General features: G+C 42.1%; 123 protein-coding genes (2 of these 123 cut by a window edge). 54 read left to right on the top strand and 69 right to left on the bottom strand.

Going from position 1 to position 115,343, the window contains the following annotated elements; all coding sequences use genetic code 11:
* The 3 genes in view from J1N51_RS07935 to coaBC are tightly spaced (at most 38 nt apart) and all read right to left on the bottom strand, a layout consistent with a single transcriptional unit that may run on beyond the window.
* On the bottom strand, positions 1-557 hold the 5' portion of the coding sequence (locus J1N51_RS07935; RefSeq protein WP_208830126.1) for a hypothetical protein. 190 nt of this gene lie to the left of the window's left edge; only the first 557 of its 747 coding nucleotides appear in the window; its start codon is at positions 555-557; the stop codon falls past the left edge of the window.
* A gap of 36 nt (positions 558-593) precedes the next feature.
* Positions 594-1,178, bottom strand: coding sequence for a nucleoid occlusion factor SlmA (gene slmA / locus J1N51_RS07930; protein WP_208830124.1), 585 nt, complete (start codon positions 1,176-1,178; stop codon positions 594-596).
* A gap of 38 nt (positions 1,179-1,216) precedes the next feature.
* Complete coding sequence (gene coaBC / locus J1N51_RS07925) at positions 1,217-2,425, bottom strand: bifunctional phosphopantothenoylcysteine decarboxylase/phosphopantothenate--cysteine ligase CoaBC (RefSeq protein WP_208830123.1); 1,209 nt, start codon at positions 2,423-2,425, stop codon at positions 1,217-1,219.
* Between the two features lie 131 nt (positions 2,426-2,556).
* Here coaBC and radC point away from each other — a divergent pair, with 131 nt between their 5' ends.
* The gene (radC, locus tag J1N51_RS07920; protein WP_208830122.1) at positions 2,557-3,231 is read left to right on the top strand and encodes a RadC family protein; all 675 of its coding nucleotides are present in this window, start codon (positions 2,557-2,559) and stop codon (positions 3,229-3,231) included.
* Between the two features lie 12 nt (positions 3,232-3,243).
* Here radC and J1N51_RS07915 read toward each other — a convergent pair whose 3' ends face one another.
* Together J1N51_RS07915 and J1N51_RS07910 are read right to left on the bottom strand one after the other, a co-directional pair.
* Entirely contained in the window at positions 3,244-4,011 is a 768-nt protein-coding gene (locus J1N51_RS07915) for a glycosyltransferase family 25 protein (RefSeq protein WP_208830121.1), read from the bottom strand.
* A 173-nt stretch (positions 4,012-4,184) separates the two neighbouring features.
* Entirely contained in the window at positions 4,185-5,276 is a 1,092-nt protein-coding gene (locus tag J1N51_RS07910; RefSeq protein WP_208830120.1) for a glycosyltransferase, read from the bottom strand.
* A 157-nt stretch (positions 5,277-5,433) separates the two neighbouring features.
* Between J1N51_RS07910 and J1N51_RS07905 the strand changes: the two genes are divergently transcribed.
* The 6 genes from J1N51_RS07905 (at position 5,434) to J1N51_RS07880 (ending at position 9,702) form a co-directional block, all read left to right on the top strand.
* On the top strand, positions 5,434-6,192 hold the full coding sequence (locus J1N51_RS07905; protein WP_208830118.1) for a glycosyltransferase family 25 protein: 759 nt from the start codon (positions 5,434-5,436) through the stop codon (positions 6,190-6,192).
* Positions 6,193-6,375: 183 nt separating this feature from the next.
* Positions 6,376-6,612, top strand: coding sequence for a 50S ribosomal protein L28 (rpmB, locus tag J1N51_RS07900; protein ID WP_208830116.1), 237 nt, complete (start codon positions 6,376-6,378; stop codon positions 6,610-6,612).
* An 11-nt stretch (positions 6,613-6,623) separates the two neighbouring features.
* Positions 6,624-6,779 (top strand): 50S ribosomal protein L33, encoded by a 156-nt coding sequence (gene rpmG / locus J1N51_RS07895; RefSeq protein WP_208830114.1) that lies wholly within the window; start codon positions 6,624-6,626, stop codon positions 6,777-6,779.
* A 158-nt stretch (positions 6,780-6,937) separates the two neighbouring features.
* Positions 6,938-7,453, top strand: a complete 516-nt coding sequence (locus J1N51_RS07890) for a hypothetical protein (protein WP_208830112.1) — start codon at positions 6,938-6,940, stop codon at positions 7,451-7,453.
* Positions 7,454-7,464: 11 nt separating this feature from the next.
* Positions 7,465-8,274: a bifunctional DNA-formamidopyrimidine glycosylase/DNA-(apurinic or apyrimidinic site) lyase gene (gene mutM / locus J1N51_RS07885; protein ID WP_208830110.1), complete on the top strand. Its 810-nt coding sequence runs from the start codon at positions 7,465-7,467 to the stop codon at positions 8,272-8,274.
* Between the two features lie 54 nt (positions 8,275-8,328).
* Positions 8,329-9,702: an aldehyde dehydrogenase family protein gene (locus tag J1N51_RS07880; RefSeq protein ID WP_208830108.1), complete on the top strand. Its 1,374-nt coding sequence runs from the start codon at positions 8,329-8,331 to the stop codon at positions 9,700-9,702.
* A gap of 41 nt (positions 9,703-9,743) precedes the next feature.
* Here the strand turns inward: J1N51_RS07880 and J1N51_RS07875 are convergent, their stop codons facing one another.
* The 3 genes from J1N51_RS07875 to J1N51_RS07865 form a co-directional block, all read right to left on the bottom strand.
* The gene (locus tag J1N51_RS07875; protein WP_208830106.1) at positions 9,744-10,049 is read right to left on the bottom strand and encodes a hypothetical protein; all 306 of its coding nucleotides are present in this window, start codon (positions 10,047-10,049) and stop codon (positions 9,744-9,746) included.
* A 62-nt stretch (positions 10,050-10,111) separates the two neighbouring features.
* Complete coding sequence (locus tag J1N51_RS07870) at positions 10,112-11,473, bottom strand: alanine/glycine:cation symporter family protein (RefSeq protein ID WP_208830104.1); 1,362 nt, start codon at positions 11,471-11,473, stop codon at positions 10,112-10,114.
* A 22-nt stretch (positions 11,474-11,495) separates the two neighbouring features.
* Complete coding sequence (locus tag J1N51_RS07865; protein WP_208830102.1) at positions 11,496-12,677, bottom strand: MFS transporter; 1,182 nt, start codon at positions 12,675-12,677, stop codon at positions 11,496-11,498.
* A 214-nt stretch (positions 12,678-12,891) separates the two neighbouring features.
* Between J1N51_RS07865 and J1N51_RS07860 the strand changes: the two genes are divergently transcribed.
* Together J1N51_RS07860 and J1N51_RS07855 are read left to right on the top strand one after the other, a co-directional pair.
* Positions 12,892-13,422 (top strand): DUF3016 domain-containing protein, encoded by a 531-nt coding sequence (locus tag J1N51_RS07860; protein WP_208830100.1) that lies wholly within the window; start codon positions 12,892-12,894, stop codon positions 13,420-13,422.
* 140 nt (positions 13,423-13,562) lie between these two features.
* Positions 13,563-14,177, top strand: a complete 615-nt coding sequence (locus J1N51_RS07855; protein ID WP_208830098.1) for a dUTP diphosphatase — start codon at positions 13,563-13,565, stop codon at positions 14,175-14,177.
* A gap of 62 nt (positions 14,178-14,239) precedes the next feature.
* Here the strand turns inward: J1N51_RS07855 and J1N51_RS07850 are convergent, their stop codons facing one another.
* A complete protein-coding gene (locus tag J1N51_RS07850; RefSeq protein WP_208830096.1) occupies positions 14,240-14,554 on the bottom strand; it encodes a prephenate dehydrogenase in 315 nt (104 codons plus the stop codon).
* A 101-nt stretch (positions 14,555-14,655) separates the two neighbouring features.
* Between J1N51_RS07850 and J1N51_RS07845 the strand changes: the two genes are divergently transcribed.
* On the top strand, positions 14,656-14,871 hold the full coding sequence (locus tag J1N51_RS07845; RefSeq protein ID WP_208830094.1) for a hypothetical protein: 216 nt from the start codon (positions 14,656-14,658) through the stop codon (positions 14,869-14,871).
* 8 nt (positions 14,872-14,879) lie between these two features.
* Here the strand turns inward: J1N51_RS07845 and epmB are convergent, their stop codons facing one another.
* Positions 14,880-15,908, bottom strand: a complete 1,029-nt coding sequence (gene epmB, locus J1N51_RS07840; RefSeq protein WP_208830092.1) for an EF-P beta-lysylation protein EpmB — start codon at positions 15,906-15,908, stop codon at positions 14,880-14,882.
* A 35-nt stretch (positions 15,909-15,943) separates the two neighbouring features.
* Between epmB and efp the strand changes: the two genes are divergently transcribed.
* Positions 15,944-16,513 (top strand): elongation factor P, encoded by a 570-nt coding sequence (gene efp, locus J1N51_RS07835; RefSeq protein WP_208830090.1) that lies wholly within the window; start codon positions 15,944-15,946, stop codon positions 16,511-16,513.
* 124 nt (positions 16,514-16,637) lie between these two features.
* On the top strand, positions 16,638-17,615 hold the full coding sequence (gene epmA / locus J1N51_RS07830; RefSeq protein ID WP_208830088.1) for an elongation factor P--(R)-beta-lysine ligase: 978 nt from the start codon (positions 16,638-16,640) through the stop codon (positions 17,613-17,615).
* Here the strand turns inward: epmA and J1N51_RS07825 are convergent.
* The 6 genes from J1N51_RS07825 to rsgA form a co-directional block, all read right to left on the bottom strand.
* The gene (locus J1N51_RS07825; protein ID WP_208830086.1) at positions 17,600-19,210 is read right to left on the bottom strand and encodes a hybrid sensor histidine kinase/response regulator; all 1,611 of its coding nucleotides are present in this window, start codon (positions 19,208-19,210) and stop codon (positions 17,600-17,602) included. The genes epmA and J1N51_RS07825 overlap by 16 nt on opposite strands.
* Positions 19,211-19,225: 15 nt before the next feature.
* Positions 19,226-19,744, bottom strand: coding sequence for a hypothetical protein (locus tag J1N51_RS07820; protein ID WP_208830084.1), 519 nt, complete (start codon positions 19,742-19,744; stop codon positions 19,226-19,228).
* A 42-nt stretch (positions 19,745-19,786) separates the two neighbouring features.
* Positions 19,787-20,494, bottom strand: a complete 708-nt coding sequence (locus J1N51_RS07815) for a glycerophosphodiester phosphodiesterase (RefSeq protein WP_208830083.1) — start codon at positions 20,492-20,494, stop codon at positions 19,787-19,789.
* A 40-nt stretch (positions 20,495-20,534) separates the two neighbouring features.
* Entirely contained in the window at positions 20,535-21,428 is an 894-nt protein-coding gene (locus J1N51_RS07810; protein WP_208830081.1) for a DMT family transporter, read from the bottom strand.
* 6 nt (positions 21,429-21,434) lie between these two features.
* The gene (gene asd / locus J1N51_RS07805) at positions 21,435-22,346 is read right to left on the bottom strand and encodes an archaetidylserine decarboxylase (RefSeq protein WP_208830079.1); all 912 of its coding nucleotides are present in this window, start codon (positions 22,344-22,346) and stop codon (positions 21,435-21,437) included.
* 61 nt (positions 22,347-22,407) lie between these two features.
* Entirely contained in the window at positions 22,408-23,541 is a 1,134-nt protein-coding gene (gene rsgA / locus J1N51_RS07800; protein WP_208830077.1) for a small ribosomal subunit biogenesis GTPase RsgA, read from the bottom strand.
* A 112-nt stretch (positions 23,542-23,653) separates the two neighbouring features.
* On the opposite strand from rsgA, the gene orn reads away from it, so the two are divergent.
* Both orn and J1N51_RS07790 read left to right on the top strand, forming a co-directional pair.
* Positions 23,654-24,199: an oligoribonuclease gene (gene orn / locus J1N51_RS07795; RefSeq protein ID WP_208830075.1), complete on the top strand. Its 546-nt coding sequence runs from the start codon at positions 23,654-23,656 to the stop codon at positions 24,197-24,199.
* A 202-nt stretch (positions 24,200-24,401) separates the two neighbouring features.
* Positions 24,402-26,423, top strand: a complete 2,022-nt coding sequence (locus J1N51_RS07790) for a sensor domain-containing diguanylate cyclase (RefSeq protein ID WP_208830073.1) — start codon at positions 24,402-24,404, stop codon at positions 26,421-26,423.
* On the opposite strand, the gene J1N51_RS07785 is transcribed toward J1N51_RS07790, so the two are convergent.
* Together J1N51_RS07785 and J1N51_RS07780 are read right to left on the bottom strand one after the other, a co-directional pair.
* The gene (locus J1N51_RS07785; RefSeq protein ID WP_208830063.1) at positions 26,380-27,093 is read right to left on the bottom strand and encodes a cobalamin B12-binding domain-containing protein; all 714 of its coding nucleotides are present in this window, start codon (positions 27,091-27,093) and stop codon (positions 26,380-26,382) included. The genes J1N51_RS07790 and J1N51_RS07785 overlap by 44 nt on opposite strands.
* 22 nt (positions 27,094-27,115) lie before the next feature.
* The gene (locus tag J1N51_RS07780) at positions 27,116-27,496 is read right to left on the bottom strand and encodes a DUF2721 domain-containing protein (RefSeq protein ID WP_208833370.1); all 381 of its coding nucleotides are present in this window, start codon (positions 27,494-27,496) and stop codon (positions 27,116-27,118) included.
* Positions 27,497-27,659: 163 nt separating this feature from the next.
* Between J1N51_RS07780 and J1N51_RS07775 the strand changes: the two genes are divergently transcribed.
* Positions 27,660-30,611 carry a hypothetical protein gene (locus tag J1N51_RS07775; RefSeq protein ID WP_208830061.1) on the top strand — a complete coding sequence of 984 codons (2,952 nt, stop codon included), beginning with the start codon at positions 27,660-27,662 and terminating at the stop codon, positions 30,609-30,611.
* A 48-nt stretch (positions 30,612-30,659) separates the two neighbouring features.
* A complete protein-coding gene (locus J1N51_RS07770; RefSeq protein ID WP_208830060.1) occupies positions 30,660-31,262 on the top strand; it encodes a YjaG family protein in 603 nt (200 codons plus the stop codon).
* On the opposite strand, the gene J1N51_RS07765 is transcribed toward J1N51_RS07770, so the two are convergent.
* The 9 genes from J1N51_RS07765 to J1N51_RS07725 form a co-directional block, all read right to left on the bottom strand.
* Positions 31,259-31,843 carry a YceI family protein gene (locus J1N51_RS07765; RefSeq protein ID WP_208830058.1) on the bottom strand — a complete coding sequence of 195 codons (585 nt, stop codon included), beginning with the start codon at positions 31,841-31,843 and terminating at the stop codon, positions 31,259-31,261. The genes J1N51_RS07770 and J1N51_RS07765 overlap by 4 nt on opposite strands.
* A 27-nt stretch (positions 31,844-31,870) precedes the next feature.
* Positions 31,871-32,035, bottom strand: coding sequence for a DUF2798 domain-containing protein (locus J1N51_RS07760; RefSeq protein WP_232842894.1), 165 nt, complete (start codon positions 32,033-32,035; stop codon positions 31,871-31,873).
* An 86-nt stretch (positions 32,036-32,121) separates the two neighbouring features.
* On the bottom strand, positions 32,122-32,532 hold the full coding sequence (locus tag J1N51_RS07755; RefSeq protein WP_208830048.1) for a hypothetical protein: 411 nt from the start codon (positions 32,530-32,532) through the stop codon (positions 32,122-32,124).
* 48 nt (positions 32,533-32,580) lie between these two features.
* The gene (locus J1N51_RS07750; protein WP_208830046.1) at positions 32,581-33,867 is read right to left on the bottom strand and encodes an ATP-binding protein; all 1,287 of its coding nucleotides are present in this window, start codon (positions 33,865-33,867) and stop codon (positions 32,581-32,583) included.
* 12 nt (positions 33,868-33,879) lie between these two features.
* Positions 33,880-34,620 (bottom strand): response regulator, encoded by a 741-nt coding sequence (locus tag J1N51_RS07745; RefSeq protein ID WP_208830044.1) that lies wholly within the window; start codon positions 34,618-34,620, stop codon positions 33,880-33,882.
* Positions 34,620-35,129 carry a DUF3019 domain-containing protein gene (locus J1N51_RS07740; RefSeq protein ID WP_208830042.1) on the bottom strand — a complete coding sequence of 170 codons (510 nt, stop codon included), beginning with the start codon at positions 35,127-35,129 and terminating at the stop codon, positions 34,620-34,622. The genes J1N51_RS07745 and J1N51_RS07740 overlap by 1 nt, the downstream gene beginning before the upstream one ends.
* Positions 35,119-36,138, bottom strand: coding sequence for a MipA/OmpV family protein (locus tag J1N51_RS07735; protein ID WP_208830040.1), 1,020 nt, complete (start codon positions 36,136-36,138; stop codon positions 35,119-35,121). The genes J1N51_RS07740 and J1N51_RS07735 overlap by 11 nt, the downstream gene beginning before the upstream one ends.
* Positions 36,139-36,294: 156 nt before the next feature.
* The gene (locus J1N51_RS07730; RefSeq protein ID WP_208830038.1) at positions 36,295-38,841 is read right to left on the bottom strand and encodes a TonB-dependent receptor plug domain-containing protein; all 2,547 of its coding nucleotides are present in this window, start codon (positions 38,839-38,841) and stop codon (positions 36,295-36,297) included.
* Positions 38,842-38,985: 144 nt separating this feature from the next.
* Positions 38,986-40,200: a glycerophosphodiester phosphodiesterase family protein gene (locus J1N51_RS07725; RefSeq protein ID WP_208830036.1), complete on the bottom strand. Its 1,215-nt coding sequence runs from the start codon at positions 40,198-40,200 to the stop codon at positions 38,986-38,988.
* Between the two features lie 290 nt (positions 40,201-40,490).
* Between J1N51_RS07725 and J1N51_RS07720 the strand changes: the two genes are divergently transcribed.
* Genes J1N51_RS07720 through J1N51_RS07710 form a run of 3 tightly spaced genes read left to right on the top strand, consistent with a single transcriptional unit; the run spans position 40,491 to position 43,505 of the window.
* Complete coding sequence (locus tag J1N51_RS07720) at positions 40,491-41,048, top strand: GbsR/MarR family transcriptional regulator (RefSeq protein ID WP_408635899.1); 558 nt, start codon at positions 40,491-40,493, stop codon at positions 41,046-41,048.
* Positions 41,049-41,093: 45 nt separating this feature from the next.
* Positions 41,094-42,455, top strand: a complete 1,362-nt coding sequence (locus J1N51_RS07715; protein ID WP_208830032.1) for a cytochrome ubiquinol oxidase subunit I — start codon at positions 41,094-41,096, stop codon at positions 42,453-42,455.
* Positions 42,456-42,479: 24 nt separating this feature from the next.
* Entirely contained in the window at positions 42,480-43,505 is a 1,026-nt protein-coding gene (locus J1N51_RS07710) for a cytochrome d ubiquinol oxidase subunit II (RefSeq protein WP_208830030.1), read from the top strand.
* 40 nt (positions 43,506-43,545) lie between these two features.
* Here J1N51_RS07710 and J1N51_RS07705 read toward each other — a convergent pair whose 3' ends face one another.
* The 4 genes from J1N51_RS07705 to J1N51_RS07690 form a co-directional block, all read right to left on the bottom strand.
* Positions 43,546-44,649 (bottom strand): M28 family metallopeptidase, encoded by a 1,104-nt coding sequence (locus J1N51_RS07705; protein ID WP_208830028.1) that lies wholly within the window; start codon positions 44,647-44,649, stop codon positions 43,546-43,548.
* Positions 44,650-44,699: 50 nt separating this feature from the next.
* The gene (locus J1N51_RS07700) at positions 44,700-45,227 is read right to left on the bottom strand and encodes a cytochrome b (protein WP_208830026.1); all 528 of its coding nucleotides are present in this window, start codon (positions 45,225-45,227) and stop codon (positions 44,700-44,702) included.
* 144 nt (positions 45,228-45,371) lie between these two features.
* A complete protein-coding gene (locus tag J1N51_RS07695; RefSeq protein ID WP_208830024.1) occupies positions 45,372-46,055 on the bottom strand; it encodes an RDD family protein in 684 nt (227 codons plus the stop codon).
* A gap of 35 nt (positions 46,056-46,090) precedes the next feature.
* Positions 46,091-46,432: an ATP-binding cassette domain-containing protein gene (locus J1N51_RS07690; protein WP_208830022.1), complete on the bottom strand. Its 342-nt coding sequence runs from the start codon at positions 46,430-46,432 to the stop codon at positions 46,091-46,093.
* Between J1N51_RS07690 and J1N51_RS07685 the strand changes: the two genes are divergently transcribed.
* Both J1N51_RS07685 and J1N51_RS07680 read left to right on the top strand, forming a co-directional pair.
* Positions 46,416-46,964 carry a hypothetical protein gene (locus tag J1N51_RS07685; RefSeq protein WP_208830020.1) on the top strand — a complete coding sequence of 183 codons (549 nt, stop codon included), beginning with the start codon at positions 46,416-46,418 and terminating at the stop codon, positions 46,962-46,964. The genes J1N51_RS07690 and J1N51_RS07685 overlap by 17 nt on opposite strands.
* Before the next feature lie 102 nt (positions 46,965-47,066).
* Positions 47,067-49,031 carry an alpha/beta hydrolase family protein gene (locus J1N51_RS07680; protein ID WP_232842766.1) on the top strand — a complete coding sequence of 655 codons (1,965 nt, stop codon included), beginning with the start codon at positions 47,067-47,069 and terminating at the stop codon, positions 49,029-49,031.
* 57 nt (positions 49,032-49,088) lie between these two features.
* On the opposite strand, the gene J1N51_RS07675 is transcribed toward J1N51_RS07680, so the two are convergent.
* The 7 genes from J1N51_RS07675 to J1N51_RS07645 form a co-directional block, all read right to left on the bottom strand.
* Complete coding sequence (locus tag J1N51_RS07675) at positions 49,089-49,736, bottom strand: hypothetical protein (RefSeq protein ID WP_208830018.1); 648 nt, start codon at positions 49,734-49,736, stop codon at positions 49,089-49,091.
* Positions 49,736-50,344, bottom strand: a complete 609-nt coding sequence (locus tag J1N51_RS07670) for a MarC family protein (RefSeq protein ID WP_208830016.1) — start codon at positions 50,342-50,344, stop codon at positions 49,736-49,738. The genes J1N51_RS07675 and J1N51_RS07670 overlap by 1 nt, the downstream gene beginning before the upstream one ends.
* Before the next feature lie 33 nt (positions 50,345-50,377).
* On the bottom strand, positions 50,378-50,725 hold the full coding sequence (locus tag J1N51_RS07665; protein ID WP_208830014.1) for a zinc ribbon domain-containing protein YjdM: 348 nt from the start codon (positions 50,723-50,725) through the stop codon (positions 50,378-50,380).
* A gap of 116 nt (positions 50,726-50,841) precedes the next feature.
* The gene (locus tag J1N51_RS07660) at positions 50,842-51,477 is read right to left on the bottom strand and encodes a thiol:disulfide interchange protein DsbA/DsbL (protein WP_208830012.1); all 636 of its coding nucleotides are present in this window, start codon (positions 51,475-51,477) and stop codon (positions 50,842-50,844) included.
* A gap of 52 nt (positions 51,478-51,529) precedes the next feature.
* Positions 51,530-51,931: an ACT domain-containing protein gene (locus J1N51_RS07655; RefSeq protein ID WP_208830010.1), complete on the bottom strand. Its 402-nt coding sequence runs from the start codon at positions 51,929-51,931 to the stop codon at positions 51,530-51,532.
* Positions 51,932-51,948: 17 nt separating this feature from the next.
* On the bottom strand, positions 51,949-53,004 hold the full coding sequence (locus J1N51_RS07650; protein ID WP_232842765.1) for a serine hydrolase domain-containing protein: 1,056 nt from the start codon (positions 53,002-53,004) through the stop codon (positions 51,949-51,951).
* Between the two features lie 37 nt (positions 53,005-53,041).
* The gene (locus tag J1N51_RS07645; RefSeq protein ID WP_208830006.1) at positions 53,042-53,545 is read right to left on the bottom strand and encodes a hypothetical protein; all 504 of its coding nucleotides are present in this window, start codon (positions 53,543-53,545) and stop codon (positions 53,042-53,044) included.
* A gap of 208 nt (positions 53,546-53,753) precedes the next feature.
* On the opposite strand from J1N51_RS07645, the gene J1N51_RS07640 reads away from it, so the two are divergent.
* Entirely contained in the window at positions 53,754-54,761 is a 1,008-nt protein-coding gene (locus tag J1N51_RS07640; RefSeq protein ID WP_208830004.1) for a pirin family protein, read from the top strand.
* A gap of 38 nt (positions 54,762-54,799) precedes the next feature.
* Here the strand turns inward: J1N51_RS07640 and J1N51_RS07635 are convergent, their stop codons facing one another.
* The 5 genes from J1N51_RS07635 to J1N51_RS07615 all read right to left on the bottom strand — a co-directional run bounded on the left by J1N51_RS07635 (position 54,800) and on the right by J1N51_RS07615 (position 58,064).
* On the bottom strand, positions 54,800-55,342 hold the full coding sequence (locus tag J1N51_RS07635; RefSeq protein WP_208830002.1) for a hypothetical protein: 543 nt from the start codon (positions 55,340-55,342) through the stop codon (positions 54,800-54,802).
* 16 nt (positions 55,343-55,358) lie between these two features.
* Entirely contained in the window at positions 55,359-55,955 is a 597-nt protein-coding gene (locus tag J1N51_RS07630; RefSeq protein ID WP_208830000.1) for a hypothetical protein, read from the bottom strand.
* Positions 55,956-56,037: 82 nt separating this feature from the next.
* A complete protein-coding gene (locus tag J1N51_RS07625) occupies positions 56,038-56,388 on the bottom strand; it encodes a hypothetical protein (protein ID WP_208829998.1) in 351 nt (116 codons plus the stop codon).
* 494 nt (positions 56,389-56,882) lie between these two features.
* Entirely contained in the window at positions 56,883-57,362 is a 480-nt protein-coding gene (locus tag J1N51_RS07620; protein ID WP_208829996.1) for a hypothetical protein, read from the bottom strand.
* 102 nt (positions 57,363-57,464) lie between these two features.
* Positions 57,465-58,064, bottom strand: a complete 600-nt coding sequence (locus J1N51_RS07615) for a CPBP family intramembrane glutamic endopeptidase (protein WP_208829994.1) — start codon at positions 58,062-58,064, stop codon at positions 57,465-57,467.
* Positions 58,065-58,239: 175 nt separating this feature from the next.
* On the opposite strand from J1N51_RS07615, the gene J1N51_RS07610 reads away from it, so the two are divergent.
* The gene (locus J1N51_RS07610) at positions 58,240-58,518 is read left to right on the top strand and encodes a type II toxin-antitoxin system RelB/DinJ family antitoxin (protein WP_208829992.1); all 279 of its coding nucleotides are present in this window, start codon (positions 58,240-58,242) and stop codon (positions 58,516-58,518) included.
* Positions 58,519-58,520: 2 nt separating this feature from the next.
* Positions 58,521-58,796, top strand: coding sequence for a type II toxin-antitoxin system RelE/ParE family toxin (locus J1N51_RS07605; RefSeq protein ID WP_208829990.1), 276 nt, complete (start codon positions 58,521-58,523; stop codon positions 58,794-58,796).
* 42 nt (positions 58,797-58,838) lie between these two features.
* Here the strand turns inward: J1N51_RS07605 and J1N51_RS07600 are convergent, their stop codons facing one another.
* From J1N51_RS07600 to J1N51_RS07575, 6 genes are all read right to left on the bottom strand, one after another.
* On the bottom strand, positions 58,839-59,258 hold the full coding sequence (locus tag J1N51_RS07600) for a GFA family protein (protein WP_208829988.1): 420 nt from the start codon (positions 59,256-59,258) through the stop codon (positions 58,839-58,841).
* Positions 59,259-59,401: 143 nt separating this feature from the next.
* Entirely contained in the window at positions 59,402-59,821 is a 420-nt protein-coding gene (locus J1N51_RS07595; protein WP_208829986.1) for a hypothetical protein, read from the bottom strand.
* 119 nt (positions 59,822-59,940) lie between these two features.
* Positions 59,941-60,381: a hypothetical protein gene (locus J1N51_RS07590; protein ID WP_208829980.1), complete on the bottom strand. Its 441-nt coding sequence runs from the start codon at positions 60,379-60,381 to the stop codon at positions 59,941-59,943.
* A gap of 620 nt (positions 60,382-61,001) precedes the next feature.
* A complete protein-coding gene (locus J1N51_RS07585) occupies positions 61,002-61,430 on the bottom strand; it encodes a hypothetical protein (RefSeq protein ID WP_208829984.1) in 429 nt (142 codons plus the stop codon).
* A gap of 117 nt (positions 61,431-61,547) precedes the next feature.
* Positions 61,548-61,811, bottom strand: a complete 264-nt coding sequence (locus J1N51_RS07580; RefSeq protein WP_208829982.1) for a hypothetical protein — start codon at positions 61,809-61,811, stop codon at positions 61,548-61,550.
* Between the two features lie 124 nt (positions 61,812-61,935).
* Positions 61,936-62,376 (bottom strand): hypothetical protein, encoded by a 441-nt coding sequence (locus J1N51_RS07575; RefSeq protein ID WP_208829980.1) that lies wholly within the window; start codon positions 62,374-62,376, stop codon positions 61,936-61,938.
* A 338-nt stretch (positions 62,377-62,714) separates the two neighbouring features.
* On the opposite strand from J1N51_RS07575, the gene J1N51_RS07570 reads away from it, so the two are divergent.
* On the top strand, positions 62,715-63,686 hold the full coding sequence (locus J1N51_RS07570) for an integron integrase (RefSeq protein ID WP_208829978.1): 972 nt from the start codon (positions 62,715-62,717) through the stop codon (positions 63,684-63,686).
* A 12-nt stretch (positions 63,687-63,698) separates the two neighbouring features.
* On the opposite strand, the gene rsmD is transcribed toward J1N51_RS07570, so the two are convergent.
* Positions 63,699-64,325: a 16S rRNA (guanine(966)-N(2))-methyltransferase RsmD gene (gene rsmD / locus J1N51_RS07565; RefSeq protein ID WP_208829976.1), complete on the bottom strand. Its 627-nt coding sequence runs from the start codon at positions 64,323-64,325 to the stop codon at positions 63,699-63,701.
* A gap of 105 nt (positions 64,326-64,430) precedes the next feature.
* On the opposite strand from rsmD, the gene ftsY reads away from it, so the two are divergent.
* The 5 genes from ftsY (at position 64,431) to J1N51_RS07540 (ending at position 69,764) form a co-directional block, all read left to right on the top strand.
* Positions 64,431-65,759, top strand: coding sequence for a signal recognition particle-docking protein FtsY (ftsY, locus tag J1N51_RS07560; protein WP_208829974.1), 1,329 nt, complete (start codon positions 64,431-64,433; stop codon positions 65,757-65,759).
* 200 nt (positions 65,760-65,959) lie between these two features.
* Entirely contained in the window at positions 65,960-66,661 is a 702-nt protein-coding gene (ftsE, locus tag J1N51_RS07555; protein WP_208829972.1) for a cell division ATP-binding protein FtsE, read from the top strand.
* A gap of 27 nt (positions 66,662-66,688) precedes the next feature.
* Entirely contained in the window at positions 66,689-67,675 is a 987-nt protein-coding gene (gene ftsX / locus J1N51_RS07550; RefSeq protein WP_208829970.1) for a permease-like cell division protein FtsX, read from the top strand.
* A gap of 273 nt (positions 67,676-67,948) precedes the next feature.
* Complete coding sequence (rpoH, locus tag J1N51_RS07545; RefSeq protein ID WP_208829969.1) at positions 67,949-68,815, top strand: RNA polymerase sigma factor RpoH; 867 nt, start codon at positions 67,949-67,951, stop codon at positions 68,813-68,815.
* Positions 68,816-68,936: 121 nt separating this feature from the next.
* Positions 68,937-69,764: a DUF2797 domain-containing protein gene (locus J1N51_RS07540; RefSeq protein WP_208829968.1), complete on the top strand. Its 828-nt coding sequence runs from the start codon at positions 68,937-68,939 to the stop codon at positions 69,762-69,764.
* A 63-nt stretch (positions 69,765-69,827) separates the two neighbouring features.
* On the opposite strand, the gene J1N51_RS07535 is transcribed toward J1N51_RS07540, so the two are convergent.
* The 3 genes from J1N51_RS07535 to gpmM form a co-directional block, all read right to left on the bottom strand.
* Entirely contained in the window at positions 69,828-70,673 is an 846-nt protein-coding gene (locus J1N51_RS07535) for a divergent polysaccharide deacetylase family protein (RefSeq protein ID WP_232842764.1), read from the bottom strand.
* A gap of 120 nt (positions 70,674-70,793) precedes the next feature.
* Positions 70,794-71,951 (bottom strand): murein hydrolase activator EnvC family protein, encoded by a 1,158-nt coding sequence (locus tag J1N51_RS07530; protein ID WP_208829967.1) that lies wholly within the window; start codon positions 71,949-71,951, stop codon positions 70,794-70,796.
* Positions 71,952-72,089: 138 nt separating this feature from the next.
* Positions 72,090-73,619 carry a 2,3-bisphosphoglycerate-independent phosphoglycerate mutase gene (gene gpmM / locus J1N51_RS07525; RefSeq protein WP_208829965.1) on the bottom strand — a complete coding sequence of 510 codons (1,530 nt, stop codon included), beginning with the start codon at positions 73,617-73,619 and terminating at the stop codon, positions 72,090-72,092.
* 143 nt (positions 73,620-73,762) lie between these two features.
* Here gpmM and J1N51_RS07520 point away from each other — a divergent pair, with 143 nt between their 5' ends.
* Genes J1N51_RS07520 through gpsA form a run of 4 tightly spaced genes read left to right on the top strand, consistent with a single transcriptional unit; the run spans position 73,763 to position 76,018 of the window.
* The gene (locus tag J1N51_RS07520; RefSeq protein ID WP_208829963.1) at positions 73,763-74,194 is read left to right on the top strand and encodes a rhodanese-like domain-containing protein; all 432 of its coding nucleotides are present in this window, start codon (positions 73,763-73,765) and stop codon (positions 74,192-74,194) included.
* Positions 74,195-74,202: 8 nt separating this feature from the next.
* On the top strand, positions 74,203-74,463 hold the full coding sequence (grxC, locus tag J1N51_RS07515) for a glutaredoxin 3 (RefSeq protein ID WP_208829961.1): 261 nt from the start codon (positions 74,203-74,205) through the stop codon (positions 74,461-74,463).
* Between the two features lie 31 nt (positions 74,464-74,494).
* The gene (gene secB / locus J1N51_RS07510; RefSeq protein WP_208829959.1) at positions 74,495-74,983 is read left to right on the top strand and encodes a protein-export chaperone SecB; all 489 of its coding nucleotides are present in this window, start codon (positions 74,495-74,497) and stop codon (positions 74,981-74,983) included.
* A gap of 6 nt (positions 74,984-74,989) precedes the next feature.
* Positions 74,990-76,018, top strand: coding sequence for an NAD(P)H-dependent glycerol-3-phosphate dehydrogenase (gpsA, locus tag J1N51_RS07505; RefSeq protein ID WP_208829957.1), 1,029 nt, complete (start codon positions 74,990-74,992; stop codon positions 76,016-76,018).
* 36 nt (positions 76,019-76,054) lie between these two features.
* Here the strand turns inward: gpsA and J1N51_RS07500 are convergent, their stop codons facing one another.
* The 5 genes from J1N51_RS07500 to priA form a co-directional block, all read right to left on the bottom strand.
* Positions 76,055-76,891, bottom strand: a complete 837-nt coding sequence (locus J1N51_RS07500; protein WP_208829955.1) for an MBL fold metallo-hydrolase — start codon at positions 76,889-76,891, stop codon at positions 76,055-76,057.
* 127 nt (positions 76,892-77,018) lie between these two features.
* On the bottom strand, positions 77,019-78,353 hold the full coding sequence (hslU, locus tag J1N51_RS07495; RefSeq protein ID WP_208829953.1) for an HslU--HslV peptidase ATPase subunit: 1,335 nt from the start codon (positions 78,351-78,353) through the stop codon (positions 77,019-77,021).
* Positions 78,354-78,406: 53 nt separating this feature from the next.
* Positions 78,407-78,925 carry an ATP-dependent protease subunit HslV gene (hslV, locus tag J1N51_RS07490; protein WP_208829951.1) on the bottom strand — a complete coding sequence of 173 codons (519 nt, stop codon included), beginning with the start codon at positions 78,923-78,925 and terminating at the stop codon, positions 78,407-78,409.
* A 73-nt stretch (positions 78,926-78,998) separates the two neighbouring features.
* Positions 78,999-79,544 (bottom strand): SPOR domain-containing protein, encoded by a 546-nt coding sequence (locus J1N51_RS07485; protein WP_208829949.1) that lies wholly within the window; start codon positions 79,542-79,544, stop codon positions 78,999-79,001.
* A gap of 73 nt (positions 79,545-79,617) precedes the next feature.
* On the bottom strand, positions 79,618-81,876 hold the full coding sequence (gene priA, locus J1N51_RS07480; protein ID WP_208829947.1) for a primosomal protein N': 2,259 nt from the start codon (positions 81,874-81,876) through the stop codon (positions 79,618-79,620).
* Between the two features lie 103 nt (positions 81,877-81,979).
* Between priA and J1N51_RS07475 the strand changes: the two genes are divergently transcribed.
* The 3 genes from J1N51_RS07475 to J1N51_RS07465 all read left to right on the top strand — a co-directional run bounded on the left by J1N51_RS07475 (position 81,980) and on the right by J1N51_RS07465 (position 84,301).
* A complete protein-coding gene (locus J1N51_RS07475; protein ID WP_208829945.1) occupies positions 81,980-82,318 on the top strand; it encodes a hypothetical protein in 339 nt (112 codons plus the stop codon).
* A 123-nt stretch (positions 82,319-82,441) separates the two neighbouring features.
* Complete coding sequence (rpmE, locus tag J1N51_RS07470; RefSeq protein ID WP_208829943.1) at positions 82,442-82,654, top strand: 50S ribosomal protein L31; 213 nt, start codon at positions 82,442-82,444, stop codon at positions 82,652-82,654.
* A gap of 417 nt (positions 82,655-83,071) precedes the next feature.
* Positions 83,072-84,301, top strand: coding sequence for a malic enzyme-like NAD(P)-binding protein (locus J1N51_RS07465; protein WP_208829941.1), 1,230 nt, complete (start codon positions 83,072-83,074; stop codon positions 84,299-84,301).
* A 58-nt stretch (positions 84,302-84,359) separates the two neighbouring features.
* Here J1N51_RS07465 and metJ read toward each other — a convergent pair whose 3' ends face one another.
* A complete protein-coding gene (gene metJ / locus J1N51_RS07460; protein ID WP_208829939.1) occupies positions 84,360-84,677 on the bottom strand; it encodes a met regulon transcriptional regulator MetJ in 318 nt (105 codons plus the stop codon).
* Between the two features lie 217 nt (positions 84,678-84,894).
* Here metJ and metF point away from each other — a divergent pair, with 217 nt between their 5' ends.
* From metF to panP, 4 genes are all read left to right on the top strand, one after another.
* Positions 84,895-85,818, top strand: a complete 924-nt coding sequence (gene metF / locus J1N51_RS07455; protein WP_208829937.1) for a methylenetetrahydrofolate reductase — start codon at positions 84,895-84,897, stop codon at positions 85,816-85,818.
* A 109-nt stretch (positions 85,819-85,927) separates the two neighbouring features.
* Entirely contained in the window at positions 85,928-86,284 is a 357-nt protein-coding gene (locus tag J1N51_RS07450; RefSeq protein ID WP_208829935.1) for a DUF5665 domain-containing protein, read from the top strand.
* A gap of 99 nt (positions 86,285-86,383) precedes the next feature.
* Positions 86,384-87,073, top strand: a complete 690-nt coding sequence (trmB, locus tag J1N51_RS07445; protein WP_208829933.1) for a tRNA (guanine(46)-N(7))-methyltransferase TrmB — start codon at positions 86,384-86,386, stop codon at positions 87,071-87,073.
* A 127-nt stretch (positions 87,074-87,200) separates the two neighbouring features.
* Entirely contained in the window at positions 87,201-88,856 is a 1,656-nt protein-coding gene (gene panP, locus J1N51_RS07440) for a pyridoxal-dependent aspartate 1-decarboxylase PanP (protein ID WP_208829932.1), read from the top strand.
* 4 nt (positions 88,857-88,860) lie between these two features.
* Here the strand turns inward: panP and panC are convergent, their stop codons facing one another.
* From panC to J1N51_RS07400, 8 genes are all read right to left on the bottom strand, one after another.
* Positions 88,861-89,727 carry a pantoate--beta-alanine ligase gene (gene panC / locus J1N51_RS07435; RefSeq protein WP_408635898.1) on the bottom strand — a complete coding sequence of 289 codons (867 nt, stop codon included), beginning with the start codon at positions 89,725-89,727 and terminating at the stop codon, positions 88,861-88,863.
* 17 nt (positions 89,728-89,744) lie between these two features.
* Positions 89,745-90,539, bottom strand: coding sequence for a 3-methyl-2-oxobutanoate hydroxymethyltransferase (gene panB / locus J1N51_RS07430; RefSeq protein WP_208829930.1), 795 nt, complete (start codon positions 90,537-90,539; stop codon positions 89,745-89,747).
* 26 nt (positions 90,540-90,565) lie between these two features.
* Positions 90,566-91,048 (bottom strand): 2-amino-4-hydroxy-6-hydroxymethyldihydropteridine diphosphokinase, encoded by a 483-nt coding sequence (folK, locus tag J1N51_RS07425; protein WP_208829929.1) that lies wholly within the window; start codon positions 91,046-91,048, stop codon positions 90,566-90,568.
* Positions 91,049-91,059: 11 nt separating this feature from the next.
* On the bottom strand, positions 91,060-92,529 hold the full coding sequence (gene pcnB, locus J1N51_RS07420; RefSeq protein WP_408635897.1) for a polynucleotide adenylyltransferase PcnB: 1,470 nt from the start codon (positions 92,527-92,529) through the stop codon (positions 91,060-91,062).
* A 258-nt stretch (positions 92,530-92,787) separates the two neighbouring features.
* On the bottom strand, positions 92,788-93,768 hold the full coding sequence (gene gluQRS / locus J1N51_RS07415) for a tRNA glutamyl-Q(34) synthetase GluQRS (protein WP_208829928.1): 981 nt from the start codon (positions 93,766-93,768) through the stop codon (positions 92,788-92,790).
* A gap of 30 nt (positions 93,769-93,798) precedes the next feature.
* Complete coding sequence (gene dksA / locus J1N51_RS07410) at positions 93,799-94,239, bottom strand: RNA polymerase-binding protein DksA (RefSeq protein ID WP_208829927.1); 441 nt, start codon at positions 94,237-94,239, stop codon at positions 93,799-93,801.
* Between the two features lie 220 nt (positions 94,240-94,459).
* On the bottom strand, positions 94,460-95,197 hold the full coding sequence (gene sfsA, locus J1N51_RS07405; protein ID WP_208829926.1) for a DNA/RNA nuclease SfsA: 738 nt from the start codon (positions 95,195-95,197) through the stop codon (positions 94,460-94,462).
* 4 nt (positions 95,198-95,201) lie between these two features.
* Complete coding sequence (locus J1N51_RS07400; RefSeq protein ID WP_208829924.1) at positions 95,202-96,170, bottom strand: DUF808 domain-containing protein; 969 nt, start codon at positions 96,168-96,170, stop codon at positions 95,202-95,204.
* 136 nt (positions 96,171-96,306) lie between these two features.
* On the opposite strand from J1N51_RS07400, the gene pepB reads away from it, so the two are divergent.
* The gene (pepB, locus tag J1N51_RS07395) at positions 96,307-97,593 is read left to right on the top strand and encodes an aminopeptidase PepB (protein WP_208829922.1); all 1,287 of its coding nucleotides are present in this window, start codon (positions 96,307-96,309) and stop codon (positions 97,591-97,593) included.
* 190 nt (positions 97,594-97,783) lie between these two features.
* On the opposite strand, the gene J1N51_RS07390 is transcribed toward pepB, so the two are convergent.
* Both J1N51_RS07390 and J1N51_RS07385 read right to left on the bottom strand, forming a co-directional pair.
* A complete protein-coding gene (locus J1N51_RS07390) occupies positions 97,784-100,036 on the bottom strand; it encodes a malate synthase G (RefSeq protein ID WP_208829921.1) in 2,253 nt (750 codons plus the stop codon).
* Between the two features lie 108 nt (positions 100,037-100,144).
* Positions 100,145-101,077, bottom strand: a complete 933-nt coding sequence (locus J1N51_RS07385; RefSeq protein WP_208829919.1) for a LysR family transcriptional regulator — start codon at positions 101,075-101,077, stop codon at positions 100,145-100,147.
* Positions 101,078-101,228: 151 nt separating this feature from the next.
* Between J1N51_RS07385 and J1N51_RS07380 the strand changes: the two genes are divergently transcribed.
* The 12 genes from J1N51_RS07380 to hrpB form a co-directional block, all read left to right on the top strand.
* Complete coding sequence (locus J1N51_RS07380; protein WP_208829917.1) at positions 101,229-102,824, top strand: isocitrate lyase; 1,596 nt, start codon at positions 101,229-101,231, stop codon at positions 102,822-102,824.
* An 83-nt stretch (positions 102,825-102,907) separates the two neighbouring features.
* Positions 102,908-103,309: a VOC family protein gene (locus tag J1N51_RS07375; protein WP_208829915.1), complete on the top strand. Its 402-nt coding sequence runs from the start codon at positions 102,908-102,910 to the stop codon at positions 103,307-103,309.
* Positions 103,310-103,397: 88 nt separating this feature from the next.
* Positions 103,398-105,116, top strand: a complete 1,719-nt coding sequence (locus J1N51_RS07370; protein ID WP_208829913.1) for a GNAT family N-acyltransferase — start codon at positions 103,398-103,400, stop codon at positions 105,114-105,116.
* Between the two features lie 58 nt (positions 105,117-105,174).
* Positions 105,175-105,990, top strand: a complete 816-nt coding sequence (locus J1N51_RS07365; protein WP_208829911.1) for a UDP-2,3-diacylglucosamine diphosphatase — start codon at positions 105,175-105,177, stop codon at positions 105,988-105,990.
* Positions 105,991-106,141: 151 nt separating this feature from the next.
* The gene (gene ppk1, locus J1N51_RS07360; protein WP_208829909.1) at positions 106,142-108,262 is read left to right on the top strand and encodes a polyphosphate kinase 1; all 2,121 of its coding nucleotides are present in this window, start codon (positions 106,142-106,144) and stop codon (positions 108,260-108,262) included.
* Positions 108,237-109,769: a Ppx/GppA phosphatase family protein gene (locus tag J1N51_RS07355; RefSeq protein ID WP_208829907.1), complete on the top strand. Its 1,533-nt coding sequence runs from the start codon at positions 108,237-108,239 to the stop codon at positions 109,767-109,769. Before ppk1 ends, J1N51_RS07355 begins: the two co-directional genes overlap by 26 nt.
* Positions 109,770-109,934: 165 nt before the next feature.
* Positions 109,935-110,507, top strand: a complete 573-nt coding sequence (locus tag J1N51_RS07350) for a phosphatase PAP2 family protein (protein ID WP_208829905.1) — start codon at positions 109,935-109,937, stop codon at positions 110,505-110,507.
* Between the two features lie 13 nt (positions 110,508-110,520).
* Entirely contained in the window at positions 110,521-111,603 is a 1,083-nt protein-coding gene (locus tag J1N51_RS07345) for an MJ1255/VC2487 family glycosyltransferase (RefSeq protein WP_208829903.1), read from the top strand.
* Between the two features lie 211 nt (positions 111,604-111,814).
* Positions 111,815-113,101 carry a hypothetical protein gene (locus tag J1N51_RS07340; protein WP_208829901.1) on the top strand — a complete coding sequence of 429 codons (1,287 nt, stop codon included), beginning with the start codon at positions 111,815-111,817 and terminating at the stop codon, positions 113,099-113,101.
* Between the two features lie 13 nt (positions 113,102-113,114).
* Complete coding sequence (locus J1N51_RS07335) at positions 113,115-114,152, top strand: substrate-binding periplasmic protein (protein WP_208829899.1); 1,038 nt, start codon at positions 113,115-113,117, stop codon at positions 114,150-114,152.
* Positions 114,153-114,716 carry a CBU_0592 family membrane protein gene (locus J1N51_RS07330; protein WP_208829897.1) on the top strand — a complete coding sequence of 188 codons (564 nt, stop codon included), beginning with the start codon at positions 114,153-114,155 and terminating at the stop codon, positions 114,714-114,716.
* Between the two features lie 36 nt (positions 114,717-114,752).
* Positions 114,753-115,343 carry the 5' portion of an ATP-dependent helicase HrpB gene (hrpB, locus tag J1N51_RS07325; protein WP_232842763.1) on the top strand. The gene runs 1,983 nt beyond the window's last position, so the window shows 591 of its 2,574 coding nt (coding positions 1-591); the start codon lies at positions 114,753-114,755; its stop codon lies off the right edge, out of view.

The raw sequence follows: 115,343 nt of genomic DNA, 5'->3' as shown, positions 1-115,343 counted from the left end.
AACGTAACTTTGGTGCCAGTACCAACTGGATAAAACACGTAGTTTAACTGACCAACACGGTAGCCAGCGTGTAATACATCAAACGTCATGCCCTGTTCACCGAAAGATTTAACCCTAAGTTGCATACGCCATTGAGTTTGTTCTAACAGTTCTAACTCTTCAAAAGTCGTTCCAGGTACTAATCGATCTGACTTTGTATCGGGTGAATCAATCACTGTTAACGCAGAGTGCGCGCTCGGGTGGCTGAGTTGAAACCATTGCCAGTCTGTATTGTTAACCGTTGCTGTGTATTGAGCTTGATTTTGGATAAACCAAATGAGTTGACGTGGAGAAATTCCGTTTAGTGTTGTGACGTAGTCGAGAGCAAATTGTCCGTGCTCGAGCTTTTGAATATTAGATTTCGAGGAGACGGTTTTTAGCAGCACAGGGTCAGTCTGCCACGGAATCGTGTCGACAACATTGTGTGTAAATGAGGCATGAGGCTTAAGCCAAAGCCCTGCCAGTAACAAAACCAGCAGGTAGCAACATGCTTTAAAACAAAAACGGACGATAAGCATAATGTTATTATTATTGTTTTGCTTAAGGTCTGTTTCCTACCAGAACAACTTAAGCCCTTGCCATTGACTCTCGAACCCTTCCATCGGACTGCGAGTAAAACCAGAACGGACAAATTGATTCATTTTGCCCTCTGTATAGGCAAGCAATAAATTAGCCAAAGCCGCGTCTTCGATAGGAAAACTTTTTCCTTCGCGAAGTTTACGTTCACGTAAAACTTGTTTGAATTGGGTTTCTAACTTCTCGAATAACAATGCTACTCGTTCGCGAAGACGGTCATGCTCACCGAGTAAAGCATCACCAGTTAAAATTGCAGTGATACCTCGATTCATTTCAGCAAAACCTAAAATGAGTTTCATAATGTTATAAACACGACCTTCTGTCGTCTTGTCTTTTTCGAGGATAACGTTGATACGAGATAAAAGCGTGTTTTCTATAAACTCGATTAAACCTTCATACATACGCGCTTTACTAGGGAAGTGGCGGTATAGGGCTGCCTCAGACACTCCCACTTTTTCTGCCAATTTAGCCGTTGTAATCCTTTGACCGGCGTGACTTTCCAACATTTCCGCAAGACATTGTAGGATTTGTTCTTTACGGTTACCTTTTTTAGCTGCAGGCATACTTCCCCTCGGCGTTATTGTTATTTTTAAGCGTTAATTTATTTATTGCTATAGCGCTCTTGAATGACCTTCAAAAGCTCAAAAGAGAGTTGCTGTTTAGAACTCAATGGTAAGTCCTTACTTCCATTTTGCCAATAGACTTTTAGCGCATTGTTATCCGAATTAAATCCTTGACCCAGTACGGAAACATCATTGGCGCAGATCATATCTAAGTTCTTTTTCGACAATTTACCCATTGCGTACTTTTCGACATCTTGTGTCTCTGCAGCAAAACCAACGACAAATGGTCGCTGTGATTCCAGTTTGGCTACATCAGCAACAATATCTGGGTTTTTGACCATAACGATAGCCATGTCATCGTCGTTCTTTTTAATTTTTTGTTCAGCAACAGACGCCGGTCGGTAGTCTGCGACGGCCGCACAAGCAATAAATATATCGGACTGCTGGGCCAATTCTAAAGCCGCATCGTGCATTTCTTTTGCACTTGAAACATCAAATCTGAGTACGTCTTTGGGCGTGTCTAACGAAACCGGACCAGCGATTAAATTAACTTTTGCGCCCAGAGCTGCGGCTGCTTCGGCAATTGCGAAGCCCATTTTTCCACTAGAATGATTGGAAATGTAGCGTACCGGATCTATCGCCTCTCGAGTCGGTCCAGCGGTAATCGTAATGGTTTTTCCTGACCAAATTTGGTGCTGGCTCTGGCTCATTAATACTGTGCGTTGTACTAACTCTGCTGGTTCTAACATTCGGCCCGCACCAACATCGCCACAAGCTTGTTCACCATGGGCAGGTCCCCAAATATGGACTCCACGAGACGCTAAAGTCTTTAGGTTGGCTTGAGTTGCAGGGTGTGCATACATTTGCTGATTCATTGCGGGACAAATTACAACAGGTGCTGGCGTCGCAAGCAGTAAAGTACTTGCTAAATTGTGCGCTAAACCTGCACTCATGGTTGCAATCATGTCTGCGGATGCGGGTGCAACTATGACTAAATCTGCCCATTTAGCAAATTCAATATGGCCCATAGCAGCTTCAGCATTGGGGTCTAAGAGATCTTCAGCTACGGGTTCACCGCTCACGGCCTGTAAAGTCAGCGGTGTGATAAAGGCTTTGCCACCTTGAGTCAAAACCACTTTAACTTCGGCACCCTGTTCTTTGATGCGGCGGATGTACTCCGGCATTTTATAAGCGGCAATACCACCGCTAACGATCAGTAAAATACGCTTGAGGTTTAGTTTTGACATAACTTGGGCACTTTTTGATGGTCTTCAAATATTTGGAGACTATATTTTAGCTTTAAATTATTGAGTCGTACTTTATCGGTTTTGAACCAATTTCACCATAAAAAAGTGACTTGTATTAACAAGGAGAATCCATGTCTATTTCTGATTGGCGAGAATCTGACCGGCCAAGAGAAAAATTACTGAATCACGGTGCAAAAAGTCTCAGTGACGCTGAACTCCTTGCAATATTCCTGCGCACGGGTTGTCAGGGCATGGATGCAGTGTCACTAGCGGCTAACCTTCTCAATCGTTATGGTTCGTTGAGGGCTTTGTTTTCGGCAGATTTAGAGTCTTTGGGTCAATCGAAAGGAGTTGGAGAAGCAAAATATGTACAATTTCAGGCCACTCTTGAGCTGTCTAAGCGCTATTTCAACGAAGAAATGATCAGAGAAACAACCCTAGATTCACCTCGAGCGGTACGAACCTATTTACATCGCTTACTTAGAGATGAGCCTTATGAGCAGTTTGTGTTGGTACATTTAGACAATCAACACAGGGTCATCAACAGTGAAATTTTGTTTAAAGGAACGATAGATTGTGCTGCCGTATATCCTAGGGTCGTGGTTGATGCAGTGATAAAAAATCGAGCTGCAGCAGTGATCTTCGCTCATAATCATCCTAGTGGAGTCAGTGAACCAAGCAAATCCGATATTGTTCTGACCGAGCGTTTGACATCAGCTCTAAAGCTCATTGACGTTCGTACTTTAGACCACTTTATAATTGGTCAGTCCGAAGTCGTGAGCTTTGCTGAGCGAGGCCTGATATAAATGTAGGTGTGATTAAGGATGAATTTGGAAATTATCCAAATCGTAAGATACCTGTTTACGTCGGTTATACATTGCCCAACGGTATTTAAGGTTTCTAAAAAAGCTTGAGCGGCTGCTATGACTGCCTTTGTTAATTTTGGCAATGTCACTTTGTTCAGGCAAGCCGAGCTCTTGGCTCATTTCGACACAGTTTGGTCGTAGTCCGCAGACTGACACACCAAAATCGGCATAACATTGTACGTCAACATCGACAGGTCGGAAAAAACGCTTGTGTTCTAACATTTTAATGGCGGCAGGTTTAGATAAAAAATACGCCATAGTTCGGTTAGGAACTTTGTTGTAGCTGACAAGATCGAACTCAGAGTTGAGTCTCTTTTTATTTGCGACTTTGACATCTTCGGTGTCGGATATCTTCAAAAAGTCCCAACCCATAGTTTTGGTTACCAGCTCAAAACAGGCAGTTAAGTTGTCATTTATGTGAATGTCGTCCTCTAAGACGAGTGCAAACTCAGAGTCGCCTTCTACGATTTTTTGCCAGGCTTTACGGTGACTGACATAACAACCAATCTCACCTGGAGTTAGATTCCTATGGTGACGTTTTTTATTGGCATCTGCGTCGTATACTTTGTTGATTTCGTCTTGAGATAACTCGGCTCCAACCACGGCTTCGATGCGTTCGAATGTGAGGTTTAGACGCTCCATTTGAGCGGTGACATCCGCGAGTCGCTCTGTACTTGACGCCATGTTAATGACATAGATAGGAATACCGTAGTTTTCCATTATTGCCTCTGTTAATTAACAACTTAGATCATAAAGGATCCGAATCATATCACCGCATAAAATAGGGTACTAGTTTTAGACCCGTCTAATTTAGATCTTTTATTTAGTATTGAGCGACAAAATGAGGGCTACAGGATAATCCAATCAAAATTTATATTGGGTCTCACATAAGCTTAGATAAGAGAAAGGTACTGATCAGTCACTTTTGATAATTTGACTTCAGACATAATAGGGACCGTACTTAAATCAATATTTGTTTGTAATGCGGTATTTATTTTAGTGGCCAAATCAGTAGGGTCTTGGGTTTTGGCTAAGTATTGCGAGAGCTCCCCTCGAAGGATTTCTCGTGGTCCAAAGTCGCAATCGGTACTGACGACCGGTGTTCCACATATAAGTGACTCAATTAAGACCATACCTAAGCCTTCAAAGTCAGAACTAAACACCATTAGCTTCGCGTTTTTAATCCAATTATAGGGATTTGACTGAAACGCAGGGGTAATAACTCTATCTTCAACGCCGTACTTTTTGGCAATTTTACGGACTTTCTTAACGTTTTTACAAAGCAATACAAGGGGAATGTCTGGAACTTGTTGTAAGGCTTGAAAGAGTATGTCGTGGCGTTTTTGGCGCACCACTCGACCTACGTGAATTAAATATGGTGTTGAAGGAATTTGGTCATTTGGCTGAGCGGCTAAATCAGAAATGGCCTCAAAATCACAAGGGTTATAAATAGTGGTCACACTTTTAGGTGTGATAAATTTACCCGATAACAATTCGTCTTTGACGCCATTAGAAACTGCGATTAAATGTTTGTCGTGCAATGCTCGCTTTTCTCGTAATGTACGCCAGTATCGAACTGGATTAATTCTACTCGCTCTTTTTATTTCTTGATGCAAAGAGTTGTGCACTACATGGTAAGTGTTATCAAACTGACAGTGGCTAATAACCAAATTACTCGAATCTAAATTCACTAAATGTAAATCGAAACGACCTATGTCAGCTTCGACACTTTTGACTTGCTCGGTGAGAGTTCTCGCAGTGCTTTTTATATTAAATAGATTTGTGAGTTTTGCTCGAGAGTCTGATGATGGAAAGGTGTGAACAACAATACCGCTTGGTAGTTCGTAATCAACCACATCTTCCAAGATAAAAAAGTGAACTCGATGGCCTCTTTGCGTCATCTCTTTACTAAGGTCGAGCATGATGCGTTCTGCACCACCACCGCCTAAAGTGTCGAGATAAATCGCGATATTACTACTATCCATAGAGGGCCAAAAATACCTTTTGATTAATGAGAAAGCCATGATAGGGCTTTATGAGAGTTAAGTCTAACGACGACATGCTGATCGTTTAAGATATCGGCAGTGGAGTTAATGACAAATAGCAAGTATAATTCGGCCTGGTTTTTTATTGGGTGCAAATATGAGCACGACTTTTTATTTAATAAACTTAGACGGCAGTGACCAAAGGTTAACTCAAAGTTCACAAAGGCTTGCTGAGCAGGGCATTGAATTTGAAAGAATTCCTGCTGTGTTGGGCAAAGCACTGTCTGAGCAAGAGCGGCTTAAACACTACAGTCCAGAGTTAAATAAAAAGCAGTACTACTATCCGCTATCGCCGGCGCAAATCGGTTGTTACATGAGCCATCGAAATGCCTGGCAAAAAATAGCAGAAGGTGATGAGCCCTTTGGTGTAGTTTTGGAAGATGACTTTATTCTTCCTGGAGACTTAAACAAAGCGGTTCAAACGATAAAGGATTTAGAAATTGAATGGGATGTGATCAAATTATCTGCTTATGCAAATAGAGAACGACCCATTGAGTTTCAACAAAAGATCAATGATCATTTTGATCTTGTTGTGCACAAAAAGCCCATGAGCGGTGGCGCAGCCACGGCGGTGACTAAAGAGGCCGCTAAAAAGCTGTTGGCGTCGACCGAAAAGTTTGGTCGCCCCTGTGATACCGATATTCAGTTTTTTTGGGAGCGTGGCGTTAAAGTTTTATCTTTGATGCCTTATCCAGTCGCACAAGATTTGCGATATGAAAGCACCATCGAAACCAAATCGCATAAAAAAGATAAAAAACCACTGCGTCGTTTGATGCAACAAGTGAGTCAGTATTGGCTCAATAAATCAGCAGTAAAAGAGCAAGTCAAAGAGTTAAAAAAACAACTTTTTGGCTGATATTTTTTCAGAATTTGGTCGGCTTTAGAGCAAAATCGAGTTTTTCGGTTCAAAAACACGAATTATCTTGATCTTTACGGCTAAATTCTGTATAAATTGCGCCCTTTCAAATGCCCGGGCAAATAATTAGCCGTAAGGGTTAATTAGATTGGCGTCAGAATTTAAGTTTTGGAGTAAATTGACATGTCAAAAGTGTGCCAAGTAACTGGCAAGCGTCCAACAGTTGGTAACAACCGTTCACACGCTCGCAACGCTACACGACGTCGTTTCTTGCCTAACCTACAAACTCACCGTTTTTGGGTTGAAAGCGAGAAGCGTTTCGTTAAATTACGTTTATCTACTAAAGGTATGCGTATCATCGATAAAAATGGTATTGATTCAGTGCTTGCAGATATGCGTGCAGCTGGTCAAAAAATCTAAGGAACTGAATCATGCGTGATAAGATTCGTTTAGTTTCAACTGCAGGTACTGGTTATTTTTATACTACTGAAAAGAATAAAAAGAACATGCCTGAAAAGATGGAAATCAAAAAATTTGATCCAAAGATCCGTAAACACGTGATCTTCAAAGAAGCTAAAATCAAGTAAGCTTTTTTTGATTCTATTGAAACTTTTGCAAAAGTTATAAAAGCCCAGTCTCGTACTGGGCTTTTTGTTTTCTGGTCAAATTCAACTACGCCTATTACCTAGAAAAATCCCTCAGTTACAGTCATAATTAATTTTCATAAAAAAACATGAGTAAAATTATGGCGCTACGGCTCTCACAAAAAGGTTGGAACAACGTACTTATCTTTTCTTGTATGTTTATGATCTTGTTGTTTAACTACACTAACAATATGTTAATGAGTGACGAGCAAGACCAAGTTGTTGCCCCGCTATTACCTCCAGATGCGATTATACAGGCCATTGATTTTAGTGGTGTTGAGTTACAAAGAGTGGGTCCGAGTTGGCGGGTGCTGAGTCAGGTTCCTAACCCACAAATAGAACGCCCTGAAGCTTTTGTTGAGACCTGGCAAAACCAACCGCTGACTTCGTTAGCTCACTCCCCTATGTTAATGGAAAACGCGACTGCATGGCCTGTTGTTGTTTGGGTTGCTGGTCAAGAGGAAGGGTGGGTCTTTGAGTTTGTGATCGATACAACTGAACAAACGGTATATATCAACGCCCGCCGTGATGAACGTTGGTACCAACTCGATTACGCGCAATTACCTCAATTTGTACCGAGTGTTGTCCTAAATACTCAGACTGAACAAAATAATTAAAGAGAGTTTTCATGCCTGAATTACCAGAAGTAGAGGTGAGTCGATTGGGGATCACTCCTCATATCGAAGGCAAGACGATTACAAAAATCATCGTCCGTAACCCTAATTTACGTTGGCTAGTACCTGCAGACGTCAATAAGGCCGAAGGTCTAGTTTTGAAGCGCGTGGTTCGAAGAGCAAAGTATTTATTACTAGAGACGGACTTGGGTAGCATAATTTTGCACTTGGGAATGACAGGCAAGCTCCGTGTTATCGACAAATCAGTGCCTGTGATTAAACACGACCATTTTGATATTGAATTTGAAAATGGTGTGGTCTTGCGTTTTAACGATTCTCGTCGGTTTGGAGCGTGTTTGTGGCAGCCGAAAGGAGAAGTGCATGAGCTACTTCAGAAACTAGGTCCTGAGCCTCTCACAGAGGCATTTCATGACACGCATTTGTTTGAACAGTCACGAAACAAGCAAGTCGCGATTAAAAACTTTATTATGGACAATCATGTCGTGGTGGGTGTGGGTAATATCTACGCCAATGAAAGTTTGTTTAAAGCGGGCATCAGTCCAAAGCGAGCAGCTGGTAAAGTCTCTAAACAGCGTTACCAATCTCTGACACAATACATAAAGCAGACCTTACAAGCTGCCATCAAGCAAGGTGGTACGACTCTCAAGGATTTTGTGCAAAGTGATGGAAACCCAGGGTACTTCGCCCAAGAGTTGTTAGTATATGGCCGAGGTGGACAACCTTGTGTGCAATGTGGGACAAAATTGGATGAAGTCAAAATCGGTCAACGTACCACTGTATATTGCAAACAGTGCCAAAAATAATGAGCCTTTAACCAGGTACATTCGCCCAAGCGAATCGAATAATAGGTATTCAAAATGATGGAATTTTTAAATCGACTCAGTAATACGTTTTACAGTGGTAAAACAAAACCACTCGCTTGGCGAAAATCACAATTGTTGGCCTTGAAGCGGATGTTAATGGAAAATGAAAATGCCATTTACGAAGCCTTAAAAAAAGACCTCAACAAGTGCCAGTTTGAATCTTACATTTCTGAATATCAGTACGTGTTAAAAGACATCAAACTCTTTATCAAAAACTTAAAGAAATGGAGCTCGGCACAAAAGGTCTCAACACCTGTTTTGGCCCAGCCAGGTAGTAGTAAATTGGTACCAGAGCCCTATGGCACAGTGTTGATTATGGGCGCTTGGAACTACCCACTACAACTCGTGCTGAGTCCTATGGTTGCAGCAATTGGTGCTGGTAACTGTGTGGTATTAAAACCATCAGAGTTAGCGCAAGCGACGTCAAATCTGCTTGCTAATTTGATCCCAAAATATCTAGATAATGATGCGTTTGCTGTATATGAAGGTGGGGTTGAAGAAACGACGGCATTACTCAAGCAGCGCTTTGATTACATTATGTATACTGGCAGTGAAAATGTAGGCAAAATCGTTATGCGAGCAGCGTCTGAATATTTGACACCAGTGACCTTAGAGCTAGGCGGTAAAAGCCCTTGTATTGTCGATGATAAAGTTAATATTAAAGTAACGGCCGATCGCATTGTCTGGGCTAAGTTTTTGAACGCTGGCCAAACTTGTATCGCTCCGGATTACATCTTGGTCACTAAGGCTAAGCGGGCTGAGCTGGTGGAAGCACTAAAAGCGTCGATTACTAAACATTACGGCGAAAAGCCGTTTAATTCCGATGACTATGGCCGAATTATCAATCACCGTCATTTTGGTCGTATTGTGAGTTATATTGAAGCCCAAAAGGACACTTTGGTGCACGGCGGCGAGACGGATGAAGAAAACAAATTTATCGCCCCAACTCTGATGTTAAACCCCGAACTTGAAAGCGGTGTGATGCAAGAAGAGATTTTTGGTCCAGTTTTACCTATCGTAGAAGTTGACAATATGAGTGACGCCATTCGTTTTGTTAAAGATAGAGAAAAGCCGCTTGCGTTATACTTTTTTAGTAACAACCAAAAAAACATTGACGCGGTAAGCCAACAAACCAGCGCAGGAAGTATGTGTATCAATGATGCGGTTATTTTTATGGTTAACCCAGAATTACCATTTGGCGGTGTAGGCAACTCAGGCATGGGCAGTTATCACGGCAAGTGGGGTTTTGATACCTTTAGTCACTTAAAGCCGATTATGCACAGAAGCTTTTTGGCTGATGCTCCCATTCGATACGCGCCTTACACGAGCTTTAAACAAAAGTTGTTTAAGTTGATCGCCAAATTGTAACGTAAGACTTCAAAAAAGTTGGCCGTGGTTGCTATCACGGCTCAATAATCATGCTTGGTGATTTCTGCCAAGTCGTCTCTAAAGCCGTTGTACTGGCAATATACACTGTCTTCAAATCGGGCAATGATATTTCGGGTACAGTATTTGTCGGCAACATCTCGGTCAATATAAATAAGGTCGCCAGCGTTGCAAGGGTGAGGGCTCTTGCGAACGTAAACGTTTTCACATTGTACGTATCTTGGTTTGTATTCACCGGGCTTAAAGTCATTGACGGTCACTTCCCAAAAGTACACCGCCGTTGCACCCAATATGAATAATCCAATAATTACCAATAACCCTTTATTCACCTAATGACTTCCCAATTTGTATTTCTGTGCGTATCTTTTTATTTTTATTGTAAGCTTCGCATCTACTTTTGCTGGTCTAGTTTGGCAAAATAAACTTGAGCAGCAGCCTTGACCTTTGGCGCCAAGATAAACGCTGACAACATAGTCGGAATCGCCATCAAACCGTACATGCCAATCATAAAGTTAAAGACAACGTCTAACGTAACAATACATCCAGCAACAATAGAGAACAAATAGAACCATTTGTATAAATGAGCGCGTTCTTGACCGACCATAAATGCAAAACATTTTTCACCGTAATACCAATACGTAAACATGGTAGACGCAGCCAAAAACAGAATTTGAATCGCTAACAAAATTTGACCAATTAGCCCTAACTCTTGACCAAAGACCTGCATGGTTAACTCAACGCCTTTAATGCCTTCAACGTCTTGCCACATACCCGAAGCTAAAATCACTAGCGCGGTACAGGTACAAATGATTAAGGTATCCACCATTGGCCCTAACATACCGACTAACCCTTCGCGAATTGGTTCGTCGGTTTTTACGGCACCATGTGCAAGGACTTCGGTACCAATACCCGCTTCGTTAGAAAAGACGCCACGAGAAACACCAATGATAATTACGCCTAACAAGCCGCCTGAAATTGCTTCAGCTTTAAATGCTTGAACAAAAATACTTGAGATAAGCGCCGGTACTTCACTCGCGTGATTGAATAACACAGCTAAGGTCATCAAAAGATAACTAATTGCCATAACTGGCACTAAACGGCTTGTTACGTAAGCAACACGCTTAAGACCACCAAGGATAACGGCAGCAACCAACACGGTAATGACCACCGCAACGATTGAATTAAACAGCATTGGGTTACTGACCCAACTATCAGGAACCAGTTCTTCTCTAAACGCTGCGGTTAATTGGTTGGCTTGGAAAGATGGAATCGTCCCGAACAAGCCAGCAAAGGCAAATAATAACGCCAATGGTTTCCAACGTTTCCCTAAGCCTTCCATGATCACATACATAGGGCCGCCATGAACATTGCCATCTTTGTCAGTCGTCCTAAACATGACACCTAAAGAGCAAGTAAAGAACTTGGTCGAAACACCTAAAAGTGCCGTTAACCACATCCAAAATACCGCTCCTGGCCCACCTGCAGTGATGGCCAAAGCAACACCGGCAATATTTCCCATACCTACGGTACCCGCGAGTGCAGCAGATAGTGCTTGGGCGTGAGTTAAGTCGCCTTTTTCCGAGTCTTTGTCGTGTTTACCAGTGAGTAAACTTATGCCGTGGGGCAAATAACGAAACGGCACAAATTTAGAATACAGTGAAAAGAAAATACCGCCACCGACAAGCCAAACAATCATTGGCATGCCCCAGACAAAATTTGAGAATGCGGCGGTGACTTGAATTAACCAATCCATCAAAAAACCTTTTTTATAATTATTAAATAGAGCGTTGTTGGAGGCTGTGACGCTTCCAATTAAAAACTGTCCATGCTGCTAGCAACAATAACGGCACACACATTGTGAGCATGATGTTCCAGCCAAACGAATAAATGACCCACCCAGCTGACAGTGAGGCAATAGCCTGGCAAGTAAACATGATTAAATCATTGATGCCTTGTACTTTAAAGCGCTCATTGGGCTCGTAGCTGCTGGGTAATAAAGCGGTTGCTGAGACAAACATAAAGTTCCAACCGACACCCAACAATACCAATGAGAACCAGTAATGAACATACTGCTGTCCGACAAAACCGATCATTAGACAGATAAATAAGGTCAAAACACCAGAATAAAGAATTTTTTCGTGACCAAATTTGGCGATCAGTAACCCAGTAAAAAATGACGGCAGGTACATTGCGATAATATGACTTTGAATGACCCATTTAGTGGCAGCAACATCGAAGTGACTGTGAACGTGCATGCTGATTGGCGTGGCTGTCATAATAAAACTCATCACGCTAAAGGCGATGGTTGCAGAGGCAACAGCGGCAATGAATACGGGTTGTTTAGCAATGGTTGTTAATGGCCTTGGTTCACCCTCTACTTTTGACTGCTCGAAGATAACGGGCTTGAATTGAGTTAAAATAAAAAACGCAGGGACAAACAAGGCTGCCATCAACATAAAAGATCCTACAAACTCAATGTCGAATAGATTCTGGCCCCAAAACGCGATTTCTGGACCGATAAAGGCAGCTAACAGCCCAGCGATAAGCATAATCGATATCGCTTTACTTGCGGTATCTGTCGGCACTGATTCCATTGCAGCAAAGCGAAATTGCTGATTAGTTGCAATCATGAAACCAAAATTCAATATTGAGAAACAGAATAGCCAGAAGTGGCCAATGGTTATGCTATACGCTGTTAATAAGCAATTAAGCCCGCCCCATATCGATGCTAACAAAAACGTTTTTTTGCGGCCGATACGAGACATCAATTTGACAGTGGGCTGGATCCATAGCGCAATACCAACAATCATGCACGCAACTGGCAGTGTTGCAAGATTGCCAGAAGGCGCTAATTTTAAGCCGACAAAGCCTCCGACAAAAACTACGACAGGTCCGATGGAGCCCATAAGTGCTTGTGCAACCATCAGTAACCAAACATTTTTATGCATGTTGTGCATTGAATACCTTTGGGGGTTGTTTGAAAAATAACCATTGCAATTTTTGATATTGGTGCAATATTAAAAAGAGCGAGAGATTTGCGTTTAGACATTACGAAATGTTGTGAAAAGTCGTAAGTTAAACTCTAATGTTGTTAATCTAACTTGTTCTTACAATAGATTCTATCGCTAATTTAATGGATTACACTTACAAAGAGGCATTTTGGAGACGACTATGAAAAATACAAAACTTTTATTAATTTTGGGTATTACGCTTGGTTTGGTGGCCCCGATACAAGCGGGCGAAATAAAAGCCGAGTGGAAAGAACCTAAGGAGTTTCGTGATCTTCGTGCCGCGGACGGATTCGACAAGCGGTTTCACAAGAAGTTTATTGAGGACTTCGATAAATTTTTTGCCAAAGTACAAAGTGAATTACCTGAAGACGTGAAGGTTGAATTTAAGTTTACGGATGTTGATCTAGCTGGTCGAATTGATTTTGGTAGCAGTTTTGACCGAGTTCGCTTGGTAGAGCATCAATACTGGCCGCGAATGGAATTTGAAGTTGTTATGTACAAAGGCAACAACAAAGTCTATCAAGACACTGTTTCAGTCAAAGACATGGCCTTTATGGACCGAGCTCCTGCTATCCAATATCGCAGTTTCGGATACGAAAAGAGAATGTTAAAAGAATGGATAGACTCAGAGCTAACTGACAAGCTGGCTCAATACGAAAAAAGTCAGAATAACGTAATGGAAAATGGCTAGAAGCTGTTTTCAACGACACGAAGCCACCGCAAGGTGGCTTTTTATTTTGTCGAAGAATTAACGGTAAGCCAGTGTCAACTCGGCAGTATCTTCTGGTATGATTTATCAAAGTCACAATCAACTAATCAATGAGCGATAAGATGCAACAACAATTATTAACCATGCTAACAATGCAAGACGATATGAATACCAAGGTACACCCTCAGTGGCGTGAACAAGGGTTTGAGTGGCACCGTGCTATTTGGGTCGAGCTGGCAGAAATGTTAGACCACTATGGTTGGAAATGGTGGAAGCATCAACAACCAGATATCGAGCAAGTACACCTTGAGTTAATTGATATCTTCCATTTTGGTTTGAGTGCGCGTTTGGTGACAGGACAACCCGTTGCGGATATCGCCAACGAGATTCAAGCTGAGCTGGCAAACCCAAAAGCGGCCCCAAGCTTTGCCGAAACAATCGAACAAATGGTTGCCAATACGCTAGCAACTAAAGGTTTTGATGTTGCTTCATTCGCTGCTTTAATGGCGCAGACCGAACTTAGCTTTGATGAGCTGTTCCGTCACTACGTAGGCAAAAACGTCCTTAACTTCTTCCGTCAGGATCACGGCTACAAAACAGGTGAATATATTAAGATCTGGAATGGCAAAGAAGACAACGAAGTATTGATGGATGTATTGCGCACGACAGATGCGACGGCTACTGATTTCAAAGAATTAGTATACGCTGGTCTTAAACAAGCGTATCCGACAGCGTAAATTCAGAACGTTAGGCTTGAAGCAAAAAGCTCACTATTGAAGTGAGCTTTTTTGTGTGTGGGTTATTTTACTGCAGATTTAAATTCTGAGAGAGTGGTATGCAGTAAATGAAGTTTTCGAACCACTTCTTCAATTTGATCTTTTTGTCCGGCAGGCGTCAGATTCGAATTTTTAATCGCTAAGATTTGCTCAGCTGTTTCTTCTAGATAAGGCATAAACTTTTTTGCTTCGGCCTGAAAAGGCGCGTCGCTTTTGAATATGGTTTCAAACTTACCATGACCTTGCGCTTTCAACGCGTCTATTTGCGCATCTGCGTCGATGGCTTTACGGTATAACTCTTTTAAATTTTCTTCTAAGCTGTTGATAAGGTTTTCCACTAAAGAAATTCCTGTTCTGGCCGATTACAATGGCTGTTAGTTTAACTTAAATAGTAAAACCAACAAAGCAAACCTAGAAATAAACAACCAGGAGAATGTCTGTGTTCGTTTCATCTTCGGGGTTTAACCCTAGCGCCAACGCAATGGAAGGGGGCGAAGCACTGGCCGCTAATTTAGCGAAAAGTGCGCAAGAACTAGAAGGCCGGGCAGCCTTGCAACTGTTAGCATCAACAGCTCAGGTGCAAGCACAACTGCCAAGCCCTGCAGTAGGAAGCACAGGAAGTGTGATAGGACAAACCATTAATATTGTGGTTTAGCCGACTTACTAAAATGGGTGGATCGGGGTTTTACTGGCCTCGCCGCCTATTTCTCTCACCAGCTTAGGTACCAAAAATCCCGGTAGGGCCTTAAGCATGTCTTGATACAAAGCCTTAACTGTCTCGTCGCCTAAATCAAAATGAGCTGCGCCTTGGACTTTATCAAAGACGTGTAAGTAATAAGGCAAGATCCCCGCGTCAAAACTCACTTCGTGTAATGCAACTTGTTGCTCTAGGTTATCGTTTATGCCTTTTAGCAAGACGGCTTGGTTGAGTACAGTCACGCCTGATTGTTTTAGCTCAGCTGTGACTTGTCTGAGTCGCGCTGAAATCTCACGTGAATGATTGATATGGTAAACCATAACGGTATTAAGTCGGGTCTGCTTGAGTAACTCACACAGCTCAGGTGTGATTCGCGATGGGATCACAACAGGTAAGCGACTGTGAATTCGCAATCGCGTAACGTGGTTAATGGCTTCAAGTTCGTTAATAAACCACTGCAAGTGACTGTCTTTGGCCATCAATGGGTCGCCACCGCTTAAGATCACTTCATTAATTTCTGGATGGTTAGCAATATAATCTAGGTGTTGCTTTAACTGTTGCTTGTTAACAGCGTTATCTTCGTATGGAAAGTGACGACGAAAGCAATAACGGCAGTTAACTGCACATCCTGTCTTAAACATGATTAAGACTCGAGATTTATACTTGTGCAATAAGCCTGGCAGTTCGGCTTGGTGCTCTTCTAAAGGGTCGGCGACATAACCTGGTGTTTGGACAAATTCCTGCTGGTGGGGCATCACTTGTAGCAATAGTGGATCGTTCGGATTGCCTTTTTCCATTAAATCAACATAAGGTTTGGGTGCACGCATCGCAAATAATTGACGGGCATCGTCATTGCCTTGTGCCAATTCTGGGTCTAAATTCAAGTAAGCAAGCAAGTCTGATAGCCGAGTGAAACTGTGTTTCAATTCTTTTTGCCACTCTTTTTGGCTTTGGGACTCAACAGAAAGGATTGCTTGTTGTATCATTCGGTTCACTTATATTTTGGTATTAATTTATTTTAGAGGATGACATGGCTTCATTCAGCACTAACCAATTTAAAGCTGGCCTAAAACTAATGATTGATGGCGAGCCTTGCAACATTTTAGAAAACGAAATCGTTAAACCTGGTAAAGGCCAAGCCTTCAACCGCGTTAAAATCCGTAAGCTAGTAAGCGGTAAAGTCCTAGAAAAAACCTTCAAGTCAGGTGAATCTGTAGAAGGTGCAGACGTAATGGACGTTGATTTAGCTTACTTATACTCTGACGGTGAGTTTTGGCATTTTATGAACAACGACACGTTTGAGCAAATCGCAGCAGACGAAAAAGCCGTTGCAGATAGCGTTAAGTGGTTAGTTGAAAACGACGTTTGTACTCTAACTTTGTGGAATGGTAACCCAATTTCGGTAGCGCCACCTAACTTTGTTGAGTTAGAAATCACCGAAACTGACCCAGGTCTTAAAGGTGATACAGCGGGTACAGGCGGTAAGCCAGCGACATTGACGACAGGTGCGGTAGTTCGTGTTCCTCTATTCGTACAAATTGGTGAAGTTATCCGTGTTGATACTCGTACCGGTGAATACGTAGGTCGTGCTCAAAAGTAATCGGCTAGAGTGCGATAAAAAGTCGGTTTTTGCCGGCTTTTTTTGTGCCTGAGGTTGGGCGAATCACAGGTCTACACATTATTGTGTAATGAACGTTGGTGAACAAATTAATGAGGATAGAACTATGTCTTGGCAGCCCTCTGCGCCACTCGAAAACTTAAAACTCCGTGCCCAGCTACTCCGCTCTATTCGTGAGTTTTTTAATGAGCGAGACGTTTTAGAAGTAGAAACTCCGTTGTTGAGCCAAGGTACAGTAACAGATGTCCACCTTGAGCCTTTTGTGACGCCGTTTGACTACCACGTTTCGGGACAACCTCAAAACCACTATTTACAAACGTCTCCAGAGTTTGCGATGAAGCGTCTTTTGGCTGCTGGCTCTGGTCCTATTTACCAAATTACCAAAGCGTTTCGCAACGAAGCGGCTGGTCGTTTTCACAATCCAGAATTTAGTATGCTGGAGTGGTACCGTCCTGGGTTTGACGATCAGCAACTGATGGACGAGGTTGCTGATTTAGTTGTCCGTGTTTTAGGTGTACCTTCAGTCAAACGAGTCAGCTATCAACAAGCCTTTATTCAGTTTTTGAATATTGATCCATTTGCTATTTCGTTTTCACAACTTCAGGCTTTTACGTTAGAGCGCTATCAAGACCAATGGGTGAAAGACGAAACCGACAAAGACGTGCTTTTACAATGGCTGTTTAGCGATATTATTGAGCCTCAGCTTGGTATCTCAGAGGGTGCGGCACTGCCATGTTTTGTATTTGACTTTCCGTCTAGCCAAGCGAGTTTAGCCAAAATAAATCAGCGCAATCCTAACGTCGCGCACCGTTTCGAACTCTATTTCAAGGGTATTGAGTTAGCCAATGGTTTTTATGAGTTACAAGACGCTACAGAGCAACGCAGGCGTTTTGAAAAAGACAACCAAATGAGACAGAAGTTAGGCCGTGAGCAACGACCTATTGATGAATTATTTATTGATGCACTGTCCCATGGTTTACCCGACTGCAGTGGGGTGGCGTTGGGCGTCGACCGCTTGTTGATGTGCCAGCTCAACGCCCAGCACATCAATCAAGTTATCAGTTTTGATCAGCCGCGTTGCTGAATTAGCTGACTTGTTTTGTGAAGTGTCGCTTTTAGTGGTTCTAATGTCATTGGCTTGGTGAGCTTTTCGTTAAATAAGCCATTGGGATCTTTAACAAAAATATCAGCCGTAAGAGCGACAATATTGGCGTTTGGATTGTGCTTTTTAATACGTTCTGCAGCTTCAAGCCCAGAAATGTCCGGTAAATTAATATCCATCAGAATTAAATCAAACGAACCTTTAGTTGCCTTATCGACCCCGCTTAGGCCGTCGTCGGCCACGTCTACTAAGCATGCCTGATTTTCTAACATAGCCTTGGCTAGTATTTGATTTATTTTATTGTCTTCAACCACTAAGACATTTAGTCCCGCTGCGATATCGAGCTCGGCTTTATCTTCTGTCACTAATGATGATTCAGGGATACTTTGTAGAGGTAATAATATGGTGACCGCCGTGCCGACACCTTCTTCACTCTCAATTGAAATCCTTCCACCCATTAGCTCGACGAGTCCTTTGGTGATACTCAACCCTAACCCGGTACCATGCGTCCCGCTTTTTGATACTTGATGGTATTTGTCAAAGATCTTGGCAAGGTTGTCCTTACTGATCCCAATTCCTTGGTCAACAATTTCAAGCTTTAACTCATCATTTTCCACATGAAGCGAAATCACAATCGTAGAGTTTGGCGAGGAAAACTTAATCGCATTGTTCACTAGATTGATAATTACTTGAGAGAATTTTCCTGAGTCAATCCAAGTGTCATATTGGCTGTCAGACTCATGGACGTGTTGAATGTTAATGCCTTGCTGTTCAGCCTTTACTCGAAGCATTTGCAGTAGATTGTCCATGGTATCGACCAAATTAATCGCTGCGGGTTCTAGGTCCATTTTACCGGCTTCAATTTTGCTCAAATCTAGTACGGCATTAATCATAGAAAGTAAATGCTTACCACTAAAATCAATGCTCTCCATATATTGGATAGCTTTGTCGTTTTTAAGGTAGCTCGATTTATCTGCCAATAAGATCTCTGTAAACCCAATGATGGCATTGAGCGGCGTTCGAATCTCATGGGACATATTCGACAAAAACTCAGTTTTTTGTTGATTAGCGTGTTCGAGTCGTTTCGTTTTTAACCGTAACTCGAGTTGGCCGATGACTTCTCTGCTGAGAATGGCTAAAGCTTTTCGTTGGTGGTCGTTTAACTTATTAGGCTTTTTATCGATTACGCAAAGAGTACCAATGGGGAGGCCCTCGGGTGACTTTAATGGCATTCCAGCATAAAAACGAATGTCAGGAGAGCCTGTGACAAGAGGATTATCGGCAAAGCGCTCGTCCTTACTTGCGTCTTCAACTTCAAATATTTCATCTTGTAATACGGCATGGCTACAAAAGGCGATATCTCGTTCAGTTTCATTCGCTTCTAAGCCGATTTTACTTTTAAACCACTGCCTGTCTGGGTCTACTAAGCTGATTAGTGAAATCGGCGTACCGCAGATTTCAGAAGCAAGCGAGGTAAGATCGTCGAATGCTTGCTCGGCTTCCGTATCAAGAATATCGTATTCGTACAATTTTCTGAGCCGATCTTTTTCATTTGGATGAAGAGGTGCAACAATCATCAACGATTAGTCTCCTTAAAATAATTCTACTACTTGCTCTCCCTCCGACTCTTGTAATCGTCGTTTGAACAAAGACAGCGCTTCCTCTATTGATGCGCCATTGAGTATAGCATCATGCATTTCTTGTTCGGTTTCAATAGTGTAACTAGCAGAAATCTTATCTCTGAGTAATCTCCAGTCGTCACTGCTCTCTAATTTCTCGTTGTCACTGACGAGCTCTGCGAGGAGGCTAAGGTTACTTTGCACATGGCTAAGGCGTTGACTTAATCGGTCGTAAAACTGAAAAGAGACGATGGCTTTATCAACTTGGCCTAATACATTGGCGGCTAATTGTTTGGTCTCTTGATCACTATCGGGGTTACTTTGGACTTGCATACAAAAGTTGGCTAAATCTTGAAATGAATCGCCGAGTTGTTCGATAGAACTCTCTCCTTCATGCATTCCAGAGTGAATTTGAGCTACATTTAAAGCCAGTAATTTTGCAGTTTCTGCCCGAAAACACAGTTGCTCATTTGGATTAAACTCATTACTCATAAAAACTCCTTTCAGGCTTTGTGAGTTGGTTTTTGTACATTCCTAGCCAAGCTTTAGTTGATTCACAATGTTGTGTGCTTGACGCGGGTGGTTAGCAAAAATACCGTCGACACCGGCTCTAAATAACCATGATATTTCATCGGCGTGATCGACGGTAAACACAAAGACTTTTTTGTTTTGCTCATGAATGTCGTTAATTATAGACTCATCTATACAGTCCATATCCAAATGCACACTATAAATTGGAAAATCATTTAAAAGAGTACTGATATCAATTGGATTTATAGCTAATAAAAGTCCCAATTTAAGGTCAGGTAAGTGTTTAGAAATAGTTTGGAGGTATCTGTGATTGAAGGAAGAAATCAGCAATCGACGTCGGTCAAAGGAAAATTTTTCGCACAATGACATTAAGGCTTGCTCAAAACGAGTGACTGACTTTAAGCCTTTTATCTCTATATTGAGGGTAAATTTATAGGGAGCGCAATACTCAATTAACCAAGCTAAATTTGGAATCGACTCTCCATCATTTCCTTTAATAGCATCTAAGTCGTACTCGGTTAGGTCGGATACTTTTTTGTCGATATTAAGTAGACGAGTTAGCCAGCGATCGTGAAACACCACAAAATCGGACTCTGTTTCAAACAAATCAATCTCAAGCCCATCCATCCCTTCGTCATTACAATGGGACAAGGCTACTTTTGAATTTTCTGGGTGCAGCGCTGATTCACCCCGATGTGCAAAAATCAACATGTTGCTAACCACCTTTTGGGGTTAAGAACCAAATCAATAATTATTTGTTAGAAACGGTACTTTGAGCGTTTTTACTAGATTTTTTACTAGAAACAGTCTCATACATTGCCGCAGCTAAAATAATGCTTCCACCACCAATAGTAGCAAGAGCTGGTGCTTCAGCAAGAATTAAAAACGCAAAGCAGATGCCATATACCGGCTGTAGGCATGCGACTAATGCCGCAGTTTTTGCACCTGTGTGACCAATGGCCGAGACAAATAAGGCATGAGCACAAGCCGAAAAAACAACGGAAAACAAAACGAGTTTCCAAATACTGTCCGCAGTTAAGTCAGTGGCCGGAACAGAGATAAATGGCAACAACAATAGGCCCGTTATCAAAAATTGGAAAAACATAGACTGACCACCATTATAGTGACCAAATTTGTGTTGGACGAGCACATTGCGCAGCGCAAAACAAAGGGCAGATAATAACCCAGCGCCCACACCAATTAGGTATTCATCAGAGAGTTGCGATTCACCAAACCAAAGGTCTGGAAATAACATAGCCACACCTAACAGTACTGCTAAACCCAGTAACACGTCTTTTTTGTCTGGAAGTGTGCGCCTAAATATAGGTTCAATAAACACCGTCATCATTGGGTAGGTAAAAAGTGCCAACATAGCGGTAGCTACAGTCGTAACTTGAATGGCGTAAAAATACGTTACCCAATGTACAGCAGCTAAAGAGCCAACCAACAGAGCAATACCCAAATCACGAAGGCTAGTTATTTTGAGAGAGTGTTTGCCAAAATACAAAACTAGAGCCAAAAAAGCTGCTGACAAAAAGCCTCGATAGCCAATCATGTCTAGAGCTGGAAGGTCAATGAGTTTGGCAAATAAGCCGGCTCCACCTAAGAGTAAAACACCTAGGTGAAGCTGAAGAAGTCCTGACATAGTGTCTTAAGACTCAGATGAAGTGTCGTTTGGAGTCTCAGTGCTAGACTCAGGGTTTAACACGTCAGCAAAACATTCACCCATTCGAGTCTTAGAGCCTGCTTCTAAGTCTTCTTTAAATTTAATCGCGTCTTTACCGAATAGGCAAACGACCGTTGAACCAAGTTTAAAGCGACCCATTTCTTCGCCTTTTTCTAGGAATACTGCTTTGTCGCCTTCGGCAGGGTATTCCCAGCGGGTCACGTCACGGCCTCGAGGTGGGGTGATTTCACCAGCCCAAACGGTTTCGATGCTACGCACGATAGTTGCACCAACTAATACCATTGCCATTGGGCCGATTTTGGTATCGAACATAGCAACAACACGTTCGTTGCGAGCAAACAAGTTAGGTACGTTTTGAGCCGTTAAAGGGTTAACAGAAAACGCTTCGCCAGGTACGTAAACCATGTCCGTTAACTGACCATCAACAGGCATGTGTAGGCGGTGGTAATCACTTGGCGCTAAGTAAATACACGCAAAATCACCACCGATAAACTTATCTGCTAATTCTTGGTAACCACCTAATAACTCTAGAGTTGTGTAATAGTGGTTTTTGGCTTGAACCAAACGACCATCTTCAATAGGGCCTAATTGGCTAACGGCACCATCAACAGGGTGAGCGACCTTGTCATCACCTTCAACAATTGGACGAACGCCATCGGCTAAAGCACGAGTAAAGAAGTTGTTAAATGTATCGTAGTGTTTTGGATCTGGGTTTTTAGCCTCATCCATGTTGATGTCGTAGGCTTTAATAAAACTTTTAACAAAAAACGTCGTGACAAAACCAAGTTTGGCTTTTGCAAGATAGCCGACTAACTTAGACACACCATGTTTTGGTAGGGCGTATTGAAAGGCCAGTTTTAAATTATCAAATTTCACGTTGAATACCTTAAGTTTTTTGTGAGCCGGGCATTGTACCTGAGCTGTTTAAAAAATGAGACTATTTTTCGTCTTTTGGCTGGTGGCGTAAGGTGATGTCATCTACGGTTTGTAAAATTCGCAAATAACTCTGATACCGAATGTCGCTGACCTTGCCATCGCTTACCGCTTGTTTTAGTGCACAGCCAGGGTCGTTCTTGTGACTGCAATCTCTAAACTTACACAATCCAACAAAATCACTAAACTCGACAAATCCAGCCAATATTTCGTCTTTGGAAAGGTGCCACATTGCAAACTCGCGAACACCGGGTGAGTCGATTACTGCTCCACCGTTTTGGAGGCGATAAAAACGCGAAGCTGTCGTTGTATGTTGGCCTAATCGACTGTTTTCCGACACCTGTTTTGTTTCAATATTGACGTCTGGCAATATCGCATTAACAAGTGACGACTTACCAACACCGGATTGACCGACAAAGACACTAACGTGATCTTTTAATAAAGCTTGAATTTGCTCGATGCCTTCCTCTTCTTTAGCTGACAGAGTGACAACCTGATAGCCTATGTCGGTGTAGAGTTTTACGGTTTCTTCGAGTAAGTCTTTATTAGTTTCGTCCAATAAGTCCATTTTGTTGATCAAAATGATAGGACGAATATGAAGTTGTTCCACCGCTACAAGGTAACGATCAATAATGTTTGGAGTTAAGTCAGGTAACAGGGCTGATACTATTAAGATCTGATCGATATTGGCAGCAACGGGCTTTAACCCGTCATAAAAGTCCGGACGAACAAATTCACTGGTTCTAGGCTCGACGGCTTCAATGACACCTTGAAAGTCCTCATTATTAACCTTGTACGGACGCCAAACTACAATATCTCCACATACCAAAGAGTCGACTGCACGGCGGATATTACATCGAATTATTTCGACGTTGTTGTCATCAGAGACCTGGTCAAACTGCTCGGTGAGTACTTTAGAGCCATCTTGTTCAGTGACATTTCTCTTTTGTACCTCTACGTCAGCGTGCATTCCGTACCGAGTAATGATCCGACCAAACTCCTGACCGCCTAATAGGCTATCGTCTATGTTAACGTCCTCTACGTCGTTATTGGCGCGTTTTGCCTTAGCCAATCTTTTACTCTGATTTGCTTTAATTCGACGAGTCTGCGATTTAGATAATTTCTTTTGTTTTGCCACTTTTGCTCTATGATTTAGTTATTAAAACTTGTGAATGTCGTTAAAAAGAATAACAATGTGGTTATAGTATACATTACCGACCTTGATAAAAAGGAATCAGTAGGACCTTTATATGTCTTTTAGTGAAAATAATCTGGTATGGGTAGATTTGGAGATGACGGGATTAGAGCCTCGTCACGACAAAGTACTTGAAGTTGCAACGATAGTTACGGACAGTGAGCTGAATATTTTGGCTGAAGGCCCAGAGATTGCGATTCATCAGCCAGATGAAGTGTTAGATAACATGGACGAATGGTGTATTCGTCAACACGGTAAATCTGGTTTAACAGAGCGTTGTCGCAAAAGTACTGTGACAGAGCAACAAGCGTGTGAAATGACTATCGACTTTTTAAAAGATTACGTTCCTGCTGGTAAGTCTCCTATGTGTGGTAATAGCATCTGCCAAGATCGCCGTTTTATGCATATTCACATGCTTACCCTTGAAGAGTTTTTCCATTACAGAAATATAGACGTGAGTACAGTTAAAGAATTGGCTCGTCGTTGGAATCCTGAGCTTGTCGACAGCTACAAGAAAAAAGGCGTCCACCTAGCACTTGAAGATATCCGCGAGAGCATCGAAGAGCTCAAGCGCTACAAAGAAAAATTCTTTGTTCTTTAAAAAGAGTTAATACCGATTAAGCCGCAATGATTGCGGCTTTTTTTGTACCTAATAACTAACCGTATTTAAGGAATAGACTATAAGTCGATTTTAATCTTAGGCCGAGCTAACAGGATCCTTTCTTTGAACTAAACTTAGTCTAATAAACAAGTAAAAAGAGGGATAGCAATTGATCGGTGGCCGTCGAACCTTGAGGAGCTATTTGTTATACGCTCTATTGAGTGTCGCTTTGCTGTCTACTATTTTATTAGTTGTTATCTACGTTCACTATGCGGAAAAAAGCAGACTCGAGCAAAAAGTTGAAAGTCTTTCACTCAATGCCAGATACACTGAGCACCAGTTTAAGCGCATTGTTGGTAATGCGGAGCAACTGTCTTCATTGCTCGCATCTTCGCCTCAGTTAACTCAGCGCCTACCGGATGCGTCCGATTTACAAACCTTTAAACGTGCACAAACAGAATTAAATAAATATTTATCGACGATCAGGAATATTTTAGACAGTGAACATCACACTGTACGGAACATCACCATACTAGATGACCAGCAATTGATCTTTGCCACAACAGATCTAGATAACGACCTCTCCAACTTAATTCAGCACGATAGGTTTTTACCTTTAGAGCAAACTAACAGTGCCGTTCAGTTTCACTTTACAACACTTGATAACAAGCCATTTTTGGCGTTGAAACAGTTTTTTAATTCACCCAATGAAAATGGCTTTTCGGTGCTTATTGGAGTTGAGTTAAATGCGATTTTTAACAGTCAATCACAAGGTGAGCAAATTCATACATCTTCTCAATTGTCCGTTGTTTTCAAAGGTAATTCCGATGCAGGTAATCTCATTTATCAGGAGCGCTGGGAAAACGGTTCTGGCTTAATAAATTGGCCAGAATTAGATGCTCTGAATAAACATGATGAGATATTTTACATCAACCAACAAAGTTTAAGTGCAGATATAGGTTACGTAATACAAAATGAGCGGCTTAAGCTTGCGATTATTGCTTTTGATGACTTACCTCAGCCACTGTGGTTAACGCCGCTATTTTGGATTTCGGTATCATCTATTGTTTTGGTAGTAACCCTTGTGATGTTTGTAGTGAGTCGTGTAATTAGTCGTCAAATTGTTAAACCACTTGATGATCTTTTAATCATGGCTAATGACATGCTCAGTAGCACAAACAAATTAAGCGCCCCAAGTATTCAATTTGAAGAGACCGAGCGTTTGAGCAAAGCCATTTCTACCCTTGCAGAACGAATGCAAACCGCATTGAGCTGTGCAAATTTAAATCAGGACTTTGTATTAGAGTCAGTGCGTGAGGGGGTTATCATCTTTGATGAGCAAGGCACGATAATTAAAGTAAACCCATCCTTTACAGAGATGACGAGTTTTGAGACTGAGTCTTTGTTGGGAAGCAACATCAATACTTTACTAAAAGAGCACGACCAGTACTTAATAATGGGGCTAGCTTATAAACTAATGAGCGAATCCGAAAAAAGCTCAAAAGTAGATCCCAAGGATGTCACGATTATTTGTGCGGACAAGTCAGAAGTCATCACTTCTTCAACCATTACTAAACTCGTCAAGCTCGAAAGCTCTTTGTTCTTAATGGTGTTGACGGATGTTACCGAAAAAATCCAGTATCAAAAGAAACTCGAACATCTAGCTCTACATGACTCTCTCACTGATTTGCCCAAAATGTTGTTAGCAAGTGAGCGTTTAGAAGCTGCTATTAATAGTGCGAAGCGCTCATCATCCCTCGTTGCAGTTATGTTCGTTGACTTGGATCTGTTTAAGCCGATTAACGATCAATATGGTCATGCTGCGGGAGACCTAGTTTTACGAGTTGTTGCGAATCGAATGAAAGAGTCATTGCGCCAATCAGATACCGTGGCTCGGATTGGCGGGGATGAATTTTTGGTGATAGCACCAGAAGTAAAAGACAGTGCTCAAGCTTTGATTTTGGCGCAAAAGCTAAATCACGTAATAGAGCAATTTATTGATATTGGCTATGAAAAAGTAAAGGTGGGAGCCAGCATTGGCATTTCTATGTTCCCATCAAGTTCTAACAACAAAGAAATGTTGATTGCGTTAGCAGATGAAGCCATGTATCGGGTAAAAGCAGAGGGGCGTCAGGGGTGTAAACTTCACCCGAGTTGTACGGGAGATGAGGCGGATAATGTTACTGTTTTATACTCTCATTCGTCTCCGACAAAAACGAAATAAGTTGTGCTGCCGTAAACAAATACAAATCTGCTGCCGCTTTACCAAACATACTCGTGAGCACTTGCGCTGTGTTTGTGTTTATTCGCTGAAAAGCTTGGCCGCCGGAGATAAAAACCGGGTTGTGAGTGGGAGTTAGTCCAGCTTTGATATTTTCGATGAATTGCTCTGTATTTGATAGGTTGTCATACATAGTCGTAGAAAAAACCACAGCATCTATTTTAGATTGTTGAATGAGAAGATTGACGTCTTCGCCACTAATCTTACTGTTCAATGCGAGTTGAACTCGAATGCCATTAAGTTCGAGTAGGTGGCCGAGCATTTTCATACCTACAGTGTGTTTTTCAAATGGCGTACAGGTTATGAGTACTTGTTTATCAAGTCCCTCAAGAGAGTGGATAAGTGGCTCGTACTCACGAATAACTCTAGAACAAATAGAAGTGGCTAAGTGCTCTTGCTGGTGGACTATTTCATTTCGCTCCCATTTACGCCCCACTTCATACATAGAGGGTTGGATAATCTTTTCCCAAAAAACTGAGATATCGGAAGAGTTCAAAATAAATTGATGGGTTATAGCTAGAGCTGTAGTGAGGTCAGGCTTTAATATTGCTGACAAAAATTCAACTTGGGTTTCAGCAATTTCACTTTCGGTAAGTTCTTTACTCAAGACCATAGTTAGTTTTCCGATTCGATCGCTACTGCATTGATTCTAGTTCAATTTCAATGGCACGACAGCTTATTCGCACTTCGTACAATGACATTAACAAGGATAGTACGAGGGCAAGTAAGCTTAGTCCAAACATCACTGAGCCCAACTGAGCGAGGTTAAAAAACAGTGATAACATTGCCAAAGTACACAACAAAAAGCTGACCACGCCAGCAGTTTGCATTGACCGGATCAGGTGTAAGCGACGTCGTAGGTTGGTAATTTGTCGCTTAACAACGACTTCTAACCCTGAGTTATTTCGTTGATTCAATTCTCTAATGAGTTGGGCTAATACTAAAAATCGGTTTGTATAAGCTAATAACAACAACGAAATTGCCGGAAATAGCAATGCAGGGGTGGTCAATGTCATAGTTTGTAATAAATCATTTAGCATAATAAAAATCATACGCTTAAGTGATGTAAATCGCCAAGTATAAATGCGTAAAAAGTAGTTATTTTTAGTACAAAAAGTTGCTATTCTGTTTTTAGTTGGAACCAGTGGGTAACGGACAAAGCCTTGGGCGGTAGGCACGATGGAACAAAAGCAAGTATCTAAATTAGAACAAGAAATTGCTGAGCTGCAAAAAAAGCTAGCGATTGTTGAAAGCGATAAACAAGAAGCTGAAGATGCGCTTTTGGAGCTGTCTCAACACCTGACTTGGCAAGAAGATCAAATTGAAAAATTACAATCTGGTCAAAAGGCCGATTCTGATGACGAAGTGGACTTTATAAAAGCTCAATTGCACGACGCTCAGCAAGAAGCCGAACACCTCTCAGAGCAATTGTTAGCAAAAGATCTCTCGATGAGTCAGTTGATGACTGAAATCAGCGATTTAAAAGACTCCATCGAAGCCCTTCAACTCGACTCCCATAAAGTTGAACAACTTGACCAAACCGAACAACAACTTACTGAACTTAACTCCCAACTGACTGACATTCAACAGCAACACACTGAAGCTTCTACTCAACACCGCAACGAGATTGACCAGCTTCAAAGTGCTCTAGATAAAAGCCAACAAAGTCTGAGTAATGCAGAGCAATTGATCAGTGAACAAGATACTGAAATTGCAAAGTTAACCGCTCTTCAAAATCAAAATGAACAGCAAGAAGCCCAGCTAGATGGGTTTAAAGGTGACGTTGAGCGTTTAATGACGGAGTGCGGCGAGTTACAACAGCTCAATCAAGCTCTAACTGAGCGAGTGGATAACTTAGAGCATCAGCTAGAAGAAAAAGGTGCTCAATTAACAGAGTTCAAATTAAAGTTTCAAGGTGCAGAAACGGCCAACACCGAATTGTCTAAAGCGATTCAAGATAAAGACGTCAAGTTACTCGGACTAGAAGAACAAAACAAAAACCTTTTGTTTGATCTAGAAGAGCAACGCATTGCCACGAGTGGTGCGACAACCAAGATTACTCGTTTAGAGTCTGTATTAGCCGAGCTCGAACAGAACAAAACTACCCAAACGGCCGAACTTGAAAAGCAGATAAGTGAACTTAAAACTCAATTAACAAACACGCAACTGCAATGTCAGGAGTTGAACCAAAGCCTTGATGAACAAACTGAGTCGACGCAGCAGGAGATCTCTGATTTAACAACTCAGCTCGCTGAACAAAAAGAGCATTACCAGACGACACTCGAAGATAAACAAAAGCTCGAGTCTTTATTATCCTCGGTTCAGCAAGAGCTCAAGCAATCGAAACTGAGCAGTGAACAGAATCTGACTGAGTTAGAAGCTAAATACACACAACAAATAGAGCAACAGCGTCAGTCAATGCAGTCAGAGCTGGATCGCGTGACAACAGAGTTAACCGAGTCGCAACAGCAAAACCAACTGTTGCAGACACAATTGACTCAACAGAGCCAAGATTTAGAGCAGGCAAATGCTACGCAATCAGAACAAGTCTCGGCGTTACAGTCGAAGTTAGAAGAAGCTAATCAACAAGTTCAAACTAAACTACAAGTGATTTCACAACTTGAGCTCGCCCACACTGAAACTCAAAGCCAATTGTTGACCTCAGAGCAACAACTAGCGGACAAACGAGCTGAGCTTCAACAGGCACTGGAAAACTCAGAACAAGACGCGCAACAAATACAAACGTTAAATAATCAGATTCAAGCACTCAATTCTCAGTTGGCACAACAGCGAGACATCACTCTTCAAGAAGCCAAAGAAGCTAAAGATGCGGCCGAGGCGAGTGCAGCCACGATTGAAGAGTTGCAAACCAAGTTAGCCAAACTCAATCAAGAAAAGTTAGATGTTTTGTCGTTAAAAGAATCTGAGTTGAATACGTTAACTGATACGTTAAACAACGTAGAGCAAAACATAAAAACTCAAGCTAATCAGATTCAAGAATTAGAAATCGAAAAAGCAGATCTATCGGACCATACTAAACAGCTTGATTCAGACAAGCGCGCTTTGTTAGAGCAAGTCAAAAATCTAGAAATTGATAAAGCATCACTAGCGAGCCAACTACAAGAGTTAGAGACACAAAGCGCGAGTCAAATGCAGCAATTAGAGCAGGAGGCTCATACCTTAAGATCTCAAATCGAACAGCTCAGTGATGACTCAGATTCACAAGTCGCGGTATTAGCAAAGCAGCAGGCTGAAACAGAAGCCAAAGTCGAACAGCTCGAATCAGAAAAACAAAGTTTGTCAGAACAACTGACCCAACAAGTTTCATTAGTATCGACACTTCAAGATGAAATCGTATCGGTAAACCAGCAAGTGGTTGAGTCAAAGGCAGAGCTGACTGACGCACAAGAGAAATTGTCAGCGGAACAGCAAGCGCATCAACAAACATTGCAACAAGGGACAAAAAACACCGATGATTCCCTTGCGGCAATGGAAGGGCAAGTTCAGCGAATTCAACAAGAGCTCAAAACACTGCGCAGTGAAAAAGCCGATGTTGAAGAGCGCTTGGCGTATTCTGAACACAAAGCCGAATCTCTACAGGAGCAGTTAACGGCGGCTCAAAACGCAGGCGCAGAGCAAACTGAACACCTATACCAAACCAACCGAGAACTAACAGAGCGAATAGAAGAAATTCAACTTCAAACAGCGTCGTTTAGAGTGGAATATGAGCAAATGAAGGTTCGTTTGGCCGATACGTCAGAACAGCTAGGTAGTGTTGATGAAGATCTAGTCGAAACACAGCAAAGCTTGCATGTCGCCCAAAACGAGTTGCGAAAACTTCAAGATCAATACACACAACTAGAACATGAGCACAAGTTAACTTTATCACTCGAAGAGCAATTAAGAGATGAGTTAGAAGGTTATAAACAAGGTAAAATTGAAGAGTCTGAGTTGGTTGCTGAGGCAGAGATTAACCATGCTCGAACCGTAATTCAGCAGCTTCGTGCCGAAAATAACCAATTAAAATTCGATTTAGAAGAAAAAGTTGCCGAATTAGAGAGCCAGGTCACTGAGTATCGGTTAAAATTCAATTTTGCGCAGCAACAGTTAGAGCAACAAACTCAAGATTAGTGTGTTGTACTAAACTGCATTTCATATTTAATTCGAAGATGGTGCTTTATGAGCCAAAACAAGGCTAACAATTTTCAGCGTATTCGCGCGCTACCTAAAAAACAGCAAGCTATTTTATCTCTTATGCTCCTGCAGCGTATGTTGCCAAACTATCAATTGTTTGTTGCAGTGACGGAGTTTCCTCAGCCACATCAAATCGACAACATAATGAATAGCCTTTGGGAGCGCTTATTGATCCAAGGTGCCAAGTTAAACTTTGCTGCATTGGAAGAAAAAGTTGAAGCGCTGACTCCAGACGAAGCCGCGTATGATATGTACGGTGTGTATCCTGCCATTTACTTTTGTACCGGGTTATTGACCTATATTGCTGGCGAACAAAATGACGATGAATACGACGCGGTAGCTATCGCAAAAGTGTCTCAAGGTTGTATTGTGCACTTGATTGAATATCAGGCTGGCGAACAAGAGTTAGATAACACGGCGATTAGAGAACACGAGCTCATGGTCAGAGAGGTTGAGTTATTGACTGAGCTAATCGACTGGGTCGAAACCCTTAACCTCAAAAAAGTATCTGCCAATGACATTAAAAAACAAGCATTGTCCAAAGCCTTGGCAGATGGAATGTCTAATATCGGAATTGAACTAGATTAATCTAGTTCAAAGACCAATTTAAAAGTGACTGGGATTGCTGTCGCAATTGATGGTAATCCTGCGAGCTCTTTTAGTTTTTCGACACCGGCAATTAGCCCAAATTCATTTGCGTTGACCAAAACAGGCTTAGCGCTGATCACTAAAATTTTATTTTCACTTAGCTTATAAACATCAGAATGAGCAATAAGCTGTTGTTCAATTCCATGAAGACTCAGTGTAATTGGTGCGTGGCGGTGGAAAGACTCTCCAACTTTTAGCTCTTTAAGCGCGTCCAATGAAACTTCTGTCTGTACTTTGGCTGTACTAAATTTTGAAGTATCAAAAAGGTGATTTTGCAAACGTTGATCTCGAATCTCAATACCGGTACTGACGCTCGTCAAATCAACTTCTACCGTTGCTAACCCGTTTTTATCAATACTACCTGATAGCGACTTGAATTCATTTACTTCACCAATGCTGTCCTTTTTGATTGAAACAAACACCAACTTAGATTGAGATTCAATGAGATCATACTTGGCGGTTGCCGTCATCGGTAAAGCAATCAGCATTGCAGTGGCAAAAAGTTGTTTTAAGTTAAACATTTAATGTGCTCCTTAAGTCCTTGTTTGTTATGGAGTTGGTTTTACGACTATAGCCACCAAACGGTGCACTAAAGGTGAAATTATCAAGATAGTCGGCAACGCTACACTAAAAGCAAAGAGCCAGGCTTGCAACCAGATAGATACAATATTATCGACCCAACCAATGTTAAACACGGTGATCACCAAAGACATGATCCCCGACATCAACAGCGCCATAAAAAACGAAAAAACAATCCGCGTATATTTAACGTCAATCATACTCAACACACTAAGAAATTTTATAGGTCGAATAGAATAGCCGAGTTTGATTGGGGTTCCGAGTTTTCTTTTGTAAAGCCGATAGGATTAAATTCGGCTTGTGGAAACAAAAAGCAGGCCTCGTCATAAAGAGTTTGTAGCCACTCCGCACCACAAACAAGATCAATGCTATGACCACTGGCATAACAAAAAGAAATCGTATCATCGGTAGTTAAAACCTGAATCACTTTGTCTTTCAATACTACGGTGGTGTCGCTCCTGAGAGCATGATAGGCAGGTCGATATATGATTTTTACTTTGTTGCCTTTGTCGACGAGTGTATATTCGCAGCGTTTTGAGCGACGATAACGCTCAAACCAAATATTTACCAAAATAAAGGTCAACAGTATTACTAATAACGGTGTTTGCCACTCCTTGACAGCTTCTAACATCCCTTACGATCCCTAGTTCGTTAATTAGATAAAAATTTCACTAAACGACTATAAAGAAATTGTAAACGTTGCGCCAGTTGTTTTGTTATTAGAAACAGATACCTGTCCCTCATGCCAGTTCACGATTTTACTGACAATCGCTAAGCCTAAACCAAAACCTCCACTGGCTTTGTTGCGGCTAGTATCCAAACGGGTAAACGGAGTGAAAATATCGGCTTGTTGTGATTCTGGGATACCACAGCCATCATCGACCACCTTGATAGTTAGGCCTTTTTCATTGTTTGTAATATATAAATCAACGCGCTTTTCGGCATGGCGTTGAGCGTTTGTTAATAAGTTTTGTAACGCTCTTTCGAGAAGATAACCATCACACATCCACATTAAGTGCTCATCGCAATGTAGTTGAATTTGAATGGCGTGATTACGGTTTAGTTTCTCAACCAAGTGGTGACTTAACGCATACAGATCAACTTGTTCTATGTTTAGGTTGGGCTCTGCTGTTTCGAGGCGACCGTATGTCAAAACTTCTTCAATTAATAACTCGATTTCGGCAATGTCTGTCAGCATGTTGTCAGCGACATTGACGTTAGAGCTTGGATCGTCGCAGCCCTTTAAATCATCTTTGGCAATCGCAATAGAAAACTTTAACCTCGCCAAAGGCGTTCTTATGTCATGACTCACGGCTTGCATCATTTGTTTCTGGAAGTTCAGCAATTCGCGAATACGACGTGTCATTGCTTCAAAGGCTTTACCAAGTGGAAAAACAATAGAGTGCGGCTTTAACTCATTCTCTATATCGAGCTGACCTGACGAGATCCTATCGGTATAACCTTTGAGGGTATTTAAGTCACGCCACAATGGATAGCTCCAACCCAAAATTAAGATGGCCAGTGCACCATAGGCAAATAACTTTAATATCCCACCAATCCAAGACAATTCTGAATGGCTATTTTTGAATACAAGTGGACCTACGAGCAAAACTTGGTTTGGGTTAAGGGGAAGGTAAATCTCCACCTCATGTTCAGAAATGTATAAGAAAAACGGCTCCATTTTATCAATCGCTTCGATGTGCTCAGGTAACAGGGTAAATTGCTCAATCTGATGGATCGTCGCATTGAGTTTGTGATTCTTCAGAGATTCGATGACGTCTGTTTTGTTGCCTTGCTGATAAAGCGTTTGATAAGGCTTTAACAGTGTAACCATGGTTTCAATAGAGCGCGGCTCTGAGTGACTGGCGTGTGTTTCAAACTTTTGCCATAGCCACTCGCCACTCCAAGTGATCAAAAACAAACCAAAGGTAATGGCTACGTATAAACTGATAAAAAGTCGTTTCAAAGAATGGTTTTCCTAGCCTGCGGCATTTTTGGTCATGTGTGGCAAATATTGGGTTTGCCAAGCGCTAGGGCTGAACATATATCCTTTACCCCAAACCGTTACAATTCGCATCGGCTGTTTGGTATCGTCAAAAAGTTTCTTGCGCAAACGCGACACGCGAACGTCCACAGTTCTATCTAGGCCATCGTATTCTCGACCAATCATAACTTGGTGAATATGCTCGCGACTCAATGGTTGACCAGCGTTACTGGCTAATAACCAAAGAAGCTCAAACTCATGAGAAGTCAGGTCAATCGCAAAGTTGTCGATGGTAACCGTTCGGCTCAATTGATTAATATTGAACACCCCAAAGGCCAGTTCTTTAGTCGAGCCTGCAGAGTCAGTCGAAGAAGTTTGGTTACGACGTTGTACCGCGTGGATTCTGGCCAAGAGTACATGGGGATCGACGGGCTTTATAATATAGTCATCTGCACCAATCTCTAATCCCATTACATGGTCTATAGGACTGTCTTTGGCAGTGAGAAATATAACTGGATTTGTATAAAACCCTTTTATTTCACGACAAATCGTATAGCCATCTTTGTTCGGCAACATAATGTCTAAAATGACTAAGTCTGGGTTGATGCTTTTGATGGTCTGTACAGCCATTTCTCCAGACTGTAACAAGGTCACATCAAAACCGTGCTGTTGCAAAAAGCTTTTTACTAAATGAGCGAGTCTCGGATCGTCTTCTACTAATACAATTTTTTTCATTAAAAAATACTCCATCTAGGTCTTAGTCGGCGGCGCTTGTTTTGAGTAGCGCTGACTTTTACTTCCTGCCGATAAAAGTTGATTAATTCCAAGTCTTTTAACTCAAATACATCACGGTTTTTGATATTTACCTCGGCGTCAAAGGTAAATCGATCAACGGGAACCCAGCACTTGAGGCGCTGGCCGTTTTGATAAAGACAAACGGGTGTGGCAATCAAGTCCTCTGGTAACGTGACCTTAATATTCATTTGGCATGCCTGGTCGGGATAAGTAGTCAAACAGTTGATCGGTTTGATCGAAAACCCACTTTTCGACATTAACAACCGCTGTGACTGTAACTCACTATTTTCGTTTGACTTTGTTGCGCTAACCTTCATGCTTAACGCTAATCTTACGCTGTTTTGCACTAGTTCTGATTGCATTGACGCATACGTCTTTGTACTACAAACAACCACAAGCAGTGTCAAAATCCATTTATACAAGATATTGCCTAATCCTTTAGAAGTCATATGCCATCCCTATAAAATATGTGGTGATAGCTCGGTCTTCCGTTCTAGGACTTTGGTATATTTCGTTGTGTAATTGCAGATATTTAAAAAAGGCGACGGCTCGCCAGTTCTCTGCCAGCGGACGGGTCAAAAATACAGAAAAATGCGGGTTAATACTTTGGCCGGTGTAGTAATGATAATCGGGGTTGTCGGTGTGGCGACGGTCTAATCCAAAGTAATACTGAGTGGATTTTTGGTCATAAATACTCAATCCAACGCGTAACTGAACGGTCCAGTCGTCTAGAAGGGATTGACGGTATTGTTCAGATACGGTTAGTGGTAGTGTTTCGCTCCATTCTAATTCAAGACGGTGACCATAGTGGACCCCGCTGATGTCTCTAAACAGTTGTGCCGTTAGTAGCTGGTGATCTGAGATAAACCAACTAAAACGAACACCCCCATCAATGGACCAGTCGGGCTTTTCGACGCTGATACGTTCGGGCTGATTTATGCCAAAAAAAGCTTCCCAATCAAAGTCACTCAAACCTGGAGGTATTGCGCCTTCGTCTGTAGAAGGGGAGGCAGGTCTGACGGGTACTTTATTGTCAAAACCCTCACTGCCTAGGACTAAGTTGGCAGGATGGATATCGAAATACTGAGCATTAATTGGGTTGAGCTCGGTAACCAAACTGACTGAATATGTTTGGTTTTCGGTAAAGGTATAGCCCAAACTACCATTGTCGAAATAAAACTTTTCACCGTAAACGCTAAAGGTTGGAACAATTAATAATCGCTGATCTTGTGTTCCGTATAGTGGACTGGTTCTGTTGCCCAGGCCCATGGCGATGGAAATTTGCCAATCACCGACATCGACGTATTCAGATAGTTTTTCTGTAAACGAGCTAGTTTCTTGAGCGGCTTCGGCGTTTGTGCCATTAGGTTGTTCACTTTCCACGGCTTCGGTCGGCATTGCAGTGCCAACGGCTAGGATAAGGAGAGCGAAGCATGCGCCAAGTCGTGAAAGTTGCATTTAGTGTCTAAATCATTGTTATTGATAAATGTCTGAGGATAATTTAGCAGGTCTTGTTAGCGGCAAAAAGACGAAGTTACATTTTATAACAATTAAAACAAAGCCCAACTGGTAAAACCGAGTTGGGCTTGAGTGTTCATCTATGTTTAAACGAGCTTAAAAGCGATAGCTGATGTTACCGTAAACAAAACGACCATCTAAGCTATATGGCGTAAACGCACTATAGGTAAAGATTTGGTTAAAGTTACTAAAGCCAATGTTGCTTACGGTATCTTGTGGGTATTGATCAAATAAGTTGTTCGCGCCCAACGCAAATTTCCACGAGGCGTTAGGTTGATACGCAACCTCTAAGTCCGTAATCCATTTGGCAGCGATGACTTCGTCATTGGTTGGGTTACTCGAGACGTCTTGTACTTCACCATAACGGCTTACGCGTAGGCTGGTGGTCCACTCGTTTAGAATCCAGGTCGCAGATAGGTTAAGCTTGTCATCCGGTGTACCTTGCTCAAATCGAGATACTTCTCGACGGGCAAAATATTGATAGCTATCACCTAATGCGGCCAACTCGGCAGGGTTTTCTTTTACGTGAGTCACTTCGGTGTCGTTAATGTTGGCAGCGGCGCTTAAATTAAGACCACCAAAGTCTGCTAAATCGACTCGATACGTCGCGACAATATCTAGACCTTTGGTCGTCGAATCAATCGCATTAGTGAAGTAGCGCACACTTTGGGTATTAAACTCACCGGCTTGTTGCAAGATAGCTTCAACTGCATCGCCTCTGAGGTTTTCAGACAATACAATACGGTCATCGATGTCAATTCGATACGCATCAAAGGTCAAGCTAAAGTCACCTTGAGTATAGATAAAACCGGCCGTGAGGTTAACTGACTCTTCTGGTTCAAGTTGACGAGCGCCTAATGCTACAGCTGCCGGCTCGTTAACAGGGAACAAACCGACTTCACTTGGCACGCCATTTTCAAATACAGTACTAATGGATTTGTAAGACGTTTGTGCTAAAGACGGTGCTCTAAAGCCCGTACTGATTGCACCGCGAAGACTAAAGTCATCCGAGATGATATAGCGAGTCGCAAGTTTGCTAGTAAACGTGCTACCAAAGTCACTGTAATCTTCAAATCGACCTGCTAATACTAGGTTCCAATCGTCAGTTAGATATGTATCAAATTCAGCGAACAAGGCGATGTTGTTACGTGACTGGTTTGTCGCACTATCAGGAGAAAAACCAGATAAAACTTGAGCTCCACCGGCGGCAACTGGATTGCCATCTGCATCTAGCTTGGTGATATAAGACGCTTCTTCACCTGCTTCAATTTTATAGTTTTCTCGGCGGTACTCAGCGCCTATTGTCACATAGACATCATCAGGTAGACCTAAATCAAACACATTGCTAGCATCGGCGTTTAACAGCCACTGCTCATAAATCAAGGCACCGTTGTCAAAGTCGGTAGGACTATTACTGCCCAATGAAGTGTTTAAGCTGTTTGTGACGCCGAAGCCAAAGTCATTTCGGCCATAGTTAGTGCTGATATCCCAAGTCCATTGATTGGTTTCACCTTCAAGGCCAATTGCAAACGACTGGTCTTCAACATCGGTAACGATTTGCGGTAAAAAGCCATTTGGGTAAATGGAACTGACATTACGCGAGTCTTTCGCACGACGGTAAAAGCCGCCCGAGTTGCCTTCGCGTTTCGAAAAGCTACCAAACGAATATAAGCGCTTGTTGTTTTCGAGCTCGTAGCCAGCGTTGTAAAACACTGCAAAGTCTTCGATGTCTGCTTTACCAAAACGGTGATTATAGCGGTCAAAGGTCAGTTCTCGTGGGTCGAGTTGGCCGTTTTCATCTCGAGCATATTGTTCGCGCTCATCGATGCCTGATCGGTTTGTCGGTTCGTTATTACGGATTTCCAGTGACACATTAACAAAACCATCATCAGCTAATGCATAGCCAGAGTTGGCACTCAAAGTACGCGTGCCACCGTCATTGATCGAACGGTCATCACCTTTTGTGAAACCTAAATTACCTTCGTCGTTGATGAAGGTGTCCAACAATTGAGGTGAGCCTGCCATTTGTGTGTCGTATTCGCCGTATGTCAGGCTAACACTGCCACCTTGGTTTGCGTCTTTTAACACGATATTAATGACGCCCGCAATGGCATCAGATCCGTACTGAGCAGCTGCACCATCGCGAAGTACTTCAACACGCTTGATGGCAGACGTTGGTATCATGTTTAAGTCAACGGCTGTAGAACCACGACCTACGGTTCCACCTAAATTTAAAAGTGCACCTGAATGACGACGTTTACCATTGATCAAAACTAGGGTGTGATCTGGTGCCAAGCCACGTAAAACAGCAGGACGAGCATGGTCAGTGCCATCTGCCAATGTTGCACTTGGGTAGTTAAAGCTGGGTACTAACGCATTAAGCACTTGAGATATTTCTAATTGCCCAGTACTTGTCATCGACTCGCTCGTAATGACGTCGACCGGTACTGTACTCTCGGCAACAGTGCGTAAACTGCGACGCGTACCAGTGACTGAAATGACTTCTACATCTTGAAGTTTGGGAGTTTGTTCAGTTTCCGCTGCAATTGCGTTATGAGAAATGCCAAGTGCGGCTGTGACGGCTGCACTGATCAAAAAAGTAGAGTTGTTACGAGAATTCGTTTGGCGTAAACGCAGTTTCATTTAAAGCTCCTAAACAAGGTCTAATGAATGACTCTTCAAAAAAAGGGGCGGTATGTTAACGAAACAGCTGAAGGCCTGAAAATAACGGTTCACTCTAAATTATGCCAAATTGATAGTAACGACAAAGCGACTCAAATTGGTTTTTTAATTCAATCTGCAATTAGCGTAATAGGTTGTGGTGGCGGGCCAATCACTAAACACCGCTTTGACACCTATATCTTTAGCTAGGACTTCCAAAATATCAAACACTTGGCCGTCATACTTGAGAGCTGGATTGATAGATTTGTAATACCAACCACCACCTTTAGAGAGTGGGCCAGAGCGTTCAAGTGACCAAGTTATAATAGATAAACCAGCGGCTTTGGCTTGTTTAGCATATTCTGATGGGACTATTTTAATGCCTTTGGGCGTTTGTTCTTGAGAGAGCAACATCCAAATGGGTGGTGCAATGATACTCAGCCCCATTTCTTTTAATGACGTCATACTTGGAGACCAAGTGGTAGGGTCGTTATGATCAAAATTAGTTTGCTCATAACGACCGTCTAAATAAATGATTTGTTGACGAATTTGTGGGTATTCGTGCAACCAAAATTGCACGTCTTCTAGGTGGAAAGATTGTGGCCATATATCAGATAATGGCACGTTGGCTTTTAAATACTCTTCAATCATTTGTTTTGCATAAGCAGACTGCGAAAACCAAGCTGGTTTGTGTATCGCTTGTTTAAGCTCAGGTGTCATCATTACACCTAGATTTTTGAACAACTCAATACTCTGCTGGTGGCTCAACACTTTACCTTGAGGTGAATCTATTAAGTATTCACTAATGCTTTTGGCTCTAAGGTTAACCTTGTCCATACGCCCTTGTAACGACAAAAACTCATCGAGAGTAATATCAGTTGTGCAGCATTGAGCATTTGCATCATTTAGCTCAGTTGCGGCGCTAAATGACTGCCGACAAGACTTGGCAAGTGGTGTTTGTAATATGTTGGTCGTCGTGTGTAAGTCACACTGTGAATGCCGACACACGAGCTGTTTATCTTTAGTAAACGTCACATCACATTCTAGTGTTGCCGCACCCATTCTAAAGCCCGCCTCATAACTTTGTTGGGTGTGTTCTGGCAAAAACAACGGCGCGCCTCTATGCCCTATCGAAAAAGGGTGTGGAGACAAAGGCTTATTTTTACATGCCAGTAATTGTTCTTTGAGTTCACTGTTTGGCATTGAATGAATCAAGTTAACGATGCGCTCTGGATTTGACTTTGATTTTGACTTTAAGGCTTGAGCATAAGAGCTGAACATCAATACTGTTATTGGCACTAAGATAGCGAGTAGTGTCGTTGTTGGATTTTTTGTGGTCACTTTTGTTCCTAGAGCTTGTTCTTAGTAATTGTTCTTAGTAATTGTTCTTAGTAATTGTTCTTAGTAATTGTTCTTAGTAATTGTTCCTGATTTCTTACATCTTAGTTTTTATTTCCAAACTTAAGTCCTCAAGTTCTGGCTCGGTTTAACAAGAGAGTTAATAACGTAAGTGTGTAACCACAATATGAAAAATAAATGACAAAGACAAAAAGGATTGATCTGAATCAAAATGAGATCTAAACTTTCAGAAAATACTGAAAGTTTAAAATGTTTTGAGGTGTAGTATGCAAATGTCTTCAATGGTTACTTCAGCCGTTATGCATTTTGGCGAAATGGGATCGCGTTGGGGGTTCAATCGAACTGTAGGGCAAATGTTGGCGTTGATAGTGTTGCACGATGAGCCATTGTCGGCTCAAGAGATCGCAGACGCCCTTAATATATCGCGTGGAAATGTCAGCATGGGGTTAAAAGAGTTACAGTCATGGCGACTCGTTAAACTGCACACGGTTCCGGGTGAGCGCAAAGAGTTTTTTGTGCCCGCAGGTGATATTTGGCAGTTGGCAAACCGAGTCTTTGAAGAACGACGCAAGCGTGAAATTGACCCTACCATGAGTTTGTTACGTGACTTATTGTTAGATCAACCGGATAACCAGCAAGAAGTAGCAGCTCAAAAGACGCTTACTGAAATCCACGATTTGTTAGAAAACGTCACCACTTGGTCACAAGAGTTACAGCACCTAGGTCCTGACAAACTCAATACATTAATGCGATTAGGCTCTGGAGTAGGAAAAGTTTTAGAACTTAAAGACAAAATGATGCCAGGTAAATCAGTCGCTAACGATAAATAGTATTCTCATAAAATCCGCAACTTAACTAAACACTAAGGAGTTAAGATGGACGTCTTTTTGCTGTCGCGCTTGCAGTTTGCGCTCAATATCAGCTTCCATATTTTGTTTCCGACCATCACCATCGCGTTGGGCTGGTTTTTGTTTTACTTTAAGTTGCGCCATGACTTGAGTGGCCATCCTGTTTGGATGCGGATTTATCGTTTTTGGGTTCGGGTATTTGCATTGACTTTTGCCCTCGGTGTAGTCAGTGGCGTCACCATGTCGTTTCAGTTTGGGACTAATTGGCCAGGCTTTATGGAAAAGGTCGGTAACGTTGCTGGCCCGCTACTGGGATACGAAGTTCTTACTGCATTTTTCTTGGAGGCCACCTTTTTAGGTATCATGTTGTTTGGCATTAACCGCGTGCCGTCTTGGTTGCATACATTGTCAGCACTTATTGTCGCTGTGGGGACGACAATTTCAGCGTTTTGGATATTGTCTCTCAATAGCTGGATGCAGACCCCACAAGGTCACGAAATCATTGATGGTGTAGTGTATGCCAAGGACTGGAGTGCGATCATTTTTAACCCATCATTCCCATATCGACTCGGTCATATGTTGTTGGCTTCAGGCCTGACTGCGAGCTTTTTGATTGCGGGCTTATCTGCGTATCGGATGTTAAAAGGCGACGACAAATTAGCCCCGCAGCTAGCCCTAAAAACAGCGGTATTTGCGGCGGCCGTTTTAATCCCAATTCAAATATTTGTCGGTGATTTACACGGCTTAAATACTCTCAAGCATCAACCTCAAAAAATCGCAGCAATGGAAGGTGTTTGGGAGACTGAGCAGGGCGCTCCGTTGTTGTTATTTGCTATCCCAGATGAAGTTAATCGCACTAACCATTTCGAAATTGGTATTCCTAAAGGCGCGAGCTTCATTCTGACTCATGACTTGGACGGCGAGATCAAAGGGCTAAATGAATTTGTTGGCGAACATCCGCCCGTTGCTCCGGTTTTTTATAGCTTTAGAGTTATGGTTGGCCTGGGAATATTGATGTTATTGGTCGCATGGTGGTCGAGCGCTCAGATAATAACTCGTAAAGAGCTACCTGATTACCTTAAAAAAGGGTTGGTCTGGATGACGTTTAGCGGCTGGATAGCAACCCTTGCTGGTTGGTATGTGACGGAAGTAGGCCGTCAGCCGTATTTAGTATCAGGTGTGTTAAAAACTTCAGATGCCGTAACCCAATTACCTCCTGAGCATGTTGGGTTTTCATTTGTGATATATGCGGCACTTTATTCCGTATTGTTAGTTGCTTACATCAAAACGTTATTTTTGATGTGCCGTCGCTCTGTCGAGATTGAAGAAATCAGTCAAGAAGAACGAGAGCAAGCCCGTAAATACAAACAACGCGTCGCGAATGCTTAAGCGCTAATAAATTGGGAGAAAATAATGACGTTCGAATTTTTGTCCGAATCACAACTCGCGACCATCTACATAGGCTTGTTGGGGTTGTCGGTATTGTTGTACGCAATTTTGGATGGTTATGATCTGGGTGTTGGTGTGTTATTACCGAGTGATAATCAAGAGCAACGAGACCGGATGATTGCGTCTATTGGCCCTTATTGGGATGCCAACGAAACCTGGCTAGTACTAGCAATTGGATTGCTGTTGATTGCCTTTCCTACTGCTCATAGCTTGGTGTTACAGGCATTGTACATTCCAGCGACCATTATGCTGGCAGGCTTAATATTGAGAGGGGTGTCTTTTGATTTTAGAGCCAAAGTAAAACAAGGCCAAAAAGCAATTTGGGATAAGTGTTTTAAGGCGGGGTCGCTTATTACAACACTTGCCCAAGGCTATATGCTGGGCCTTTACGTTACGGGGTTAGAGACATCTATTTGGGCACATGGCTTTGCTGTTTTATCTGCCTTAGGCGTGACTGCAGCTTATGCGTTTATAGGGGCGTGTTGGCTAATTTTAAAAACCGAACATGATTTACAATTGCGTGCGTATGCTTGGGCCAAAACGTTGATTTGGGTACTAGGCGCAGGGATCATCGCGGTGAGCTTGGCTAACTTGTCTCTGCATGATTTTGTTAGAGATCTTTGGTTGAGTACTCCAAGTGGTTTGTTTTTAGGCGCGATTCCGTTGATCTGCTTTTCTTTATTGGTTTTATGCGGTGTCGTATTACGTCGCCTACCTAACAGCCAGACGGATAATGAACCGGCTCAGGGAGAGTGGTTACCGTTTTTAATAGCGATCTTGGTATTTTTATTGTCGTTCATGGCCTTAGCAATGAGCTATTTCCCATATGCCGTTCCTGGTCAATTAACTATTTATCAATCGCTTAGCTCAGCCGATTCACTGCGCTTTTTGTTGGTGGGTGTCGTGTTTGTTGTGCCATGTATTTTGGCTTATACCTTCTTGGTGTATCGGATCTTTTCTGGGAAGGCCGAGCAGCTAAGGTACTATTGATAAATGAGTACCTTAGCGTCTATTACATAGAGTTATGAGATTACAGGTGCTGGTCTGCTTCAACTAAGAATTGAGCCAGTACCTGAATATTTTGTTGTAATTGTGAACGCAAACGCTCTTTCATCACAGGAAACAAAGCATCGGCGCGGTCAAACTGTGTGTGCCAAATTTCACCCCAAGCTTTTTCAGACTTGCGGTCACAAGCTGTTAACTTATCGGTATCAAGACAAGTCCAATAGGCTTTGTCAGCAACTTGAGAGTAGCCATCATTACCTCGTTTGCCATTAATTGCAAAGTTAGTTGCCTCTAGGTAACCAATTGGAATACCAGCACAAGCAAAGGGTGAATGATCAGACCAAGAGCCCGTCTCTCCCTCAGGATAGCCTTCAAACGGCTGGTGTAGTTGATGAGCTTTATCGCCAAACAAGTTTGATGAAACGGTTTTCAAACCATCGCGAACCTTAGTGTCACTGGTGTAATTTGTCTTAGACAAAAAATCACACTTGTATGGTGTTGAATGGGCGCTGTGCACATAAAGGTAATCACCACCAATAATCGTGTCTAAGTTGATCATCGCTACTAGCTTGTCTAACTCAATCGATTTATGACCGTCGAGACCTTGCTGAACATATGCTTTAGAGCCTTTTAAACCACGCTCTTCTGCACCAAAGGCAACCAATTTAACGGTATAAGGTAAAGCCTGATCTTTTAAAGTGTGGGCCAAAGTTAGGAGTGCAGATACTCCCGAACCATTATCTATCAATCCCAATGAGCCATTGTGATCACCAACCGAATCGTAATGAGCACCAATCAAAATCGTTTTATCAGATTTTCCTGGAAGAGTGACAATCAGGTTTTCGGAACTTAGAGGAGTGTCCTTTAATTTAAAGTCAAAACCTATTCGTGTGGCAGTGAGTCCCGCCTTTTGCCACTGTGCGGCAATCCAATCGGCCATTTGCTTTTCTTGTGGCGCGCCTGCTGTTCGCTTACCTTTGTCCTCAATAAAGTCCGCAAGTTCGACAAAGTGTTGCCAAGTTTGATTTGGGTCAACTTTGATACTTGGAGCAGACGTAGCAAATATCGCTTGGCTGATAAATAATCCGCAAGCACTCGTTAAGCTCACTAAAAGTCGAGATACCTTCACAATGGATTCCTTACTGTTTAATTAAATTTGAAATACGACAGTGTCGCTATTTATTTGTACATTCTAGGTAGCACATCTTGTTCTGTGTCTTTAAATTTGTGCCAGACTGCCATACTAATGTGGCCAATAATTACTGCAAAAAATGCCCAGCCAAGTTCACCGTGAAAATCGCTGCCTAGGTCAATCATCCATTTGATCTTTTCTCCTTCAAAGCCACTAAATACAGGAAGCCCAAAAGGTTCAAATGCTCGACCTGCGCCATACTGACGTAGCAAAGCTAAGCTTGGCACAATGAACATAAACCCATAAAGAGCCAAGTGACCAGCGGCGGCTGCTTTTGTAAGTGATGGAGGACGTTTGGCGAGATTTATTACTGCCCAAATTAGGCGAATAAACACTAATACAAGTAACAAAAAGCCAAGCGGCTTATGAGTTGGCCAAAAAAAAGCTTCTATTGCGGTATCTTCAAGAAAGTAGTGAGCAGCCGAGCTCATCAATTGCCATAATAAAAGCACTGCCATACCCCAGTGTAATACTCGGCTTACAGTGCCATATCGCGATTGGTTATCAGGTGTCATCGTGGCTAAATCCAGTTTTATGTAATTAACAAAAACACTAATTTACTAGAGATATCACGACATGACACTGGTTTTGCGTTCATTTCCTAAAAAATACCTACAATTGACCTGGGCTTTATTGTCAAAGCCAATCGCAGAATACCATTAGATTTTTACTACAACTGTGTTAGCGATGAGGTCATGCCACGCTCGACTTTTTTTACTTGCGAAGGCCACACCGATGTCGCTCAAAAACCAAACAAAATTTAAAATAGTAATGCCTCCGATTATGTACAGAAGCCAGTCAAAGGTTTGTCCAAATAGACCAGTAAATACGATATTAAAAACAAGTAACACTATAAGCCCGATATTAAAGGCAACAGTAACTATCTCTCTGAGCATTGCTTGTTTGATATCCATGTTGAGAAGTGAATCTGTGTTTTCTGATTCATCACTCGATTTAAAGGACATGACTTTTAGGTTTAGCATCATTTTGCCCACTGTTTGTCCGTACAGACCATGCATAATGATGCGATACATAATATATATTCCGGCATTGATTATGGTCTGGAGTAGACCTTGATTCCCAATAACCAGACCTAACAAAAAACTGATGAATAATAATAAAATAGCGTCAATTATTAGCGCGCCAACTCTTGCAGGTAATGTGCTATATGGATTGTCTTCATTTACATGAGAGTCTGAGGCTATAGCTTTACTGTGATCAAACTCATTGATCAGTTTGTCTAATAGTGCAGTACGCTCTGGATATGCTTCGACGTCTATATAACGGCGTGCATCTACTAATTCGTCATAACTATATGACTGATAATCCGGTTGAAAATGCATTAGAGTCCATTCCTTTATCGCTGTTATTCATATGTCTAGTCTCGAGCGTGCAGTCGACCCGAGTCCATGGTGATTACCTCATCACTGTCGTGTATTAAAGACGGATTATGGGTAATAAGCAACACTATGGTGTTGTTTGCGAGTTCTCTGATGGTCTTCATAATATCGCCTTCGGTTTGTTTGTCGAGTGCAGAGGTTGGCTCATCAAGTATTAACAAGCTTGGCTTTCTCAATACAGCACGAGCTAAAGCTAGGCGTTGGCGTTCACCACCCGATAGCTGTTGCATTTTTTCGGTTAAAACAAGGTCTAGATTTCGGCTGTTTTTTTCAAACCAAGCCATCGCGTTTGATGAGTCGTTAATGCTCAATGAAGACATGATGGAGATGCTGCAAAACTACCGCAATGATTACTATCAAAATCAAGTCCTGTTATTACACTCTGTATATGGCGAAAGCATTGATAAATGGCAAATGGATATAGTGTCATTACTCAATGGTGCATTTCATGAGTACGGTATGTTGATCACTGTCGATAATGCGTTTTTTGACACTCGTCAGTGCGCTAAAGTAATAGCGAAAGCCTTAGATGGTGCGCTTAGCGCCCTTAATGAATCTGACTTAGAATCTGTCGTTTCTTCAGCCATGTTAAGCCAAGCTCAAACAAACACAGAACAACCCCCACCAACCCCAGAGCAACTCATTTTTAAATTAAAAGAACAAGCTTCCGACTTACCGAAGGAGCACCAGTACCAAGTGGAGCAAACCTGTGAGCTATTGCTTCAATCATTACAGTCAAACAATAGTAATGACGTATTACATCGAGCTTTAATAGCCAATTTATCACCTTATCAAGGTCTTAATGCGACTCGAGTGTTACTCGCAGAACGTTTGGATGTACCGATTATATAAAAGAAACTTTTGTTACATTTAAGTTTGTAATTTTCTAGAGAGAGTAATTTTAAGCTGGTATAGTGCCACCGCACAAAAATTTAATTTATAAAGGGACTTATTTTGAGAATAATCCATCTTATTGTTTTGTCAGGGTTTTTGTTATCCCTGTCAGTTTTTAGCAACTCCGTTTCTGCCAATAAACTTTTACCTGTCGAGCTCTTTAGTGGAGGCGTTGACTACGACCAGGTTACTATTTCTCCAACAGGAAAATACTTAAGTCTAGTTTCTGAAGTAGACGGTCGTCGCAACCTTTATATTCTTGATTTAAAGAATTACCAAATTATCAATACGGTTGCCTTTCCCCGTAACGCACAAGTTGGTGATTACCACTGGGTAAATGAAGAGCGTATCGTATTAGAAAAGCAATACCTACGTGGGTGGACTGATCATCCTCTTTATTATGGTGAGTTATTCGCGATCAATGCTGATGGTTCGCGAGGTCGCTATTTAATTGGGTATCAGGGCGAAGCAGCCGGCTTTACTCGTTTGCGTAAAGCAACGGCAGTTGACGGAACTTCATACGTACTGGATCCACTAATCGATGACGAAGATCACCTTTTGGTTTATACAATCCCTTGGACTAGCTCAAAAGAACCAACAACGGTGGTATACAAAGTTAATGTACGCTCAGGCAAACGTCGCAAAATTGCTAGTTCACCAGCGGGCTTAGGCGGCTTTTTGACGGACCGTCAAGGTAATGTGCGTGTGGCAATGTCGTCACAAGATGCCATTAACCTACAGGTTTTTACTCGAGGTGTTGAGAATAAAGACTGGAAAGAGTTAGAGCTACCTGATGGAATTGCAACATTAAGTCCAATCGCCTTCGACGAGTCTGGTAAAAACTTATACGTAAATGCATCACTGCAGGGCGAGCCTTCGGGTATCTTTAAGCTGAATCTAGAGTCGGGCAAAATAAACAAAATATTCCAAGACGACACTGTCTCACCGAGTAAATTATGGCTTGATAAAACTACCCGTGAATTATACGCAGTAGAATTGGAGTCAGGTTATCCTACATTTGCATTTATAAAGCCAAAACACACTCTGGCAAAACGTCTTAAAGGCCTACTGGGTGCTTTAGGTGGTGATCAGGTTCGCATTGTGAGCTCAACCGTCGACAATAATAAGTCGATTGTTTACGCCTTTAGTGGTTCTAATCCTGGTGCTTTTTACTTATTCAATGGTGAAAGTAATGAATTAGCCTTCTTGTTTAGAGCACGTAAATCGATAGACACTAAGCTTATGGCTGAAGTAAAACCAATTGACTTTACTACACGTGATGGAATTAAAGTTTATGGTTATGTCACCTTGCCGCAAGGGGTAGAGCATAAGAACTTACCGCTTGTAGTAATGCCACACGGCGGCCCACATGGTGTCAGAGACTGGTGGGAGTTTGATCCTGAAGCCCAGCTATTAGCAAACCGCGGTATAGCAGTTCTTAAAGTGAACTTTAGAGGCTCGGGTGGTTTTGGGGCATCTTTCGAACAAGCTGGCTTCCGTCAATGGGGTAACAAAATTCAAAAAGACATCATCGATGGCACTAAGTATCTAATTGAGCAAGGTATCGCAGATAAAGATAACATTTGTATCATGGGGTCGAGCTTTGGTGGTTACTCAGCATTACAAAGCTCAATCATGGAGCCTGATTTGTTCAAGTGTGCTATTGGTGTCGTAGGTGTTTACGATATGCCAATGATGTACGAGGAAGGGGATGTTGCAACACGTCGAAGTGGTCAAAAATACCTAGAGCGTGTTCTCGGAGAAAATGAAGATGTGTTAAAAGCGTATTCACCAGTTCACAACATCGATAAGCTAAAAGCACCAGTGTTGATAGTCCACGGTGGTGATGACGAGCGAGCACCAATTGAGCAAGCTGAATCGCTAATCGATGCGTTAAAAGCAGCAGATCACCCTTACGTATATGAGTTATTGGAAGATGAGGGCCATGGTTTTTACAAACCAGAGCACAGAACTAAATACTACAAAAAAGTGATCAGCTTTTTGGATGAGCACTTAGAGCTTTAATCCGAAATAAAAACACTCAAACTTTAAATAAAAACCGATGTTAACCGCATCGGTTTTTTAGTCTTTTAAAGCCGATAACTTTTCTATCAACAAAAAGCACTCTTGTTCTAGTAAGTTACCATCAAAGTTATTCGAGTATTGGTTCATAAAACCATGTTCTGCGTCGACAATTCGACACGTTGGATTTTGATTAGTTTTAATGCTTTCGATGACTTGTTTGATACAAAAATGAGGTTCATGTTTAGGAAAAACAAACTCTAAAGGAAACGACGGAGATAAGTCGGTCATTTTTCTGATTTGTGAACTGTAGTAGCCAAAGCCCAATATTTTTGTACTTTTTAAACAAGACCTATCCTGATTATTAAAAGTCCCAGCATAAGACCACAACGCTGAAGCTCCAACACTAAAGCCAATAATACAAATGGTTGTATGTGCTTGGACAACATCTGTTTGGGTAATGTCGTCTAAATATGACGCTAATAACTGCGAGTACTCATCGATAGAGCTGTGTTCTACAAAGTACTCGTATGCCTCGGCTTCCTTGTTAAAGGTTGGAGTTTCTTCAACAGCGGTATCTTTATAGGGAGTTAAAATTGCAAAGGAGGTTACAGCTTGCTTTGCTTCAAGCCCATTCTGTAGTTGCTCGGCTAAATGACTTAGTGCATCGGTATGACCGAAAATATCACTGAGGATTACTATGTGCATCAGAGCTTGAAGTAGGTTGTGATTCCCGACAATAGGTTGGTCACGGCAACGGATGCCAAAATCAATCCCATCACCCGGCTGATAACACTAGCACCAGCGTTACCAATGATTCGGTGCACTTTAGAAGCGATCAACATCAAAATCAGATTGATGAGTAAAACAGCCAGCATCATTGAAACCGTTTGAATTTGCTCCCACGTATTAAAGCGCGAGTTTTCGGTCATAAGTACACACGCTAACATCGCACCAGGGCCAGCAATTGAGGGAACTGCCAGCGGAAAAATGGCAGTTTCGTGATGCGCTTCGGCAATTCTAACCTCTTCCTCGGGCTTACTCTCACCAAAGATCATTGTGATGGCAAAGATAAATAGAACAACACCACCTGCAATTTGAAAAGCAGGTAGCGGAATACCCATCGCCGTTAGTAATAACTCACCAACAACCGCAAAAAACAACAAAATAAGTGCTGCGACAAAAGAAGCAATAATAGCAATTTTGCGTTTGCCAACTTCATCGAAATTTTTGGTAACAGCGATAAAAACAGGAACTGTACCGATAGGATCAATGACCGCAAAAAATACGATAAAAACGGCCAAAAAATCAATCATATCGATACCCCTAATTTATTCAGTGGATAGGCCTTAGTTATTTAGCGTCGACTTCTTTACAAACGCCGCTGTGATCATCATCTCACCAGCGCCAGATACTTTGCAATCTAATTGATGGTCTTTACCTTCAACAATGCGACGTATTACTGCTTTAGTCCCAATCTTTAATACTAATGAACTGCCTTTTACCTTTAAATCTTTGATAAAAGTAACCTTGTCACCAGCTTCAAGCTCAGTGCCGTTGGCGTCTTTCGCTGTGATGTTGTCTTCAGCTGCAGCTTCTTCTGGATTCCATTCGTAACCACATTCTGGGCAAATCACTAGGTCTTGGTCTTGATATGTATATTCAGATTGGCAGCTAGGGCAAGGAGGTAGGGTCATAGTCGTTACTTCTTTCTTTAAATAATGAGCTTATTGTAGATCTAAACCCCAGATGAATCGAACGTTAAATTCACGTTCGACTCATCGAAAACCATAGGACAATCGACTAATCGAGATTAATCAGTCTTTTTGTTTGCCAAAAACACCACAAGTTCGACATATTCCTCAAACGACTTTAGGGCTTTGATATTTGGTACATACTTACCGTGTATTACAAGTGTAGGGACACCAGAGTAGCCAAGTGAACGGATTGCCACTGTGTTTTTTTGCATTTTTTTAGTGTGGGCTTTTATCGCAAAGCTGTTGATGGTTTTATCAAATTTATCAGCTGCGATGCCAGCTTCAACAAATAGCGCTTTTATCTCATCGTCTGAAAACGCTTTTTTACGTGACTGGTGAATACCTTCAAAAATAGCAGGAACAACTTTTTCACTGACTTCAAGTTTGTTTGCCGCAATGAGTGCTCTCGTTAGGCGCTGTTCATCCGTTACGTTACGCCCGGGCATACCATCGACGTGATTTTTTACAAAAGGCACGTGCTTTGGCAGAGATTGTTTAATCGTCTTCATTACTGACTCTTGACGATAACAAGCAGGGCAATAAAACGAGAAAAACTCAATGACTTCTGACTTTGAGCTAATAGGTTGTTGCAATTGATTGTAGTGTTGGCCTTTTTTAAATTCCGCGCTTTGCACTGGGTTTACCAATAACGACGATAAAATTAATGCCAAACTAAAAAAAACACCTTGCATGGGACTTCCTTGTAATGGTTGTAAATATGGATAGATTAAATAACGCGTTTTGTTAAGCGTCGTTACTCAATTCTTTTAGTGCGACCATAGCTTGGGTCGCTTTTTCTTTGGGAACAAAAATATGATCGTGATAATAAGCCGCGATTATGTTTGCACTGATCCCATATTTTGTCAGCTGTGCGGCCACTGCTGCAGTGAGTCCAACGGCTTCCAAACTTGAGTGCACGCTGAGCGTGATCTTTTGAAACACTCCTTCAAAAGGCAAACTCGCTTGTTGAGCTTGATGCTTTTCTAATACGAGGGTTAGCCCCTCTTTTTCGTGAAATGTTGCAATTGGTTCTAGGTTTAAATATCGACTTAACTCATCTGCAACCGTACAAAATACAAATTCGGTTGTGGCCAATTCGGGCTTCATTGTTTGCAATAGGGTGGTTAAGTTTGTGATACCTGTCATTACGACTGCCTTTATAATTATTGCGATTGAGTACGTTCGCGTTCGATTATTTTTTCAATACGTCCCATAAAGATTTGTGACAAATTCCAATGGTAGCCCTCAAAGTCCGTGGTGTTCATAAACTGAACGACCACAGTATCACTATTTTTATGATATTCGGCAAGGCTTTGGTAACCAGGTACTAGACCGCCGTGTTCATACTCATAAATTTGATCATAAATGGCTCTTTCGCCAGGCTTAAATACCGAACCATCGTTAAGCGCACGAATAAACCGGCCCACGTCTTCGGCAGTCGCTAACATGCCGTTTTCATTTTCTTTAAAATCTGCATCGATACCAACGTAATAGCCGCTCATCACCTCATCTAATTTGACGTCTTTAATGGAGGCGAAGGTATTGTTTAACCCCAGTGGGATCAATATTTCTTGTTTGATGTACTGGTTGTGATCTTTCCCAGTTACCTTTTCGATGATTTGGCGTAGTAAATAGTAATTAGTATTAGAGTATTCGTAATCTTCGTCAGGCTTGAAACTGGTAGACAGGGCAAGGGCAAATGGCAGCGGATCTTGGCCATTTAATTGTTCATTTTGCCAAAATTCAGGATTGTCAGTGAAGTTGGGAATACCGCTTCTGTGACTGACTAACATTTTGATGGTGATGAGTTCAGCGTACTCAATTTTTCCGACTAACTCCGGAAAATAATCAGCAACCGTGTCATCTAAAGATAATGACTGTTGATGCGCGAGTTTAGCGATAGAGACGGCCACATAGAGCTTACTGATACTGGCAATCTTAAAAAGTGAATGAGGATCGGCAGGTGTTTTTAGATGTTTATCTTTCCATCCTGCGGTATAAAAAGCAGGAGGTTTACCGGCTTGGTCAACATAGACGATAACGCCATCAAATCCGTAATCAACAATCTCATCAACTTGCTGTTGAACAGAATTAGGTAATGGCAAAATCCAAGCCTTAACTAAAATCCAAGGTACAAAAAACAACGAAACAGCGGTTCCAATGAATAATAGGGTTCGAAAGATTAACAGTGGTGTTTGTTTTTTTTGATTATTGTTCAATGGCATACCTAAATAGAGAGCGTTTTAATTACGGTAATTAAAACTGATATCCAACCTGTAAAAAACCAGCATAACGGCTCTTAAATTCTGCATTGGTGGTATGGACCGAAATACCATAAGTTGGCCCTGGTCGATTAATGCCATTGGTGAAATAGGTATAGCTCACACCTGCACCGTAAATGTCTTTATCGTGTTGGTAGTAAACCCTGCCTTGGTTAGTAAGAGTGTAACTAGTGTAATTTTCTTCATCTAATTTACCAGCGTACAAGCCAAAACCGTGTTTGTTTGAGTCCGCACTAAACAAATCGGTTTTTATCCAGCCGACACTCAATCCACAACTTGAACCACTAATCGTGCTATATGATGTGCAACCTGCGGCTACATACCCTAAATCGGTGTAAGTCGAACGAGCAACGTTTACGCCAACCCCGTTATACATAGCACCGATACCAGCACCCACGGAGTAGTCTCGGTCTAGAGCAAAACCCTCTGAAAAACAATGAAAGGGAATAAGGCTTAACAGTATGATGCTTTTTTTCAAAGTACTTCCTTTTGCAATGTGAGAGGCCAATCGGTGGCCATTGATTATTGACTATAATGAAAATTAAAGTGAGTGCAACCAATGGGTTGTAACCAGTTATTTAACTTAGGTAAACACTGAACTTTATCTCTACCTCTTAGGTATAGTCATTACTCTGCACATTTAATACTATCTTACATAACAAACTGCATGAATCTTAGGAGATACCATGAGCGCAGTGTTACAAACTTTTCCTTTGGGCTTTCCGTGGCAAACATTTGATCCGTTTTTATTTTGTGTATTTCACAATGACCGTTTTCCCAAAGGCAACGGACATTTTGGTCCTGACGCTTCGCTTGCTGGACGTGTAAAAGGTCAAGATTTTGCCTGGAAAGACGGATGGAACATGTACCACGGAGACAAAGTCCCAGGATTTCCTGGCCATCCTCATCGAGGCTTTGAAACCATCACAGTGGTAAACGAAGGTTTGGTCGACCACGCTGATTCATTAGGTGCAGCTGGGCGCTACGGGGGCGGTGATACGCAATGGATGACAGCGGGAAAGGGGATCCAACACTCGGAGATGTTTCCACTGCTCAATACCGAACGTGGCAACCCGCTAGAGTTGTTTCAAATTTGGTTAAATTTACCTTCAAACAATAAAATGGTGCCACCGCATTTCACTATGTTATGGCAAGAAGATATCCCAATTGTTGAAGTCCAAGAAGAGGGCAGTACCAGCGCGATAAAAGTTATCGCAGGTGAGCTAAACGGGCACAAAGCCCCTGCACCACCACCGGCTTCTTGGGCAAATAACCCTGATAATCATGTTGCAGTCTGGCACATAAAGATCCCTGCTGGAGGACAGTTTTCATTGCCGATATGTAATGAAACCGTGAATCGAGTGTTGTATTTGTTTGAGGGTGGAAATGCACATCTAAACGATACTTTACTTAAGCTAAACCACGGGGCCCGTGTTTCAGCATCCACAAAGGTAACGGTTGCTGCTTCAGAAACCCCCGTGCAGCTTTTATTGCTTCAAGGTCGCCCTATCAATGAGCCGGTCGTACAACACGGTCCATTTGTGATGAATAGCGCCGAACAGATCCATCAAGCTTTTGCTGATTATCGTCAAGATCAATTCGGAGGTTGGCCATGGCCTTCAAGTGAGCCTGTTCACACCGAAGCAAAAGGACGTTTTGCTCGCTATATAGATGGCACTACTGAAGAAAAATAAATTAGAGTTGTTGTCCTAACCCGGATTGTTGCTAATAATTAGTTTTGTGGCCAATCGTCACTGTATTTTTTATTTGCTTGGGAAGCCTCTACTTCTAAAGGAGCGCGGTCGTATCCATACTTTGCCATATCAGAAAAATGCTGGGTGACTACTTCATCTAGACTTGCTCTTTCAATTTGTAATACGTGTACTAGTTCATGAGCTAATTTAGGTCTATTTAACTTGAAGTCCTTACGAGAATATATCGAATAACCAAAAACCTGTGCATTATTAATTATCCCTTCACCAACTAGCCCGACAGCCTCACCAAATACCTTTAAGGCAAAGTTTTCATACGGATAGGGAACTTCATCCACGTAAATTATTCTTACTTTTTCGGGGTGCTCAATGCCTATCTCTGTGGCTAGAGTTAGTTCGTTTTGAGTCAATGGAGTACCAATCTCCTGTCCTTTTTGGTCTATTTTATGCGCCCAATTAATATACTGAGGCAACAAGACACCTGAGATAATTTTTTCATAAGAAAGCGCCAGTACAATCAAACTGCTAACTAAGACTAACGATATATATTTAATTGCTTTCATTGGTATCTAACTCCTGTCATCGTGTCCATGTACTAGTCAAAACGTCATCTAAAGCACTTAACTCTATATCCAATTGAGCTTCATTAATATGGCCTTTTTGGTAAGTGACCTCTAATTCTAAAAGTTTTAAAGTTTGTTCTAACAACTTGAGATAAAGAGGCGCGTTTAATGTACGACTTCTTTTAAGGTTAATTAAATACTCGTTTAGGTCACTCAGTGTCGTCCCTGATAGATTTTTGCTGACGATATTCTGTGTCAAAAAAGTATCCAAGTACTCTGGGTATGGTGGTGGGTTTTTTATATAGAAATCGGTTTTCAGCTCATCTTCTTTTGGCAGTTCATTAAAATATTCTATTAACTCCGCACTGTATTCATAACATGTCTGCACCGATGAGATGGATGACTTTAACAGCTTAATTACATCTTGTTTTTCTTTTTGTTCTGCTTCGTAATTTGTTATCGAAATCGCTAATAATACTCCCACTAACGTCGCAACAAGAGTTAGAAAAAAGTTAACTCCAACATTATACCGTTCAATAACACTTTTAAATATAGGTACAAACGTGAAAGCACCAAGAAAACAAAGAACAACAGTAAGTATTACGTAAAACATTTCAATCCTTTTGACGAACGAAAAATATAGAGGCGTTAGGCTATCCGTGACGAACCTTAATTAACGCATTGTTATGTGTTGATTACCTCAACAACTTTAAAACTTCTTCACCTTGGAAGTAAACAGACAGTTGATTACATCCCTTGGGTCTGACTTGAACCGTAACATAAGAGTTTTCAACGGCACTGTACATTTTGGCGCTCCAGTTATGCTGTGCCTTATCGATTTTAATATCTTTGATCACGACAGAACCAACCGCATCAGCATTGTTGGCATGAGAGTGAACCGATATCTCAGCTTTGTTTGAATCAAAAAATAGTTGAGCAGGTTTGGATGAGTGATCCCAAATACCTGAAACTGGACATTCATATTGAGCGTTTGCGGATAACCCAAAACTGCAGAAAAATGACAATAAAACTATCCGTTTGAACATATGCTCCCTTATCTAAACTTACTTCCGCATGATAAAGCTATTCGAGTGTATAAGATTGATAGTCTAGTTTCACTACATATGCCCTAAACATACTTTCGAACAATAAAAAACAATGGAATTATAATACCAGCCACCATTACAGAGACCATTAAGTAATTCTCCACAACCCATTTATCGGACGTAAAATTAAATAGGTATGTCAACAAACCGTTGGAACAGAATAAAGCCCAAAACCAATTGAGAATTGTAATGGGAAAATGCAGTTTGATTTTTTTTCGTTGAGTGAAATTCAGTAAACCAATTAGTAATGTTGGTAGTAACAAAAACGTTACTGTAAGCCCAAGAGGCGCTCCACTTACTCTTTTTAAAATGAATGACATGTTCAAAATACACCCTGGATTTCTAACGCTTGATTAAGAAGTGAGTTTAGGCATGCTAAACTATGTGGCGAATGAATTCGTGCACGCCGTGACGAGTATTTTTCAAATGATTCACTATGTGCCAACATAGCTCATTAAACCCATTGTATTTTTTACGCTGTTGGAAAGGATTTTAAATTCATCTTCTCTTTTGAACCCTTTGCAGCCATGATTTATTCGTACTGTTTTTTGTTGACCTGAATATTGAAGCGTTAGAATACTGTAACCACTGTGGCTCCATTCTTCTTTGCATTGTGGGTCCATTCCCTCTGGATTCATACCATAGTTATCTGCAAACTCCATGAATTGATAGTTGTCCAATATCTGCAGAAGCTCTGAGAAAGTATCTGATTTATTTTCGATTTTGTAAGTTCGGCTTACATTAGCATCGTTTTCTATAATAAGAACCGTCGTTCCGTCACTAAAAATTGAAGCTTTATAATGCTCCCATGGCTCTTTAAAACTAAAAGAAGAAATAGTGAATGAGTCATGACTTGGTTGTTCACACAGAGCGACAGACGAAATTAATGATATGACTAAAATAAAGTATTTCACTTTATCTCCTTTAAGTTGGTGTAAAGAGAAGCCTGGCAAATTGACAAAGCTGTCTGCGTGTTTACGTCCCAGCGATCGACAATGAGTGTCATAATTTGTTCGTTATGTACGTTCTTTAAAATATCCCAGCTTGTCTAATAACGCTGACTTTATTAGCCCAGGTTCTATTAAACCAGTTACTAATGTGTGAGCAACAATGCAAATAGCTAAGTTTCTATCACTGATTATGTAGACAAGAGCAAGTCCAGCGCCCAAGAAAAAAGTGTAAAAAGTTGCATTAATAGCTGCTGATAAAGCCTTACCACCCCAGACTAAATGAGCAAGTCCAAATGCTAAACCTGAAACTATAACTTGTATGAAATTACCATGTCCTTGTTCTTGAAGATAATCCATTAATAGTTTACGAAATACTAATTCTTCAAAGATTCCAGACACAATTGCTCCTAGTAGAGCCAAGTATTTTAATCCATTAAGCTTAAACATGTGCTCGCGCACTGTAGATATACTTGCTGCCCCCCATGCATATAGAGCGACTACCAAAGCAGCGGTCACCCATGCCAAAAAATTCACATTTGCTAATGTAGAGAAGCCAAACGAGGCAAAAAAATTGTCAGATGTAAAATACCAAAAAAGTAAAATACCTCCTTGGACCAAGATTATCGATGAGATTATTTTTACAGTTTGATTATTAATAGATTGCATAAAAGTCCTTTTAGTACAAAACGCTTCAATAATGTGTGAGACAGTTTGGCAGTTTTTTTGCGCCGTTTGCAATAAAAATCGACAAACTTAACTAATCACAATCAATTGACTTGTTAGTTGTCTTTGATTAACCTGTGAGTACAGATGTAGGCACAAACATGATTGCGAGGTGGTTATGGATACTCGAATTCAATTCAGAATCGATGAAGAAGTCAAAAGGCTAGCGCAACAAATGGCAGAGAGCCAGGGGCGAACTATTAGTGACGCTTGTCGAGAGCTTACAGAGCAATTGGCTGAGCAGCAACGTCAAAAGTTATCTCATGACACTTGGCTGTCGGAGCAGGTTAATTTAGCGTTTGAAAAGCTAGAAACAGGGAACACCAAGTTTGTTACTCATGAAGCTGCTAAGGAGTCTATGGCAGAACGGAAAGCAAAAATTAGACTTCGGGATTAATTGTGATTTATTGGGAAGAGCAATCGCTGATTGACCGAGAAAAAGTATTTGAATTTTTGTACGAGTTTAACCCATTAGCCGCAGAAGCAACCGATGATACTATTGAAAAAAATGTGGAAGGCCTGTTGCTGCAACCTGAAATGGGAGTCGAGCGAGAAGGCATAGAGGGGCGCTTGTTAATAATTCCTGAAATATCAATGATCGTTTCATATTACTCCGACGGAAAAAATATAAGAGTAATGAGAGTGCTTCACATGAAGCAAAAATTTCCAGGTTGAGGCTTTAGGCAGCTAACGCCGCTTGAACGCTTTGTTATGTGTTTAGCTCTTAGCTTGTTCTGGAAGCCTTTCGTAACTAGGTACATCACACAATTTCATAGACCATTGAGCACTACTACCAACAAAGATTTTTGCAGTAGGCGGAATTGGAACTGGACTATCGAGGCTACCAGCCGGAACCATTACGCTGTTAATACTTTCTGCAAACGTTGGGATTGCAGACCCGCATTTTGAACAAAAACTTTTTGCATGAAATGAATTTGGATGCTTATACGTTCTGACATCACTTTCACCGTTTAACCAAGTTAAGGTGCCAGCTTTAGCAAACAAATTTGCACCATGAGCCGAGCCTGTACTCTTTTGGCAACGAGTACAATGGCATAAAAAGAAAGACTGGAACTCACCTAAAAGCTCATACTTCACACTACCACAAAGGCATGAACCTCGATGTTTATTCGCCATAAAAGCCTCCTTTCTTTCGATTACACATAACACTCGCCTAAACGGCAATTAATAATGGGCTAAAATATAGAGCCCAGCGACAATAGCCCATTATTAATTGTCCGAGCGAGCTTGCGAGCGAATTAAGGCTCTTGTTATACATACTATTGCAACTGTTTGAGTACAGAGTCACCTAGTGCACTTGTAGTCCCAACTATACTCAAACATAACTCTTCACTGCAAAAGTAATTGGCATGCAAACTTCCATTGCCATTTTCTCTCTCATAAACATACCCATAGAAGTCGAAAGAAGAATAACTTTTTGTACTTTTTGACACCATCTTCTGAAGAGGGCTTGCAGTCTTAAATTCTACGTTGTCGGGCTTATCAAAAGTAACAAAATAGCTTTGATTAACAGGCCCATACGAGTCACAAATATATCGAACGTGGTTTTTAATTTTTACCGAAGGGTCAACTAATAACTTGCAATAATTAGGAAGCTCGATTTCGACATCAAAAATTTCAACTTGGTTTGAGAAAGCAAACGAGCTTTGGAGTAAACCTAAAAGCAAAAGTAATCGCATGACTTTCCTTATATGTATAACGTTAAGCTAACGGGCAGTAACGTAGCGGCATAATAGCGAAGCGCCGCTGCGTTACTGTCCCAGTGTGGCACGCAGTGCTACACGTGTTAAGCGCCTTGTTATATGCCATTGTTGAATACTTCACAAATTAGCATGTCTGGACTGCCCTCGTGGGTAAGTTTCACACTTAACCGTAATGAAGATGAAAGCCAAAACATAAACTCTTGCAGCATGGTGTAGCTTTGTTCATCGGGAACATCTAAAGGGGAAATGTCTAGTTCTATTTCTTCTTCGGTGAAAAAATGACAATTAACTTGGATCTTCGATCCAATCCATATATGAAGAATAGTTGGATTCGAAAACTGTAGTTCTTTGATACGACTAAAAGCTATTGGAAATGAGATCGATTTATCATTGTGAAAAAATTCTGTCTTATACGATGAATTAGCAATTAATTCGATAAATTCATCCCATATGGCTTCATTAGTCGGAGAAATGTAAATATCTCTCAATGAGCCATCTGCTTCGAATTCTTTTTTTATGTCAGACCATTTTTGCATGTTACTTTGGCATATAACACCCCACTAAGGGGCGATAACACATGGGCTAAAATTAGGAACGAAGTGACGCAGCCCATGTCTTAGCGTCCCAGCGAGCGAAGCGAGAGCCTTGAGTGGTTTGTTATACATTCGGTTCTTTACATTCGCTGCCAATGAGTCGGATACTGACTTTTGAAAACAATATTGAAATAATCTTCCGACTCTAAATTCCCACGCTTTACCATTGGGAAGAAATAGATTGCTGCGCAAAGCGAACAACATAAATATATGCAGCAAAACAGTAACAGGATGCCAAAACCAAAAACTGAATACACGATTTTGTCGCTATACTCCTTCAACGGGATATCAAGGCCTACTCCGAACAATGGTAGAGCGTTTATAAACAATAAATAAGTTATAAATGCTCCCAAAATACATCCGGAAGTTCCAACTTTCGCTGACTTCTCATAAAAATGTGGTTTCAGGTTAAGTTGGCTCTTTATCGCTTTAATAAAAATAACCTATACCTCGAGAATGTATAACGCCTCGTTAAGAGGCAATAAAATAGTTGGCTAAAATTAGCGACGAAGGAGCAAAAGCCAACTGTTTTTTGTCCTTTTGAACGACTTGTTATACGAACTTTAACTACTAGCTAAGAATTTACTCCATTCTTTAGCAGCACCTACTGAAGCCCCTAATGGAAATACTGATCCCACGATTATGAAATAATTGGAGTTTTCGAACTCTGTTGTTTGAAATATACCTGTAAACAAAAAATTAATGAATCCAAAAATACCGAATCCCCAACAAAGCAAAATTGCATATTTTACAAAATTAGATTTAGGTGAGTTAAAAGGATTTACTCGTTGAAAGCCTATCACAAGTGAAACTATAACGATTGCGGCGAAATACATGAAAACAGTCATGATAGGTGCCGCAATTACTAAGGCTAAATCATTCACTGTAACCAACCCTATGCAGAGCGAAATAGAACACCATAACAGTGAAAATTTAGTAAACCATTTTTCAGAGAAATTAATGTATGGGATTATTCTATGTTCAAGATTCACACCACGCTCCGTGTTCGTATAACGCTCCGCTCAGGAGCAATGTTTGGTTAGTGTTAAACTTGGAGCTTGCGACAATAACACTAACCAGAAGTTAATTGTCGTCTCTGAAGCGGCTTGTTATATGCCTGTACCTGATAAGTTTACCCAACCAATAAAAAGTAACAAGCAAGCAAAGAAACCCACAAAACTACATAATAAGCCTTGACGGTTTTCGGTATGGAGATAATCATAATTAACGGGCTTGGGATATTTACCGAAAGAGACCAATTTACATATTGGCCAGCCGATATAATAAAACACAAAGTTAAAAATAAGATCCACGAAAAGCCAGCCAATTGCTCTAGCTATCCCCTTAAAAAAACTATCTGCTAAATCTTCCAATGCTCAATATTCCTTAGGCATATAACGTTAAGCTAACGGGCAGTAACGTAGCGGCATAATAGCGAAGCGCCGCTGCGTTACTGTCCCAGTGTGGCACGCAGTGCTACACGTGTTAAGCGCCTTGTTATATGCCATTGTTGAATACTTCACAAATTAGCATGTCTGGACTGCCCTCGTGGGTAAGTTTCACACTTAACCGTAATGAAGATGAAAGCCAAAACATAAACTCTTGCAGCATGGTGTAGCTTTGTTCATCGGGAACATCTAAAGGGGAAATGTCTAGTTCTATTTCTTCTTCGGTGAAAAAATGACAATTAACTTGGATCTTCGATCCAATCCATATATGAAGAATAGTTGGATTCGAAAACTGTAGTTCTTTGATACGACTAAAAGCTATTGGAAATGAGATCGATTTATCATTGTGAAAAAATTCTGTCTTATACGATGAATTAGCAATTAATTCGATAAATTCATCCCATATGGCTTCATTAGTCGGAGAAATGTAAATATCTCTCAATGAGCCATCTGCTTCGAATTCTTTTTTTATGTCAGACCATTTTTGCATGTTACTTTGGCATATAACAATATATTATGTGGAAGTCTTGATAATGCCCCCACGTTTCTTTTCCAAATATTTACACAAAGTTGGCCCAATTACAAAAGGATAGAATTTTCTCAACCTTAACTACATTACTGACCACCATTATTACTTCGAAGTCTCAGTAACGCCAAGAATTGATGGTGTTCTTTTGTAGTAAAGTCAGCTACTTATAATCTTAATTTCCGTAAGTCCTGTTTTTACTGTCACTTCTAAATAACGCCCGTTTGGTTTTGGGTGAGGTCTAGTTTCATTTGCCAGTTTGGTTTCTTTTTTCATACTCAAAATAAAAACAAGGAGCCGCAATGGGACATTCTCCGTTTATGGAAAACGTTCGCCAAATTTTGCGAACAAAGCATTACAGTATTCAAACTGAAAAAGCATATTTAACCTGGATTAAACGTTTTATTTTGTTTCACAAAAAGCGTCATCCTGGGGAAATGGGTGAGCAAGAGGTGAGTGCATTTTTAACGCATCTTGCCGTAGAGAGACAAGTAACAGCATCTACCCAAAATTTAGCCTTGTGTGCCATTGTTTTTATGTACAAACATGTATTTAAAAAGGAGCTAACACTTTTGGACAACACGATCAGAGCCAAGGCGCCTAAGCGATTGCCAACCGTGTTATCGAACCAAGAAGCGATGCTTATCATCAATCAAATGAAAGAGCCGTATCACTTAATGTTTTCAATGTTATATGGCTGCGGATTGCGAAAAGCAGAGCTATTGGCTTTGCGTGTCAAAGATATTGATTTTGAACTTGGCTCAGTCTTTGTTTTTCGAGGCAAAGGCAGTAAAGATCGCACGACAATGCTCCCCGTCTCTTTAGTCGAAAGGTTAAGGCGGCAAGTTGAACGGGTCGAGCAGATACACCAAAAAGACATTGTTGAAGGTGAGGGAAGAACAAGCCTACCACCGAGTCTAATTCGAAAGTATCCTTCAGCGATAACTCAAATTAAGTGGCAATATCTTTTCCCGTCGCGTAATCGGTGTATCCACCCGTACGATGGTTACGTGTGCAGGCATCATATTCATTGGTCTGCATTGGCTAAAGCGCTACGCAAGGCAGTGTTGAGTTCTGGAATTAAAAAACACGTGACTGCGCATACATTTCGTCATTCATTTGCAACACAACTTCTGCTTTCTGGAGCGGATATTAGAACGGTACAGGAATTGTTGGGCCACAGTGATTTAAGAACAACGCAAATCTACACCCATGTGATTGGACAACATTCGTCAGGTGCCCGAAGTCCGGTAGACCAAGTTTTAGGAATCTAAATATTTGTGTATTTAACCAATAAACTCAAATAGTTGGGATTTGACTTGGCCAGCATCTTTATTTTTGGTTAGTGCAAATTGATTTTGCCAGTCCGATTGTGCCAGATCGAAACCGGTACCTTGCTCTTGTTCAATGTAAACAAGACTGCCTGGTCTTAATTTGTTGCCTTCGAGTAGCAATTTAATCGTTGGTTCAACAAAATCTTGATGAAATGGAGGGTCAATGAATACTAGGTCAAACTCACCGTCTAGGTGTTTTATTTGTTGAAAAAAGTCACCTTGTTTGACCGTAATCTGCTGAGACGCGTTAAGCAATTGGCAATTGTCTTTAAGTTGTTGAGCAGCTTGTTTGTTTTTTTCAAAACACATGACTGATTCGGCACCTCGAGAGGCGGCTTCAAACCCTAATGAACCTGCGCCTGCAAAGCAATCCAATACTTTTGCGTTTCGCACGTCGGTCATTAACCAATTAAAGAGTGTTTCTTTCAAACGGTCGGTGGTCGGTCGCAACCCCTCTTTGTCATGTACCTTAAGTCTGCGCCCACGCCATTGTCCACCAATCAGCCTAATTTCACCTTTGCTGGTGGTTTTTGCTGGCTTCTTTTTGGTTCGGTTTGGAAAATTTGAGGATGCTTTCAAGGTTGTGCCTTTAATATACGATTGAACAGTTAAAATCTGCCACAAATTACGTTACTATTGCGCGATATTATCCCGCTCTAGCGTTCACATTTAAAGGTTTTTTTAATGGCAAAGAAGTCAGGTTTTTTTTCTTGGTTTAAAAAGGACAAAGAAAAAGAAGAATCACAACAGATTGCTCCAGAATCGACACAAGAGACAGTTCAAGATCTACCAGTAGAGCAAGCGTTAGAAACAGAGCAAGCTGTAGAGACAGAGCAAGCTTTAGAAACAGAGCAAGTTGTAGAAACAGAGCAAGTTGTAGAAACAGAACAAGCTGTAGAGACAGAGCAAGCTTTAGAAACGGAGCAAGCTGTAGAGACAGAGCAAGCTGTAGAGACAGAGCAAGCTGTAGAGACAGAGCAAGCTGTAGAGACAGAGCAAGCTGTAGAGACAGAGCAAGCTGTAGAAACAGAACAAGCACTAGAAACAGAGCAAGTTGTAGAAACAGAGCAAGCTGTAGAAACAGAACAAGTACAACCTAAGTTGGGCTTGTTTGAGCGTCTAAAGCGCGGCTTATCAAAAACACGCCAACAAATTGGTGGTGGTTTCTTATCGCTATTTGCCGGTAAGCAAATCGATGATGACCTATACGAAGAACTAGAGACTCAGTTGTTGATGTCTGATGTGGGCATGGATACAACAATGAAGCTGATTGATCGTTTGACTGACCATGCTGATCGCAAACAGTTAAAAGACGCAGATGCATTGTACGGTTTGTTGAAAGATGAAATGACCGAGATCCTCAAAAAAGCCGACCAGCCGCTAGTGTTGCACAATGATGATGGTCCGTTTGTTATTTTGATGGTGGGCGTAAACGGGGTTGGTAAAACCACGACCATCGGCAAAATGGCTAAACAGTTCCAGCAACAGGGTAAGTCAGTTATGTTGGCAGCGGGTGACACATTCCGTGCTGCTGCGGTAGAGCAGTTACAAGTTTGGGGCGAACGCAATGACGTACCTGTTGTCGCTCAGCACACAGGCGCGGATAGTGCGTCGGTGATCTTTGATGCTTATCAAGCGGCTAAAGCGCGAGGCGCAGATGTATTGATTGCTGATACGGCTGGTCGACTGCAAAACAAAGACAACTTGATGCAAGAGTTGTCAAAAATTGTTCGTGTACTTAAAAAGATCAACGAAAACGTGCCACACGAGGTGATGTTAACGATTGATGCGACAACCGGACAAAACGCCATGAGCCAAACCAAAATCTTTAACGAGGCCGTCGGTCTTACAGGCATTACATTGACCAAGTTAGATGGCTCTGCGAAAGGTGGTGTTATTTTCTCGGTGGCCGAGCAATTTAACATCCCTATTCGTTATATCGGTGTTGGTGAGAGCGTCGATGATTTGCGCACCTTCGAGCACAAGGCCTTTATCGATGCGCTTTTTGATTAATCCAAAGTGATTAATTGAAATTGACCAATTGAGTCTTTTTTATACGCGGTTCATAGGTTAGTCTATAACCGCGTTACAGCTGTCGAAAATTGATATCTGAACAACAGTAAAGTGACGTCATTGATACAGGCGTGATACACACAAAAATAATAATAAATGTCAAAATAGGCAACAAACATTGGGGACAGATAGGGACGCGCATGATCCGATTTGAACAAGTCAGTAAAACCTATCCGGGTGGTTTTAAAGCATTAGAAAAAGTATCATTTGAAGTCGCCAAGGGTGAAATGGCCTTTTTAACGGGCCACTCTGGTGCAGGTAAAAGTACCTTACTAAAGCTTATCAGCATGATAGAGCGCCCGTCGATTGGTAATGTCTTCATCAACGACAAAAACCTCAACCTAATTACTCCAAGCCAAGTTCCGTATGCGCGACGTGACATCGGCATGATTTTTCAAAACCACCGTTTACTGCAAGAGCATACTGTTTTTGACAATGTCGCTTTACCGCTGGTTATCGAGGGTTACACCCAAGGTGAGATTGCTAAGCGCGTACATGCTGCGTTGGACAAAGTAGGGCTATTAGATAAAGCCAAATGTTTACCAAAAATATTATCAGGCGGTGAACAGCAACGTGTTGGTATCGCTCGAGCTGTGGTAAATAAGCCGCCATTGTTATTGGCCGATGAGCCTACGGGTAACCTTGACCCTGAATTATCGAAAGAAATCATTAATGTATTTCAACAGTTTAATGACGTTGGCGTGTCGGTACTTATCGCGACCCACGACTTGGGTTTGATAGCGCGCATGCGCAATCGCACCTTAACCTTAAAACAAGGGCGTATGATTAATGATGGTTTACAACAGTCCTTACAACCCGAAAACGAAACCTTAGGGTTTTAGTCCAAGCGTTAAAGAGAGAGTAAAACGATGAGTATTTTATTTAACGCAGAGCAGACCGGTGCCCGAGATAAGAAAATCAGCCCATTGCGACGTTTTGTTTACTTTTGGATCAACAATGCCCGTCAAATCATTACTAGCCTTGGTGAAATATGGCGAACGCCGATAGCGTCTGTAATGACAATTTTGGTGATGGGTTTATCTTTAACCTTACCTGCGACCTTACACATCATTGTCAAAAACGTGCAGTCTATAAATGTTCAGTGGGAAAGCGCGTCAGAGATAAGTTTATTTTTAAATGATGGGCTGACAGAACAGCAGATATCCAGTGCTATCCGTCGTATCAGCGCTTATGATGAAGTAGAAGAGCTGAGATACATCAGTAAGACCGACGCATTAGAAGAATTTAAAAAGTTATCTGGCTTTGGTAATGCAATGGACTATTTGTCCGAAAACCCTCTACCAGCGTCTTTAATCGTCACCCCGCAACCTGAATATCGTCAAGCGCAGGCAGCTAAGAATTTACTCTACAAGCTACAAAAAGAACGCGAAGTAGACTTTGGCAAGCTCGACATCGACTGGCTAGCAAGACTCAATGCGATTGTTAGCATGCTAGAAGAGTCGGTGATTACAGTGGCTATTTTACTCTTGGTCTCTGTCGTACTGATCATAGGCAATACCATCCGTTTATCGATTATTTCTCGTCGAGAAGAAATAGAAGTGATGAAGCTTGTCGGTGCTACTGAAGCCTTCATTCAGCGTCCATTTGTATACACAGGTATTTGGTATGGCTTAATGGGTGGCTTTATCGCATTTGTTGTATTGGCTTTTGTGGTTTGGTGGATGCAATCGGCATTAGTGGATATTTCAGGTTTGTATATGGCTGACTTTGAAATAGAAGGGCTAAACTTTTCTGAGTTTATTACTCTGATGCTTGTGGCTTCTGGGCTCGGTTTTTCTGGCGCATTTTGGTCGGTGCATCGTCACATTAAAGAAATTGAACCATCCTTAGATTAATCTGCTTTTTTACTTTCTGCGTACACTCTATCGAAGAGAAAATGATGCAGAACAGCGCAAAATGACGGGCGGTATTTGTACATACCGCCTTATTTTTACCCAAACATTTACCATTAATACATGATTTTAAAGCATATTTTTTTTTGTTATTTAGGCTTGGATTAGATAGATCTTTTTATTCTATAAATAGTCTAAATAAAATTAGCACTCTTTAAGTGAGAGTGCTAATATCGAGTTCAGTTAACCAATAATGGTTTCTAAAGGAGCTTCATAATGAATCAAGTTGATAATTCAATGGCACTAGCTTTAACGCCTCAAACAGGTAGCATCGAGTCGTATGTTTCCTACGTAAGTGGCATTGATATGCTGACCGCCGAAGAAGAGCGTGACTTGGCTTACAAACTCTATGAAGATGGCGATTTAGAATCTGCTCGTAAGTTGATCATGTCTCACTTGCGTTTTGTTGTGCATATTGCACGCAGTTATTCAGGTTATGGTTTACCTCAAGCCGACCTTATCCAAGAAGGTAATATCGGTTTGATGAAAGCGGTTAAACGCTTTAACCCAGAAGTGGGTGTACGCTTGGTGTCTTTTGCTGTGCATTGGATTAAAGCGGAAATTCACGAGTTTGTGCTTAAAAACTGGCGCATCGTTAAAGTTGCAACAACTAAAGCACAGCGTAAATTGTTCTTTAATCTTCGTAAGAACAAAAAGCGTTTAGGCTGGTTCAGCAACGAAGAAGTTGAAAATGTAGCAGATTCACTGGGCGTTTCTAAAAAAGAAGTGCTAGAAATGGAATCGCGCATGAGCAACTACGACATGGCGTTTGATATGGGTGCTGATGACGAAGACTCAGAAGCTGCACCGTACTCACCTTCTTTATACTTAGAGGCGGATAATTCGGACGTTGCCCAAACGGTTGCTGATGAGCAATACGAAACACACACAAATCAACGTTTGTTGTCTGCTATCAAAACGTTAGATGACCGCAGCCAAGATATTTTGTACAGCCGCTGGTTAGACGAAGACAACAAAACAACTTTGCAAGAACTTGCTGACAAGTACTCTGTTTCTGCTGAGCGTGTTCGCCAGTTAGAAAAGAACGCAATGAAAAAAATCCAAGTTCTGTTGGCAGCGTAATCGAGCTAACTGACATTTGAATGTAAGATTGATAAAACCAGCTTCGGCTGGTTTTTTGTTTTCTGTCCTTTTAAAATGCTGCTAACACCCAACAAACACACTTAAAACAAAAGGACCCACGATGTTAGGTACCTTAAAAAAAATGCGCTCGAATGTCGGCGCAGACAGCAATATTCAATATTCATTACCTGTCGGTGATGAGTTGTTACCACTTAATGATTTAATTGGTAAGAGATTGACGTTAACTCACACGGGTAATATCCACTGCCAAAACTGTGGCAAAAAAACCAAAAAGAGCTTTTCTCAAGGATTTTGTTTTCCTTGTATGAAAAAGCTCGCTGCATGTGACATGTGCATTATGAAACCAGAAACTTGTCACCATGCTGAAGGGACTTGCCGGGAACCGGAGTGGGGCGAAGCCAATTGTATGATCCCTCACTATGTCTACTTATCAAATACGTCAGGCTTAAAAGTCGGTATTACACGTCATACTCAAATTCCAACTCGTTGGGTAGACCAAGGTGCAACTCAAGCTTTGCCAATTTTTAAAGTAAATACCCGTCTTACTTCAGGCTTAGTAGAAACGGCACTGGCCGAATTTATTGCCGACAAAACCAATTGGCGCGCGTTATTAAAAGGCGAAAATGAGCCGATGGATCTAAAGGAAAAAGCCAAAGAGCTGATCCCACAGATAAGTGAGCGCTTAGAAGAAGTTAAATTGAAATTTGGCGAAGATGCCGTTGAGTTATTAGATGAAGCTATTGTTGATTTGAGTTACCCAGTTACTGAGTACCCTACTAAAATAAAATCTCATAACTTTGATAAAGAGCCGGTTGTTTCAGGGGTTCTTGAAGGCATAAAAGGTCAATATCTGATCTTCGATACGGGTGTTATTAATGTCCGTAAGTTTACGTCCTATGAAGTCGCTGTAGAAACAGCTTCAGCTTAGTAATTACTAAAACGAAAAACACCGACTTTAATAGTCGGTGTTTTTGTATCTAATAGGTGTGCGTTATTCGCTACCGATATCTTGTTTCGGATCGTAATCCGGTCGCTGACCAGCAAACTGAATAACTGGAGCGGTCGGCAACAAGCTTGAAAGTGGAACTAACTCTACGCCGTGGGCTTCGAGATAAGGTAGTTCTTGTTTTAGAACTTCATAGGTTTCTTTATATGGGTGGCCTATCGCAATAGCAGAGCCATATTTTTTGGCAATATTAATCGTTCTTGCGAGCTGTTTTCGGATAAATGCGGGATCTTTGTGATGATCCAAGAAGATGTTGCGGTCTAAGGTGTTAACGCCCCATTCCAATGCTACTTGTTCAACTTTACTTTGATTTGTGGTTTTTGAATCGAGAAAGAACATGTTGTGTTGACGCAAAAGCTCCATGGTCCACGACATTGGGCGCTCTTTTTGAGTCAATAAACTACCCATGTGATTGTTTACACCGATAGCATAAGGAATGTCTTCAAGTGCTTGCAGCAAGGTTTGTTGGTACTGTTGTTTGTTCATGTCAGTCAACAAAGCACCAGGACCTAACAAACGATTGTTATCGTGTGCTTGCATTGGCAAATGAATAATGACGTCGCGTTGATTTTGTGCAGCGAGTTGCGCGTATTTAGCACCCAAAGGCGTATGAGGAAGCACCGCAAAAGTTAGCGGAGCCTCCATATCGAGTAATCTTTTGTCTGAGTGTTTGTAACCTATATCATCAATAACGATGGCAATTTTGCCATTGTGATCGAAATAACGCTCTTTAGCGTCTACTGCCCAAACACAGAGCGAACTCAGTGCTACAGACGTGACAAGGCCAACACGTACGGCGTTCCTGCCGATAAATTTTATAATTTTGCGCACGACAATAATTTTTATGTATTTGTTATTGTTCTAATTTTTATTTTACTGACTCAGCCATAGACACTTTTCTTTTGATGTCCATCACCTGTCAGCGATTGGCTCGATTATAACGATTTTAATCTACCGACACCAGCGAGCTGGGTCAACGGTTTTTCCTTTATAACGAATTTCGAAATACAAACCTGGCTCTGACTTACCACCACTTTGACCAACAAGAGCGAGCGGCTCGTTTTTCTCAACAAAGTCACCGGCCTGTTTTAATAATGCTTGGTTGTGACCATAAAGACTCATGTACTTTTTACCATGATCAACCACAGTCACCCATCCAAAGCCTTTTAACCAGTCAGAATAAATCACAATACCATCGGCAATTGCGTTAACGGGTGCACCAAGTTGACCATCAATCATCACGCCTTTCCAACGCATCGAACTTTGGCGACGTTGACCGTAGCGTTTACTAATGCGTCCCTTCGCCGGCCATTTGAGCTTTTTCTTTAAGTTATAAAGACCCGCTAAATCTTCAGGTCTTGGTACTGCATTTCGCTCGGCTTCTTCAATTGCTTTGGCTAAACGCTGCTGATCGGCTTGTAGTTGTTCAAGTCGGCTGGCGTCTGATTTGATCTTCGCGTTGAGCTTTTTGAGTGCGGTTTGGCGCTGCTTTTGGCTGGCGACTAAAGATTGGCGCTCTTGTTTTTGTTGTTCTTTTAACTCGAATAGTTGCTGTCTTTCACTGGCGAGAGTATCGGCTATTTCTTGTAAACGAGTGAGGGTGTACTGAATGTCTTCGAGTTGTTTTACCCGTGCGTCGTTCATCTTTCGATAATAGGTGATCAGACGTTCAAGCTGGGCTGGGTCATTTTGATTGAGTAATAACTTGGTGTAATCGTGTTTGCCGTTTAAATACGCGGTTCGAACCATATCCGCCAATACGGCTTGTTGTTGCTGTTTTTGTCGATTGAGTTTGTTCTGTTCGGTTTCGAGCTTGTCAATTTTGTCATTAACAGCCGTTAGCTTGTTGTCTGTTTGTTTAAGACTTAATGCGACTTTAGACACGGTTAATTCGGCACGTTGAAACTCGGCTTCTAGACTCGATTTTTTGGCAATTTGTTGGTCTAGCTTCTTGGCTTGTGCTTCGATTTGCTGTTGAATTTGAGCCAGGCGCTCATTCGACTTTTCTAGTTGGCTTTTGTTGTCATTGGCGAGCACTGAAGTACTAGAGAGTAGGACAGAGATGCCCAGCCACAAATGAACAAATAATAATGGTCGTAATGATGACAAAGTGATTGGCGACTTCCTGCCCATGTTATAACGGTTCCCAAACTAAAATTTCAAACTGCGGGTTATATGCTAACGAGTAAAACGGTCACAAAAAAGGGTTAACAACCGTTAACCCTTATCTAATCAAGCTACGCTCAATTAATCAACTAGCATCAGTGGTTTGCCAGTCATTTCTTGAGGACGCTCCATACCCATTAACGTTAAGATAGTCGGGGCAACGTCACTAAGCACGCCACCTTCAACTGGCTTAGCGTCACGACCAACATAAATAAATGGTACAGGCTCACTTGTGTGTGCAGTATGCGCTTGGCCCGTGCTAGGGTCACTCATTTGTTCTGCATTACCGTGGTCAGCGGTGATAATACCTTCACCACCGACTTCTTCTAATGCTTCTACTACTCGACCGATACAGGCGTCTACCGCTTCACAGGCTTTAACTGCTGCTTCGTATACACCCGAGTGACCAACCATGTCACCGTTAGGGTAGTTAACAACGATAAAGTCATATTTTCCTGACTTAATCGCTTCAACCAGCTTGTCTGTTAGCATTTCAGAATTCATCTCTGGTTGTAGGTCATATGTGGCTACTTGCGGAGATGGGATCAGTTCGCGGTCTTCACCTTCAAACAAATCTTCACGCCCACCCGAGAAGAAAAAGGTTACGTGTGCGTATTTTTCTGTTTCAGAGATTCGCAACTGAGTTTTATTGTGTTTAGCTAACCACTCACCCATAACGTTATTAAGAGCAACTGGCGGGAAGGCGACGGTTGTATCAATATCGGCTGCGTATTCAGTTAACATCACATAATCGTGTAACTGAGGGGTTACTTTACGCTCAAAACCATCAAATTCTTTCTCGACGAACGCTCGAGTAATTTCGCGAGCGCGGTCAGCACGGAAGTTCATAAATACAATGCTGTCACCGTCATTAATCGTCACTTTATCGCCAATCACTGTTGCTTTGACAAACTCATCGTTTTCGTCTCGGTCATAGGCGTTTTGAAGACCTTCGACGCCGGTATTGGCTTCAAATTGGCCTTCACCTAGAGTTAATAGATTGTAGGCTTGTTCTACGCGGTCCCAACGATTGTCACGATCCATTGCGTAATAACGGCCAATTAGTGTCGCAACTTTGCCTGACTTAGTCTCTGCAAAGTGGGCTTCTAGCGCAGCGATGGATTTTTCGGCACTACGAGGTGGTGTATCACGGCCATCTAAAAAGGCGTGCACGTAAATTTTGTTGGCACCTTGTTGTTCGGCTAATTTGATCATTGCATGAATATGGTCTTCGTGGCTGTGAACGCCACCTGGAGATAAAAGACCAAAAATATGCACGGCACCAGCGTTATTGACGGCACCTTTAACTGCACCAACTAATGCATCATTAGTAAAAAAATCACCATCGTCGATGGCTTTTGAAATACGAGTAAAGTCTTGGTATACCACTCGGCCAGCACCTAGGTTTACGTGTCCAACTTCTGAGTTACCCATTTGTCCGTCAGGCAGGCCTACGTCCATACCGCTCCCCGAAATTAACGTACTTGGACGTGTACTCCACAAATTATCCAGTACAGGGGTGTTGGCATTGGCAATGGCATTGTTTGACGTCTCTTCGCGATGGCCCCAACCATCGAGAATACAAAGCACAAATGGTTTTTTGTTAGACATATTCTTCCTAATTCATACAAGTGACATTTAGACTGTTTATTCTAACGTCAATTACTCAACATGTACAAAAATTTAGCTTTTGGACTATGCCCCATAAGCGGGTATAATCGCGCGACTTTTGTTGTAAAAATGGAATACATTAAATGACACAATTTATTGAGTTTTTGGGTAACCACCCGATCATGGCATCGGCTTGGGTTATCTTATTTGTGCTGTTAGTTGCGAGTTACGTAAACGGTGCAATGTCGGGTATTAAAATGGTTAACAGTCACCAGATGACGATGATGGTTAACCGCGAAAATGCGGTCGTTGTTGATATTCGCAAGCCTGTGGATTTTAACAATGGTCACATTACTGATTCGATCAATTTGCCTCTAGAGAAGATCAACAAAGAGCAATTGGGTGCACTTGAAAAACAAAAGAAGAGCCCAATTGTAGTAGTGTGCAACGCCGGTATTTCTGCAAAAACAGCGGCGCGAGTCTTGTCAAAGCAAGGTTTTGAAAATGTGTCAGTATTAACTGGCGGCATGCAAACTTGGACAAGCGCAAATTTACCAGTAATTAAAAGCAAATAGGTCCCTTAATGAGTAAAGTAGATATTTACACTAAAACGTATTGTCCGTATTGTGTCCGTGCAAAGGCACTCTTAGATTCAAAACAAGTGACCTACAACGAAATCAAAATCGACGAACAGCCAGAATTGAGAGCACCTATGATTGAACGTGCTTCGGGTCGTTCTACGGTGCCACAGATTTTTATCGGTGAACACCACGTCGGTGGTTGTGACGATTTAGTCGCACTAGAACAACAAAATAAGCTAGACGAATTACTAGCAGCATTATAATAAATCTCAGGAAACTATCAGGAATACTGTCATGACAGACCAAAACACAGCGGCTCAAGGCGAGCAAGCAGCACCACAATTTTCAATTCAGCGTATTTATCTTAAAGACCTATCTTTCGAGTCTCCAAACGCGCCTACGATTTTCACTAAAGAATACAAGCCTGAGATCAAGTTAGACTTAGACAACAAAAGCACTCAAATAGAACCAGGTGTTTTTGAAGTTGTATTATCAGTGACCGTAACGGCAACGATTGAAGACCAAACTGCGTTTTTAGTTGAAGTACAACAAGCTGGTGTATTTGTGATTGGCAATATGCCAGAGCAACAGGTTGCTGGTATGTTAGGTGCATTCTGTCCAAATACACTATTCCCGTATGCACGTGAAGCTGTATCTAACCTAGTTAACCGTGGTACGTTCCCTGCGTTGAACCTATCTCCAGTTAACTTTGATGCATTGTTTGCACAATACATGCAACAAGCACAGCAACAAGCTCAAGAAGGCCAGTCGTTAGACTCGTAATTCATCATGAGCATGCGTAAATATAAAATCGCAGTATTGGGAGCGGGGTCTTATGGCACCGCTCTTGCGTTTTGTTTTGCCCGAAATGGCCACCCAGTGATTATGTGGGGCCGTGATGAGCAACAAGTCGCGGACATGCAAGCGAGTAGAGAGAACAGTAAATACTTACCCGGTGCGACTTTTCCAAAATCATTAGAAGTTACATCTGATCTAAAAGAAGCGGTACAAAACGCGGACATTCACTTAGTGGTTGTGCCAAGCCACGTATTTGCTGACTTACTACACCAAATCAAACCTTTATTTCCGAGTGACGAACCTGACATCAAACTTTGCTGGGCGACTAAAGGCCTTGATCCTGAGACAGGTCGATTACTCCAAGACGTAGCTAAAGACGTACTAGGCGAACAGCCAGCTTATGCTGTTTTGTCTGGACCAACGTTTGCCAAAGAAATGGTAGCTGGACTGCCAACAGCCATCTCTTGTTCTTCTGAAAACGAAGAGTTTGCTCTGGAGCTTTGTGCTTTATTACATTGCGAACGCAAATTTAGGGTGTATAGCAATAATGATTTTATTGCAGTACAGCTAGGCGGTGCAGTTAAAAATGTTATCGCTATTGGTGCCGGTATGGCCGATGGCATTGGTTTTGGTGCAAATGCTCGTACAGCGCTTATCACCCGTGGCCTGGCTGAAATGATGCGATTGGCATCGGCGTTAGGCGCAGATCCTCAGTCGTTAATGGGCATGGCAGGATTGGGTGACTTGGTACTGACTTGTACCGACAACCAGTCTCGTAATCGCCGTTTTGGACTAGCGCTAGGTAAAGGCCAGTCTGTCGATGAAGCTATGACAGAAATTGGTCAGGTAGTCGAAGGTTACCGCAATACCAAAGAAGTGTTCATGCTTGCTGAGAGAACAGGCGTAGAAATGCCTATCACTGAGCAAATCTATCAAGTGTTATACCAACAAAAACCAGCCGCTCATGCTGCAATGGCTCTGTTGGCACGCGATCCTAAAAGCGAAAACAACTTGTGTTAATTCAATAAAAGACTGGCCGAATAGTAGTACATCGATTTAGACGTACATGGTTCGGCCTTCTTTTGCGAAGAAAAAACTAAACTCTGGCCGCTGCTCGAATAGCGATTGAGTTATCTGATCAATCATCTCATCATCGGTATTTGGATCGTGACCGATAATTCCTAACATACCTATTTCTGCTGCTGTTGCTAGTTTCATGGCATCATCTATACAGCTGTGACCTTGACCAATTTTGTTAACCATTTCGTGATTCATAAAGCGGCCATCGTGTAACAACAAATCAGCTCCACTACAAAATAAGCTCCACTCTTCAAACTCATGAAAACAATGAGACGTCGGTGCAAATAACTCATTGTTGGTTACTATGATTAGGGTTTTTCCATCGGCTTCGATTTTGAATGCACTGCCACCCTCAGGGTGGTTTACCTGTATGCTTTGAACATTAAAGCCATTGACCTCAACTGGTTCTACGCCCTCAAATCGCGTTTTTTTGATGGTGATTGTGGCTGGTAGTTGATGAAATTTAGTCGCACTAAAACTTTTTGCCATTTGTTCCATGATGGCGGTTTCGTGGTGATCATTTTGGTCGGGCGGATAGATAAATAAGGTCTTGTGCCGGTCGTATATAGGTTCAAAAAACGGAAAGCCTTGAATGTGATCCCAATGGTTTTGGCTCAGAAGTAAATGGATTCCGTTAATGGAATTTTGTTGAAATAGTGTGCTTGCCAGGCGAATACCTGATCCCGCGTTAATGACCAATTGCTGTCCCGCTTCATTAGAAACAACAAAACAATAGGTATTGCCACCGTATTTGTTGGTGTTAGGTCCTGGTACCGGAATACCAGCGCGATTGCCAAAAAATCGTATTTTCATACTTTTCCTTCTTTGACTCTGTACAATTTGTGACCGAGCATCAAAACCCTAACACAATTTTTAATGCTGGCATAAAAAAAGCCGCGGTTTAAACAAAACGGCGGCTTTTATGGCGTTAAGGTAAGTGTTACAAAATAAACTTACTCAAGTCTTCATCTTCTACGACTTCGTCTAAATTAGATTTAACGAATTCGGCATCGATAACAAAGGTCTCACCGGTTTTATCCGACGCGTTGAATGAAATCTCTTCCATCAAACGCTCAAGTACAGTGTGCAAACGACGTGCACCAATGTTCTCGTTCTTTTCATTTACCTTAAAGGCAGCTTGTGCGATTTGCTTGATGCCATCTTCGCTAAAGCTAACCGTAACACCTTCTGTTGCTAATAAAGCAATGTACTGCTCAGTGAGTGATGCGTTAGGTTCGGTAAGAATGCGCTCAAAATCTTCAGGAGTAAGGGCATTCAACTCAACGCGAATAGGCAAACGGCCTTGTAGCTCAGGAATAAGATCAGAAGGTTTGCTCATCTGGAACGCGCCTGAAGCAATGAACAACATGTGGTCGGTTTTGACCATGCCGTACTTGGTTGAAACCGTCGAACCTTCTACAAGTGGTAACAAGTCACGTTGAACCCCTTCGCGTGAAACATCGGCACTGTTGGCACCTTCACGCTTACAAATCTTATCGATTTCGTCGATAAAGACGATACCGTTTTGTTCTACGGCTTCAATGGCTTGTTCTTTTAGGTCATCGTTGTTGATCAGCTTAGCGGCTTCTTCATCTACTAATAACTTGTATGCCGCACCGACTTTTAATTTACGAGTTTTGGTTTTGCCACCTGATAGGTTTTGGAACATGCCTTGAAGCTGTGAGGTCATTTCTTCCATGCCTGGAGGAGCCATGATCTCAACACCGATTTCTTTTTCGGCTAAATCGATTTCGATCTCTTTGTCATCCAATTCGCCTTGGCGTAAACGTTTGCGCAACACTTGGCGAGTTGAGCTTTCTGGTTGTTCGTTGTCGACAACTTGACCAAAGCTGTCTCGAGCCGGCGGCAACAAAGCATCTAAAATACGCTCTTCAGCTAGTTCTTCCGCTTTGTATTTGTTTTTCTCGATTGCGCTTTCACGGGTTAATTTAACCGAGATTTCGGTGAGATCACGAATGATCGACTCAACTTCTTTACCGACATAACCCACTTCGGTGAACTTAGTCGCTTCTACTTTGATGAATGGAGCGTTGGCTAATTTAGCTAAGCGTCGAGCAATTTCTGTTTTACCAACACCTGTTGGACCAATCATCAGAATGTTTTTTGGTGTCACTTCTGTGCGCAGCGTCGGTTCTAGCTGCATGCGACGCCAGCGGTTACGCAATGCGATGGCAACAGCTCGTTTGGCATCGTTCTGACCGATAATATGTTGGTCTAATTCGTGAACAATTTCTCTTGGGGTCATTGCAGACATGGAATACCCTTTATTGTTAAATTCTATCTTGTAATTAAATCGTTGGGCTTGGCTTATAGCTCTTCAATCGCCAAGTTTGTGTTAGTGAATACACAAATCGAGCCAGCGATGTTCAAACTTTTTTCGACGATATCACGGGCACTCAAATCGGTGTTTTCGATAAGTGCGGTCGCAGCGGCTTGGGCAAATGGACCACCCGAACCAATCGCAATCAAGTCGTGCTCTGGTTGAATGACATCACCGTTACCAGAAATGATGAGACTGGCAGTTTCGTCAGCAACGGCAAGTAAAGCCTCTAATTTGCGTAACATTTTGTCAGTACGCCAGTCCTTAGCGAGTTCAACAGCGGCCTTTGTTAGATGACCTTGATGCATTTCGAGCTTGGCTTCAAACTTTTCAAATAGTGTAAAGGCATCAGCAGTACCACCGGCAAAACCAGCAAGTACTTTGCCTCGATATAAACGGCGGACTTTGACAGCGTTGCCTTTCATAACTGTATTACCAAGAGACACTTGGCCATCACCGCCAAGTACGACTTTATCACCGCGTCGTACGGAAACAATTGTGGTCATTATCCACTCCAGATTTTTTGATTAGTCTAGCTTATGTAGGGCTGTTTGCGAGGATTTCAAGTGGCGTTATTGATTAACGCCACAGCCAAATTTGACAACCGCGAATGTCATTTCGCTTTAGGATATGACGGGTTTTTTCTGCATCGCGTTTACGGTCAAAGGGGCCCAGTACAACTTTGTACCAGACACCTGAGGTACCCTGGGTTTTGTGTACTTGGGACTCGAACCCAGTAAACGCAATTTTGGCTTTGAGTTGCTCTGCGTCTTCTTCACTTCGGAAACTAGCGCATTGCATCTTAAACGGTCCTTTGTCTTCGAGTTCTTCGGTTTCGACTTGGACACTTTTGTTTTCTAATTCTTCAATAAACTCCCACTCTTCGTCTTCTGGTGGGGGAGGAATGTGTTTTTGGGTCTTTTTCTTCGGTGTAACTTGTGGCTGTTCTTGCTCTTGTTTAAACGCTTCAGAGTCGCCTTGGATGTAGTTTAAGCCAAATACAAAACCAGCGACTAACAAAATGACAACCAAAAACTTAACAACCGGGAAAGGGCGACGAGCTGGTGCTTCTGGTTTGGCGCGAGTGTTTCGTTTTTTCGAACCAACAAAATCTTTATTTTTCATGGGGCAGGGAGCCTTAATAATGACATCGATAAAACAATGTAAAAAATTACATTTTAAATAATTACATTCTCAATTAGCTGACATCGATAGGATCAACATCAACCGTCCAGCGGATTCTATTATCCTTTTGGATGGTATCCAAGTTCTCTAACAACCAATTGACCAATTTGTGTAAATATGGCCGAGATTCACTCTGGATCGTGAGCATATGTCTAAATTTACCTGCTTTTCTGGTCATTGGTGCAGGTGTAGGTCCCAACATTAACAGGCCCTCATAATCTTGCAAGTAATGCGCGAGCCCAGCAAGCCACTCGTGACCTAATTGATTGTGAGTCGACTCTGCTCTTATTATGATTTGATGAGAGTAGGGAGGTAACTTGAGCATTTTACGTTCATTTAGAGCGTATTTGGCAAAATCACGATATTCATTGTTGACCAAATCTTGGATCACTGGATGTTCGGGAAACTTGGTTTGCAACCAGACTTGGCCTTTAATGGATCCTCGGCCCGCACGGCCAGCGACTTGAACAACAAGTTGGGCTAGTTTTTCAGGTGCCCTAAAGTCACTACTAAATAGGGCGCCGTCGACATCGACAATACCAACTAAACTGACGTTGGGAAAATGGTGGCCTTTAGCAATCATTTGGGTACCGACAATGATCATCGGCTTGCCTTGATTAATGAGGTTGAGCTTGTCGTCAAACTCACCTTTTTTACTGGTACTGTCACGATCAAGACGGACAACGTCAACATTTGGAAAAAGCTCTTTGAGTTGCAGGTCGATTTGTTCGGTTCCGACCCCAACCGGTGTTAAACGAGTAGAACCACATCCCAAACACTGTTTTAAGGTGGGATGTTGAAAACCACAGTGGTGGCAAATTAGCAGCCCTGAGCCACGATGGAAGGTAGTAAAGCTACTACAGCGGCTACATTCAGTTAACCAATGACACTCTTCACACATTAATACTGGTGCAAAGCCGCGTCGATTGATAAATAACATGACCTGATGGCCATTCTTTAACTGTTGGCTGATTTCGTCTAACAATGGCTGGCCAATGGCCGCTTGGCTTTGGCAACGATTTAAATCAAGCAAGCGCATCGTCGGTAGTTGACTTCCCCCGGCACGTTGCCTTAATTCGAGCAGACTAAATTTGTTTTGTTCGACATTTTGCAACGTTTCTAAACTTGGTGTTGCAGAGCCCAATACAACAGGAATGTTTAATCTATGTGCACGGTACAAGGCCATGCTTCGGCAGTGGTATCTAAAACCATCTTGTTGTTTGAATGAAGCATCGTGTTCTTCATCGATGATGATCATTCCGAGTGATTTAAACGGCAAAAAAATCCCTGAGCGTGTCGCTATAACGATTCGAGCTGTTCCTGAGCGACACTGTTGCCATGTTTCGAAGCGCTGTTTGTCCGTCATGGCGGAATGCCATAAAGCAATAGGTACATTAAAACGCTTTTGAAAACGTGCGATCGTTTGTGGTGTCAGGCCTATTTCTGGCACACAAACTAACACTTGTTGTTGTTTGAGCAGTCTGCTGGCGATGGCCTGTAAATACACTTCTGTTTTACCACTACCTGTTACGCCATCGAGCAAGAACCCTTGGTAGTGCTCGGCTGAGTTTATCGCAGTTACAGCTAGGGCTTGTTCGGTGTTTAGCTGTAGGCCTTCATTTAAATCTTGTTCTGTAACAGTGACCTCAGAAGTATGCGCTGTTTGCCACTGGGCCCATTCATTATCGACAAATTTTTTAATTGTAGTACTAGGTACTTCACGTTCAGTTAAGTTAGCTCTAGAAAGACTAAATCCTGATGTACTTGGTTCTTCCGTTAATAAATCATGCAGTTTTAATAGCTGCTTGGCATTTTTATTTAATTCTTTCCGAGCGGGAAACTCATCTGTTTTCACCAACACTTTAGGCAATAAGTCGATGATAGCTTTGTTTGTACGAAGGGCTCCAGGAATAGCCGCAGAATACACGTCACCGATTGGGTGCTGATAGTACTTGCTGGCCCATTCGAGTAACGCCATTTGTTCAGGGTTTATGGTCGGTTCGTCGTCTAAGATTTCAAGCGCCGCTTTTAATTTACTCAGATCTTGGTCTGTATTGTGATCAGCCTTAATTACTACGCCGATTAAAGTTTGACGACCGAAAGGAACAACAACTCGGCGACCAACTAACTGATCAAATTTAGTTTCTGCAGAAAAACTTTGAACTTTTTCATCAACTTGATTGTCAAAGCCAGCAGGAAAAGCATAGTCAAACAGACGGCGCAGCGGAACCGGTAATGCGACATGAAGAATGGGTTCTGAAAATAAGGTCATTTATATGCAGGCCTTTGCTACGCTTGACAACAAGTGAACAATCACTTACCTTGACAATGTTATAAATTAAGCTTTTCCTAAATACGGGTCAAGTAGGGTCAACATGCGTTTTCTAGTTAGTGTTTTAATTGCAATATTGATAGGTACGGTTTCGATTGTAACAGAGGCAAAAGAGGCTCGCATCTATTCAACTGAAGGTTATTGTATTCTTGCTTTTGAGCAAGTAGAAGATAACTTTTTAAAACAATACGAAAAGCGTCTTGGTTTTCGACCTAAAAACAAATTATGTAACCGAGTCAATCGCTTAGTTTCAGAGTTTCAGCCTGCCAATTGGAATTATCAGTTTGGTCAGCCTTACCCAGGCAGCAGTATTTATCTAAACCCAGAGCAGGTGGCACAGATCCACAAAGCGCAAGAAAACAAGCGTCACGCTAGACGTTAATTAGTGCTTGATCTTTGCTCTATACCATTTATAATTCGCGCCCTTAAATTTATATTAATCTCGTATGGTATTCGGCACATTTTTAGGTGACCGGATGGCGATACGGCCCAATGAGGTAATCCCATGCAAAAAGATATCCACCCTAAGTACGAAGAAATCAACGTATCTTGTTCTTGTGGTAACAAGTTCGTTACTCGTTCTACAGTATGTAAAGACTTACACTTAGACGTTTGTTCTGCGTGTCACCCGTTCTACACAGGTCAGCAACGTAACGTTGACACTGGTGGTCGTGTTGACCGCTTCAAGAAGCGTTTCAGCATGTTGGGCAAAAAGTAATTTTTGTACCTTCAGAAAAAAGCACCTTCGGGTGCTTTTTTTGTGCCTGAAATCCCAAGTTTGTACCCTTTATGGGGTTTTGTGATTGCCATTTTATCAAAAACCGACCTCAACTGAAGTGAGGCGGATTTTGTGGCCGTAGTAAATAACTTTCATTCTTAATTGATATTCTTCTGCTTCGATTGACTGCTAAAATCGTTTATTCATCGTTATCTTTAGCTTAAGTTTCACCAAATTAAAGTAACTACTCTAATTTTTATATGATTTAACCATCTACGACTTTAGTCGTATATTTCATCAATGTTGTTATTTTTTAACCAACTGGTCTGATGAGTTTTTGAACAGTAAGTTGTTGTCGAGTCTAATAATTTTATCGGCTAGAGTGGAAAACTCATTCACGCCTTTGGAAGTATCGCCATGACAGATTTTAAGCAGCAAGCACTCGATTATCACAGCCAGCCGGTTCCCGGTAAAATTAGTATTTCGCTTACCAAGCCAGCCGAAAATGCCAGAGACTTAGCTCTTGCATATAGTCCTGGTGTCGCCGAGCCGGTAAGAGAAATTGCTGCCGATCCAGATAATGCGTACAAGTACACAGCAAAAGGCAACACAGTTGCGGTAATTAGTAACGGTACGGCAATTTTAGGTCTAGGAAACTTAGGCCCTTTGGCAAGTAAGCCTGTGATGGAAGGCAAAGCGCTGTTATTCAAACGCTTTGCTAATATCGACTCGTTCGACATTGAAGTAAGTCACCGAACAACTGATGAGTTTATAAACACGGTTGCCGCGATTGCTGACTCATTTGGTGGTATCAACCTTGAAGACATTAAAGCACCTGAGTGTTTCGAAATTGAGCAAGAGTTAAAGCGTCGCTGTAAAGTACCTATTTTTCATGATGATCAGCACGGCACGGCGATAGTTACAGCTGCGGGTATGCTCAACGCATTAGAAATACAAGGTAAAAACCTACCTGACTGTACAATTGTATGCTTAGGTGCAGGTGCTGCGGCCATTGCTTGTATGGAATTATTAATTAAGTGTGGCGCACAGCGTGAGCGCATTTACATGTTAGACAGAAAAGGCGTCATTCACACTCGTCGTGATGATCTTAACGAGTACAAAGAGTTATTTGCCAATAATACCGACAAACGAACGTTGGAAGACGTTATTACCGGAGCTGACGTGTTTGTTGGTGTGTCTGGAGCAAATCTGTTGTCCCCTGAAGCTCTTAAACTAATGGCACCGAATCCGGTCGTTTTTGCTTGTTCGAACCCAGATCCAGAAATCAAACCTGAACTCGCGTTAAAAGAACGCGACGATTTAATCATGGCAACAGGTCGCTCTGATTATCCAAACCAAGTAAACAATGTTTTGTGTTTTCCTTTTATTTTCAGAGGCGCATTAGACGTCCGAGCGACTTCAATTAACGATGAAATGAAAGTGGCTGCTGTTGAAGCTATTCGGAGCCTAGCTAAAGAACCTGTACCTGCAGAGGTATTAAAATCGGCAGGTGTTGATGAGCTAGAGTTTGGCCCTCAATACATTATTCCAAAGCCTATGGACCCGAGGTTACTCGATAAAGTAGCTAAAGCTGTTGCGCAAGCTGCGGTAGATAGTGGGGTTGCACAAATTCCTCTTGCCAAGTAGGCATAAAAAAACCGCCAATGAGTGGTCTCATTGGCGGTCTCCTCAAACTGGCTGAGTGCTAGTCTTCAATATCTGGAATCTCTTTACCCATTTCAGTAAGAATACGTCTTACTTCCTCTGGGATTTGTTCCGGATTGTCTTTGCGTAAGTCGTTATCCGAAGGTAACGGCTGACCTGTAAACGCATGTAAAAAAGCTTCACACAACAATTCACTGTTTGTCGCATGTCTCAAGTTGTTCACTTGGCGACGAGTACGCTCGTCGGTCAGCACTTTTAATACGTTGAGCGGGATAGATACCGTGATCTTTTTAACTTTTTCCGCTTTTTTTCCATGTTCTGCGTAGGGGTGAACGTATTCCCCGTTCCACTTAGCCATAAAACACCTGTTAATGAGTTACTGCTGAAACGACCTTTGTCGTTAGTTGGTGAAATTGTATTGGATTAAGAAAATTAGTCAAACGATCGATTTCTAAAGATTTAGACGTCTAGATGGTTGACTAATGAAAAAACTCGTCTATATTTAAATTTCGATATCTAGACGTCTAAACGTCTTTGTTCGATTCATCAATTCATAAGTCAGTGAGAAAGTCATCATGAGTAGCGTTCATGCCCAACAATTAGAAAGTATCAACCGCCATTTATTGGACATAAAGGGCAAAATTGATGTGTCTTTTGAGTTTTTTCCGCCAAATACAGAGCAAATGGAAACGACACTTTGGCAATCGGTCGAACGCCTAGCGCCACTTGACCCCAAGTTTATCTCTGTCACTTACGGCGCAGGTGCAAGTACTCGTGACCGAACTCATGACGTAATTAAAAAGATCCAACAACAAACCAGTTTGAGTACCGCGGCTCATTTGACTTGTATCGATGCAACAGAGCAAGACTTGATCAATATTGCAAAAGATTACTGGGAGCACGGTGTCAAACACATAGTCGCGCTCAGAGGCGACACAGATCCAAATCAACCCCAGCAGCTCAATCAGCCACCCTTGTATGCTTCAGAACTTGTCTCTCTGTTAAAGTCCGTTGCCGATTTTGAGATATCGGTGGCAGCCTACCCTGAGGTACATCCGGAAGCGAGAAGTGCCCAAGCAGACTTGTTAAATCTGAAACGAAAAGTAGATGCAGGAGCCACCAGGGCAATCACTCAATTCTTTTTTGATGTGGATAGCTTTTTGCGATTTCGTGACCGTTGCGCGGCGGCCAATATTGACGCCGAAATTGTACCGGGGATTTTACCGGTTACTAATATTAATACCGTGACTCGATTTGCGGGGCTAACCAACGTATCTGTTCCAGCATGGTTGACCGACTCATTTGAAGGCTTGGATAACGATGCCACCTCACGCAACCTGCTTGGTGCTAACATTGCGATGGATATGGTTAAAGTATTATCCAAAGAGGGAGTTAGTGATTTCCATTTTTATACTTTAAATCGCAGCGAATTAACTTATGCAATTTGCCATTTATTAGGAAAACGACCGCAACAAACTACAGCGTCTTCGCCAATCTAGCAAGGACAGTTCATTGTTGAAATTACAGTAAAAATACTCTGACACGGATGTTAAAAACACCAAACTAGGTTAGAGTTATCTGTATAGATAACAAATAGGTAACCTGCAGATGTCTGATAACTCTCACAAACAAGAAGTTGTTGAAAAATCAGAAGAACAACAAGAGTTCGAGTCTTTATCCCGTGATGAAATGTGGTTTAAGCTGCACGAACAATGCAAGCAGATCAATGAACAGCTCGAAATGCTTAACCATCACAATTTAGTGGTGACCTACAACTCCATTCCTCGTTTTATTTGGTTTAGTCTACTCAAAGGCATGGCGGTGGGCCTTGGCAGTGTATTAGGCGCAACAGTCGTCTTGTCAGCCTTGGTGTTTGTACTGTCTCAAATCGAAGTGATCCCAATTATTGGCGAATGGGTGTCGAGTATTCTTGAAGTTGTCAAAGGCGAAAACCAAAACAACTAAAACGCTTTTTTTAAAGGCCAAAAATGGGCATAATGCCGGCCCTATTTTTACATCAGTTGTTGTCTCGGTGCAGGCAGGTTGAATAAAGGTTTTAGCAACATGACAGATGCGTTGACGGGTAACTCCCGTGCTATCACGACAAATCAAAATGGTATTCACGATGACTTAGAAAAAGTCGTTGTTAAACATTTGGCTACGCCATTTAGAAAACCTATTGCACCATTTTCTGAACAAACATTTGCTGAATTAACTGCAACGGTTGAAGCGTTTTTAGCGGCGAACCCATCAGGTCAATTGATTTTGGACTCATGTTGTGGCGTAGGCGAGAGCACAATCCATTTGGCGGCACAAAACCCAAATGCACTTGTTATCGGTATTGATAAATCAGAGCACAGAGTAGAAAAAATAGAGCACCACATGAAACACAAAGTTAGTAACTTTGTGATTTTACGCGGTGATCTAAATGACCTTTGGCGATTGATCGCTCAAGCTAATTGGCCGATCAGCAAACACTATTTGTTGTATCCCAATCCATGGCCAAAAGCTAAACACCTACAGCGTCGTTGGCACGGCGCACCAGTGTTTAGTTATATCCCCAAACTTGGACAAAACATCACCCTACGCAGTAACTGGCCTATTTATGTTCGAGAGTTTGCAGAAGCCCTAAAACTAGCGGGCTTTGAGCCTCAAGTTAGTGATTATCAAAGTGATGAAGCAATGACGCCATTTGAACGGAAGTACTGGGCAAGTGGTCAAAACAGCACGCAACTGACCTGTAACTTTGTCTAACGTCTTGTTTGATATGAATTCGTTACAGTTTCGACCTTTGCTAAATCGCTTTTTGTCTGCTTAACTGCAGACAATCTAGCCGACTTAAAGTAAAGTACCGTTCAATTAAAAATGACCCATAAGTAGCATGTCTAAAAAACGATTCGCGACCGCAACCGAACAAAACTTGTTTAGGATCTTCACAATCCCTGAGGCGCCAGATTCAACCTTGGCCAAAATCGAACAAGAAGTTTCGCAAAACCTAGACGGTTTTTTGCGTGAGAATATTGTTGCTGTCGAAAAACCACTGTCAGATATCGAGCAAGATTTTCAGGAGTCTTTGGTTCCTGAACGCCCGCAGTTTGTTTCTGATGTGGCCGATGAATTGTTACACAAGTTAGTTGCGCAGTCGGTGCATACTTCATCTCCGAGCTTTATTGGTCATATGACGTCGGCATTGCCATACTTCTTATTGCCTTTGTCTAAGTTAATGGTGGGCTTAAACCAGAACTTAGTCAAAATCGAAACGTCAAAAGCATTTACACCGTTAGAGCGTCAAACCATTGGTATGCTGCACCGCATCGCTTATGGGCAAGGTCGTACTGAAGCCGAAAACGAAGCGTATTACGATGCGATGATGCACAGCGCTGATGCGTCTTTAGGGGCGTTCTGTTCGGGTGGTACCATCGCTAATATCAGCGCCTTATGGGTGGCAAGAAATACTCTGTTAGGCCCGCAACCTGGTTTTAAAGGTGTGGCGAAAGAAGGCTTGTTTAGAGCCATGATGCACTATGGATACAAGCGCCTTGTCGTGCTGGTATCTGAGCGTGGTCACTATTCGTTAGGTAAAGCGGCAGATGTCTTAGGTATGGGCCGTCAGGATATCGTTTCGGTCGGCACTGACGAAAATAACAAAATTAGAATTGACCTACTCGAACAAAAGATTGCCGAACTAAAAGCCGAAGGTGCAGGTATCCTTGCGCTTATTGGTGTCGCAGGTACAACGGAAACCGGTAACATAGATCCTCTTGATGCCATGGCAGATATCGCTGAGCGTGAAGGCATTCACTTTCATGTCGATGCAGCGTGGGGTGGAGCAACAATGTTATCTGAAAACGCTCGCCCTCTGCTTAAAGGCATTGAAAGAGCGGACTCAATCACGGTCGATGCTCACAAACAGATGTATGTACCTATGGGTGCGGGTATGGTGTTGTTTAAAGACCCACACTCAACTGATGTTATTGAACATCACGCTGAATATATTTTGCGTAAAGGCTCAAAAGACTTAGGCTCACATACGCTTGAAGGCAGCCGTCCTGGAATGTCGATGCTGGTTTACGCATGCCTTAAGGTGATGGGCCGAAGTGGCTATCAAATGCTGATTGATCGAAGCATTGACACAGCTAAGTATTTTGCCGAGTTAATCAAACAAGATCCTGACTTTGAATTAGTGTCAGAACCTGAATTATGTTTGTTGACTTATCGCTATGTACCAAAGCCAGTGAAAGACTATATGGCCACGTGTAATCAAGAAGAACGCGAGATCATTAATGAATTACTAAATGACTTAACCAAGTTTATTCAAAAGAAACAGCGTGAGTCTGGTAAGTCATTTGTATCCCGTACTCGATTGACACCAAAAGCACACAATGGCCAAACCATAACGGTGTTCCGTTGTGTATTGGCGAACCCTCTTACGACTAAAGAAATCTTACAAGATATTTTGGCTGAGCAAAAAGAGATTGCTAAAGATAGCTGGCGTAGTTTGCCAGCGATTCTTAAAAAGGTAGGGCTAACGGCCTAGCCATTTATAGCTGGACCGTTAGATTGTCTATGAGTCGCGCTTTGCCTAAGAATGCTGCGACTAAAATAACTGCCTCTTTTGAGTTTTCATCGATTACTTCAAAATGGCTGGTGTCCCTGATCTCTATATAGTCTGGCTTCAGCCCTGCTTGCTCGATAAATTCTAAACCACTTTCGATTAATGACTCAGTGTTGAAGTTACCGCCTTCTAATTGCTCTTTGATTAGACTTAATGCCTGAAACAATGCCGGAGCAATAGACTTCTGTTGGGCTGTGAGGTAGCCGTTGCGACTGCTTTTTGCCAAGCCTGACTCTTCACGTACGGTAGGTACGGGAATAATTTCAATCGGCATGTTTAAGTCGCGGACTAAAGCCTGCACCAAGCGCACTTGCTGGTAGTCTTTTTGGCCAAATAGCGCTACATCAGGCTGCACCATATTGAACAGTTTTGTTACGACCGTCGCTACTCCATCAAAGTGACCTGGACGTTGGGTTGCTTCGGCACAATGCTCCGCCGTTGAATTAGGAACAGACACAAGGGTTTGAGCTTTCAAGCCATTCGGGTACATTTCCGCTACTGACGGATAAAAGACAACGTGGTTGTTGGCAGCTGTTAGTTTTTCACAATCAGCTTCAAAGGTACGTGGATAGGCGTCGAGATCTTCGTTTTCACCGAACTGCATTGGATTGACAAATATCGAAGTGATCACTAAATCTGCGTGCTTGTGTGCATTGTGAACCAATTCGATATGGCCTTCATGTAAGTTGCCCATGGTCGGCACAAACGCAACAGTTTGGCCTTGACGATGACATTCTTTACGCCAAGCTCGAAGCTCAGCTAATGATTCGATAATTTTCATGCTTTTGTAAATAGTAGTTTATTACTTGCTTAATTAAACGTTCGATCAGGATCTGGAAATTCGCCACTCTGTACTTCTTTGACAAAGAGCTCAACTGCGCCTTGCATAGTACCTGCGATATCTATGTAGTTTTTAGAGAACTTAGGAATGTAACCAGAGCTTATCCCCAAAATGTCATGCATAACTAGGATTTGACCATCCGTCACGTTGCCTGCGCCAATGCCAATAGTCGGAATTGCAACGGCTTCGGTAATAGCTTGCGCAAGTGATACTGGAATACATTCAAGAACCAAGAGCTGAGCACCTGCGCGTTCTAGACCTTTGGCGTGCTCAATCATTTCTTTGGCTTTGTCTGCATCTCGACCTTGGATCTTAAAACCACCAAACACATTCACAGACTGTGGTGTCAAACCCAAGTGACCACATACCGGAACCCCATTTTGAGTTAACTGGCGAATCGTTTCATATAACCATTCGCCACCCTCTAGCTTGACCATGTTGGCCCCAGCCGCCATAAGCTCGTGTGCATTTTTTAACGCTAATTCTGGGTTTGAATAAGTCATAAATGGCATATCAGCGATGATCAACGCCGATTCTACTCCCGCTTGAACACAACGAGTATGGTATGCGATGTCGTGATTTGTCACGGCCAATGTATCTGCTTTGCCTTGTAAAACCATGCCTAGTGAGTCACCAATCAGCAGGGCATGTACGCCGTTTTTGTCAAATAAGCCCGCGAAGCTCGCATCATAGGCTGTCAGCGCTGCGATTTTTTCGCCGTTTTGCTTCATCTTAAGTAGTTTAGAGGTGGTAATTTTAGCCATCTTAAACGTCCAATATGTTAGTGCGGTTAAATCGCTTTCATGTCATTAAAGGGAAGGTTGGTTGCTAAGTCTTGCAACTTAGTTCCACAGGGTAAAACAAGTTCAGAATCAATGTCCAGTATAGGGTAAACGACAAACTCTCGCTCAGTGAGGCCGTAGTGCGGAATTGTTAACGTTTCATCGTCGATTTGTTGGTTGCCATACAACAAAATATCAAGATCAAGAGTACGTGGACCCCAATGAGCTCCATCGCGAGTTCGGCCATGGATTTGTTCTATGTTACTGGTTGCTGAATATAATTCGTGAGGCGAAAGTTCGGTCTGCAAAGCAACAACGGCATTTACATAATCCGGTTGGTCTGCCGGGCCCATAGGTTTGCTTATGTAAATGCGTGAGCGCCCGACAAGCTGAGTATTTGTTATTTGCGCCAACTCATCAATTGCAGTTCTAACCGTTGTAAGAGGGTCGTTTAAATTGGCCCCCAAGCCAATATAGACTAAATGTGACATCTTAGTTGGCTCTAGGACTCGTTGTTTGATTTTGAACTGCGGTTACCGCTAGGTTTCTTTTTTCGACGGTTACTACGGTATTTGGCGTTGCGCTTAGGGCCTGATTTTGAACGATCATCAGAGCGTCCTTCAGGACGTCCCTCAAAACGACGTTGGCCAGCATTGCGCTTTGCATCAGCCATCGCGCGCTTGCCTTCGTCAGTTTCTTGTAAATGAGTCCAAAAATCCGCAATTTCTTCTAACTCGCCACCTTCAATTTCAGCACGTAACAACAAGAAGTCGTACGCAGCTCGGAAGCGGGCATTTTCGAGCATTTGTAATGGACGTTTGCCTTGGGTTTTACGCAAGCGATGTTGTGAGTTCCAAATGTCACGCATATTAGCCGTAAAGCGTTTAGGGATCGCCACCGATTGTACGGCGCGGTGCAAAATGTCGTTTATTGCTAACTGGAAGGCATCGTAGGGCGATAAACCACTTTCTAGTTCAAGCTCTTGTGCGTGAGCTTCAAGTGGATACCAGTAAATAGCAGCCAACACAAAAGCTGGAGAAATACTTTTATCTGCATTGATGCGCGTGTCCGTATTGGTGAACATTAGCTTCATCATGCGCTCTTCCTTGTCTTCAGGGTTACCTGTTAACACTTGTTCTGCGGCCGGGAAGAAGTATTTAAATAAGCCGTAATGGCGCATCATTTCAAAGTTAGCTAGTGCTTTACCCGAAAGTAATAACTTTAAACTCTCATCAAACAAGCGCGCTGGTGGAATGTTGCGCAACAAGTGACCTAGCTCATAAATTGGCGATTCGGTGCGCTTGGCAATCGTCATATTGAGCTTAGTCGCAAAGCGAACCGCTCGTAACATACGCACAGGGTCTTCGCGATAACGCGTTTCTGGATCACCAATGAGGTCTATAACGCCTTTTTCGATGTCCGCCATACCATTGGCAAAGTCGAGAAGATCAAAGTTGCGGATATCGTAATACAAGCTGTTAATTGTGAAGTCACGACGTTCTGCGTCTTCGTCAATTGTGCCGTAAACGTTGTCGCGTAAAAGCTGGCCTTCATCACTTTGCTTAGATATTTTTTTGGCAACGGCAGGACTTGGTTGCTCTTGTTTTTGTTCTATGTCGACAGAAGTTACATCATCATCGCTGCTTTGATGGTGACCTCGCATTGTCGCAACTTCGATAATTTCACGACCAAACATGATGTGCGCTAAACGGAAGCGGCGCCCGATTAAGCGACAGTTACTAAAGCAGGCTTTAACTTGCTCCGGTGTGGCATTCGTTACGACGTCAAAGTCTTTAGGTTGTAAGCCGAGTAAAATATCTCGAATACAGCCACCTACTAAATACGCTTCGTAACCGTTGTCTTTTAGGCGGTACAATACTTTTAACGCATTAGGGCTAATCTGCTTGCGCGAAATAGGATGTTGGTCACGGGGTATAATTGTTGCGTGGTGCTCAACGGAAGCACTTCGAATGACTGGTTGTTGTGGTGTTTGTTTAGCGTGCGTCTGCTTCTTTGCTGAACGAGCGCGTTTTTTTCGCCCATCCGCATTGCGAGACGGCTTAGAGGCCGATGACTTTTTATCGGAATCTTTGCCAAACCATGAGATTACTTTTTTTAACACCACTAATTCACTACCTACTCTATCAACTAGATGTCTTCGTTTTGTTGCGGCGCATTTTACAGCAATAATGCGACAATTAACAAATAAATGCAGAAAGACGTCGATTGCTTAAATGATGATCTCGGTTTGTTGGTTAATTTTAGTTTGAGACCAATGCTCTACGGCCCATTCTAAGATGGTTTGAGGTGAGGCTTTGGCTAAAGAGTCTAAATTCAAACTCTTGTTTGAGAGACTGGGTTGAGCATATCCTAAAAAGCTTAATGCTTTGAGTAGCTCAGGCTGTGGGTTTGACGAGTTAATTGCCGGAGCATGGTTTTGCTTGGATAGCTTGTGGCCAGGTTTGGTAACCGCAAGAGGCAAATGTAAAAACTCAGGAGGATCGACCTCAAGAGTTTGGTATAAACTGAGCTGTCGAGCGGTTAAAGGCATTATATCAGCGCCGCGGACGACGTGTGTTATACCTTGATCAATATCGTCAACGACTACGGCGAGTTGGTAACTAAATAAGCCATCGCGACGTTTGATGATGTAATCTTCTTGAGCCATGAGAGGATCACAGCTTTGTGGTCCAAAAATGCCATCTGAAAATTGATAAATGGGCCTAGTTTGTTTTAGACGAATTGGATTGTTGTGCAAATCTAGGTATTTGTCTCGACAGGTGCCTTGATAGAGTCCACCTGATGCTTTGATTTCTTTTCGAGTACAGGCACAGCCGTAAATTAACTCTTTTGATTCTAGAAAGTCGAGTACTTCTTGGTAACGACTGAGACGAGCGGTTTGTTTGAGGCAGTTGCGATCGCCGTTTTGCAATTGAGACTGAGTTTGTAAGTCTACATCCCAATGCAAACCAAAAGCATAAAGCGCATCCAAAATTTGGCCTTGAGCGCTCGCATCAACGCGGCTGGTATCGATATCTTCAATACGAACGAACCACAAACCGTTATTGGCTTTTGCATGGAGGTAACTGCCTACAGCGGCGACAAGAGAACCAAAGTGAAGTGGGCCACTCGGTGAAGGGGCAAAACGGCCGCGAACTTGTTGGTTGCCTTGATTAAACGAGACTTGGGATGAAAAAGGCCAGACAGCCACAGGAGGAAAAAAGAGGGTTAAGGCTAAGCCTTAACCACCCATTTGTTTTTCTTTGATTTCTGACAATGTTTTACAGTCGATACATTGATCAGCAGTAGGACGAGCTTCTAGACGGCGAATGCCAATCTCGATGCCACATGTCTTACAAAAACCAAAATCATCAGATTCGATTAAACCAAGTGTTTTTTCGATCTTTTTGATCAGTTTACGTTCGCGGTCACGAGTGCGTAATTCAAGCGCAAACTCTTCTTCTTGTGACGCACGGTCAACTGGATCTGGGAAGTTGGCTGCTTCGTCTTGCATGTGCGACTTAGTGCGATCAACTTCTTCTCTTAACTGGTTACGCCAAGCTTCAAGGATTTTACGGAAATGAGTCAGTTGCTCATCACTCATATACTCTTCGTTTGGGCTTTCTTGATATGGCTCAACGCCCGCTAAGGCTAATAATCCCAATGATTTTTTATCTGCCATGCGTTGCTTTTCTCCTAAAATTCAACCGGTTAGCGCACATTTATCTTTATTTGTATAAGCAACCAGTGCCTAAAGCAAAAAAAAGGGCGGCTACATATAGCAAAAATATCGTCTTGTGGCAACAAAAAGCGATACTTATTGTTTTTATCAAATTCTATTCTGATTAAACCACAATATAAGAGTGTGTCACCCTTGGTTGGGTTCCATTATGTATAATGGACTACGAATACTGTGAAAAATCAACCTTTTCTGGACTGACAAACGAGCTAGAATGGGACACTGTCGTTTGCTCCGCCGTAATATGGGTATGGAGTACGAGGATTTCTACCCCTTGGTTTAAAACTTCTTTGATTAGGTCGGTATATTTAGGATCTATATGCTGTGCAGCGGTCACTGCCTTTATCCCTGTGTGTTGCACTAAAAACACTAACACCGAGCGGTTTCCCTGCTGTTTCATTGTCATAAGCTCGCGCAGGTGCTTTTGTCCACGAGTGCTTTTGGCGTCGGGAAACGCACCTAGCCCTGAGTCATCGTCTAACAATAAGGTCGTTGATTTTATTTCGATGTAACAGTCTACTTTGTTTGAATCAGACAAAAGCAGGTCTATGCGACTGTTTTCTTCTCCGTATTTTACTTCGGTTCGCAAGGTTTCATAACCTTTTAGCTCTGGTACTAAATCCTGCTCTATCGCTTGCTTTACTATGTCATTGGCTTTTATGGTGTTTACGCCTACAAAGTGTCCGTTGGCAGTGATGGTTTTTTCAAGGGTGTGTTGATATTTTCGCTTTGGGTTACCACTAGTGCTATACAAAGCGGTAAAGCCAGGCTCTGCGCACCCGGTCATCGCACCTGTATTGTTGCAATATATAGTGAACGTTTTGCCTTCTTGCTCGACGTCCACTAAAAAGCGCTTGTAGCGTTTGAGTAATGTTGCTTGTTGTAAATCTTTGGTTTCCATGTGGTTATGCGTTTTCTTGATCCGAACTGTCCTTACCTTTGAACAACGGAAGAATCATGTGTAATACGGCAGCGACAATGAGTCCTGCAACAACTCCGTACAAACCGTCTAATAAAACGCTAACAAGCGTTACCAGCCAACTTGGGAAGGCCCATTGGGTTTCCACAAAACTTTGAATTATTGCAGACCAATGATGGACGAATTCGATATTGTGGCTGAGCATGCCACCGCCTACGAGAAACATCGCAACTAATCCAATGACACTCAAGCTATTCATTAGGCGTGGGGCAAAAGCCAATAGTCCCGAGCCCAACGTCCTCAGGATATTTCCGGTAAGCCCTTCTTTCTTTTGAGTTTTCCAGTGCAAGCCAACGTCGTCGAGCTTCACTATGACTGCAACAAGGCCGTATACACCAACGGTCATGGCGATGGCGATAAAACTCAAAGCTACTATTTGATTGACGAGAGCAGCAGTACCAAAGGTTCCCAGCGCAATGATGATGATTTCTGCTGAAAGAACAAAGTCAGTTCTAATTGCGCCTTTGATTTTTTCACTTTCGAACTCCATTAAAGCTTCTGGAGAGGAGTTAACGGCTGTTAGTAATTCTTGGTGGTGCTGCTCTTTTTTTGTATCTCCTTGAGTAAAGGATTCGATGATTTTTTCGGCGCCTTCAAAGCACAAAAACAATCCACCTAAAATAAGTAGTGGTACTATTAGCCAAGGAATGAAAGCGCTGATCAATAGTGCGGCTGGCACTAAGATGAATTTGTTTTTGAAACTGCCTTTAGCAACCGCCCACACAACGGGCAACTCTCTATCAGCTTTGACTCCACTGACTTGTTCAGCATTTACCGCTAGGTCATCACCTAAGACCCCTGCGGTTTTTTTTGCTGCGACTTTCGACATTGCTGCAACGTCGTCCAATAAAAGGGCAATATCATCAAATACTGCAAAAAAACTCGCTGAAGGCATTGGCTTTCTCCAAATCGTCCAAATAAACCGTAATTAACTGATGCTAACCTAGTTTTTAGCCAGAATGAACTGACGAATAGAGATATTTTCTCTATTATAAAATGCAAACAAAACAAAAAATAAAGAGACAGGCAATATGACAGACATTCTTACGATTCAATTGAGTCAACAACCAGCACCAGTTGGTTGGAGTGAAGACAGCCAGTTGAGCTCAACAGCACAGGGCTTTTTAATCCATTTGAAAGACAGTGATGTGCGCAATTCACTACCTGTCATCCAAGCTTGTGGCCGTAAGTTACAGAGCTTAGGCATTAATAACATTGCAATTAGTGGACTGTGGGATATCGAACAGCAATGGGCACTTTACTTAGGGATGATGACAGCCAAAGGTGGTCAGTCTGTTGTGTGGTTAGATTGTGACTCTAAAGAGTTGAATGCGCGCCAAAAAGCCAATGATTGGACTCGCGCAATGACAAACCTTCCGCCTGCAGATTTATATCCATTAGCACTAGCGAAACATGCTGTGTCATTTTTAGAAGAGATTGCTGGCAAATACATCACTCATAATATCGTGATGGGTGATGATTTATTGGACGAAGGCTGGATTGGCATTCACTCTGTGGGCCGTGCAAGTATTCACCCACCTGTACTACTCAGCTTAGATTACAACCCTACAGGTGATGCAGACGCACCTATTGAATATGCACTGGTTGGTAAAGGCATTACGTTTGACAGCGGCGGTTATTCAATTAAGCCGTCTGAAGGCATGCTTACAATGAAGTGCGACATGGGTGGTGCTGCGACTGTAACTGGTGCGCTAGGTTTGGCGATTATGCGTGGCTTGAATAAACGCGTTCGCTTAATCCTTTGTTGTGCTGAAAACATGATTTCAGGCTCGGCGTATAAACTAGGCGATGTGATCACATACAAAAATGGTTTATCAGTAGAAATCGTAAATACAGACGCGGAAGGCCGTTTGGTCTTGGCTGATGGTTTGTTGCATGCAGAAGAACTAGGAGCAAAACAAATCATAGATGCGGCAACTCTAACAGGTGCAGCTATGATGGCAGTTGGCAGTGATTACAACGCGATGTTTGGTTTAGATAAAAACATGGTAAGTCGAGGCCTAGCTGCAGCTGAAAGTGAATTTGAAGGCGCATGGCCATTGCCACTTGAGAAGTTCCATCGCAATAACTGTCCTTCAGCGTATGCCGATACAGCAAACTCTCGACCTCAAAAAGGCGGTGGTATGGGTGGCGCATCAAACGCTGCTGGATTCTTATCGCGCTTTGTTAATGAAGACGGTAATGGTTGGTTACACATTGATTTGGCTGGGGCATTTAATAACACAGCCAATGCTAAATACTCAGCAGGGGCGACAGCAATGGGTATTCGAACCATCGCAAAACTGTTAGCTGAGTAATGAGACTTAATAATCAAACTCAATAGCCAGACAAGAAAAACGGCGCGAGATGGTTGGGTTTCTGCGCCGCTTTGGTTAGTCGAAGACAGTGAGTCGTATTCGATTGGTCTCAATTGACTTTGAAAGTTTAAACGTTAATAAAAAAGGGGTTGCCAATTTGGGAGCCCCTTTTTTATAACTATAGTCAAACTTAATTAGTTTGGTTGGCCTTTTTAGCCAATCTGGCTTGGTGTAGTAATGGCTCAGTGTAACCGCTTGGTTGTACACGTCCTTTAAGAACCAAGTTCAATGCGGCTTTGAATGCAATAGAGCTATCAAAATCGTCACACATAGGCTCATACCCTGGTGTGTTTTCGTTTTGCTTATCGACGACCGCGGCCATCTTTTTCATCACTAATTCAACTCGTTCTTCGCTGCATAAACCGTGTTGTAACCAATTCGCCATATGCTGACTAGAGATACGACAGGTTGCACGGTCTTCCATTAAACCTACGTTGTTGATATCAGGTACTTTAGAACAACCGATACCTGCATCAACCCAACGAACTACATAACCCAATATGCCTTGGGCATTGTTGTCTAACTCGTGATTTATGACGCCAGGAGATAATGGCTCGTCTTTGCTCAGTAACGGAATCTGAAGAATATCGTTGAGTAAGTCATCAAAGGTTTCTGCAGTTGTGGTACTACCGACTAGTTGGTCTTGAATACTTGCAACTGACACTTGATGATAATGCAATGCGTGCAGAGTTGCTGCAGTCGGTGACGGTACCCAAGCAGTGTTCGCACCCGCTTTAGGGTGAACTACTTTAGCATCCATCATTGCGGCCATTTGATCTGGAATTGGCCACATGCCTTTACCAATTTGTGCCTTGCCTTTAAAGCCTGTACTTAAGCCACTTGCAACGTTTGATTGCTCGTATGCTTGGATCCAAGCCATGGTTTTTAGTTCGCCTTTCGGTTTAAATGGACCCGCTAACATTGAGGTGTGAAGCTCATCACCCGTTCGGTCCAAGAAACCAGTATTGATAAATACAACGCGATCTTTGGCTTCTTTGATACAAGCGCGAAGGTTTACTGAAGTACGTCGCTCTTCGTCCATAATACCCATCTTGAGGGTATGACGGTCTAATCCAAGCATGTCTTCAATGCTGTCGAACAGGTCGTTACTAAAGGCCACTTCTGTTGGACCATGCATTTTTGGCTTAACGATATAAATAGAACCTGTCTTTGAGTTTTGTTTGTTGCCATCAACATTGCCTTGTTTGACACGGTCCACGTCAATTTTACCGATGGCAGAGGTGATAATACCGTCTAGAATACCTTCAGGAACTTCTTCACCATCAAAAGTCATGACTGGATTCGTCATTAAGTGCCCAACGTTTCGAACAAACATCAAGGCTCTGCCTGGTAAGGTTACCGTCTCTCCACTCACGTCTGTGTATGTAACATCATCGTTCATGGCACGGACAAAGGTTTTACCGTTTTTATCGATGCGTTCTTCAAGGTCACCTTGCATTAAGCCTAACCAATTTTTGTAAACGACAATTTTGTCTTCAGCATCCACGGCCGCAACCGAATCTTCACAGTCCATGATAGTGGTTAGTGCCGATTCTAAAACAATATCTTTAATACCTGCTTTGTCAGTTTTGCCAATAGGGCTTGTTGGGTCAATTTGAATGATAAGGTGTAGGTTGTTATGGCGAAGGACAATGCCGGTTGGTGCCGCGACATCACCCTGAAAACCTACAAACTGGCTTGGCTCTTTTAATGCGTCTTGCTGAGTTGCTCCGTCAAGGGTTGTCTCAATAATCAAATTTTGACCTTCAACCGCTAATTTAGATACGGTTTTCCAGTCACCAGTAATTGGCGTATGTTGATTTAGTACTTCACGTGCATACTCGATCACGCGATTACCGCGAACGACGTTGTAGCTAGTGCCTTTCTCTGCACCGCCTTCTTCGCTAATTACATCAGTACCATATAGTGCATCGTACAAACTTCCCCAACGAGCATTGGCGGCGTTCAATGCATATCGTGCATTCATTACTGGCACGACAAGCTGTGGGCCCGCCATTGTCGCGATTTCAGGATCAACTTTAGTGCTGCCAATTTCAAACGAGTCAGGCTGAGGTTGTAAATAACCAATCTCTTGTAAAAACTGTTTGTAGTGATCAAAGTCTAGGCTAGTGTTGTTTGTGTGATATTCATCAATTTTAGCTTGCAGCGCTTCACGTTGTTGTAATAGCGCTTTATTAATTGGCACGAAACGAGCGAATAGTTGCTCCACGTTTTGCCAGAACTCAGCTTTCTGTAACTTAGCTGGTGGTAAAACAGATTCGTTTACAAATTGATAAAAGCGGTCGTCTATTTTCAACCGGCCTTGCTCAACAGTGTTGTTTTCTAAGGCTTTGTTGTTATTTTCTGGCTTGTTATTTGACATGCTGTACTCGTTTAAGGATAAAAAAGTGCTCAGTCATTCTATGCCGAGCATCGATTATACGACTAGCTTAGTCTTTATATCTTCATCATAAATTAAATAAATAGTGGGTTATTCTGCCCCAATATCAACGATTAAACGACGTAACCACACATGTCCCTCGTCGTGGTGAAGAAGCGGCGACCAGGCCATTTTTAATGCAATAGGGGGAATATCAAACGGTGGATCCATGATTACCACATCTGGGTTGTTGGCATATAAGTTTGCCGCTTTCGACGGAAGTGTTGCAATTAGGCCTTGTTCTTTCGCCATCCACATCGCCATATGGTAATGCCGAGTAAATACGCTGATATCGCGCTTTTTATTGAATTTAGCTAATTCTGCATCGACCCAACCTAACTTCTGAACCTCTGTAGGATCAATACCTACACCGGTACCAAAGCCAGTTTTACTTACCCAAACGTGTTTGTGACTTAAGTATGTGTCTAAGTCTAAATCTGGTAGGCAAGGGTGGTCTGCATCGACCATACAGGAAAAGGTATCGTACCAAATGACTTTTTGGTGGAATGACAGTGGCAAGTCGTCAAATCGGTTTATTGCCATATCGACTTTACCTAGCTCTACATCGTGAAAGCTCACATCAGAGGGCGTAACGATATCAAGAGTAACACCAGGGGCTTTCGATCTCAGGGCACCGATTACTCGGGCTAGAAGAGTTGTTTCGGCGTAGTCACTAGCCATAACACGGAAGGTTCGGTTGGACTCTAGTGGTTCGAATTTCGTTTCTGGCTGTAAGGTTGACTCTAATTTTGAAAGAATATTACGAATTACAGGTTGAAGCTCCAACGCTTTTGCTGTTGGTGTCATTCCCTCTGAAGTTCTTACCAATATTGGGTCGTTAAACAATTCTCTGAGTCTTTTAAGCCCGTTACTCATGGCCGGCTGGGTAATTGAAAGTCGATCTGCCGACCGGGTTACGTTTTTTTCTCGTAATAGTACATCTAGATATACCAATAAATTGAGGTCAACTTTATTAATATTCATTTCGTGAATTCCATGTATCGAAAATATTTATTATATGAATCCTAAACCTTTGTCGTACTGTTGTCAGCACCAAGTTTGAATTTATCAAAAATATTACAAATAACGCGAAAGGCTCACAAAGCTTCAGCGGAACATAACAGAGGACACACTTATGTCAGCTTTTACAAATGAAGTAGAACTATTAAAAGCAATTAAAAACCGCCACGGTGACAGCTGGGCTGCAATTGAGCCAGAGTATGCCGCTCGTATGCGTGCTCAGAACAAATTCAAGACAGGCCTAGACATTGCTAAATACACGGCTGCAATCATGCGTAAAGACATGGATGATTATGACAAAGATCCTACGCAATACACTCAGTCGTTAGGTTGTTGGCACGGTTTTATCGGTCAACAAAAGTTGATTTCGATTAAAAAGCACTTTAACAGCACAGACAAAAAATACCTTTACCTTTCAGGTTGGATGGTTGCTGCATTGCGCTCTGAGTTTGGTCCACTACCTGACCAATCAATGCACGAAAAAACGTCTGTTGCTTCATTAATTGGTGAGTTATACACCTTCTTACGTCAAGCCGACGCACGTGAACTAGGCGGTTTGTTCCGCGAATTAGATGCAGCTCGTGAAGCGGGTGACGAAGTTCAAGCACAAAAAATCCAAAACGACATCGACAACCATCAAACGCACGTTGTGCCAATTATTGCCGATATCGATGCTGGTTTTGGTAACGCAGAAGCGACGTATTTGATGGCCAAGCAAATGATTGAAGCCGGTGCTTGTGCGATTCAAATCGAAAACCAAGTATCTGACGAAAAGCAATGTGGTCACCAAGACGGTAAAGTAACCGTTCCTCATGAAGACTTCTTAGCTAAAATCCGCGCGGTCCGTTATGCATTCTTAGAGCTAGGTATCGATGATGGTGTTATCGTTGCTCGTACAGACTCTTTAGGTGCTGGCCTAACTAAGCAAATCGCTTACACTCGTGAACCAGGTGACTTAGGTGACCAATACAACAGCTTCTTAGATTGTGAAGAAGTAGCGGCAAACGACCTTAAAAACGGCGACGTTATCATCAACCGCGAAGGCAAATTGTTACGTCCTAAGCGTTTACCTTCTAACCTATTCCAATTCCGCCCAGGTACAGGTGAAGACCGTTGTGTACTTGATTGTATTACATCACTACAAAATGGTGCTGACCTACTTTGGATTGAGACTGAAAAGCCTCACGTTGGTCAAATCGGTGGCATGGTAGACCGTATCCGTGAAGTGATTCCAAATGCGAAGTTGGTTTACAACAATAGCCCATCGTTCAACTGGACCTTAAACTTCCGTCAACAAGTATTCGACTCGTGGAAAGAAGAGGGCAAAGACCTGTCTGATTACAACCGTGACAACTTGATGAGCGAAGATTACGACAACACTGAACTAGCCGTTGAAGCAGATAACCGTATCCGTACGTTCCAATCTGATGCAGCACAACACGCAGGTATCTTCCACCACTTAATCACATTGCCTACTTACCACACTGCGGCCTTGTCTACTGACAACCTAGCAAAAGAGTACTTTGGTGATGCAGGTATGTTGGGTTATGTTGCTGGTGTTCAGCGTAAAGAAATCCGTCAAGGTATTGCGTGTGTTAAACACCAAAACATGGCCGGTTCTGACATCGGTGATGATCACAAAGAATATTTTGCTGGTGAAGCTGCATTAAAAGCAGGCGGTAAAGACAACACGATGAACCAGTTTGGCTAATCCTTTGTCTTAACTAGCGAAATTCGCATTCTCTTTGGGAAGCGCCTAAGCTATTCATAACTGAGTAGTGAGGGCGCTTTTTTATGCTTAAAATTCGAGGTATCGACCATATTGTTCTTAGAACCCAGAATTTAGATAAACTTCTGTGGTTTTATTCAGAGGTACTTGGCTGTCAGTTAGAACGAACTCTTGGTGATGATGTTGGCCTCAATCAATTGCGGGCGGGTAATGCGCTGATTGACATAGTGACAGTTGACAGTGAGCTAGGCAAACTCGGCGGGGGACCGCCAGGCCCAACCAATCACAACTTGGATCACTTGTGTTTGCAAGTAGAAGTGTCATCCGTCAATGAGATCCTTGCACACTTTGCCGAATACGATATTACTCCCGGTGAAATTGATGTTAGGTATGGCGCAACAGGCTTTGGCCAAAGCGTGTATGTAGATGATCCTGATGGCAATATGGTTGAGTTAAAACCCGTGTAATTGTCATTAATTTGCAAACATACCGTCACTCAATTGTCATTTAGTCCTTCTATCTTTGTGTTGGCAAAGTTGATGAAAGGGCAAGCAAATGATCTCTGTCGAAACCGTAGTCGCAGAGCAGTTTCCTGCGATACAGACTAGTAACCCACTTTTAAAACAATCTTTTTTGCGCTTTTTGCGTTTTATTTTTCACGAGAGTGAATTCCAACGTTTTGAACAAACCTATCCTCACCTCATGGGGATCGATTTTGTTGAGCAGGTTTTAGAATTTTTTGAATTTGATTTTGTCGCTAAAGACAGAGAAATACGCCATATCCCAACCTCTGGTCGAGTTGTAGCCATTGCGAACCATCCTATAGGCAGTCTAGATGGGTTAGTGTTACTAAAAATGCTCAGTAAAGTTCGTCAAGATGTCAAAGTGGTAGCCAACGAACTATTATGGGCCATCAAACCACTGCGGCCAATGCTGTTGCCGGTTAACAATATGGGCAACAAAACCCCAAAAGAAAACATGGCGGCCATCGAAAAGCACCTTGTTGATGGTGGCGCACTGCTTATCTTTCCCGCGGGCGAAGTCTCGAGATTATCACCAACTGGCATCAAAGATGGCAAATGGCACAGTGGCTTTCTTCGATTTGCTAAAAAGACTCAAAGTCCAATTTTGCCTATTCACGTCGATGGTAAAAATTCAGCGTTTTTTTATGGTTTGTCAATGTTGGCAAAACCGCTTAGCACTTTATGGTTGGTTCACGAGATGTTTAAACAACACGATCGAGAAGTCCGAGTGCGTGTTGCCCCAGTGGTAGATTTTGAAACCTATACCGCCATTCCGGTCGATGATAAACAAAAGATCGCCTTGTTCAAAAAACACGTTTACGCCATCAGTAAACGCCGTCACCTAGCAGAATTTCAACCTCAGCTCGACAGTGTCGCTCATCCAGAAGAGGGGCGTTTAATTCGTTCTGAGCTGCGTCGTCAACCGCTAATTGGCACCACAAAAGATGGCAAACATATATACAGTTTTAAACATGTTGCTGATTCTGCCGTGATGAGAGAGTTGGGGCGTTTACGCGAGTTGACCTTTAGAGCGGTTGGAGAAGGGTCTGGAAAAGTCCGTGACGTCGATGTGTATGACCGGTTTTACGACCATATTATTTTGTGGGACGAAGAGGACATGGAAATTGTAGGTGCTTATCGGATGGCACCAATTCAGAGAGTTCGTGAGCATTACGCCGAAGTTGGTCTTTATACCGAGACATTATTTAACCTCAACAATATCCCCAATCATATTGTTGACCAAGGTCTCGAACTAGGAAGAAGCTTTGTTCAACCTAAGTATTGGGGCAAACGCAGTTTAGATTATCTCTGGCAGGGGATTGGAGCGTATCTGCGTCAGCATCCTAATATTCGGTATCTTTTAGGTGGCGTGACGATTAGTAATGAACTCCCTATTGAAGCCAAAGCCAGTATGGTCCGCTTTTATCAAACCTATTTTTCAGGAGATCGGCATTGGGTTGAGGCAAAAACACCCTTTGTTGCCAAAGATATACATGGCTTGCAGTTTGGTGGACAAGACTATCAACAGGAATTTGCCGTCCTCAAACAATATATGAAAGAGCTTGGCTGTGCAGTTCCAACCCTTTACAAACAATACGGAGAGTTATGCGAAGCAGGTGGTACTCAGTTTTTAAGCTTCAATGTCGATCCGGATTTTTGTGATTGTATTGATGGCTTTGTACTCGTTGACATAAAAAAAATGAAAACACAAAAGTACCATCGATACATTCAAGCTCCGGTTAATAACTGAAATGGGCCTAGCGCCCATTTTTTATGCAAACAAAAATAGTTCAAAATAGGTGATAAACATGGTCCCAAAAAATCACTATAAAAGCATTTGGTTATCGGATATTCACTTGGGGTGCAAAGATTGTAAAGCCGACTTTTTGTTGGACTTTTTAGAACAGGTAGAAACAGAGAACCTGTTTTTGGTTGGCGATATTATCGATTTTTGGGCTTTGCAGCGTCGAGTCTATTGGCCAGCATCACACAATAAAGTTCTTAATACATTGTTAAGATTAGCCCAATCAGGAACTCGGGTGGTATACGTGCCGGGCAATCACGATGATGTTATGCGTCCCTACGCTGAATTATTGTTTGGTGGTATCGAAATTCATCAAGAGTACATTCACGAAACCGTTACTGGTAAAAAGATGCTGCTGTTACATGGTGATAAATTTGATGCTCAAGTATGTTTCGGACGGTTGCACGCCAAATTGGGTGATGTGATGTATGACTTTTTATTGTTTTTGAACCGTACCTGTCACAGCTTGCGAAAGCGCCTTGGTTTGCCGTATTGGTCATTGGCGTCTTACATCAAAACTAGAGTCAAAAAAGCCAATGAAGCGATTGATCGATATCGTCATGCGGCGGTCTCTGAGGCAAGACGTCAAAGGACTGATGGCGTAGTCTGTGGTCACATTCATCACCCGTCATTATCAATCGACGATGGAGTCTTGTATTGCAATGACGGTGACTGGGTAGAAAACTGCACTTTGTTGGTTGAGACCCAACGAGGTGACATTCAACTGTTGCGTTGGAGTGATGAAACTAGGTCTACAACCCTAATCAGCCAAGTTAATTGGGGACAAGAGTCGGCCTTTTTAGACGAGCATGCGGCCTAGCCTTGCAAGCGTAAAAATAAAGTGCGGTCTAAATTGGATTTAAATATCCAAACCTTGCGTTATGTCATATATTTTTAATACCAGTCGTTTATTGTCATCAAATAGACATACGGTGTTAAACCTCCATTTTTTTAAAGGATAGCTTCTCTATATGACTCGTACGCTTACCTCTGTAGCGCTGACTGACCAAGATAAATATTTTCCCAAAGAATTAAGTTGGTTGGCGTTTAATGAGCGTGTTTTACAAGAGGCGGAAGATCCGAATAATCCGGTTATCGAACGCATTCGTTTTTTAGGTATTTACTCGAGCAATATGGATGAGTTTTATCGAGTCAGAGTGGCATCGGTCCGTCGAAAAATCATTATCTATAATGATAATGGCGAAACTGAGTTAGCCAAAAGCACCGCGAATTTAATGACGGCCATTCAAGCTAAAGTGGCGAAGATGAGCGTTGAGTTTGACCGCTTATTTAAATCTGTAACGGCTGAACTGCGCAATCACAATGTTGCATTGATCCAAAAACACGAGCTGACCGAAGAGCAAAAGGTTTGGTTAAAAGGCTTTTTTGATAACAAAGTGCTGCGTCATATCGCACCAATATTGATTGAAAAAAAAGTCGATTTGGTTTCTCGCCTTAATGACTCAGTTACTTATTTTTATTTGTCGATTAACCGAAACAACAAAACGCCAAAATACGCCACGGTTGAAATCCCAGCAGATAAAATGTCGCGTTTCGTTATTTTACCTCACGAAAAAGGCCAATCACACAAACAGGTGATTTTGCTTGATGATGTGATTCAGTTGTTTATTGAAGATATTTTTCGTGGGTTTGTGAAGTTTGATTCGATTGACAGTTACTCTTTTAAAATGACGAGGGACTCAGAGTATTCGATCAATGATGACATCGTCGACAGTTACGTTGAAAAGATGTCAGACAGTATGAAGCAGCGCTTGATTGCAGAGCCTGTTCGTGTGGTTTATGACGAAAATATGCCAGCCGACATGGTGAAAAGTATGAAAAAGCATTTGCGCCATAGTTCATACGACAATTTGATTGCGGCAGGCCGAATTCGCAATGTGAGTGATTTTATAAAATTTCCGAACATAGGCTCTAAGCGACTTGAAAACAAAGACCTGCCGGCAATTACAAGCTTGCAATTCAGTCAGTTTGACACTGTGTTCGAAGCCATCAAACAACAAGACATATTACTTTATTATCCTTATCACCGATTTTTGCATTTTACTGAATTTGTCCGTCAAGCGGCATTTGACCCACACGTCACCCATATAAGGATCAGCATTTATCGTATCGCACCGGATTCTCGAATTGTCAGTTCGCTGATTGATGCCGTAGATAACGGTAAAGTGGTCACTGTGATCATGGAGTTGCGCGCTCGATTTGATGAAGAAGCCAATATCGCATGGGCCAAAAAGATGACCGACGCAGGTGTACGAGTTGTGTTTGGTAATCCGTCTTTTAAAGTTCATACAAAGTTGTGTGTCGTGACGCGAAAAGAGCGTAACGATTACATCCATTATGCTCATATCGGCACTGGTAACTTTAACGAAAAAACCGCAAAAATATACACTGATTTTAGCTTGTTTACCGCCAATGAAGTATTGGCGTCGGAAGCTATCAGCGTGTTTGACTTGATACTGTTACCGTACCGCCAGCAGACCTTTGAACACTTGCTAGTATCACCCGTCAACAATAAGCCAAAGTTACTAAAACTGATCCGTAATGAAATTAAAATAGCAGAGTTAGGGCGCACTGCTAAAATCACATTAAAAGTTAACAACCTTGTTGATCACGACCTGATCGATGCCTTGTATCAAGCCAGTGAAGCGGGTGTTGAAATTGATGTGATTGTTCGTGGGATGTGTGGCTTACGGCCAGGTATAGACGGATTGAGCAAAAACATAAAAGTGATCAGTATCGTCGATCGCTTTTTAGAGCATCCGAGGGTCATGGTGTTTCACAATGATGGGCACCAAGATGTGTATATTTCTTCGGCTGATTGGATGGCGAGAAACATGCACGATCGAATTGAGGTAGGCACACCAATCATCGACGACCGGCTAAAAAAACAAATTATCGACATTTTACAACTGCAGCTAAAAGATACGTTGAAAGCCAGAGTCATCGACAAGCACCAAGTAAATGGGTATGTTAACGACAAGTCGTTGCGACCTCTGCGTTCGCAGCTTGAAATTTATACATATTTAAAGAACTTGGAAATCAAGAATGACAAAAACCAAGGCGGCGTTTGACGATTTAGCATTACGTGACTCCACCAAAATTGCGGTTTTAGACATTGGTTCCAATAGCTTCCACCTAGTGGTGGCGCGAGTGATCTCAGGAACCGTGCAAATACTGCACAAAATGAAGCAAAAAGTACGTTTAGCCGATGGCCTTTCGGACCAGATGATTTTATCCGAATCGGCAATGCAACGTGGCTTGGACGCTTTGCGTATTATTGAAGAAAGTTTAAAAGGGTTTGAACCTAACTCGGTTCGGATTGTGGCCACTTATACTCTGCGAAAAGCCAAAAACGCCCAACAGTTTATAAAGCTAGCCAGTGATATTTTTTCATACCCAGTAGAGGTAGTTTCGGGTGAAGAAGAAGCACGTCTAATTTATAACGGCGTTGCTCATACCAATACATTAACGGATAAAACTCTTGTAATTGACATTGGCGGTGGCAGTACCGAATTTATTATCGGTGAAGGGTTTGACCCGCAACTCACTCGCAGTTTGGATATGGGATGTGTCAGCTTTACCAATAAGTTTTTTGGTACGGGTGAAATGACCGAAAAGCGCTTCGAAAAAGCCATTACTGCCGCGCAACAACACTTAGAACAAATAGAAAAAACCTATTTGAACAAAGGGTGGAAAACTTGCCTAGGTACCTCAGGCTCTGTGGAGAGCATGGTAAGTGTTGTCGCCCACTCAACTGGCTTGGACGTATTATCTCAGGAAGTTGGTTTGCAGCACCTCGAATCACTCAAACAAATGTGTATTGAGACCAAATACATTAATGATTTACAGCTAGGGGAAGTTAACGAAGACCGCAAACAAGTTTTTGCTGCTGGATTATCGATTCTCATTGCGGCTTTTCGCTCTTTGCATATCAATTCACTTCAATTTGTTGGGGCGGCGCTTAGAGAAGGGGTGATTTATGAAATGGAAGACTCCCTTCACCATGAAAATGTCCGAGAGCGTTCTGCCCAGAGTCTCGCAACTCGCTACGATGTCGATATAGAACACGCCAACTTAGTGTTATCGACGACAACGTATTTATATCAGCAACTTAAAAAGACCTGGAAGATAAATAATCGCGGGTTGAAAATGTTACTTGAATGGGCCGCGCTATTACATGAAATCGGCTTGCATGTGCACTCTAGAGGTGTCCAAAAGCACTCTGCGTATATTTTACAACATTCGGACTTGCACGGATTTAACCACGAGCAACAACAGTTTTTGGCGTATTTAACTCGTTATTACCGCAAAAAGTTAAAGCCAGCTGAGTTTCCTGAATTTAGTCAATTTCGTCAGACTGAGTGGTTGCGTTGTTTAGTCATTTTGCGCTTGTCGGTGGCCCTTAACATTAAGCGTCAAAAAGACTTTTTACCGGAGTTTAGTGTTGAGGCTGACTTAGAAAGTTTGGTGCTTACATTTCCGGATGGCTGGTTAGCACAATATCCTGTGTTAAGCGCGGACTTAGAGTTTGAGCGTTTACAACTCAAAAAGGTTGGGATCAAATTGATCGTTAAATAATACCCCAGCAATTTTCGAAAACAAAAAAGAGCCGTTTGTGAGATGTCACGCGGCTCTTTTTTTGTCACAAACCTGTCTTGATTTGGTCACACAATCGACATTTTTCTTGGCTAGGATTTGTTCATTATGTGAGCAAACGTGTACTCATTACACTGTGAGGTTGAGATGGCTGAGGGCATTCGAGAAAGCAAACTACAGCAGTTAGATACACATCTTTTTTACTGGCTTAATAAATGGTCCAAAGATCCCATAAAACACGCTAGCGTTTGGATATCTAAGACAGGAGATGGTCCTTGTTATTTGGCAATCGGCATACTTTTATGGTGGTTTGGAGAGATAACTGGCGAGCGTTTTTTCTTTTCTGCATTGATGGCTTATGCCTTTGAACTTCCAATTTACCTCATCCTTAAAAACCTTATTAAACGCCATAGGCCTTTCAATAAATTAACGGCTTTTCGCTCTCATATTTCACCGTCTGATAAATTCAGTATGCCTTCAGGACACACCGCCGCGGCGTTTTTGTTTGCGACCCTAATAATGACTTTTTATCCAACCTTTTCTCAAATCGCTTTTTGTTGGGCGAGCTTAGTTGGGATTTCACGAGTTTTTCTTGGTGTTCACTTTCCGGGAGATGTTGTGGTTGGGGCTACGTTAGGAGTCGTGAGTGCATTGTTGGGAATAGATATTGTCAGTGGCTTTTATAGTGAGATGTATAGCGAAATTCACAGTGGGATTTAGTTAGAGGAATGTTATGAAAATATTGTACGGTATTCAGGGGACGGGAAACGGTCATACTACGCGTGCTCGAGTTATGGCAAAGGCATTGGCAGAGAAGGGCGTTGATGTTGATTACGTGTTTTCAGGTCGTGAACCAGAACAATATTTTGATATGGAGCGATTTGGAAACTATCGTACCTTTCAAGGGTTAACTTTTGTGCACCAGCACGGCAAGGTCAATTATTTTCAGACGGTCAAAAAGGCCAGCTTGTGGCAACTGTGGCGAGATATTAAATCATTGGATGTGAGCCAATATGATCTGATCTTAAATGACTTTGAGCCTGTTACCGCTTGGGCGGCAAGGCTTGCGGGTAAGAAGGTGATCAATATAAGTCACCAAGCGGTTTTTACTAATCATAAAGTGCCCTCAAAGGGATTGAGTTGGCTAAACCGTCAAATTTTAAAGTACTTTGCGCCTGCGGAGCTCTCACTTGGGGTTCATTGGTTTCACTATGGCGAAACCATTATTCCGCCTTTTATCGAACGAGAAATTGCTATTGCCAATAGCTCAGAGGACATTTTGGTTTATATGCCCTTTGAGGATGTGAGTGACATAATTGACTTACTTAACAGTCAGCATAATCATCGTTTTGTTGTGTATCACCCTGATGTTAAGGAAAACTCTGAAACGATGGGGATTGCACTTCGAACTCCATGTCGAAAAGGTTTTTTACAAGAGTTAGAGCGCTGCTCAGGGGTAATAGCCAACGCCGGTTTTGAGTTAAGTAGCGAAGCACTATGCGTAGGAAAAAAACTTCTTTTAAAGCCTTTAGATGGTCAGTTTGAACAAGCAAGTAATGCCGAAACCCTGAGTCAATTAGGTCTAGCGACTGTGATGAATGGACTAGATGAGGCGGAGCTAGAGCGATGGCTTGAACTACCTGAAAACGAAGCGATTAATTATCCAAGTGATCCAGCACCGCTGGTGGAATGGTTAATAGCAGGCGATTACTCTCACCCAGAAGCACTGTGTCAAAAGCTGTGGAAGCCTATTTCGTTGCCTCAATTTTCAGCAACGGTCGGTGACAGTAAAGTTAAGCCGATAGAACTCACTTAACTTTACTTTCAAATAAAAAAGTTTTGCTACGATTAAGTTAGAAAACGTACCGATTTTTTAATTTTTTTGTGGCACTGTTCATTGTCCTCTCAATCACGTACATTATCCGTATGTACTGGTGTTAAAGCCCAGTAGCGACAAGTTTAAAGCAAGGACGCAGGCATAAAAGTGTGTGTTCTCAACCATCCTAGATACATAAAAGTTGATAGAAATGACAGACGCTAATTTGCAATTTAGGACAATCACTCCGTTTTCTTCCCCATTGAGCGTACAACTCGGAACCGATCAGTTTGCGCCTGGTTTTATCGCTTCACTTAGAGCCCTTGAAGATCTTATTCCTCCCACAGAATCTGACTCTGAGCCACAGATAAGTTTGCAGGGAAAGTTTTGTCATTTAGGTGGCCAACAAAACGAAACCCGTCAATACGGCTCAACGGAATCCGACACCAAGGACATTCGCTTAATGTGTTGGCAACCGATTGACGAACCTAATGTGATGTTCCATGTGTTCACTAATAATATTGTTATTGCTGAACTCAATTTTCATATCGACTCACATACATACGTAGACCAGCAAGAAGGGTGGTTAGTCAAGTCGATAGAACAAGATGCTCAGGACCACGCAAAAAAGATAATTCGTAACCATTACAATGACTTTTTTGCAGATCTGAATCAGTTGGCTAAGCACTTACCCAAATCTATATCGATAGATCCGTCTCATGTACTTCCTGATATTTCTTGGACTTCAAGAACCTTGGTAGTAACCGATGAGTTTTTAGCAAAAGAGCAACATCAGGCCTTATTAACTAAATGGTTGGCCAAAACCATGCGTCCCGAAGATGCCACAGACATTATTAATGGTGATAAGCAGTTTTCAATGACGTGGTTAAACTACGCAATCATGACACCGGAGCCAGTTGGTCAGGATAGTCATATTCATACAATGGTGTTATGCCAGTATTATTATGTTTCTCAGGAGCACTGCAATAATGAACTGCGCAGGGCAATTGAGTTGGCGTACTCACCGATTAAAGACAACCATATCGACAAATTACTTGCCAAGACACGTACTGCCTGTCGTCTTAATCAGATTGCGTATTACGAAAACATTAAGTTTTTGGCACGGCCTAACCGAGTGCTGCTCGAGGAAATATTAGGCGGTTGGAACTATCAACAACTAGTCGAGAATTCAGAGCGCATGATTCAAGTGTGCGATGCGCGTATTCAAGAAGAAGACAACAAAAAGCGAGAACGCAGCACGATAATGACGGACTTTTTGCTTGTTGCGTTGAGTTTCTTTGCTGTATTCGAATTGTCGTTGTATTTGACCGAGTTTAGTCGTGAAATGATGAGCCGTCCCGCATTAGATTATAACGATAGTAAAAGCTCGTTTTTCTTGAGTGTGATTGCTGAAATCGACGCGGATATAATGTTTTCGTTTGGGTTTGGTTTGACCCTGTTACTGATCATTGTTTATCGCTACATCAAGCGACACTAGGAGCTGTAAAGTGATGAAGTTGTTTTGTTTTTTGATCATAGTAAGTGTTGGTTTGTTAAAGTTCTCACCAGCTCATGCAGTAGACTCAAGTCTTGACCCTATTTTAAATCCAAATACCAAAACGGTTCCTATTGCGACTTACCAATGGCAACCATATATTTCGGGCTCTGTTCGAGAGTCTGGTACGGCGGCAGAATTGCTCGGCCAAATCTTTAGCCAAGAAGATATTAACGTAGAATGGCGATATCAAAACTATGATCTTGCCTTTGAAATGATCGCCAGTGGCAAGGCACAAGGTGGGTTTCCTTATTTTAAAACAGCAGAGCGAGCATCTCGTGTGCTGTTCTCCAAGCCGATTTTTTCGGTGACCAATCGAATCTATTACAACCGTCAACATGAAAAGGGGTTGCCACTTACAGACCTGGCACAATTGAAGCAGTTTAAATTTGGTCGAGTTGCAGGTTATAGCTACGGAGAAACTATAGATAGCTATTTACAGTCGGCCCAAATCTTTGCGTCTGAAAAGTTTGCACTCGAAGCGTTGCTGAATCACGAAATTGATTTTTTACCTATGACTGAAAGCGTGATGAATACAATGCTGAACAATCAGTTTAAAGATCAAGCACTACTTGTTCGTTCGGTTGATTCTATTGTCGGCCATGACACCATGCACCTTATTGCTCCAAAAACCAAACAAGGTGAGTTACTTAGGGACAGGGTTAATAGTCTGATTGAACAGGTTAAAAATATTAAAAGTTTGTCTCTCAAAGTTGTAGAACGAACAAGACCTAAGGATATTGCTCGACTGGTTACTGCAGAAGGTTACCCTGCCATTGTTGGACAAACGTCTTTGGACGAAAACAGTCAATACTACACGCTACCTCAAGGAACTCGAGTTTTGGTTTTGAAATGGAGTAACAAGATTGTTAGCGCTTCACAAACCGATCGTATCTACAAAAGTATGATAGACCTGAGTCAGGTTGTCGTACTTAATGGTCCTCACGTTGGTAAGGAACTATTTATCAAAAACATGCACTTAGAGATTCAATAAATGATTGCTGTATTGGGCTGGTTTGGCTCTGTTTTATATCTCATTAATCACGCCTATATTTCGTTAATCAAAGATTGGAAAGAAACTTGGTACTACAGTGGTAATCTGATTGCGGCGGTCGCATTAGTGATCAGCTCTTTATTCATTGCGTCGTATCAAGCCGTTGTCATCAATGGTTTTTGGGCGGTAATCTCATTACTACTATTAATGAAGTTTGATGTGACAAAGCTATCATTTTCGAAGCGCATATTTTATCTTGGCTTGGCGTTCTTTGCGTTTGCCATCGTTGGTGTAGCGTACGGAAATGGGGCTACCTCAGAGCAGTTTTATACCGTATTAGCTTGGTCTTCTAGCTATGCCTTTTGTCTGTCTTACTTTTTGTTTTGCGCCAAAAAACTCTCACAAATTTCATATCTTGCTCTTAACGCATACGCGGCATCTGCGCTGTTACCTTTGCTATTGGTTCAGCAAAATTGGCCCGTGTTTACCTTAGAGGTTTGTTGGGCTGTTATCTCGGTTTATGGTATTTTTGCCAAATTAGAAAATAGTCACCTAATCGACTAATTAACAAGAGTCGATTAATTATTAAGAGTTATACCATTGAGTGATACTCACTTACCTATTTATTCAATTTTAGAGACGCTGAAGGAATCTCTTCAGCAGCATCCAAACCTGGTTTTACAAGCCGATCCCGGCGCGGGTAAGTCGACGGTTGTGCCGTTGGAATTACTCAAATCAGGATTGTTTGGCGATCAAAAAATTATAATGCTCGAGCCCCGTCGTATGGCGGCCCGCGCAATTGCCCATTATCTTGCAAGACAACTCGGGGAGGCGGTCGGGCAATCCGTTGGTTATCGAGTTAAAAACGACAAAAAAATATCATCAAAAACTCGACTCGAAATCGTCACCGAAGGGGTATTACTTCGACAGTTACAATCTGATCCCGAGCTTGAAGGCGTGGGGTTAGTGATCTTTGATGAATTTCACGAACGGACCATAAATGCTGACTTATCTTTGTTGCTGACAATGGAAGCGCAACAGATACTCAGAGATGATTTAAAAGTCATTGTTATGTCAGCAACGATAGATACAGAGTTAGTCTCTAAATACATCGATGACGCACCAATTATAAAATGCCCAGGTCGAGTGTTTCCCGTCGCTGTTAGTTATCAAGGTGATAGCCAGCAACGT

It is taken from the genome of Psychrosphaera ytuae (assembly GCF_017638545.1).
Lineage (GTDB): Bacteria > Pseudomonadota > Gammaproteobacteria > Enterobacterales > Alteromonadaceae > Psychrosphaera > Psychrosphaera ytuae.
Note: the sequence above shows the minus strand (reverse complement) of the source record. Positions and strands in the feature narration are given on the sequence as shown.

Coding starts and splice junctions, on each gene's coding strand:
- folK (WP_208829929.1), bottom strand. CDS start 91,048: ATGTCACATTTAGTCTATATTGGCTTGGGGGCCAATTTAAACGACCCT.
- ftsY (WP_208829974.1), top strand. CDS start 64,431: ATGGCAAAGAAGTCAGGTTTTTTTTCTTGGTTTAAAAAGGACAAAGAA.
- J1N51_RS07735 (WP_208830040.1), bottom strand. CDS start 36,138: ATGCAACTTTCACGACTTGGCGCATGCTTCGCTCTCCTTATCCTAGCC.
- rpmB (WP_208830116.1), top strand. CDS start 6,376: ATGTCAAAAGTGTGCCAAGTAACTGGCAAGCGTCCAACAGTTGGTAAC.
- J1N51_RS07465 (WP_208829941.1), top strand. CDS start 83,072: ATGACAGATTTTAAGCAGCAAGCACTCGATTATCACAGCCAGCCGGTT.
- J1N51_RS07860 (WP_208830100.1), top strand. CDS start 12,892: ATGAAAAATACAAAACTTTTATTAATTTTGGGTATTACGCTTGGTTTG.
- J1N51_RS07915 (WP_208830121.1), bottom strand. CDS start 4,011: ATGGAAAACTACGGTATTCCTATCTATGTCATTAACATGGCGTCAAGT.
- secB (WP_208829959.1), top strand. CDS start 74,495: ATGACAGACCAAAACACAGCGGCTCAAGGCGAGCAAGCAGCACCACAA.
- J1N51_RS07675 (WP_208830018.1), bottom strand. CDS start 49,736: ATGCACATAGTAATCCTCAGTGATATTTTCGGTCATACCGATGCACTA.
- J1N51_RS07760 (WP_232842894.1), bottom strand. CDS start 32,035: ATGTCTTTGGTGATCACCGTGTTTAACATTGGTTGGGTCGATAATATT.
- J1N51_RS07595 (WP_208829986.1), bottom strand. CDS start 59,821: ATGCGATTACTTTTGCTTTTAGGTTTACTCCAAAGCTCGTTTGCTTTC.
- rpmE (WP_208829943.1), top strand. CDS start 82,442: ATGCAAAAAGATATCCACCCTAAGTACGAAGAAATCAACGTATCTTGT.
- metJ (WP_208829939.1), bottom strand. CDS start 84,677: ATGGCTAAGTGGAACGGGGAATACGTTCACCCCTACGCAGAACATGGA.
- J1N51_RS07370 (WP_208829913.1), top strand. CDS start 103,398: ATGATCTCTGTCGAAACCGTAGTCGCAGAGCAGTTTCCTGCGATACAG.
- J1N51_RS07665 (WP_208830014.1), bottom strand. CDS start 50,725: ATGACCCTACCTCCTTGCCCTAGCTGCCAATCTGAATATACATATCAA.
- J1N51_RS07865 (WP_208830102.1), bottom strand. CDS start 12,677: ATGCACAACATGCATAAAAATGTTTGGTTACTGATGGTTGCACAAGCA.
- metF (WP_208829937.1), top strand. CDS start 84,895: ATGAGTAGCGTTCATGCCCAACAATTAGAAAGTATCAACCGCCATTTA.
- ppk1 (WP_208829909.1), top strand. CDS start 106,142: ATGACTCGTACGCTTACCTCTGTAGCGCTGACTGACCAAGATAAATAT.
- J1N51_RS07910 (WP_208830120.1), bottom strand. CDS start 5,276: ATGGATAGTAGTAATATCGCGATTTATCTCGACACTTTAGGCGGTGGT.
- J1N51_RS07570 (WP_208829978.1), top strand. CDS start 62,715: ATGGGACATTCTCCGTTTATGGAAAACGTTCGCCAAATTTTGCGAACA.
- J1N51_RS07630 (WP_208830000.1), bottom strand. CDS start 55,955: ATGTTTTACGTAATACTTACTGTTGTTCTTTGTTTTCTTGGTGCTTTC.
- J1N51_RS07655 (WP_208830010.1), bottom strand. CDS start 51,931: ATGACAGGTATCACAAACTTAACCACCCTATTGCAAACAATGAAGCCC.
- J1N51_RS07715 (WP_208830032.1), top strand. CDS start 41,094: ATGGACGTCTTTTTGCTGTCGCGCTTGCAGTTTGCGCTCAATATCAGC.
- J1N51_RS07660 (WP_208830012.1), bottom strand. CDS start 51,477: ATGCAAGGTGTTTTTTTTAGTTTGGCATTAATTTTATCGTCGTTATTG.
- J1N51_RS07740 (WP_208830042.1), bottom strand. CDS start 35,129: ATGACTTCTAAAGGATTAGGCAATATCTTGTATAAATGGATTTTGACA.
- J1N51_RS07810 (WP_208830081.1), bottom strand. CDS start 21,428: ATGTCAGGACTTCTTCAGCTTCACCTAGGTGTTTTACTCTTAGGTGGA.
- J1N51_RS07575 (WP_208829980.1), bottom strand. CDS start 62,376: ATGCAAAAATGGTCTGACATAAAAAAAGAATTCGAAGCAGATGGCTCA.
- J1N51_RS07475 (WP_208829945.1), top strand. CDS start 81,980: ATGCGTTTTCTAGTTAGTGTTTTAATTGCAATATTGATAGGTACGGTT.
- J1N51_RS07355 (WP_208829907.1), top strand. CDS start 108,237: ATGACAAAAACCAAGGCGGCGTTTGACGATTTAGCATTACGTGACTCC.
- J1N51_RS07905 (WP_208830118.1), top strand. CDS start 5,434: ATGAGCACGACTTTTTATTTAATAAACTTAGACGGCAGTGACCAAAGG.
- J1N51_RS07330 (WP_208829897.1), top strand. CDS start 114,153: ATGATTGCTGTATTGGGCTGGTTTGGCTCTGTTTTATATCTCATTAAT.
- J1N51_RS07590 (WP_208829980.1), bottom strand. CDS start 60,381: ATGCAAAAATGGTCTGACATAAAAAAAGAATTCGAAGCAGATGGCTCA.
- J1N51_RS07765 (WP_208830058.1), bottom strand. CDS start 31,843: ATGTTTAACTTAAAACAACTTTTTGCCACTGCAATGCTGATTGCTTTA.
- hslV (WP_208829951.1), bottom strand. CDS start 78,925: ATGACCACAATTGTTTCCGTACGACGCGGTGATAAAGTCGTACTTGGC.
- mutM (WP_208830110.1), top strand. CDS start 7,465: ATGCCTGAATTACCAGAAGTAGAGGTGAGTCGATTGGGGATCACTCCT.
- J1N51_RS07390 (WP_208829921.1), bottom strand. CDS start 100,036: ATGTCAAATAACAAGCCAGAAAATAACAACAAAGCCTTAGAAAACAAC.
- J1N51_RS07815 (WP_208830083.1), bottom strand. CDS start 20,494: ATGTTGATTTTTGCACATCGGGGTGAATCAGCGCTGCACCCAGAAAAT.
- J1N51_RS07700 (WP_208830026.1), bottom strand. CDS start 45,227: ATGACACCTGATAACCAATCGCGATATGGCACTGTAAGCCGAGTATTA.
- J1N51_RS07770 (WP_208830060.1), top strand. CDS start 30,660: ATGAGCCAAAACAAGGCTAACAATTTTCAGCGTATTCGCGCGCTACCT.
- ftsX (WP_208829970.1), top strand. CDS start 66,689: ATGAGTATTTTATTTAACGCAGAGCAGACCGGTGCCCGAGATAAGAAA.
- J1N51_RS07520 (WP_208829963.1), top strand. CDS start 73,763: ATGACACAATTTATTGAGTTTTTGGGTAACCACCCGATCATGGCATCG.
- J1N51_RS07745 (WP_208830044.1), bottom strand. CDS start 34,620: ATGAAAAAAATTGTATTAGTAGAAGACGATCCGAGACTCGCTCATTTA.
- J1N51_RS07400 (WP_208829924.1), bottom strand. CDS start 96,170: ATGCCTTCAGCGAGTTTTTTTGCAGTATTTGATGATATTGCCCTTTTA.
- J1N51_RS07500 (WP_208829955.1), bottom strand. CDS start 76,891: ATGAAAATACGATTTTTTGGCAATCGCGCTGGTATTCCGGTACCAGGA.
- J1N51_RS07695 (WP_208830024.1), bottom strand. CDS start 46,055: ATGCATTTTCAACCGGATTATCAGTCATATAGTTATGACGAATTAGTA.
- J1N51_RS07625 (WP_208829998.1), bottom strand. CDS start 56,388: ATGTTCAAACGGATAGTTTTATTGTCATTTTTCTGCAGTTTTGGGTTA.
- J1N51_RS07485 (WP_208829949.1), bottom strand. CDS start 79,544: ATGAAAAATAAAGATTTTGTTGGTTCGAAAAAACGAAACACTCGCGCC.
- J1N51_RS07720 (WP_408635899.1), top strand. CDS start 40,491: ATGTCTTCAATGGTTACTTCAGCCGTTATGCATTTTGGCGAAATGGGA.
- ftsE (WP_208829972.1), top strand. CDS start 65,960: ATGATCCGATTTGAACAAGTCAGTAAAACCTATCCGGGTGGTTTTAAA.
- J1N51_RS07670 (WP_208830016.1), bottom strand. CDS start 50,344: ATGATTGATTTTTTGGCCGTTTTTATCGTATTTTTTGCGGTCATTGAT.
- J1N51_RS07890 (WP_208830112.1), top strand. CDS start 6,938: ATGGCGCTACGGCTCTCACAAAAAGGTTGGAACAACGTACTTATCTTT.
- pepB (WP_208829922.1), top strand. CDS start 96,307: ATGACAGACATTCTTACGATTCAATTGAGTCAACAACCAGCACCAGTT.
- trmB (WP_208829933.1), top strand. CDS start 86,384: ATGACAGATGCGTTGACGGGTAACTCCCGTGCTATCACGACAAATCAA.
- J1N51_RS07335 (WP_208829899.1), top strand. CDS start 113,115: ATGAAGTTGTTTTGTTTTTTGATCATAGTAAGTGTTGGTTTGTTAAAG.
- J1N51_RS07755 (WP_208830048.1), bottom strand. CDS start 32,532: ATGTTAGAAGCTGTCAAGGAGTGGCAAACACCGTTATTAGTAATACTG.
- J1N51_RS07640 (WP_208830004.1), top strand. CDS start 53,754: ATGAGCGCAGTGTTACAAACTTTTCCTTTGGGCTTTCCGTGGCAAACA.
- panB (WP_208829930.1), bottom strand. CDS start 90,539: ATGGCTAAAATTACCACCTCTAAACTACTTAAGATGAAGCAAAACGGC.
- J1N51_RS07780 (WP_208833370.1), bottom strand. CDS start 27,496: ATGACATTGACCACCCCTGCATTGCTATTTCCGGCAATTTCGTTGTTG.
- J1N51_RS07610 (WP_208829992.1), top strand. CDS start 58,240: ATGGATACTCGAATTCAATTCAGAATCGATGAAGAAGTCAAAAGGCTA.
- J1N51_RS07375 (WP_208829915.1), top strand. CDS start 102,908: ATGCTTAAAATTCGAGGTATCGACCATATTGTTCTTAGAACCCAGAAT.
- epmA (WP_208830088.1), top strand. CDS start 16,638: ATGTCTTGGCAGCCCTCTGCGCCACTCGAAAACTTAAAACTCCGTGCC.
- J1N51_RS07450 (WP_208829935.1), top strand. CDS start 85,928: ATGTCTGATAACTCTCACAAACAAGAAGTTGTTGAAAAATCAGAAGAA.
- J1N51_RS07710 (WP_208830030.1), top strand. CDS start 42,480: ATGACGTTCGAATTTTTGTCCGAATCACAACTCGCGACCATCTACATA.
- J1N51_RS07685 (WP_208830020.1), top strand. CDS start 46,416: ATGCTCAATGAAGACATGATGGAGATGCTGCAAAACTACCGCAATGAT.
- coaBC (WP_208830123.1), bottom strand. CDS start 2,425: ATGTCAAAACTAAACCTCAAGCGTATTTTACTGATCGTTAGCGGTGGT.
- J1N51_RS07615 (WP_208829994.1), bottom strand. CDS start 58,064: ATGCAATCTATTAATAATCAAACTGTAAAAATAATCTCATCGATAATC.
- J1N51_RS07600 (WP_208829988.1), bottom strand. CDS start 59,258: ATGGCGAATAAACATCGAGGTTCATGCCTTTGTGGTAGTGTGAAGTAT.
- rpoH (WP_208829969.1), top strand. CDS start 67,949: ATGAATCAAGTTGATAATTCAATGGCACTAGCTTTAACGCCTCAAACA.
- radC (WP_208830122.1), top strand. CDS start 2,557: ATGTCTATTTCTGATTGGCGAGAATCTGACCGGCCAAGAGAAAAATTA.
- dksA (WP_208829927.1), bottom strand. CDS start 94,239: ATGGCAGATAAAAAATCATTGGGATTATTAGCCTTAGCGGGCGTTGAG.
- priA (WP_208829947.1), bottom strand. CDS start 81,876: ATGACCTTATTTTCAGAACCCATTCTTCATGTCGCATTACCGGTTCCG.
- J1N51_RS07730 (WP_208830038.1), bottom strand. CDS start 38,841: ATGAAACTGCGTTTACGCCAAACGAATTCTCGTAACAACTCTACTTTT.
- J1N51_RS07855 (WP_208830098.1), top strand. CDS start 13,563: ATGCAACAACAATTATTAACCATGCTAACAATGCAAGACGATATGAAT.
- J1N51_RS07365 (WP_208829911.1), top strand. CDS start 105,175: ATGGTCCCAAAAAATCACTATAAAAGCATTTGGTTATCGGATATTCAC.
- J1N51_RS07880 (WP_208830108.1), top strand. CDS start 8,329: ATGATGGAATTTTTAAATCGACTCAGTAATACGTTTTACAGTGGTAAA.
- J1N51_RS07785 (WP_208830063.1), bottom strand. CDS start 27,093: ATGGTCTTGAGTAAAGAACTTACCGAAAGTGAAATTGCTGAAACCCAA.
- J1N51_RS07340 (WP_208829901.1), top strand. CDS start 111,815: ATGACAGACGCTAATTTGCAATTTAGGACAATCACTCCGTTTTCTTCC.
- J1N51_RS07350 (WP_208829905.1), top strand. CDS start 109,935: ATGGCTGAGGGCATTCGAGAAAGCAAACTACAGCAGTTAGATACACAT.
- J1N51_RS07825 (WP_208830086.1), bottom strand. CDS start 19,210: ATGATTGTTGCACCTCTTCATCCAAATGAAAAAGATCGGCTCAGAAAA.
- J1N51_RS07820 (WP_208830084.1), bottom strand. CDS start 19,744: ATGAGTAATGAGTTTAATCCAAATGAGCAACTGTGTTTTCGGGCAGAA.
- J1N51_RS07870 (WP_208830104.1), bottom strand. CDS start 11,473: ATGGATTGGTTAATTCAAGTCACCGCCGCATTCTCAAATTTTGTCTGG.
- rpmG (WP_208830114.1), top strand. CDS start 6,624: ATGCGTGATAAGATTCGTTTAGTTTCAACTGCAGGTACTGGTTATTTT.
- J1N51_RS07385 (WP_208829919.1), bottom strand. CDS start 101,077: ATGAATATTAATAAAGTTGACCTCAATTTATTGGTATATCTAGATGTA.
- J1N51_RS07345 (WP_208829903.1), top strand. CDS start 110,521: ATGAAAATATTGTACGGTATTCAGGGGACGGGAAACGGTCATACTACG.
- J1N51_RS07690 (WP_208830022.1), bottom strand. CDS start 46,432: ATGTCTTCATTGAGCATTAACGACTCATCAAACGCGATGGCTTGGTTT.
- gpmM (WP_208829965.1), bottom strand. CDS start 73,619: ATGTCTAACAAAAAACCATTTGTGCTTTGTATTCTCGATGGTTGGGGC.
- gpsA (WP_208829957.1), top strand. CDS start 74,990: ATGAGCATGCGTAAATATAAAATCGCAGTATTGGGAGCGGGGTCTTAT.
- panP (WP_208829932.1), top strand. CDS start 87,201: ATGTCTAAAAAACGATTCGCGACCGCAACCGAACAAAACTTGTTTAGG.
- J1N51_RS07775 (WP_208830061.1), top strand. CDS start 27,660: ATGGAACAAAAGCAAGTATCTAAATTAGAACAAGAAATTGCTGAGCTG.
- J1N51_RS07380 (WP_208829917.1), top strand. CDS start 101,229: ATGTCAGCTTTTACAAATGAAGTAGAACTATTAAAAGCAATTAAAAAC.
- grxC (WP_208829961.1), top strand. CDS start 74,203: ATGAGTAAAGTAGATATTTACACTAAAACGTATTGTCCGTATTGTGTC.
- sfsA (WP_208829926.1), bottom strand. CDS start 95,197: ATGGAAACCAAAGATTTACAACAAGCAACATTACTCAAACGCTACAAG.
- hslU (WP_208829953.1), bottom strand. CDS start 78,353: ATGTCTGCAATGACCCCAAGAGAAATTGTTCACGAATTAGACCAACAT.
- J1N51_RS07635 (WP_208830002.1), bottom strand. CDS start 55,342: ATGAAAGCAATTAAATATATATCGTTAGTCTTAGTTAGCAGTTTGATT.
- efp (WP_208830090.1), top strand. CDS start 15,944: ATGGCTTCATTCAGCACTAACCAATTTAAAGCTGGCCTAAAACTAATG.
- J1N51_RS07540 (WP_208829968.1), top strand. CDS start 68,937: ATGTTAGGTACCTTAAAAAAAATGCGCTCGAATGTCGGCGCAGACAGC.
- orn (WP_208830075.1), top strand. CDS start 23,654: ATGTCTTTTAGTGAAAATAATCTGGTATGGGTAGATTTGGAGATGACG.
- slmA (WP_208830124.1), bottom strand. CDS start 1,178: ATGCCTGCAGCTAAAAAAGGTAACCGTAAAGAACAAATCCTACAATGT.